The sequence below is a fragment of the Kutzneria kofuensis genome, assembly GCF_014203355.1.
GTDB classification, from domain to species: Bacteria; Actinomycetota; Actinomycetes; order Mycobacteriales; family Pseudonocardiaceae; genus Kutzneria; species Kutzneria kofuensis.
The window spans coordinates 7662092-7777434 of the sequence record NZ_JACHIR010000001.1; the positions used below are offsets into that span (position 1 = coordinate 7662092).

105 protein-coding genes and 1 riboswitch (2 of these 106 running past the window's edge) are annotated in these 115343 nt (G+C 70.0%); of the genes, 50 read left to right on the forward strand and 55 right to left on the reverse strand.

Features of this window, described 5'->3' with window-relative positions; genetic code table 11:
* Positions 1–83, forward strand: partial view of a M48 family metallopeptidase gene (locus tag BJ998_RS34985; RefSeq protein ID WP_312890472.1) — the end only. The gene continues 1057 nt to the left of window position 1, outside the view; the window shows 83 of its 1140 coding nt (coding positions 1058–1140); the start codon falls outside the window, past its left edge; the stop codon is at positions 81–83.
* A 45-nt stretch (positions 84–128) separates the two neighbouring features.
* Here BJ998_RS34985 and BJ998_RS34990 read toward each other — a convergent pair whose 3' ends face one another.
* Positions 129–1310: an alpha-hydroxy-acid oxidizing protein gene (locus BJ998_RS34990; RefSeq protein ID WP_184867580.1), complete on the reverse strand. Its 1182-nt coding sequence runs from the start codon at positions 1308–1310 to the stop codon at positions 129–131.
* A gap of 133 nt (positions 1311–1443) precedes the next feature.
* On the opposite strand from BJ998_RS34990, the gene BJ998_RS34995 reads away from it, so the two are divergent.
* The 4 genes from BJ998_RS34995 (at position 1444) to BJ998_RS35010 (ending at position 4105) form a co-directional block, all read left to right on the forward strand.
* Positions 1444–2607, forward strand: a complete 1164-nt coding sequence (locus BJ998_RS34995) for a PucR family transcriptional regulator (RefSeq protein ID WP_184867581.1) — start codon at positions 1444–1446, stop codon at positions 2605–2607.
* A 138-nt stretch (positions 2608–2745) separates the two neighbouring features.
* Positions 2746–3330, forward strand: coding sequence for an MPN domain-containing protein (locus BJ998_RS35000; protein WP_184867582.1), 585 nt, complete (start codon positions 2746–2748; stop codon positions 3328–3330).
* On the forward strand, positions 3327–3698 hold the full coding sequence (locus BJ998_RS35005) for an SgcJ/EcaC family oxidoreductase (protein WP_184867583.1): 372 nt from the start codon (positions 3327–3329) through the stop codon (positions 3696–3698). Before BJ998_RS35000 ends, BJ998_RS35005 begins: the two co-directional genes overlap by 4 nt.
* A gap of 29 nt (positions 3699–3727) precedes the next feature.
* Positions 3728–4105, forward strand: a complete 378-nt coding sequence (locus BJ998_RS35010) for a VOC family protein (RefSeq protein WP_184867584.1) — start codon at positions 3728–3730, stop codon at positions 4103–4105.
* 40 nt (positions 4106–4145) lie between these two features.
* On the opposite strand, the gene BJ998_RS35015 is transcribed toward BJ998_RS35010, so the two are convergent.
* From BJ998_RS35015 to BJ998_RS48785, 4 genes are all read right to left on the reverse strand, one after another.
* A complete protein-coding gene (locus tag BJ998_RS35015; RefSeq protein WP_184867585.1) occupies positions 4146–6317 on the reverse strand; it encodes a discoidin domain-containing protein in 2172 nt (723 codons plus the stop codon).
* 144 nt (positions 6318–6461) lie between these two features.
* Positions 6462–9485 (reverse strand): NACHT domain-containing protein, encoded by a 3024-nt coding sequence (locus tag BJ998_RS35020; protein WP_184867586.1) that lies wholly within the window; start codon positions 9483–9485, stop codon positions 6462–6464.
* 129 nt (positions 9486–9614) lie between these two features.
* Positions 9615–10202: a hypothetical protein gene (locus tag BJ998_RS35025; RefSeq protein ID WP_184867587.1), complete on the reverse strand. Its 588-nt coding sequence runs from the start codon at positions 10200–10202 to the stop codon at positions 9615–9617.
* Between the two features lie 59 nt (positions 10203–10261).
* Entirely contained in the window at positions 10262–10753 is a 492-nt protein-coding gene (locus BJ998_RS48785; RefSeq protein ID WP_184867588.1) for a pyridoxamine 5'-phosphate oxidase family protein, read from the reverse strand.
* Positions 10754–10835: 82 nt separating this feature from the next.
* Between BJ998_RS48785 and BJ998_RS35035 the strand changes: the two genes are divergently transcribed.
* Complete coding sequence (locus BJ998_RS35035) at positions 10836–11042, forward strand: hypothetical protein (protein ID WP_184867589.1); 207 nt, start codon at positions 10836–10838, stop codon at positions 11040–11042.
* A gap of 23 nt (positions 11043–11065) precedes the next feature.
* Here the strand turns inward: BJ998_RS35035 and BJ998_RS35040 are convergent, their stop codons facing one another.
* Entirely contained in the window at positions 11066–11962 is an 897-nt protein-coding gene (locus tag BJ998_RS35040; RefSeq protein WP_184867590.1) for a hypothetical protein, read from the reverse strand.
* A gap of 195 nt (positions 11963–12157) precedes the next feature.
* Between BJ998_RS35040 and BJ998_RS35045 the strand changes: the two genes are divergently transcribed.
* From BJ998_RS35045 to BJ998_RS35060, 4 genes are read left to right on the forward strand one after another with little or no spacing between them, the layout of a single operon-like run.
* On the forward strand, positions 12158–14206 hold the full coding sequence (locus tag BJ998_RS35045) for a HAMP domain-containing protein (protein WP_246489820.1): 2049 nt from the start codon (positions 12158–12160) through the stop codon (positions 14204–14206).
* A gap of 8 nt (positions 14207–14214) precedes the next feature.
* Entirely contained in the window at positions 14215–15390 is a 1176-nt protein-coding gene (pgsB, locus tag BJ998_RS35050) for a poly-gamma-glutamate synthase PgsB (RefSeq protein ID WP_184867592.1), read from the forward strand.
* Positions 15387–15869 (forward strand): poly-gamma-glutamate biosynthesis protein PgsC/CapC, encoded by a 483-nt coding sequence (locus tag BJ998_RS35055; RefSeq protein ID WP_184867593.1) that lies wholly within the window; start codon positions 15387–15389, stop codon positions 15867–15869. The genes pgsB and BJ998_RS35055 overlap by 4 nt, the downstream gene beginning before the upstream one ends.
* Before the next feature lie 11 nt (positions 15870–15880).
* Complete coding sequence (locus BJ998_RS35060; protein WP_221338222.1) at positions 15881–16810, forward strand: NlpC/P60 family protein; 930 nt, start codon at positions 15881–15883, stop codon at positions 16808–16810.
* Between the two features lie 120 nt (positions 16811–16930).
* Here the strand turns inward: BJ998_RS35060 and BJ998_RS35065 are convergent, their stop codons facing one another.
* Complete coding sequence (locus BJ998_RS35065; protein WP_184867594.1) at positions 16931–17746, reverse strand: SAM-dependent methyltransferase; 816 nt, start codon at positions 17744–17746, stop codon at positions 16931–16933.
* 244 nt (positions 17747–17990) lie between these two features.
* Between BJ998_RS35065 and BJ998_RS35070 the strand changes: the two genes are divergently transcribed.
* Positions 17991–19262 (forward strand): cytochrome P450, encoded by a 1272-nt coding sequence (locus tag BJ998_RS35070; RefSeq protein WP_184869136.1) that lies wholly within the window; start codon positions 17991–17993, stop codon positions 19260–19262.
* Between the two features lie 10 nt (positions 19263–19272).
* Positions 19273–20328 carry an alpha/beta hydrolase gene (locus tag BJ998_RS35075; RefSeq protein WP_376775957.1) on the forward strand — a complete coding sequence of 352 codons (1056 nt, stop codon included), beginning with the start codon at positions 19273–19275 and terminating at the stop codon, positions 20326–20328.
* Between the two features lie 3 nt (positions 20329–20331).
* Here the strand turns inward: BJ998_RS35075 and BJ998_RS35080 are convergent, their stop codons facing one another.
* Together BJ998_RS35080 and BJ998_RS35085 are read right to left on the reverse strand one after the other, a co-directional pair.
* Complete coding sequence (locus BJ998_RS35080) at positions 20332–20592, reverse strand: DUF4235 domain-containing protein (protein WP_184867595.1); 261 nt, start codon at positions 20590–20592, stop codon at positions 20332–20334.
* A gap of 37 nt (positions 20593–20629) precedes the next feature.
* Positions 20630–20785 (reverse strand): hypothetical protein, encoded by a 156-nt coding sequence (locus tag BJ998_RS35085; RefSeq protein ID WP_184867596.1) that lies wholly within the window; start codon positions 20783–20785, stop codon positions 20630–20632.
* A 118-nt stretch (positions 20786–20903) separates the two neighbouring features.
* Between BJ998_RS35085 and BJ998_RS35090 the strand changes: the two genes are divergently transcribed.
* Positions 20904–21557, forward strand: coding sequence for an HAD family hydrolase (locus tag BJ998_RS35090; RefSeq protein WP_184867597.1), 654 nt, complete (start codon positions 20904–20906; stop codon positions 21555–21557).
* 13 nt (positions 21558–21570) lie between these two features.
* Positions 21571–22404 (forward strand): class I SAM-dependent methyltransferase, encoded by an 834-nt coding sequence (locus BJ998_RS35095; RefSeq protein ID WP_184867598.1) that lies wholly within the window; start codon positions 21571–21573, stop codon positions 22402–22404.
* A 40-nt stretch (positions 22405–22444) separates the two neighbouring features.
* Here BJ998_RS35095 and BJ998_RS35100 read toward each other — a convergent pair whose 3' ends face one another.
* Complete coding sequence (locus BJ998_RS35100) at positions 22445–25207, reverse strand: glycosyl hydrolase 2 galactose-binding domain-containing protein (protein WP_184867599.1); 2763 nt, start codon at positions 25205–25207, stop codon at positions 22445–22447.
* Positions 25208–25506: 299 nt separating this feature from the next.
* Here BJ998_RS35100 and BJ998_RS35105 point away from each other — a divergent pair, with 299 nt between their 5' ends.
* Genes BJ998_RS35105 through BJ998_RS35115 form a run of 3 tightly spaced genes read left to right on the forward strand, consistent with a single transcriptional unit; the run spans position 25507 to position 28686 of the window.
* Entirely contained in the window at positions 25507–27204 is a 1698-nt protein-coding gene (locus BJ998_RS35105; protein ID WP_184867600.1) for an amidohydrolase, read from the forward strand.
* Between the two features lie 17 nt (positions 27205–27221).
* Complete coding sequence (locus BJ998_RS35110; RefSeq protein ID WP_184867601.1) at positions 27222–27812, forward strand: TetR/AcrR family transcriptional regulator; 591 nt, start codon at positions 27222–27224, stop codon at positions 27810–27812.
* Positions 27813–27861: 49 nt separating this feature from the next.
* Positions 27862–28686, forward strand: coding sequence for an alpha/beta fold hydrolase (locus BJ998_RS35115; protein ID WP_312890473.1), 825 nt, complete (start codon positions 27862–27864; stop codon positions 28684–28686).
* A gap of 59 nt (positions 28687–28745) precedes the next feature.
* Here the strand turns inward: BJ998_RS35115 and BJ998_RS35120 are convergent, their stop codons facing one another.
* Positions 28746–32135, reverse strand: coding sequence for a discoidin domain-containing protein (locus BJ998_RS35120; protein ID WP_221338224.1), 3390 nt, complete (start codon positions 32133–32135; stop codon positions 28746–28748).
* Positions 32136–32331: 196 nt separating this feature from the next.
* Here BJ998_RS35120 and BJ998_RS35125 point away from each other — a divergent pair, with 196 nt between their 5' ends.
* The 5 genes from BJ998_RS35125 (at position 32332) to BJ998_RS35145 (ending at position 38288) form a co-directional block, all read left to right on the forward strand.
* A complete protein-coding gene (locus BJ998_RS35125; protein WP_184867603.1) occupies positions 32332–32916 on the forward strand; it encodes a TetR/AcrR family transcriptional regulator in 585 nt (194 codons plus the stop codon).
* A 41-nt stretch (positions 32917–32957) separates the two neighbouring features.
* Positions 32958–33923 carry an SDR family NAD(P)-dependent oxidoreductase gene (locus BJ998_RS35130; RefSeq protein WP_184867604.1) on the forward strand — a complete coding sequence of 322 codons (966 nt, stop codon included), beginning with the start codon at positions 32958–32960 and terminating at the stop codon, positions 33921–33923.
* A gap of 14 nt (positions 33924–33937) precedes the next feature.
* Positions 33938–34432 carry a DinB family protein gene (locus BJ998_RS35135; RefSeq protein WP_184867605.1) on the forward strand — a complete coding sequence of 165 codons (495 nt, stop codon included), beginning with the start codon at positions 33938–33940 and terminating at the stop codon, positions 34430–34432.
* Between the two features lie 356 nt (positions 34433–34788).
* Positions 34789–36033: an MFS transporter gene (locus BJ998_RS35140; RefSeq protein WP_221338225.1), complete on the forward strand. Its 1245-nt coding sequence runs from the start codon at positions 34789–34791 to the stop codon at positions 36031–36033.
* A gap of 17 nt (positions 36034–36050) precedes the next feature.
* A complete protein-coding gene (locus tag BJ998_RS35145) occupies positions 36051–38288 on the forward strand; it encodes an exo-beta-d-1,3/1,6-glucosidase (protein WP_221338226.1) in 2238 nt (745 codons plus the stop codon).
* Positions 38289–38341: 53 nt separating this feature from the next.
* On the opposite strand, the gene BJ998_RS35150 is transcribed toward BJ998_RS35145, so the two are convergent.
* The 5 genes from BJ998_RS35150 to BJ998_RS35170 form a co-directional block, all read right to left on the reverse strand.
* A complete protein-coding gene (locus tag BJ998_RS35150; protein ID WP_184867606.1) occupies positions 38342–39232 on the reverse strand; it encodes an ABC transporter substrate-binding protein in 891 nt (296 codons plus the stop codon).
* A 238-nt stretch (positions 39233–39470) separates the two neighbouring features.
* A complete protein-coding gene (locus BJ998_RS35155; protein WP_184867607.1) occupies positions 39471–41132 on the reverse strand; it encodes an acetolactate synthase large subunit in 1662 nt (553 codons plus the stop codon).
* A 68-nt stretch (positions 41133–41200) separates the two neighbouring features.
* Positions 41201–42319 (reverse strand): glycosyltransferase family 2 protein, encoded by a 1119-nt coding sequence (locus BJ998_RS35160; protein WP_184867608.1) that lies wholly within the window; start codon positions 42317–42319, stop codon positions 41201–41203.
* A 21-nt stretch (positions 42320–42340) separates the two neighbouring features.
* Positions 42341–43042, reverse strand: coding sequence for an SDR family NAD(P)-dependent oxidoreductase (locus BJ998_RS35165; RefSeq protein WP_184867609.1), 702 nt, complete (start codon positions 43040–43042; stop codon positions 42341–42343).
* A gap of 1 nt (position 43043) precedes the next feature.
* The gene (locus BJ998_RS35170) at positions 43044–44171 is read right to left on the reverse strand and encodes an FAD-dependent oxidoreductase (protein ID WP_184867610.1); all 1128 of its coding nucleotides are present in this window, start codon (positions 44169–44171) and stop codon (positions 43044–43046) included.
* A gap of 80 nt (positions 44172–44251) precedes the next feature.
* On the opposite strand from BJ998_RS35170, the gene BJ998_RS35175 reads away from it, so the two are divergent.
* From BJ998_RS35175 to BJ998_RS35185, 3 genes are all read left to right on the forward strand, one after another.
* A complete protein-coding gene (locus BJ998_RS35175) occupies positions 44252–44809 on the forward strand; it encodes a TetR/AcrR family transcriptional regulator (RefSeq protein WP_246488716.1) in 558 nt (185 codons plus the stop codon).
* Between the two features lie 47 nt (positions 44810–44856).
* Positions 44857–46629, forward strand: coding sequence for an HSP90 family protein (locus BJ998_RS35180; protein ID WP_184867612.1), 1773 nt, complete (start codon positions 44857–44859; stop codon positions 46627–46629).
* A 486-nt stretch (positions 46630–47115) separates the two neighbouring features.
* Positions 47116–47964, forward strand: a complete 849-nt coding sequence (locus BJ998_RS35185) for a geranyl diphosphate 2-C-methyltransferase (RefSeq protein WP_184867613.1) — start codon at positions 47116–47118, stop codon at positions 47962–47964.
* A gap of 88 nt (positions 47965–48052) precedes the next feature.
* On the opposite strand, the gene BJ998_RS35190 is transcribed toward BJ998_RS35185, so the two are convergent.
* From BJ998_RS35190 to BJ998_RS35215, 6 genes are all read right to left on the reverse strand, one after another.
* Positions 48053–49282 (reverse strand): family 2 encapsulin nanocompartment cargo protein terpene cyclase, encoded by a 1230-nt coding sequence (locus BJ998_RS35190; protein WP_221338227.1) that lies wholly within the window; start codon positions 49280–49282, stop codon positions 48053–48055.
* 136 nt (positions 49283–49418) lie between these two features.
* Positions 49419–50318 carry a class A beta-lactamase gene (bla, locus tag BJ998_RS35195; RefSeq protein WP_184867615.1) on the reverse strand — a complete coding sequence of 300 codons (900 nt, stop codon included), beginning with the start codon at positions 50316–50318 and terminating at the stop codon, positions 49419–49421.
* A 40-nt stretch (positions 50319–50358) separates the two neighbouring features.
* Positions 50359–51117, reverse strand: a complete 759-nt coding sequence (locus BJ998_RS35200; protein WP_184867616.1) for a 2-keto-4-pentenoate hydratase — start codon at positions 51115–51117, stop codon at positions 50359–50361.
* Positions 51114–52127, reverse strand: a complete 1014-nt coding sequence (gene dmpG / locus BJ998_RS35205; RefSeq protein ID WP_184867617.1) for a 4-hydroxy-2-oxovalerate aldolase — start codon at positions 52125–52127, stop codon at positions 51114–51116. The genes BJ998_RS35200 and dmpG overlap by 4 nt, the downstream gene beginning before the upstream one ends.
* A complete protein-coding gene (locus tag BJ998_RS35210; protein ID WP_184867618.1) occupies positions 52124–53071 on the reverse strand; it encodes an acetaldehyde dehydrogenase (acetylating) in 948 nt (315 codons plus the stop codon). The genes dmpG and BJ998_RS35210 overlap by 4 nt, the downstream gene beginning before the upstream one ends.
* A complete protein-coding gene (locus BJ998_RS35215; RefSeq protein ID WP_246488717.1) occupies positions 53068–53865 on the reverse strand; it encodes a 2-keto-4-pentenoate hydratase in 798 nt (265 codons plus the stop codon). The genes BJ998_RS35210 and BJ998_RS35215 overlap by 4 nt, the downstream gene beginning before the upstream one ends.
* Positions 53866–53905: 40 nt before the next feature.
* On the opposite strand from BJ998_RS35215, the gene BJ998_RS35220 reads away from it, so the two are divergent.
* Positions 53906–54661 (forward strand): IclR family transcriptional regulator, encoded by a 756-nt coding sequence (locus BJ998_RS35220; protein WP_184867620.1) that lies wholly within the window; start codon positions 53906–53908, stop codon positions 54659–54661.
* A gap of 201 nt (positions 54662–54862) precedes the next feature.
* On the opposite strand, the gene BJ998_RS35225 is transcribed toward BJ998_RS35220, so the two are convergent.
* The 5 genes from BJ998_RS35225 to BJ998_RS35245 form a co-directional block, all read right to left on the reverse strand.
* Positions 54863–55942, reverse strand: a complete 1080-nt coding sequence (locus BJ998_RS35225; RefSeq protein ID WP_184867621.1) for an HNH endonuclease signature motif containing protein — start codon at positions 55940–55942, stop codon at positions 54863–54865.
* A 334-nt stretch (positions 55943–56276) separates the two neighbouring features.
* Entirely contained in the window at positions 56277–56849 is a 573-nt protein-coding gene (locus tag BJ998_RS35230; RefSeq protein WP_184867622.1) for a PadR family transcriptional regulator, read from the reverse strand.
* 16 nt (positions 56850–56865) lie between these two features.
* On the reverse strand, positions 56866–58290 hold the full coding sequence (locus BJ998_RS35235; protein ID WP_312890474.1) for an aldehyde dehydrogenase: 1425 nt from the start codon (positions 58288–58290) through the stop codon (positions 56866–56868).
* Positions 58287–59579 (reverse strand): MFS transporter, encoded by a 1293-nt coding sequence (locus BJ998_RS35240; protein ID WP_221338228.1) that lies wholly within the window; start codon positions 59577–59579, stop codon positions 58287–58289. The genes BJ998_RS35235 and BJ998_RS35240 overlap by 4 nt, the downstream gene beginning before the upstream one ends.
* Positions 59580–59593: 14 nt before the next feature.
* Positions 59594–60253, reverse strand: coding sequence for a class II aldolase/adducin family protein (locus BJ998_RS35245; protein WP_184867623.1), 660 nt, complete (start codon positions 60251–60253; stop codon positions 59594–59596).
* A 110-nt stretch (positions 60254–60363) separates the two neighbouring features.
* Here BJ998_RS35245 and BJ998_RS35250 point away from each other — a divergent pair, with 110 nt between their 5' ends.
* Both BJ998_RS35250 and BJ998_RS35255 read left to right on the forward strand, forming a co-directional pair.
* A complete protein-coding gene (locus tag BJ998_RS35250; RefSeq protein WP_184867624.1) occupies positions 60364–61251 on the forward strand; it encodes a VOC family protein in 888 nt (295 codons plus the stop codon).
* A complete protein-coding gene (locus tag BJ998_RS35255; protein WP_184867625.1) occupies positions 61251–61442 on the forward strand; it encodes a tautomerase family protein in 192 nt (63 codons plus the stop codon). Before BJ998_RS35250 ends, BJ998_RS35255 begins: the two co-directional genes overlap by 1 nt.
* 127 nt (positions 61443–61569) lie before the next feature.
* Here BJ998_RS35255 and BJ998_RS35260 read toward each other — a convergent pair whose 3' ends face one another.
* The 3 genes from BJ998_RS35260 to BJ998_RS35270 all read right to left on the reverse strand — a co-directional run bounded on the left by BJ998_RS35260 (position 61570) and on the right by BJ998_RS35270 (position 63863).
* Positions 61570–62349: a polysaccharide lyase family 7 protein gene (locus tag BJ998_RS35260; protein ID WP_246488718.1), complete on the reverse strand. Its 780-nt coding sequence runs from the start codon at positions 62347–62349 to the stop codon at positions 61570–61572.
* Between the two features lie 231 nt (positions 62350–62580).
* On the reverse strand, positions 62581–63168 hold the full coding sequence (locus BJ998_RS35265; protein ID WP_184867626.1) for a TetR/AcrR family transcriptional regulator: 588 nt from the start codon (positions 63166–63168) through the stop codon (positions 62581–62583).
* A gap of 20 nt (positions 63169–63188) precedes the next feature.
* Positions 63189–63863: an SDR family oxidoreductase gene (locus tag BJ998_RS35270; RefSeq protein ID WP_184867627.1), complete on the reverse strand. Its 675-nt coding sequence runs from the start codon at positions 63861–63863 to the stop codon at positions 63189–63191.
* Between the two features lie 131 nt (positions 63864–63994).
* A riboswitch (cobalamin riboswitch) is annotated at positions 63995–64203 on the forward strand.
* 114 nt (positions 64204–64317) lie between these two features.
* On the opposite strand from BJ998_RS35270, the gene BJ998_RS35275 reads away from it, so the two are divergent.
* The 3 genes from BJ998_RS35275 to BJ998_RS35285 all read left to right on the forward strand — a co-directional run bounded on the left by BJ998_RS35275 (position 64318) and on the right by BJ998_RS35285 (position 68324).
* Entirely contained in the window at positions 64318–66675 is a 2358-nt protein-coding gene (locus BJ998_RS35275) for a ribonucleoside-diphosphate reductase subunit alpha (RefSeq protein ID WP_312890475.1), read from the forward strand.
* A 2-nt stretch (positions 66676–66677) separates the two neighbouring features.
* On the forward strand, positions 66678–67715 hold the full coding sequence (locus tag BJ998_RS35280; RefSeq protein ID WP_312890476.1) for a ribonucleotide-diphosphate reductase subunit beta: 1038 nt from the start codon (positions 66678–66680) through the stop codon (positions 67713–67715).
* Between the two features lie 84 nt (positions 67716–67799).
* Positions 67800–68324 (forward strand): universal stress protein, encoded by a 525-nt coding sequence (locus BJ998_RS35285; protein ID WP_184867629.1) that lies wholly within the window; start codon positions 67800–67802, stop codon positions 68322–68324.
* On the opposite strand, the gene BJ998_RS35290 is transcribed toward BJ998_RS35285, so the two are convergent.
* A complete protein-coding gene (locus BJ998_RS35290) occupies positions 68261–68704 on the reverse strand; it encodes a hypothetical protein (RefSeq protein ID WP_184867630.1) in 444 nt (147 codons plus the stop codon). The genes BJ998_RS35285 and BJ998_RS35290 overlap by 64 nt on opposite strands.
* Before the next feature lie 63 nt (positions 68705–68767).
* Between BJ998_RS35290 and BJ998_RS35295 the strand changes: the two genes are divergently transcribed.
* Complete coding sequence (locus BJ998_RS35295; RefSeq protein ID WP_184867631.1) at positions 68768–69145, forward strand: MerR family transcriptional regulator; 378 nt, start codon at positions 68768–68770, stop codon at positions 69143–69145.
* Here the strand turns inward: BJ998_RS35295 and BJ998_RS35300 are convergent.
* Positions 69114–69407: an MGMT family protein gene (locus tag BJ998_RS35300; protein ID WP_184867632.1), complete on the reverse strand. Its 294-nt coding sequence runs from the start codon at positions 69405–69407 to the stop codon at positions 69114–69116. The two genes, BJ998_RS35295 and BJ998_RS35300, sit on opposite strands and share 32 nt — an antisense overlap.
* 87 nt (positions 69408–69494) lie before the next feature.
* On the opposite strand from BJ998_RS35300, the gene BJ998_RS35305 reads away from it, so the two are divergent.
* On the forward strand, positions 69495–70937 hold the full coding sequence (locus BJ998_RS35305) for a M1 family metallopeptidase (protein ID WP_221338229.1): 1443 nt from the start codon (positions 69495–69497) through the stop codon (positions 70935–70937).
* A gap of 49 nt (positions 70938–70986) precedes the next feature.
* Here BJ998_RS35305 and BJ998_RS35310 read toward each other — a convergent pair whose 3' ends face one another.
* Positions 70987–73245: a M64 family metallopeptidase gene (locus tag BJ998_RS35310; protein WP_312890477.1), complete on the reverse strand. Its 2259-nt coding sequence runs from the start codon at positions 73243–73245 to the stop codon at positions 70987–70989.
* An 87-nt stretch (positions 73246–73332) separates the two neighbouring features.
* Here BJ998_RS35310 and BJ998_RS35315 point away from each other — a divergent pair, with 87 nt between their 5' ends.
* The gene (locus BJ998_RS35315) at positions 73333–75048 is read left to right on the forward strand and encodes a S9 family peptidase (protein ID WP_312890478.1); all 1716 of its coding nucleotides are present in this window, start codon (positions 73333–73335) and stop codon (positions 75046–75048) included.
* Between the two features lie 6 nt (positions 75049–75054).
* Here the strand turns inward: BJ998_RS35315 and BJ998_RS35320 are convergent, their stop codons facing one another.
* Positions 75055–75705, reverse strand: coding sequence for a class I SAM-dependent DNA methyltransferase (locus BJ998_RS35320; RefSeq protein WP_184867633.1), 651 nt, complete (start codon positions 75703–75705; stop codon positions 75055–75057).
* 91 nt (positions 75706–75796) lie between these two features.
* On the opposite strand from BJ998_RS35320, the gene BJ998_RS35325 reads away from it, so the two are divergent.
* Positions 75797–76135, forward strand: a complete 339-nt coding sequence (locus BJ998_RS35325) for a TfoX/Sxy family protein (RefSeq protein ID WP_184867634.1) — start codon at positions 75797–75799, stop codon at positions 76133–76135.
* Here the strand turns inward: BJ998_RS35325 and BJ998_RS35330 are convergent.
* Positions 76109–76978: an SDR family NAD(P)-dependent oxidoreductase gene (locus BJ998_RS35330; protein ID WP_184867635.1), complete on the reverse strand. Its 870-nt coding sequence runs from the start codon at positions 76976–76978 to the stop codon at positions 76109–76111. The genes BJ998_RS35325 and BJ998_RS35330 overlap by 27 nt on opposite strands.
* A 64-nt stretch (positions 76979–77042) precedes the next feature.
* Between BJ998_RS35330 and BJ998_RS35335 the strand changes: the two genes are divergently transcribed.
* Genes BJ998_RS35335 through BJ998_RS35345 form a run of 3 tightly spaced genes read left to right on the forward strand, consistent with a single transcriptional unit; the run spans position 77043 to position 79185 of the window.
* Positions 77043–77612: a TetR/AcrR family transcriptional regulator gene (locus BJ998_RS35335; RefSeq protein ID WP_184867636.1), complete on the forward strand. Its 570-nt coding sequence runs from the start codon at positions 77043–77045 to the stop codon at positions 77610–77612.
* Position 77613: 1 nt separating this feature from the next.
* A complete protein-coding gene (gene mhpA, locus BJ998_RS35340) occupies positions 77614–78927 on the forward strand; it encodes a bifunctional 3-(3-hydroxy-phenyl)propionate/3-hydroxycinnamic acid hydroxylase MhpA (protein WP_184867637.1) in 1314 nt (437 codons plus the stop codon).
* A gap of 45 nt (positions 78928–78972) precedes the next feature.
* On the forward strand, positions 78973–79185 hold the full coding sequence (locus tag BJ998_RS35345; RefSeq protein ID WP_184867638.1) for a helix-turn-helix domain-containing protein: 213 nt from the start codon (positions 78973–78975) through the stop codon (positions 79183–79185).
* A 16-nt stretch (positions 79186–79201) separates the two neighbouring features.
* On the opposite strand, the gene BJ998_RS35350 is transcribed toward BJ998_RS35345, so the two are convergent.
* From BJ998_RS35350 to BJ998_RS35390, 9 genes are all read right to left on the reverse strand, one after another.
* On the reverse strand, positions 79202–80362 hold the full coding sequence (locus BJ998_RS35350) for an acyl-CoA dehydrogenase family protein (RefSeq protein WP_184867639.1): 1161 nt from the start codon (positions 80360–80362) through the stop codon (positions 79202–79204).
* A gap of 14 nt (positions 80363–80376) precedes the next feature.
* Positions 80377–81855 carry an outer membrane protein assembly factor BamB family protein gene (locus BJ998_RS49320; RefSeq protein ID WP_184867640.1) on the reverse strand — a complete coding sequence of 493 codons (1479 nt, stop codon included), beginning with the start codon at positions 81853–81855 and terminating at the stop codon, positions 80377–80379.
* An 81-nt stretch (positions 81856–81936) separates the two neighbouring features.
* Complete coding sequence (locus BJ998_RS35360) at positions 81937–83481, reverse strand: ArnT family glycosyltransferase (RefSeq protein WP_184867641.1); 1545 nt, start codon at positions 83479–83481, stop codon at positions 81937–81939.
* Between the two features lie 368 nt (positions 83482–83849).
* Positions 83850–84809, reverse strand: coding sequence for a CE1 family esterase (locus tag BJ998_RS48790; RefSeq protein WP_184867642.1), 960 nt, complete (start codon positions 84807–84809; stop codon positions 83850–83852).
* Positions 84809–85573, reverse strand: coding sequence for an amino acid ABC transporter ATP-binding protein (locus tag BJ998_RS35370; protein WP_281393032.1), 765 nt, complete (start codon positions 85571–85573; stop codon positions 84809–84811). The genes BJ998_RS48790 and BJ998_RS35370 overlap by 1 nt, the downstream gene beginning before the upstream one ends.
* Complete coding sequence (locus BJ998_RS35375; protein ID WP_184867643.1) at positions 85570–86310, reverse strand: amino acid ABC transporter permease; 741 nt, start codon at positions 86308–86310, stop codon at positions 85570–85572. Before BJ998_RS35375 ends, BJ998_RS35370 begins: the two co-directional genes overlap by 4 nt.
* A 4-nt stretch (positions 86311–86314) precedes the next feature.
* On the reverse strand, positions 86315–87166 hold the full coding sequence (locus tag BJ998_RS35380; protein WP_184867644.1) for an ABC transporter substrate-binding protein: 852 nt from the start codon (positions 87164–87166) through the stop codon (positions 86315–86317).
* Entirely contained in the window at positions 87163–87990 is an 828-nt protein-coding gene (locus BJ998_RS35385; RefSeq protein ID WP_184867645.1) for a creatininase family protein, read from the reverse strand. The genes BJ998_RS35380 and BJ998_RS35385 overlap by 4 nt, the downstream gene beginning before the upstream one ends.
* Positions 87987–88673 carry a FadR/GntR family transcriptional regulator gene (locus BJ998_RS35390; RefSeq protein ID WP_184867646.1) on the reverse strand — a complete coding sequence of 229 codons (687 nt, stop codon included), beginning with the start codon at positions 88671–88673 and terminating at the stop codon, positions 87987–87989. The genes BJ998_RS35385 and BJ998_RS35390 overlap by 4 nt, the downstream gene beginning before the upstream one ends.
* 74 nt (positions 88674–88747) lie before the next feature.
* Between BJ998_RS35390 and BJ998_RS35395 the strand changes: the two genes are divergently transcribed.
* A complete protein-coding gene (locus tag BJ998_RS35395; RefSeq protein WP_184867647.1) occupies positions 88748–89707 on the forward strand; it encodes an aldo/keto reductase in 960 nt (319 codons plus the stop codon).
* Between the two features lie 52 nt (positions 89708–89759).
* The gene (locus BJ998_RS35400) at positions 89760–90365 is read left to right on the forward strand and encodes an RraA family protein (RefSeq protein WP_184867648.1); all 606 of its coding nucleotides are present in this window, start codon (positions 89760–89762) and stop codon (positions 90363–90365) included.
* Here the strand turns inward: BJ998_RS35400 and BJ998_RS35405 are convergent.
* From BJ998_RS35405 to BJ998_RS35425, 5 genes are read right to left on the reverse strand one after another with little or no spacing between them, the layout of a single operon-like run.
* Positions 90350–90841: a DUF6924 domain-containing protein gene (locus BJ998_RS35405; RefSeq protein ID WP_184867649.1), complete on the reverse strand. Its 492-nt coding sequence runs from the start codon at positions 90839–90841 to the stop codon at positions 90350–90352. The genes BJ998_RS35400 and BJ998_RS35405 overlap by 16 nt on opposite strands.
* Before the next feature lie 17 nt (positions 90842–90858).
* Positions 90859–92355, reverse strand: a complete 1497-nt coding sequence (locus BJ998_RS35410) for a glucoamylase family protein (RefSeq protein ID WP_184867650.1) — start codon at positions 92353–92355, stop codon at positions 90859–90861.
* The gene (locus tag BJ998_RS35415; protein ID WP_184867651.1) at positions 92352–94322 is read right to left on the reverse strand and encodes a glycosyltransferase family 2 protein; all 1971 of its coding nucleotides are present in this window, start codon (positions 94320–94322) and stop codon (positions 92352–92354) included. Before BJ998_RS35415 ends, BJ998_RS35410 begins: the two co-directional genes overlap by 4 nt.
* On the reverse strand, positions 94319–95668 hold the full coding sequence (locus BJ998_RS35420; protein ID WP_184867652.1) for an HlyD family secretion protein: 1350 nt from the start codon (positions 95666–95668) through the stop codon (positions 94319–94321). The genes BJ998_RS35415 and BJ998_RS35420 overlap by 4 nt, the downstream gene beginning before the upstream one ends.
* Positions 95668–96894, reverse strand: coding sequence for an NAD-dependent epimerase/dehydratase family protein (locus tag BJ998_RS35425; RefSeq protein WP_184867653.1), 1227 nt, complete (start codon positions 96892–96894; stop codon positions 95668–95670). The genes BJ998_RS35420 and BJ998_RS35425 overlap by 1 nt, the downstream gene beginning before the upstream one ends.
* Positions 96895–97257: 363 nt before the next feature.
* Between BJ998_RS35425 and BJ998_RS35430 the strand changes: the two genes are divergently transcribed.
* From BJ998_RS35430 to BJ998_RS35475, 10 genes are all read left to right on the forward strand, one after another.
* Positions 97258–97956 carry a phosphoadenylyl-sulfate reductase gene (locus BJ998_RS35430; RefSeq protein ID WP_184867654.1) on the forward strand — a complete coding sequence of 233 codons (699 nt, stop codon included), beginning with the start codon at positions 97258–97260 and terminating at the stop codon, positions 97954–97956.
* 60 nt (positions 97957–98016) lie between these two features.
* The gene (gene cysD, locus BJ998_RS35435; RefSeq protein WP_184867655.1) at positions 98017–98934 is read left to right on the forward strand and encodes a sulfate adenylyltransferase subunit CysD; all 918 of its coding nucleotides are present in this window, start codon (positions 98017–98019) and stop codon (positions 98932–98934) included.
* Positions 98934–100196 (forward strand): sulfate adenylyltransferase subunit 1, encoded by a 1263-nt coding sequence (locus BJ998_RS35440; protein ID WP_184867656.1) that lies wholly within the window; start codon positions 98934–98936, stop codon positions 100194–100196. Before cysD ends, BJ998_RS35440 begins: the two co-directional genes overlap by 1 nt.
* Positions 100193–101215 (forward strand): ABC transporter substrate-binding protein, encoded by a 1023-nt coding sequence (locus tag BJ998_RS35445; RefSeq protein WP_312890479.1) that lies wholly within the window; start codon positions 100193–100195, stop codon positions 101213–101215. Before BJ998_RS35440 ends, BJ998_RS35445 begins: the two co-directional genes overlap by 4 nt.
* Positions 101212–101976: an ABC transporter ATP-binding protein gene (locus BJ998_RS35450; protein ID WP_184867657.1), complete on the forward strand. Its 765-nt coding sequence runs from the start codon at positions 101212–101214 to the stop codon at positions 101974–101976. Before BJ998_RS35445 ends, BJ998_RS35450 begins: the two co-directional genes overlap by 4 nt.
* Positions 101963–102832: an ABC transporter permease gene (locus BJ998_RS35455; RefSeq protein WP_184867658.1), complete on the forward strand. Its 870-nt coding sequence runs from the start codon at positions 101963–101965 to the stop codon at positions 102830–102832. The genes BJ998_RS35450 and BJ998_RS35455 overlap by 14 nt, the downstream gene beginning before the upstream one ends.
* Before the next feature lie 183 nt (positions 102833–103015).
* The gene (locus BJ998_RS35460; protein ID WP_184867659.1) at positions 103016–103939 is read left to right on the forward strand and encodes a ricin-type beta-trefoil lectin domain protein; all 924 of its coding nucleotides are present in this window, start codon (positions 103016–103018) and stop codon (positions 103937–103939) included.
* Between the two features lie 163 nt (positions 103940–104102).
* The gene (locus tag BJ998_RS35465; RefSeq protein ID WP_312890480.1) at positions 104103–106028 is read left to right on the forward strand and encodes a hypothetical protein; all 1926 of its coding nucleotides are present in this window, start codon (positions 104103–104105) and stop codon (positions 106026–106028) included.
* Positions 106025–107044, forward strand: coding sequence for a right-handed parallel beta-helix repeat-containing protein (locus tag BJ998_RS35470; protein ID WP_184867660.1), 1020 nt, complete (start codon positions 106025–106027; stop codon positions 107042–107044). Before BJ998_RS35465 ends, BJ998_RS35470 begins: the two co-directional genes overlap by 4 nt.
* Before the next feature lie 78 nt (positions 107045–107122).
* Positions 107123–108133, forward strand: a complete 1011-nt coding sequence (locus BJ998_RS35475; protein WP_184867661.1) for a right-handed parallel beta-helix repeat-containing protein — start codon at positions 107123–107125, stop codon at positions 108131–108133.
* Between the two features lie 340 nt (positions 108134–108473).
* Here the strand turns inward: BJ998_RS35475 and BJ998_RS35480 are convergent, their stop codons facing one another.
* From BJ998_RS35480 to BJ998_RS35505, 6 genes are all read right to left on the reverse strand, one after another.
* Positions 108474–110015, reverse strand: a complete 1542-nt coding sequence (locus BJ998_RS35480) for a bifunctional 3-(3-hydroxy-phenyl)propionate/3-hydroxycinnamic acid hydroxylase (RefSeq protein ID WP_184867662.1) — start codon at positions 110013–110015, stop codon at positions 108474–108476.
* A gap of 13 nt (positions 110016–110028) precedes the next feature.
* Positions 110029–110772 (reverse strand): SDR family NAD(P)-dependent oxidoreductase, encoded by a 744-nt coding sequence (locus BJ998_RS35485; RefSeq protein ID WP_221338231.1) that lies wholly within the window; start codon positions 110770–110772, stop codon positions 110029–110031.
* A complete protein-coding gene (gene hisD, locus BJ998_RS35490; protein WP_184867664.1) occupies positions 110769–112067 on the reverse strand; it encodes a histidinol dehydrogenase in 1299 nt (432 codons plus the stop codon). The genes BJ998_RS35485 and hisD overlap by 4 nt, the downstream gene beginning before the upstream one ends.
* Before the next feature lie 61 nt (positions 112068–112128).
* Entirely contained in the window at positions 112129–112917 is a 789-nt protein-coding gene (locus tag BJ998_RS35495; RefSeq protein WP_184867665.1) for an SMP-30/gluconolactonase/LRE family protein, read from the reverse strand.
* Positions 112918–113010: 93 nt separating this feature from the next.
* A complete protein-coding gene (locus BJ998_RS35500) occupies positions 113011–114030 on the reverse strand; it encodes an alpha/beta fold hydrolase (protein ID WP_184867666.1) in 1020 nt (339 codons plus the stop codon).
* A gap of 96 nt (positions 114031–114126) precedes the next feature.
* Positions 114127–115343, reverse strand: partial view of an AAA family ATPase gene (locus BJ998_RS35505; protein WP_184867667.1) — the 3' portion only. 1414 nt of this gene lie beyond the right edge of the window; 1217 of the gene's 2631 nt are visible here — the last part of the coding sequence; the start codon falls outside the window, past its right edge; it ends in the stop codon at positions 114127–114129.

The following is a 115343-nucleotide window of genomic DNA, read 5'->3' on the forward strand; positions in this document are numbered from 1 at the left end:
CACCCGCCGACGAGTCACCGGCCTCGTCGGAGGAGCCGCCCGCCGATGAGCCGCCGGCCACCAACGGCACCCCGAAGGACTGACCAGGAACACCCACGCCCACACCACCTCCAGCACGTGAACCTGTTTCACGCATTCGGTGTGACGCTGGGCGTGACTCGCCGGAGCGCGTCGGGGCCAAGGTCGGCCAGCGTCGGGTAGCCGTCGACGGCCATCAACAAATCCGCCTCCGCCAGCATGGACCGGAGCACGTGCACGACGCCGTCGGCGCCGCCGAGGGCCATGCCGTAGACGTACGGCCGGCCGACGCCGACGGCGGTGGCGCCGAGGGCGAGAGCCTTCACGACATCGGTGCCGGAGCGGACGCCGGAGTCGAACAGCACGGGAAGACCGTCGGCGGCGGCGACCACGCCCGGAAGGCAGTCGAGGGCGGGGATGCCGCCATTGGCCTGGCGGCCGCCGTGGTTGGAGCAGTAGATGCCGTCGATGCCGCCGTCCCGGGCCCGGCGGGCGTCGTCGGGGTGCTGGATGCCCTTGACGATCAGGGGCAGCGAGGTGATGGACCGCAGCCACGGGAGGTCGTCCCAGGTCAGGGGGTTGCCGAAGAGCTGGGCCCACAGGCCGACGGTGGCCGTGACGTCCGCGGCGGGGTCCTGGCCGAGCCGCGCCCGGAAGACGGGGTCGGAGGTGTAGTTGGCGAGACACCGCCCGCGCAGCTGGGGGAAGTTGCCGGTGGAAAGGTCCCGAGGCCGCCAACCGGGAATCCACGTGTCGAGCGTGACGATGACGGCCTTGAACCCGGCGGCCTCGGCCCGGTGCACGAGGCTCTCGGCGAGCTCACGATCGCTGGGTGTGTAGAGCTGGAAGAAGCCGGGGGTGTCGCCGAGTCGGGGAGCGACGTCCTCCAGCGGATCCTCGGTGAGGGTGGACAGCACGAGCGGGACGCCGGTGCGAGCGGCGGCGTCGGCGGCGGCAAGGTCGCCGTGGCCGTCCTGGGCGCACAGCCCGAGCACGCCGATGGGCGCCATGAACAGCGGGGACGGCAGCGTCAAACCGAACATGGAGACGGACAGGTCGCGGTCCTTGGCGCCGACGAACATCCGCGGCATCAGGCCCCACTGCTGGAACGCCGTCGCGTTGGAGCGCTGGGTGTGCTCGTCACCGGCGCCACCGGCCACGTAGGACAGCAGGGACGGCGGCAGCGCCTGGGCGGCCCGCGCCTCCAGTTCGCCGAAGACCATCGGCAGGGACGGCGCGATGCCCCGCAGCCCGCCGAAGTAGATCTCGTACTGGAAGTCGCCGAAGGCCATCGATTTCCCTCCCGGTTGGTGTCTGTCACAATCCTCCGCCGGATCAGGCCGGCAGAGTACTGCGAATCCACCCAGCTCGCCGGCATGATGGTTGTGACGGGTCACAACCGGGCGAGGGGAAAGCGGGGCAACGATGCTGGCGGACGCGCACGTGCCGGCGCTGGTCGACCGGGTGCTGGCCCGCCTGGTGGAGCGGCTGCCCAGCTACGGCTCGATGCCGGTGGAGGCGCTGACCAGCGATGTCCGCCCGATGACGGAGCGGGCGCTGCGCGGCTTCGTCGAGTCGCTGCCCGACAAGGGCGTCCCCGCCCCGGAGCTGGTCCACCAGGCCCGCGAGTCGGCGATCGCCCGCGGCGAGGAGGGCATCCCGATGCAGGCCATCCTCGACGCCTACCTGCTCGGCCTGCAGGAGAGCGTCACGCATCTGCGGCCGGAGCTGGAAAACGCCGCCGCGAACGACTTGATCGACTTCTTCGGGGCGGTGCTGACCTTCCAGCACGTTGTGCACCAGGCGATCGCGTCGGGCTTCCTGGAACACCGGGAGAGCACGGTGGGGGAGACGCAGGCGGCCAGGGGCGCCCTGCTCGCGGCGCTCACCGAGGGCGGCGACGCCACGGACGCGGCCTTCCGCGCCGGGATCAAGCTGCCCGATCAGTACGTCGTCGCGGCGCTGGCGATCAACCCGCATCCGGACGAGCTCCAGGAGGGCGTCGATCACGTGATGGCGGGCCGGCGGAAGGTGCGCCGGATCAGGCTGGAGCTGGAACGCCTCGGCCGCGACGACGTGCTGACCGCGTTGTCCCCGACCGGCGGCATCGCGCTGCTGCCGACCGCCGGCGACGGCCGCCTGCACGCCCGGCTGACGAAGGCCGCCGGCACGACGATCACCGTCGCGATGGAGCCGGCGACGCCGGCGGCGGTGCCGAACGCGGTGCGGCTGGCCCGGGAAGTCCTTGAGGTGGCGACGAAAACCCGCCGCGAGCCGGGCATCTACCGGCTCGCCGACGTGCTGCTCGAATACCAGCTGACCCGGCCGTCGGAGGCCACGGCACGCCTGGCGGCCCTGCTCGACCCGGTGGACGAGGACCTGCTGCGCACGCTCGACGCCTACCTGGACGCCGGTCTGCGCCGCAACGCCACCGCGGCGGCCCTGGGCGTGCACGCCAACACTGTGGACAACCGCCTGCGCCGGATCGGCCGCCTCACCGGCCTGGATCCCACCCGGCCGGCGGACCTGCCGATGCTGCGGGCCGCCGTCGCGGTCCGGCGGATGGCATCGGTTACGCCGAACGCGTGATCAAGCGGGGTGTCAACCGTCAATCGTTTGGTCCCGGTCGTTTGGTTACGAACATTTCTGACCGAACTTTGAAGTAATACGCGGCGAACATGCGGCATCCTCGGAGCGACCCCGGTCCCGTAGGAGAGAAACGTCCGCATGCCCAGTCATCACACCCCTGCCGTGGTGGTCTGTCCCGAGGTGGTCGAGCACTTCCTGGACACCGCCCTGCCGGTGTACGAGACACTCACGCCCGACCACCCGCTGCCCTGTTTCGCCGTGCTGCTGGGGGAGTCCGCGCCGGCGACCATCCACGTGCGCCGCCTCGCCTTCGGCGCCAACGCCCGCACCACCTCGTGCGCCGCGATCGAGGAGTTCGCCACGACCATCGTGCCGAAGTTCGGCAGCGCCTACGAGAACGCCGATCGCGGCTACTGGCTGGATCCCGCCGACCTGCTCCGCATCAACCGCGAGGCCGAGCGGAGCGGTCTGGACATCCTCGGCTCGATCCACATGCATCCGGACTGGCACCGCATCACGCGGGTGCCGGCGGAACGCGCCTGCACGCTGTCGTCCCGGCCGACGGCGATGGACGAGCACGTGTTCGCCGCGACCGGCTGGCCCGTCAACGTCATCTGCTACCTCGAGCAGGTCGGCGGCCTGACCAGCTACAACGTCGAGGCGTGGGACCCGGGTGGCGCGCCGCTGCCGCTGCGCACCGGCGTGAAGGTGGTGGCGGCGTGAGCGCGGAGATCAAGGCGCTCTGGGAGCGCATGGCCGAGGGCTGGGCCGCCGGCTCCGGCGAGCGGTTCGCCAGCGTTTTCGCGCCGGACACCGAGTTCGTCAACGTGCGCGGCGAGGAGCAGCACGGCCGGGCGACCGTCGCGGCCGGTCATCAGAACCTGTTCCAGACCCGCTACCGCGACACGAAGCTCACCGCCGACGTGCACAGCATCCGGTTCATCACCGACGACGCCGCCGTCGTGCACGTGGCGTCCACTGTGCACAGTTCCGACGGCAAGGCGACGGGCACGCACGCCCAGGCCGTCGTCGAGCGCCGCGACGGCGAGTGGCTGATCACGGCCTTCCACAACATGGTTCCCGCAAGCTAGATCCGAAGTTGATCAACGCAGGAGTACCGATGCCCACCGCCAAGCTCCGCCATCTCGCGTTCACCGCCCGGGACGCGGTCAAGCTCGCCCACTTCTACCGGGACCAGTTCGGCATGCGGATCTTCCACACCGACCCCGACGGCAGCCAGTTCCTCACCGACGGCTACATCAACCTGGCCATCATCCAGCAGGCCCTGGACGGCGACGTGCCGACCGGCTTCAACCACTTCGGCTTCCACGTCGACGACGTCGAGGGGTCGATGGCGAGCCTGGTCGAGGCCGGGCTGCCCGAACCGGCGGTCCGCCACACCACCCGGCCGTTCGCCGAGTACCGGGCCATCGACCCGGAGGGCAACTGGTTCGACCTGTCCGGGCACGGCTATCTTCCTCCCGGCGAACAGGAATAGCCGAACGGGGGCCGCCGGAAGGCGGCCCCCGCCGACGAGATCACGCCATGTCCACCTCGAACTCGGACACCTGCCCGGCGGGCCAGCCCGTGTTGCCGGTGAAGGTGAGCCGCACGAACCGCTGCGTGGTCGTGCCGAACGACACCGAGGCGGTGTTGCCGGACGCCGGATCGAAGGTGTAGCCGCGTGATCCGACGAGTGTGGACCACGAGTTGCCGTCGTTGCTGCCCTGGATGGTCAGCGTCTGTGTGCGGGCGCCCCACGCCGAGGACGGCGGCAGCTTCAGCACCACCTTGTTGATCGCGTAGCCCTGGCCGAGGTCGACGGTCAGCGACTGCGGGAAGGCGTTGTTGGTGCTCTCCCAGTAGCTGTCGGCGTTGCCGTCGTTGGCGTTGCCCGGCGGGAAGCCGCCCTGCGAGCCGCTGGCCGAGATCGCCTTGCCGCGAGCCAGGTTCGTGCCGGACGACGGCGGCGCGGGCGGGCCGGAGTTCGGCGGCGGCCACGTCGCGCAGTCGCCCCAGGTGCCGCTGTAGCCGCTGTTGCCGGAGCCGTTGAACGTCATCTTCGGGATGGACGACGGGTACGGGCAGTTGTACGTGCCGACCACGCCGACGCGGCTGGCGGTGACGTTGCTGACCGACACCGTGCCTTGGGTCTGCGACTGCAGGACGAAGGTGCCCACGCCCTGCACGGTCGCGCCGTTGATGGTGATGCCCTGGATCGTCTTGCCGGCGCCGTTGCCGTCGATGAACTGGATCGCCTCGTACGGGCTGTCGATCGCCTTGAAGTTGGTGACGTTGATGGTCACGCCGGTGATCGCCTGGTCGCGGGCGTCGAACCAGAGCGCGCCGACCCCGAACTGCCAGTTGGGATCCAGCGCCCCGGCGCGCAGCGTGGCGTTGTTGGACACGGTGATCGTGCCACCCAGCGGAACGCTGTTGAACCGGTTGGCCACCAGGATGCCACCGCCGAGAGCGTTGGTGTCCTGCACGAGGTTGCCGCTGATGCTGTTGTCGGAACCGCCGTACAGCGCGATGCCGTTGGCCAGGTTGGGCTGCACGACGGTGTTGTTGGTCAGCGAGTTGCCGGAGTCGGCCTGCCCGTTGGACCACAGCGCCAGGCCGTCGTCGCCGTTGTTGCGCAGGTAGTTGTTGCTGAGCGTGGAGTTCGTGACGGCGCCGTCGAAGTTGACGCCGTCGGCCATGGTGTCGATGATCCGGTTGTTGGCGATCGTCAGGTTGCTCGACGCCCCGTTCATCAGCCACAGGCCGCACTTGGTGTCCTGGATCCACAGGTTCTGCACCACGGACCCGTTGCCCAGCACGCCGTGGAAGCCGTTGTCCGGGCTGCCGTCGTTGCGCTCGGTGACGTCGCCGAAGATCGCGAAGTCGTAGAGCTTGATGTTGCCGGACGCGCCGCCGTTGTTGAAGATGTTGTTGCCGTGCAACGTGGTGTACCACGGGCCGGCGCCGCGGATGGTCACCTGGTCGACCTGCAGCGCGGACGGGATCTCGAACCGGCCGCTGGGGATCCACACGGTCTTGCCCTGCGACTTCGCCGCCGAGATGGCGTTGCGGAACGCCTGCGTGTCGTCGGACGAGTCGTTGGCGGTGGCCCCGTAGTCGGTCACCGACAGCGAGTTCGCCGGCTGCGCCGCCGCGCCGCCGACCTGCTCGAAGTCGGCGAGGTCGATGGTGGCCTGGCCGACGTCGCCGCCGTCGGCCTGCACCCGGACCTTGGCCCCGGCGCCGAGGTTCTGGCCCAGCAGCAGCCGGGAGTCGTCGAAGAAGTGGTGCGTCTTCGCGCCCGGGATCCAGCCGGTGTCGATGTACATGTACCGGGACGTCACCGACAGCCCGCTGCCGAGCTTGGTTCCGTTGACGTACACCGAGAGCCGGCCGGAGCTGCCGTCGGGCAGGTTGTAGTGGACGTTGATCGAGTTCGCCGCGGCCGGCAGCGTGAACTCGACGTACTGGCCCTGGCCGATGCGCACGGCCTGCCGGCCGGACGCCTCGGACGCGATGCTGGCCTGGCTGTAGTCGGGGCCGACGGCGGCGCCGTTGGTGGCCGAGCACTCGGCCTCCACGGTGCGGAACGGCACTGATGCGCCGCCGGAGGCGGTCGTGGGACAGGTGGCCGCGGCGGCGGGAGCGGCCCCGGACAGCAGGGCCGCGCCCGAGGCGATCAGTGTCGCGGCCAGCAACAAGGGCATGCCAAATGCAGGGTTGGCAGGCTTCATCGACTGCTCGCTTCCTGGCCCGCGAGGCAGGGTGCGGACCACGTGCAGCGGACTATACGAATTCCGACACTTGGCCGCAAGAGTCGTACGAGTCGATGCAAGATAATGACAAGTCGTTCACGCGGTGGCCAGGATGATCATCTCCGTCGGCTGCCACTGGCCGGTCGAGCGGCGTTGCAGCAGCGTCACGCCGGCAGCGAGCGCCCGGAACCGCCGGCACAGCGCCGCCTCCTGTGGGTCGGTCACCTCCCCGGCCAGGCACAGCGCCGCCAGCCGGATCGCGGTGACTGTGTCGGGTTCCAGCGGCGCGGACCGCTCGAACACCGGCGCGGCCACCCGCTCCAACTCGACCGCGGCCACGCACGCCCACGCGGACGGCCCCGAGTCCACGTCCTGCTCCTCGTCCTCGTCGTCCTCGGCGGCCGCGTGGTACAGCGCGATCACCTCCTTGCGCGCTGCGGTCGCCGTCGGCGCGAGCAGGTCCGGCGTCGGAACAAGAGGGTCGGGAAGCTGGCTGGTCACGCACAACCACTCGCAGAACCGGGCCGGCCAGTTGTCCGGCGTGGTGGAGCCGGACAGCAGCCAGGTGAACAGATTCGCCAGCACACGGCCCATCGGCCGGTGCGGCGTCGCGGTCTGGTCCAGGGCCTTGGGCAGGGCGAACACCTTCGCCAGCACGGGCGGCAGCTCGCCGACGAGTTTCCGGGCGAGCGCCGCGCCCAGGTCCAGCGCCCGCTTCCGCTCGGCCTTCGGTGCGAGGGCGACCGCCTGCACCACGTCGCGCGTCAGGTCGATCGCCTCGTCCAGCCGACCGTCCCCGAACACGCCCTTCGCCCGCTCCAACGCTCGCGCGATCGCCAGCGGCCGGTCCTTGCTGCGCTGCCGAACCTTGGACAGGGCCACATCGAGGTCCATGCCGCGCACGTGCCGGCGCTGTGCCTTGCCCCGTACGTTGTCCAGCACGTATTCCAGTTGCAGCGTCAACAACCTGGCCTCCACCAACGCGTGCACCAGCAGCAGCCGGGCCAGCGCGGTGTTCCAGCGGGCGACGTCGTCGGCGACAGCGGCCATCAGCACGGAATCGCTGACCTGGTGCGGATTCCGCTGCCGGGTCCACAGCTCCTGGCCCGTGCCGGTCCACACCGCGCACGGCGGCAGCGACAGGTCCGCGAGCTGGTCGGCATCGGGTAGCCGATACGCCTGGCTGCCGGAGATCTTGTTGACCCAGTTGGTGAACGCCACCGCGTCGGTGCCGCGGACGCCGCGCACCGGCTCGTCGCGGGCGTGCTCGGTCTCCTGCCGGTCCGGGTCGGGCCAGCCGGTTTCCTTCTGGTACAGCCAGTACAGTCCGTTCGTCACCGGCTGCGGGCAGATCCGAGCGCCGCCCGCGGTGCGGACGACGCGCCGCAGATGCCGGGTCACCAGCACACCCGCCATCAGCCGGCGGCGGTCGGCGGGCGCGTCCGGTGCGTACGCCGAATCCAGCAGCCCGTCGATCCGGTCCCGCAGTTCCGGCGCCAGCTCGCTGGCCTCCTCCGCACTGTCGAAGGCCAGCAACAACGCCGTGACGCTGGCCGACTCCAGGCAGGCAGCCACGATGCCGTCCGCGTCCGCGCCGGCCACGTAGAGCAGCGTCGTCTCCCGCCACCACACGTCGTCCACCTTCTCCGCGAGCACGTGCGCCAACCGCTTGTCGCGCACGTGACAGGCGGCCAGGTACTCCTGGAAGGTGTGGTGGGCAAAGGAATAGATGCCGCTCTCCCGTTCGATCAGCAGCCCGTTGGAGCTGACGTCGGCGAGGAAGTCCTCGACGCCGACCTCACGGGACATCCGGCGCAGTCCGGCGCGGATCGCGGTCGTGACAACGTCTTTCGGCACGTCACGGGTCTGCTGCTCCATCATCCGGTAGGCCAGCCCGCGCAGCAGCGCCTCCTTGCGGTCACCCCGCAGCTCGACCGGCAGCTTCTTGGTCTCCTGCCGGCGCCACAGCATCACCTCGCAGATCTCCCCGTACAGGTCCGCGCGGCTGCCCGGCAGCACGCCCCGATACCGGTGCACGTTGGCCATCATGGTGAGCAGCAAGGGATTCACCGTCAACTGGTGCAGCGACGGCGCCTGTGCGAGGCGGTCGAGCAGGTCGCGGGCGGCCTTGTCGGCACGCTGCCGCGCGGTGTCCGCCGCGCCGGTGATGCGCCGCTCCAGCGCGCCGTACCAGCGGTGCACGAACTCCGTCACCTGGCTGTCGTTGAAGTTGCACACCTGCAGCACGATCGTGCCGGTGACGCGGGCCGTCCGGTAGCCGTGCGGCCTTGACGTGACAACGAAGTCGTTGCGGGGATACTGCCGGACCTGGTGCTCCACCCAGGCCGCGACCGTCTCCCGGTCCTTCTGCCGCGCCACCTCGTCCAGGCCGTCCAACAGCACGACGCAGCTGCCGGCGGCCAGGCGCCGCTCGAACCAGTTGCCGGGGTCCTCGATGTCGTAGCGAGCCAACTCCCTCCGCAGCAAGGCGGCGACGCTGATCCGTGGACTGGCCACGATGGACGCCACGTGGTCGCGTAGATAGAGCAGCATCGGCACGCGGCGGCGACGCCGTCGGGGCTGCTTGAGGATCTCCCGGCCGGTCTGCCGCAGCAGTGTCGTCTTGCCGCTGCCCGGCGCGCCCAACACGGCCAGGACCTGCGGCTGCGGCTGGTCGAGGAACTCCCACAGCCGCCGCCGCTCCTCACCGCCGACGTGGTCGTCGCCGACCAGGCCCACCTGCGCCTTGTCCGGCGACCGCGGTTCGAGGCTGACGTCGACGAAGATCTCCTCCAGGTCGGGCTGGTAGAAGCCGGTGTTGGCCGGCCCCTGCGCCTCCGACGCCCGCAGCAGCGGCAACATGAAGTCCCGATATTTGCGGCCGAAGCCGGACAGCCAGCGCAGCACCGCCTGGTCCAGGCCCTTCACCGCGCGCTCTTTCCACTTCGCGGCCACGTCGCCGACGATGTCGGCGGCGTAGACGAGCGCGGCGACGGCGGCCTCACACAGCACGAGCAGCCAGAACGCGAGTCCCGGTCGGCCCTCCAGCAACCCGACCACCGAGGGCACGCCACCGGCGAGCGCCGCCGCCAGACGGGCCCGGTTCGAGGTTCGTCCCACGGGCTGGCTTATCGCCGTGATCGCCGGGACGTGACGTCAACTCGCCCGTTCGGCGGAGTGCCCGGTTGTCGGACGTCTTCGTATTCCCTGCATGACCCAGTATCGAAGCCGCTCCCGCGTTTTCGACACTCACTCCCGTTCGGATTCACCCTCCGGTTCATCCACTCGGTACACGACCGGCTCCTCCTCGGCCGGCGGCGGCGCCGCGACCGTCTCCGTGCGTACCGGCGAGGCGATGGCCGCCAGCGCGCAGGCCGCCCCGAGCAGCGCCAGCCAGATGCCCAGGCCGATGTGCGGCGACACTGCCTGGCCGGAGACGCCCGCGATCTCCGCCAGGAACGTGCCGGTGCTGTAGCCGGAGGCGCCGAGGAACAGCCCCGCTCCGACACCCAGCCCCGCCGCGACCAGCGAGGCGTTGCGCGTCCAGCCGAATCCGGGCATCAGCGAGGCCGCGGCGACCACGATCAGCGCGACGCCGGCGACCAGTGCGACCACTCCGACGTACTGCTGAATCGTGTGGCCGATGCCCAGGTCGAGGCCCCAGCCGTTGATCGACGCCAGGGATTCCTCGGAGCCGGGTTGAGGAAGCGTCACCAGGTCCATGAAGGTGCTGACGATCAGCAGCACGCCCGCGGCGAACAGGAACGCGACGGCACGGGTGCCGGGCCGGGCCGCGGTGGTCTGAACGGGAATGGGCGCGGTGTCCTCGTTGGGCATTCGCCCACGGTAACGGCCACCCCGCGCCGGCCCTTCGGCGGTGCCCGTTCCCCGCCGGCCTAGTGCTTGCGCACCACCCGTTCCCCCGCACCCGGCTTCCAGATGGTGACGTCCATGTGCCCACCGCCCGTCTCCACCGCCGAGGCGCTGGTGATGTCGGCGGCGTAGAACGGGCTGAACCGCTCGCCCCGCAGGTCGAAGCCGGTTTCCCGGTACAGGTTCTCGGTGAAGCGGGCGTGCAGGGCGAGGTCCTGCACGTCGTGGACGGTGCCCCACAGCTTGGCGTCGCCGTCGGACACGAGTGAGTCCACGGTGGCCGTGTGCAGGCAGAACCGGGGGTCCCGGGCCAGGTCCCGGAACTTGACGGTCCCGGGCATACCGCCGATCCACAGCTGCCCCTCGAACACCCGGGGCTCCATGGGGCAGATCCGGGGCGAGCCGTCGGCCCGCAGCGTGGCCAGGAAGCACAGGCTGCCGGTGGCGGCGTGCCGCCGGGTGAAGACGGCGGCGATCTTGGGTGCGACCTCGGTGAACTCCTGCCAAGTCGTCACCCGTACGAAGGTACGCCGAACGCGCGGGCGGCCACCGGCCTGGGCCTGCGCACGCGAATCAGGGGACAGGAGGGCGACGGCGATGCGTGAGAACCTGAGTCCCATCGAGGACGACGCGGTCAAGGCGGCGATGTCGGAACTGTCCGAGATGTCCGACGACGCCTTCGTCGCCGGCCGCGAGAAGCTGCTGGCCAGGATGGGCAAGACGGCCGAGCCGCCGGCCAGTACCGGGGCTCCCGCACGGTCCTGCCCGCCGACTGGCACGGCATCAAGGCCGGCACGGTCCTGAGCGACTCCACGCTGACCACCGCGCTATGGGCCGGACGAACTGAGGGCGGCGGCCAGCGCCGCCACCAACCGGGCCCGCAACACCGGGTCCGAACGGATGGAGCCGTCCGACTCGATGTGGGCGAACACCGTGCCCATCGAGTCGGCGGCCTGTCCCTGCACGTTGGTGGTGCCCTCGAGGTTGCCGCAGCTCTGCTGCCACGCCCGGCAGACCACGGTGCCGTCGGCCTCGATCCGGTCGGCGATCTGCACGTGCAACTGCGTGTGCGGCGTCGAGCCGCCGGAGACGACAACGCCGGTGCCGGGCAGGCTCTTGTCGTCGAACCCGTGCAGCTGCACCTGCGGCAAGCCCTTGCGGGCCAAGGCGGTCGCAACCTGGTTGAACAGGGAGTTCGCGTTGTGCGCCACATCCGCGAGGCCGTTGGCGGCCCGGCGATGCGCGCCCGCGACGAGCACGGCGGATCCGGGCAGCGCCCGGTACAACTGGACACCGATCTGTTCGGTGTCCAGATCGAAGTTCGGGTGCGGCACCTCGATGACCTGCTTGGGCGTCGCACCGTAGTCGGCGATGTACATGCCCCAGCCCCGCTCGTCGCCGGGCTCGGTGGCCGCCATCACGAAGCGGCGGTCGGTGGTGGCGTCCCGGCCCTCGGTCACCGTGAAACCCAATGGTGTAAGCGTTTTCACCTCACTCTGAGTGTCCTTTCCGCCGGTGAGCAGCGGAATCAGGCCGGACAAAGCGTTCTCGCCCTCACGGACCGTGGGCGGCCGGTAGGGCGCATTCGCCTCCAGTGCCCCGGCGAACTGTGAGGCACGCTCGACGAGGTCGAGCTTCGGCAGCCGGTCCGGGATGTTGATCACCGCCAGCACCGCGACGCACGTCAGGCCCAAGGCGGTGACCAGCAGATTCCGTGCAGACACCAAGAATTCTCCGTGGGTTCGGGCTGCCCGGCGGTGGCGCTCGCGGTCGTTCGGTAACGAATAGTGCTTGCCTTGTGACTCGAATCATACTCTAATAGGCAATGAAGTAGACAGTACGAGTGGAACGCTGCACCCCCGCCGCCGCGTTTGATCGTCCTCTGTGGACCCTGAACATGGAGAGCGCGCGTGGTGGCGATGTCAGCCGGCCCCGAGCCGGTGGAGAGCGGATTTCCGGGCGGGCTGCGAGCGCCGCTCGCGGTGGTCGGCGCCGCGTTGGCCCTGCTCGTGGCCTGGTGCATGATCCAACTACCGGCCGCGGGCGCCGGCGGTGGCGCCTCGGCCGTCGCGCAGTCGCAAGAACTGCTCGTCAACGACCTGGCGAGGGCCACCGCCGACTCGATAGGTGACGTGGCGGGAGACCTGAGCACGGCAAGTGCGCTGTACACCGTGCATCCCGACCCGACGCCGGCCGGCACGCTGGCGGCGATCACCCGCGGCACCCCGCAGGCCCTCGGCCTGGCGCTGGTCCAGCGCTCCAGCGGCACCCTGCTGGCCGGCACCGGCGAGCCGGTGCCCGTGGAGTCGTTGCCGAACAAGGACCTCGACCGCATCACGGTCACCCTGGTGCGTGATCAGTCCGGCGCGACGGTCGTGCTGACCGCGGCCCCGCTGACCGGCACGGACTGGCTGGTTCTGGTCACCACCGGCCTGAAAATCCCGGCGACCACGTTGTCCGGGCAGCCGGCGGAAGCGTTGCTGCTGACCACATTCGACGGCCAGGTGGTGAAATCCCGCGGCGAGTTCGACCCGCAGTACCAGCCGCTCGTGACCGCTGCCAGCACAAACGCGACCGGAGGGGTCGGCAGCCTGGTCGGCGACGCCGGCAAGGGGCCCGTCGTCGACGGGGCCCGGACCACGCCGATTGCCGTCTATGCCCCGATCCTGACGGGTGATCCCGCTCGGCCACTCGGGCTCAACCTGGTGCTCGTCGGCTCCGCCCCGGCGCAGGCCGCGGCGCGGACTCCGGTCGAAACCGCCTGGATGACAGCGATTCTGGCCGCCGCGGTGCTGGCCGCCCTGATGCTGCTGGGATTCGGCTTCGTGCTGCCGCTGCGCCGGCTGCGCGCCGAGGCGCTCGGCGGCCGCCGCCGCCGCAGCTACCGGCTCCGCGAGGCCGCGGTCGTGTCGGCGACGCTGCGGAACGAGATCGTTCAGGTCAGGCGTGGCCGGATTTCCGCCCGCACGTTCGTGGTCGCCGCGGTCGCGCCGCTGCTGGTCTGCTCGGCCGTGGTCGGAGTTGTTGCGGCGACGACGGTTCCAACGGCGCCGGACCTGGTCGTTCAGGGCGAGCGCGGCCTCGCCGAGGTGACGGCCGGCGCGCTGCGTGACCAGTTGTCCGCGAGCCTGAGCGACCTCCGGACTTTCGCCACCCGCGCGACGGACGACGTCAGGTCGCTGAAGCCGGCGCTGGTCAACCTGATCGCGCAGAACAAGCGCTACCGCAGCGTCTACGTCACGGATGCGGACGGCACGGTGCAGGTCGACGCCGGCCGCACGCCGCTGCGCACCGTCGAGCGACCGCCGGCCGGATCCGGCCTGCACCAACAGAACACCGCCGGCCGGATCCCCGTGCTCTACGCCAACACCCCGCTGCCGGACCACACGCACGTGCTGATCGGCGAGCTCGACGTGACGAAACTGTCGTCGATCCTGCGGCGCAGCGCCGGCAACGGCAAGCTCGTGGACTCCGGCCTGCGCACGCTCGCCTCCGCCGATGGCTACCGGGCTTTCGATCCCCTGACCGACCAGGCCCTGAAACAAAGTGTGACGGACGCCCTCGGCGGCGTCGGCCGGCCGGGCACCGACCAGATCGACGGCCAGTGGTACGTGGTCGCCGCGGCCACCGTGACCGGCTCGCCGAGCACCGACCCGCTGCGCTGGACCGTCGTGCTGCAGCAGCCACTGACCACGCTTCCCTTGCCGGACAACGTTGTTCGCCGCTACGCGTTGTTCGCCGCGCTGGCCGTCGGCGCCGCCGGACTGCTGCTGCTGGGCTGGTACCACTCGTGCTTCGTGCGGCCGCTGCGCCGGCTCGCGGACGCCGCTGCCCGCGTGCACCAGGGCGACCTGAAGACCGTGATCTACCCGGAGCGGCTCAACGAGATCGGCACGCTCAGCCAGTGCCTCGACAAGGTGCGCAGACAGCGGACCGCGACGCCCGCCCCGGTTCCCCTGCTGGTCTAGGAGCACGAATGCGTTTCCTCTACACCGTATATGCCCTGTCCTGCCTGGTGCTGCTGGTGTGCGGGATCGTGGAACAGCGCAGGCACGACAGAAACCTGGCGCGGATCACGCATCGCGTGCTGGTCAACGGGATCCGCGGCAAGTCCTCGATCACCCGGCTGTGCGCGGGCGCGCTGCGCGGCGGGGGACTGGTCACGGTGGCCAAGACCACCGGCACCGCCGCGCGGTTCATCCACCCGGACGCGCGCGAGGAGCCGGTGCACCGCAAGTTCGACATCGCCAACGTGGTCGAGCAGATCGCCATCGTGCGGCGGGCCGCCGGCTACGACCCGGACGTGCTGGTGATGGAGTGCATGGCGGTCGCGCCCCCGCTGCAGGAGATCAACCAGACCAAGCTGATCCGCTCCGACATCGGCGTGCTGTGCAACGTGCGCGAAGACCACCTCGCGGAGATGGGGCCGACGCTGGACGACGTCGCGCGGTCGCTGTGCCGGTCGATGCCGGTCGGCGGCGTGTGCGTGACGGCGGAGAAGGACCGGCTGCACATCCTCCAGGAGGAGGCGGACAAGCGCCGCTGCACGCTGATCGCCGTCGACCCGGAGGACGTGTCCGACCGGGAGCTGGCCGCGTTCGACTGGATCACGTTCAAGGAGAACGTCGCCATCGCGCTCAAGGTCGCCGAGCTGCTCGACATCGACCGCGCCGATGCCCTGGCCGGCATGTGGGCGGCGCCGCCTGATCCCGGCGTGCTGCGGGTGGACCGGTACACCGCCGACGGCAAGCGGCTGAACTTCGCGAACGTGTTCGCCGCCAACGATCCCGAGTCGACGGTGATGAACATCGAGCACCTGCTCGACCACGGCGCGATCGGCCGCCCGCTGCACATCGTGATCAACTGCCGGCCGGACCGGATCGAGCGCAACGGCCAGATGGGCGCGCTGATCCCCCGGCTGCAACCGGAACGCGTGCTGCTGATCGGCGAGCCGACCCGCAGCGCGCTGACCGCGATCCCGACCTCGTGGCGGCCCCGTGTGGTCGATCTCGGCGGCCGGCGCAGCGCCCCGGAGCTGCTGGACGCGCTCGTCGCCGGCATCGACGGGCACGCCTCGCTCGCGGCCATCGGCAACATCCACGGCCAGGGCGAAGTGCTGCTCGCCCAACTGGAAACACTGGAGCGGTTATGATCAGCCAGGAGCTGTCGCCGGAGGTGGCCACCCTCGGGCTGGCCATCGGGCTGTTGTTCTCCCTGCTGTGCTACCTGACGACGAACCTGTCCCCGGGCGGCATGATCACCCCGGGCTGGCTGGCGCTGACCCTCGTCGAGGACTACCGCCGCGCCGCGCTGGTGGTGCTCACCACCGTGCTGACGTACCTGGCCACGCTGGGCCTGAGCAAGGTCGTGATCCTGTACGGGAAACGGCAGTTCGCGGCGGTGGTGCTGCTCGGGGTTCTGTTGCAGGCCACGGTTTTCGTGCTGATACAGGACCACTACCCGCTGCTGTACGTGCACGAGACGCTGGGCTTCGTCGTCCCCGGCCTGATCGCGTACCAGCTGGTCCGCCAGCCGCCCGCGGTGACCGTGCTCGCCACCGGGTCGGTCGCCCTCGCCTCGTACGGAGTGCTGGCCAGCGGCGTGCTGGTCGGCCTGGTCCCCACCTCGTAGGAGCTCTTGCCGTGCAACAACACCACAGGAAACTGACCAGGGCAGCAGTGTTGCTGACGACGCTGGCGACGTCCGGTGCCGCCGTGGTGCACCTGGCGCAGGCGCAGGACGCCCCGACGAGGGCCCGGGACAACGGCGCGGTCGTCGCGATCGCGCAGGCCCACCCGGCGAGCACCCACTACAGCTTCGTCCGCCTGGACGGCCCGGCCCGTACCGCCGTGATGGACGACAACGCCCGCCTGGTGGCGATGTTCACCGACGGCGCTCGCACGGCCGTCCTCAGTGGACAGAGCAGGACCTTCACCGACCCCCGGCGCACCAGCGCCGTCGTCACGACCTCGAACTGGGTGCGACTGGCGCCGCAGCCGTGGAAGGCCGGCGCGGAGAAGGAGTCCTGGTTCCGGCCGTGGCTGGGGGAGGCGCTCGCCGACCGCAGCCCGGACGTGCTGGCGGTGGCCACCCAGTACGTGACCTTCGCGCACTACGCCGACGACGCCGACTACAGCGACTTCCTCGGCATCACCAACAAGGGCGTGAAACCGAGGAAGGACCGCTTCGGCGACGTGGACTCCGCCGGCTACGTCCGGCTCGTCTACGGCTACCGGCTGGGCTACCCGATCGGCGCCGGCGGCCTGCCGCGCACGCCGCAGGAGATGCCGACGGCCCCGCTCGGCGCGGCCATCGCCGACAACGCCGTCGGCTCACCGCAGACGCGTTTCCTGGCCCAGCCGGGGGATCTGCTGCTGTTCAGCACCGACGGCAGCAAGGGGGCCGTCGACCACGTCGGCATCTATCTCGGCGTCGACGACGCCGGGCAGCAGCGGTTCATCGCTTCCCGGGGCACGCCGAACGGCCCCAGCTTCGGCGACTCCAGCGGCCGCAGCGTCCTCGACGACGACGGCCCCTACGCCGCCGGCCTCTGGGGCATCCGCCGCCTCTGAACCCCCGCGAGTCACGCTCTCAGGCACACCGAATGTAAGAATCAGGCAGAACTGAGACCCGCGGCTCAGTTCTGCCGGAAACCTACATTCGGGGTGCCCCAGAGCGTGACTCGCCGGGGTCTAGGGTTTGCGGGCTACGCCGGCGTAGGGGAGGGAGTTGATGCCGGGGTCGTCGGAGATGCCGCCCATGCCGTCGGGCCGCCACATCGGGCAGCCGACCAGACCCGGCTCCACCAGCTCGAATCCGTCGAAGAAGCGCAGCACCTCGGCGTGCGTGCGGGGAAACGGCTGGTTGTGGGTGTTCTGGTCGTACACCTTGACCGCGTCGCCGAGGTTGCGGGCCTCGCCGTCGGCGGCCACGTGCGAGATCGCGAGGTAGCTGCCCGACGGCAGCACGTCCCGGTAGCCGGCGACGATCCCGGCCGGATCCCACGCGTCCGGCATGAAGTGCAGCAGCAGCAACATGAACAGCCCGACCGGCTCGGAGAAGTCCAGCAGTCGCTCGGCCTCCGGCGACTCGTGAACGGCCGCCCGGTCGCGGGCGTCGGCGTGCACGACGGCGGCCCGCTCGTTGCCGCGCAGCAGCAGCTCGCTGTGGGCGACGGCGATCGGGTCCCGGTCCACGTACACCACGCGGCAGGACGGGTCGATCTGCTGCACGATCTCGTGCAGGTTGCCGGCGGTGGGCAGGCCCGAGCCGACGTCCAGGAACTGCCGGATCCCGGCCCGCACCATGAAGATCGCCGCCCGGCGCAGGAACGCCCGGTTGAACCGGGCCGCCTCGCGCACGCCCGGCATGATCTTGTTGATCTTCTCGGCGAGCTCCCGGTCGGCGGCGAAGTTGGACGCGCCGTCCAGCCAGTAGTCGTACACCCGTGCCGGATGGGGCACCGTCGGGTCGACCTCCGGCGGCACCCAGCTCAAGTCCCCGTGCATCCTGCCCCACCCCAACATCCGCGCGCCCGACCGAGGTGAGGCTAGACGGGCCGGGTCGGGGGAGCCAATCGCAACCCGATCGGGTGGACCTCGGCGCAGCCACTCGCAGTAGCGCGCCGGTACCCCTATCGTGAACCGGCCGCGACCGATCGTGGGGTGGGAAGGGTTGTCCGCCAAGCAGAACGTCACCGAAGACGCGCCGGTCGTCCCCGGCCGGCGGCCCGTGATCGGCCACACCTCCGCCATGCTGCGACGACCGCTGCGCTTCCTGTCCTCGCTGCCCGCGTACGGCGAGGTCGTCAAGATCTACCTCGGCCCGCTGCCGGTGTACATGGTGACCAGCCCGGAGTTGGCCATGCGGCTGCTCGCCGCGGACGCCGACAGCTACGACAAGGGCATCGTCTTCGACAAGATGCGCCCGCTGTTCGGCAACGGCCTGGCCACCTCCAACGGCGAGTTCAACAAGCGGCAGCGCCGCCTGGTGTTACCGGCCTTCCACCGGACCCGGATCGCCTCCTACGCCGAGACCACGATGGTCCGGCTGGCCCGGAACTCGATCGCCGACTGGAAAGCCGGCCAGGTCGTCGCCGTGGACGAGCACATGCAGAACCTGGTGCTCAGCATCGCCGGCCGCACGCTGTTCGCCACCGAACTCGGCCAGGACGTGCTCGACGAGATCCAGCGCAGCGTCCCGGATCTGCTCGACAATGTGCTGGTACGGGCGTTCTCGCCGCGGTTCGTGGAGCGCCTGCCCATCCCCGGCAACCGGAGGTTCGACGCGGCCGCCGCGCGGCTGCGCGAGGTGATCCCGAGGGTCGTGCTGGCCGCGCGCGAGGCCGGGACCGATCACGGCGACCTGGTGTCGATGCTGCTCATGGCCCGCGACGAGGACACCGGCGAGGGCATGACCGACGAGCAGGTGCACGACGAGGTCGTCACCATCCTCACCACCGGCGCGGAGACCACCGCCGTCGCGCTGTCCTGGTTCTTCCACGAGATCGCGCAGGACCCGGAGATCGAGCACCGGTTCCACGCCGAGATCGACCAGGTGCTGGCCGGCCGGCCGGTGACGTTCGCCGACCTGCCGCGGCTCGAGTACACGCAGCGTCTCGTCAACGAGATCCTGCGCCGCAACCCGCCGCTGATCCTGATGCGCCGGGCCCGCACCGACGTCACCCTCGGCGGCGTCAGGATCCCCGCCGGCACCGAGGTCGCGGTCAGCCAGCACACGCTGCACCGGGATCCGCGCTGGTTCCCCGATCCGGACCGGTTCGACCCGGACCGCTGGCTGCCGTCGCGGGCGGAGAAGCTGCCGCGCGGCGCGTTCATCCCGTTCGGTGCCGGGGCGCGGTTGTGTCCCGGACATCTTCTGGCCCAGACGGAAATCGCGGTCGTCGCCGCCACCATCGCCGCCCGCTGGCGGCTCGTGCCCGTTCCCGGCACGAAGGTGAAGCCGCGGCTGGCTGCCACCATGCAGCCCAACCGGCTGCCGATGACAGTTGTGCCACGCCACTGAGGGAGTTGTCGTGAGGCTTGTCCGCAAGCTTGCCGTGCTGGTGCTTGCCTGCGTCGCGGGAGTCGGCGGGGCGGTCGCGCCGCCGGCCGCGGTCGCGTCGGCGGCGAACTGCTCGCAGGCGGATCTCCCGGTGAGCTCGGCGTCCGTGGTGCGGCTGCTGACGTCGCCGGCGACGATGCACGGCCAGTTGTGCCTGCCGGAGGGGACGGTCCCGTCGGCGGTGCAGCTGCTGGTGCACGGCGGCACGTACAACAGCGCGTACTGGGATCTGCCGTACGAGCCGGATCAGTACTCGTACCAGCGGGACATGGCCAAGCACGGCTTCGCCACGTTCGCGGTCGACGTGCTCGGGGCGGGCCTGAGCAGCCACCCGTTGAGCCTGCCGCTGACGGTCTGGGCCGAGGCGGAGGCGCTGCACGAGGTGGTCGGGCAGCTACGGAGCGGCGCCGTGGGCGGCATCCACTTCGACAAGGTGGTGATCGTCGGACACTCGGTCGGTTCCGGCCTCGTCGCCTCGGAAGCGTCGACGTACAAGGATGTCGACGGCGTGGTCCTGACCGGCGTCACGCACATCCCGTCCGTTCCGGCGCTGGGGCTGGGCGCGGCGCTCGGCCTGGTGCCGGCGTTCCTGTCGTCGGTGCAGAACCCCGGCGACCCGCTGTACTTCACCACGAAGCCGGGGGCGCGCGGACCGCTGTTCTACAACGCCGAAGACGCGGACCCGAATGTGATCGCCGCCGACGAGGCGACGAAGGACCAGGTGTCGGTGCCGGGCATGGGCACGGTCGCGGTCTTCGGCATCGTCGCGCCGGTGACGCTGGGCATCAACGTGCCGGTGCTGCAGGCGGTCGGCCAGGACGACATCCTGTTCTGCGGCCTGCTGGCACTGCGTGACTGCTCGTCGGCGGCGGCGCTGCGGGCCCAGGAGGCCCCGTTCTACTCCGCCGCCGCGAAGCTGTCGGTGTACGTGCTGCCCAACGCGGGCCATTCCCTGGCGCTGCACCGCAATGCCGGCGACTACCGGGACGCGACCCGCGCCTGGCTCGGCTCCACGTTGGGCATCTGAGGTCTAGTCCGGCCACTCGCCGGTGACCCGCTCGTACGCTTTCGCGCCTGCGCGGTCGGTCGCGGCCTTGACCAGGCCGAACACCGCGCCCTCGATGGCCGCGGCCGCGAGCACGCGGCCCCAGCCCTGCTGACGGTCGGTCGCCGTCGGAGTCTCGTGATCGCCGGTCGCCACCCGCCAGAGCCGTTTGGACACGGCTCCGGCGGCGGCGCCGGCGATCACGCTCAGCAGCATTCCGATTGCCTTGTAACCGAGTTTGCCCATGGCGGCCGGGTGCCACCGTCGGGCCTGCTCGAAACCGTCAGTACCAGTGCGCGCGCCCGCCGATGCGGCGGCCGGTGCCGCCCACGATCGCCAGGATCGCGCCGACGACGGCCAGGATGATGCCGATGGTCCACAGCGCGGGGATGTTGAATATGAAGCCGACGATCAGCAGGATTACCCCGAGGGTGATCACGGCTCGACCTCCTTCGTTCGATGTCGACAACCGGATGACCGTCCTGTCAATGCCGGAAACCGGCCATTCGGACTAACATCAGGAGTTTCGGTGCCGCCGGCTGCGGTAATCCCCTGGTGTGGACACGGTTGTGCTTGCCGACGTCGACGGCACGCTCGTCGACAGCAACTACCACCATGCCGTGGCATGGTTCCGCGCGTTCCGAGAAGTCGGCGTCACCGTGCCGATCTGGCGGATTCACCGCGCGATCGGCATGGGCGGCGACCAACTTGTGGAGGCCGTCGCCGGCGAGCGCGTCGAGTTGGTGCACGGTGACGATGTGCGAGCCGCATGGGCGGAGCAGGTCAAGCCGCTGCTGGGCGAGATCGTGCCGCTGACCGGCGCGCGGGACCTGCTGGTCGAGGTGAAACGGCTGGGCTGTGGGCTGGTGTTGGCCAGCTCGGGCAAGCCGGAGCACGTCGACCACTACCTGAACCTGCTCGGGGCGCGCGATCTCGCCGACGGCTGGACGACGTCGGAGGACGTGGACGCCACCAAGCCGGCGCCGGACCTGCTGGGCGTCGCGCTGCACAAGGTGCCGGCCGAGCGGGCGCTCGCCCTGGGCGATTCCGTCTGGGACTGCGAGGCCGCCGGCAAGTTGGGCATTCCCACGGTGGGCCTGCGTACGGGCGGCTTCGGCGAGGCGGAACTGCGGGACGCCGGCGCGGTGCGGGTGTACGAGGACCCTTCGTCGCTGCGGGCCGAACTCCGGGACGTGCTGGAGCTCGTCTGACATCATCCCCCGCATGACCGATGTCGACGCGTTGACCGCGCTCACCGAGGGCGACCGCCGACGGGCACGGCAGCTGGCCGCCGCCGGCACGTCGTTGCTGGCCGGGGCCCTGACGGCGTACCTGGACAACGAGGCGGCCGGCTCGGTGTACGACCAGCCGGCGGCGTTCGAGGCGTTCATCAGCGGCGGCGGCAATGTCGGCCTGTACGCGGCGGTCGAGGACGCGCTGGCCGACCAGTACCGCGAACTGGCCCCGTCGCGGCTGGCGGACATCGGTTGCGGGGATGGCCGCGTCGTCCGCAATGCCCTTGCCAGCAGCGGACATCTGCCCGATGAGCTGACGCTGGTCGAGCCGTCGGCGGCGCTGCTGGCCCGGGCCGTCCGCGACCTGACGCCGACGCGGGCCTACGCCGGCACAGTGCAGTTGTATCTGTCCGATGTGGACACCGAGTTCGACCTCGTCGAGTCGACCTTCGCCATGCACACCATTCGGCACGACGAGCGCACGGAAGTCCTTGCCCGGCTGCGGGACCGCGCCGAACGGCTGGTGATCGTCGACTTCGACGTGCCGGCCGTCGAGCACGGCAGCCCGGCGCATCTCCGCTTTCTCGCCGAGACGTACGAACGGGGGTTGTCCGAGTACGCCGAGGACCGGGACCTGGTTGCCCAAGGCTTCCTGATGCCGGTGCTGGTCGGCCAGCTGACCCCGGGCGCGCGACGCGTCACTTGGGAGCAGCCGGCCGCCGCGTGGCGGGCGCAACTGGAGAAGGCCGGCTACCGGACCGTCTCCGTCGCCACGCTGCACGACTACTGGTCCTCGCCGGCCTTCCTGCTGATCGCCCAGTGATCACCCGGCGGCGTCCTTTCCGGACGCCGCCGGGTGATCCTCACGCCTTCACGTCGATCTTGCCGACGTTCCAGCCGCTCACGCTGACCACCGGGGTCGCCCCGTTGAGGTCGCCGGACTTCCACGTGACGGTCAGGGTCTGCGACTCGCCGGGCCACAACGTGATGTCGTTGTCGTCCCACAGGGTCGAGGTCACCTGGTTGTCACCGGGCTGCTCGGCGCCGGCCGAGGTGCCGCGCCGCACGTCCGCCCGCAGGAAGAAGCCGACCGTCGGGGTGGTGGACGTGTTGGTGATCGTCACCTTGGTCACCCGGTCCGCGCCGTCCGGCCCCGATGCCGAGGACGTCGTGGCGGTGGCCGAGACGGTGGCCGCCTTCAGCGACTTCAGACCGGTGAGGTCGGCGTACTGCGACATGGTCGCCTGCGGATTGCCCAAAGTGGACGACCAGTTGACCGCGTCCTGCTTGGTGGGCTGCCAGTACACGTTGCGGTCCACCACGGCGTTGTCCTGCTTGACCAGCAGCTCGACGAAGTACACGTTTCCCGGTGCGCTGGTCGGCACCTTCGGCTTGACGACCGCGTTGCGCACCTGCTGCGGGCTCAGCGACAGGCCGTTGACGCCCTGGTCGTCCAACACCTTTCCTTCTGTGTCGTAGACCTTCGCCTCCACCGACACGTTCGACTGGGTGGCGCCGGACAGGTTGTCCAGGGTCACCGTGTTGTTGTCGATGGCGAACAGCGCGTGCAGCGACTGGTTGGCCTTCTTCGCGCCGAAGAAGCTGCCGGCCTGGTCGCCGTCGTAGTTGTACAGGTCCCAGAGCAGCGTCGGCCAGCCCTTGTTGGCCTGCCAGTAGATCGTGCCGGTCGACGGGGCCGCCGCGTTGGTGGAGTGGTCCAGGAACGCCTCGAACTGGGCGCGGGTGTTCTCGTAGTTCTGCACCTGCGCCTCCTGCACGTACGAGGCGAGGTCGGACCACTTGCCGTAGCGGTTGGTCAGCGCCGTGTCGAAGGTGTACAGCGTGCCGAACTTGTAGCCGCCGTGCCCGGTCTCGTAGTTGGCGTGGTACTGGTTGAAGTCCGGGTTCTGCCACAGGTGCGACTGGTCGGACGCGGACAGGAAGCGGTTGATCGAGTCCAGCGTCGGCACGGTGTCGCCGGCGCTCTGCTCGCTGTCGAAGCCCCAGGAGCCGCCGGCGTTGGTGCGGCTGTCGTCGCCGCTGTCGTAGTGGCTGGTGTCGTACCAGTAGTTCGGCGGCACGTAGTCGTACGGGCCCTCCTTCTCACCGGCCGGGCCCAGCTGCGGGCTGCTCTTGTACTCGGCGGAGGCGATGATCGGCTGGCTGAAGTCGGCGGCCTTGAAGCCGGCCAGCTCGGCGCTCTCCACCTCGGCGCTGGGCTCGTTGTCGCTCCAGCTGTAGGTGAACACGCTGGGGTGGTCGCGCTCGTTCTCGCCGATGGTCTGCGCGGACAGCCGCAGCAGGTCCAGGGTGGCCTGCGCGGTGCCCGGATCCTCCCAGAAGTCACAGCACTGCTGGCCGGAGTCGATCAGGATGCCGGCCTTGTCCATCTGCTGGAAGAAGTCGTCCGGCAGCAGGTGGCCCTCCAGCCGGATCACGTTGAGCCCCATGTTCTTCAGCAGCGCGATCTGCCGGGACACGTCGGCGGAGTTGTAGCGCAGGAACAGGTCCGGCGCGAAACCGCCGCCGCGCACCACGAACGGCACGCCGTTGACGGAGTACTGGCGCACGCCGTCCGGCGCGATCGGGGCCTTGCCGATCAGCTTCGTGGTGATGGTGCGGATGCCGAACTGCTCGTGGGTGCCGTTGCCGCCGTTGACGGAAGTGTCCAATGTGTACATCGGCTGCGCGCCCATCTGGTACGGCCACCAGACCTGCGGGTGCGAGATCGTCTGCACCGGGAACGTCACCGTGGCCTTGGAATGCGCGGCGACGGTGACGCTCTGGCTGACCGTGATCGGCGTGCCGCCGGACGGGGGAGTGATCGTCGCGGTCGCGGTGCCGGTCTGGCTGCTGCCGCCCGCGTTGGTCACGTCCGCCTTCACGGTCAGCTTGGAGCTGCTCAGGTCGGCGGCGTTGTTCTGCACCACGTGCGCGTTGCCGATGGACAGGGCGTTGGCCACCAGCAGCTGGATCGGGAACTGGATGCCGGTGTTGTTGTCCGGCGGCAGCTGGTTCCAGTCGACGTCGTCCAGCGTCAGCATCTTGGACGGGTCGTTCGGGTACATCTCGACGGCCAGCGAGTTGGCGCCGGACTTGAGGGTGCCGGTGACGTCGAAGGTGAACTTGGTGTACGCGCCGGTCACCGTCGAGGAGGTGGCGACCTCCTTGCCGTTCACCCAGACATCGGCCTCGCCGACCACGCCGTTGACCACGAGCGACGCCGACTGGCCGGCGGCCAGCGAGGCGGTGAAGTCGGTGCGGAACCACCACGGCGTGGCGAACTGGGCGGTGGTCACGGGGCCGGAGTTCTTCTTCTGCGTGCCGAAGCACTTCTTCATGTTGTCCGCGAAGAACACGTCCGGGCACTTGCCGTTCTGCAGCAGCGCGGTGATCTCGGTGCCGGGCGCGCCCGCGTCGTCCGGGCGCACCTTCAGCCAGTTCGAGGTGTCGAAGCCGGGCGTGGAGATCTTCGCGCCGCCCTGCGTCGCGGTGGCGCTGCTGAGCACCGTCCAGCCGGCGGTGCCCAGTGTTGTCAGGCCGGGCGGGGCGGCGGCCGCGCTGGAGGGTGTCGGCCCCACCAGCGCTAGCGCGGCGCCGAGCACCGCGCCGATGACTCGCTTCATGGTCAGCTCCTAGCGGACGACGTGACACGTGCGAGCGGCGGTGGCGGCGTTCCGCTGCTTGGACCAGTATTAGGAAAGTTTCCTTCCTATAATCGAACAGCCTCGCGGGTGTCGGCGACGGCTGTCAATAGTCCGGCCGCGTTCGCGCATTTCGCCCGGTTTACCGGTGCGAATGCGATGGCTGATCGAAGGGGTCGCGTTCGGCGGCCGGACGACTTCGAAGTGGAAGCGCTCTCTCAGATCGAAGGTACGGTGATCTTCGTACCAGTTGAGGAGTCCACAGTGGACAAGGGGCGGGTGTGAGCAGCTACGAGATCGGCCGCAGAAGACTGTTGCAGGGCTTCGGCCTGACGGCGGCGGCCAGCACCGCGGCGATCGCCGCGGCGGACCCGGTGCTCGGCGCGACGCTGGCGTACGACGAGAAGGCCGGCGTGTCGCCGGCGACCTATCAGGCGCCCACCGGACTGGCCAGGGACGGCGACGCGAAATCCACCGCGCTGGCCTGGATCGGCTCGCACGCCGACGAGATCACCGGCCTGGGTGACCGGATCTGGCAGTATGCCGAGCTCTCGCTGCGGGAATGGCAGTCCTCCCTCGCCGTCGCGTCGCTGCTGACCAAGTACGGCTTCACCGTGCAGTGGGGCGCGGGCGGCTTTCCGGCGGCATTCGTGGCGACCTACGGATCCGGTGGTCCGGTCATCGGATTCAACGCCGAGTACGACGCGCTGCCCGGGCTGTCCCAGAAAAGCGGCGTGAGCAGCCATGATCCGCTCGTCTACAACTACGACGCCTACGGCCCGACCTACGGCGCCGGCCACGGCGACGCGCACAACACGCTCGGCGCCGGCGGCACCGCCGCGGCCATCGCCGTCAGCCAGGCGATCCGGGCGCAGGGCCTGCAGGCCACGGTCAAGGTCTTCGGCACCACCGGCGAGGAACAGCTGGTCGGCAAGCCGTACATGGTGAAGGCCGGGGTCTACGACGGCCTGGACGCGTTCATGGACTGGCACCCGTTCGGCGCCACCCTGGCGTTCTGGAACACCACCAGCGCGCTGACCTCGGCCACGTTCACCTTCCTCGGCGCGGCCGGGCACGGCGCGACGCCGCTGGGCAACCGCAGCGGCCTCGACGGCGCGCTGCTGATGGCCACCATGTCGGAGTACCTGCGGGAGAAGAACGTCGCGCCGTCCGGGCGGTTCCACTACGCGGTGATCAACGGCGGCGGCGCGCCGAACGTGACGCCGGACATGGCCAGCATCTGGTTCTTCGTGCGCGAGGGCAGCCCGGCCCGGCTGAAGGTGCTCTACGACAAGATCGTGGCGTGCGCGCAGGCGGCGGCCCAGGCCTCGCAGACCAAGCTGATCCACAAGTTCCACTCGGCCACGTGGAACTCGCTGGGCAACAAGTTCGGCGCCGAGCTGATGAACGACAACATGACCAGGATCGGGCCGCCGGTGTTCACCGCCGCGGACAACGCCCTGGCCAAGGCCATCCAGCACTCGCTGGGCAAGCCGGAGATCGGCATGCCCACGACGATCGTGCCGCTGAACCCGCCGCCGCCCGCGTTCGGCGGCGGGATCTCCACCGACACGGCGGATGTCAGCTGGCACGTGCCGACCGCGTCGGCGCTGGTGGCGACGTTCCCGCCGGGCACGCCCAACCACAACTGGGGCGTCACGGCGACGGCCGCGTCCAACATCGGGCACCAGGGGCTGCTGTCCGCGGCGCGGTACCTCGCGGCGACGGCCGTCGACCTCATCACGCAGCCGGACCTGTTGGCGCAGTTCAAGCAGGAGTTCCAGGCGCGGACCGCCGGCGTGCAGTGGCAGAGCCTGATCCCGGACGGCCAGCAGCCGCCGCTGTACGAGCCGCCCGCCGACTTCCTCGCCAAGACCGGCCAGCACTGGCCGCCGGCCGGCGTGACGTGGCCGGTGCCCGAGGTGGTGTCGCTGGAACAGCTGGGTTCCGTCGGCCCGGACCTGCCGCCCGTGACGTGACCGGTTAGCTTGCGACCATGACGGCGGGGTACAGGCGGTCCGCGGGGTCGCCGCGCGGCGCGGCGCGCAAGCAGGAGCTGCTCGAACTCGTGACCGAGGATCTCGCGGTCAACGGGCTGGTGGACTTCTCGCTGCGCCGGGCCGCGCGGGCGGCCGGCACCACGCACAAGGTGCTGCTCTACCACTTCGAAGGCGCCGAGGACCTGTTGCGGCAGGCCGTGTTCCGGCTGCGGCAGCGGCGTATCGACAACGCGCTGGCCGCGGTGGCGGTGCCGGGCGGCGGGCTGGCCGCGTTCGTGCGGACGGTGTGGCCGACGCTGGTGGCCGAGGAGACCGGACTGCAGCGGGTGCTGGACCAGGCGATGGGGTTGGCGATGCACGACCCGGACCGGCACCGCGACCTGGGGCGGGAGGCGTCCGGGCAGTACCTGCCGGTGCTGATGGCCGCCTGTCCCGCCGGGTGGTCGGAGTCGCGGAAGCGGGGCATGGCGGCGATGGTGTTGGCGACGCTGCGCGGGTTCCTGCTTGAGCGGCTCGTCGGGGACGTGACCAGCGCGGATGCCGGGTTCGACGCGTTGGTCACGCTGTTGGAGGCGGCCGAGAGCTGACAAGTTGCGAACCATGTGGTTCACTTTGCCGGACACGTGGGGAGGCGCCGTGGCCGAGATCGAGCTGTCGTGCGGTGTGCTGGAGTACTCGGACCGGGGATCCGGGCCGGTGGTCGTGCTGCTGCACGGGTTGCTGATGGATTCGTCGCTGTGGGACGCGACGGTCGAGCTGCTGGGCGGGGAGTACCGGTGTGTCGTGCCGACGCTGCCGCTGGGGGCGCACCGGATTCCGGTGACGGGGGACCTTTCGCTGCCGGCGATTGCCGGGTTGGTGCGGGAGTTGTTGGTGCGGCTGGATCTGCGTGACGTCACCTTGGTCGGCAACGACACCGGCGGCGCGTTGGCGCAGCTGTTGGCGCAGGACGAGCGGGTGGCCCGGATCGTGCTGGCCTCGTGCGACGCGTTCGACAACTTCCCGCCGGGGTTGACCGGGAAGACGTTGGTGTCGCTGGGGAAGCTGTCGCCGGGGCTGTTCGGGGCGTTCATGCAGCAGATGCGGGTCCGGCTGGTGCGGCGGCTGCCGATCTCGTTCGGGTGGCTGACCAAACGGGGCGACGCCGTGGTGCGGGAGTGGATCCGGCCGGTGCTCGGTCGGCCCGAGATCCGGCGGGACGCCGTGCGAATGCTGCGTTCCCTTGGCGGCTTCCGCGTGGAGCTGGAGCAGGCGTCGGCGGCGATGGCTCGGTTCGACGGGCCGGCGGTCGTCGTGTGGGCGGCCGAGGACCGGGTGATGCCGGTCGAGCACGGCCGGCGGCTGGCGGAGTTGTTGCCGCGTGGAAAGTTGGTGGAGGTTGCGGACAGCTACACGCTGATCCCGCTGGACCGGCCGGCGGAGATGGCGTCGGCGATCCGGCTGGTGTGCGACAGCCGTTGACCGTCTCCATCTTCGCACGTGCCCACCGGCCAACGGGGAAGGCCGGTGGGCAAGCATCCCTACGGTTGAACCGGAATCGGGCTCGACACGGTCAGACCGCCGGACAGCGGCAGACTGCGCGACGAATCGCCGACGAGCACCTGGTAGTTGCCCGCGCCGGCGACCCAGCCGTTCGAGGTCCACGACGCGAGGTCTCGAGCGGTCAGCGTGAAGGTGACGGTGGCGCTGGCGCCGGGATTGAGCGTCACCCGCTGGAAGCCCTTGAGCTGGTGCGGCGGCTCACCGGCGGAGCCTGGATCGCCGACGTAGAGCTGAGCGACCTCGGTGCCGGCCCGGCTGCCGGTGTTGGTGACCGTCGCCGTGACGGTCGAGCGGCCGTTCACCAGCGCCCCGACGGACAGGTTGCTGAACGAGAAGCTGGTGTACGACAGGCCGAATCCGAACGGGAACAGCGGCGTGACGTTCTGGGCGTCGTACCAGCGGTACCCGACCTGAAGTCCCTCGGAGTACTGCACGGCCCCGTTCACGCCCGGCCACTGCGCCGGGGTGTTGGCCGGCACCGCGGACAGCGAGGTCGGGAAGGTGATCGGCAGGTGCCCGGACGGGTTGACGTCGCCGAACAGCAGCGCGGCGATGGCCTGACCCCACACCTGGCCGTCGTAGAAGCCCTCGAACACGCCGGCGACCTGGTTCAGCCACGGCATCAGGATCGCGGCGTTGTTGTTGAGCACGACGATCGTGCGCGGATTGGCCGCCGCCACGGCGGAGATCAGTGCGTCCTGATTGTTGGGCAGGTTCAGGGACGCGTTGTCGGCCTCCTCGTGCCCGTAGTTGTCGCTGGCGAACACGACCGCCACCGACGACGACCGTGCCAGGGTGACGGCGGAAACCTGGTCCGTGCCGTCGTTGTAGGCGACCTGCACGTTCGTGTCCGCCAGCCGTTCCTGGATGCCGATGATCGGCGTGTACGTGCCGGCGCTGGTGACGGTGCCGCTGCCGCCGCCGATGGTCTGCGCGCCAGGGCCGCCGTCGACGCCGATCACCGCGATCGAACCGAGGTTGTTGACGTTCAAGGGAAGCACGCCGTTGTTCTTCAACAGCACCGTGCCCTCTTCGGTGCCGCGCAGCGCGACGGCGGTGTGCGCGGGCGTGGTGACGATGGCGTTGCGTGAACCGGTCGGCGCCTTGTCGAACATGCCGAACCGGAACATCTGCGTCAGCACCCGTGACACCATCGTGTCCACAGTGGACTGCGCGACGCGGCCGTCCTGCACGGCCTGGATCAGGTAGTCGGCGTAGTAGTAGCCGCCGGGCATCTCCACGGTCAGGCCGGCGTTGGCCGACTCGACGGTGGAGTGGATCGCACCCCAGTCCGAGGTGACGAACCCGGTGAAGCCGGCCTGCTGGTAGAGCGGCGTGTTCAGGATCGCCGGGTTCTGGCACGACGGCACGTTGTTCACGTTGGCGTAGCCGCACATCACCGCGGCCGCGCCGCCCTGCTCGATCGACGTCTGGAACGCCGGCAGGTAGATCTCCTGCAGCGTCCGGGTGTCGACGTCGACGGTGCCGGCGGGCTGCTCGATGTTGTACGCCGCCGCGTGCTTGACCTCGGCCATCACACCCTGGCTCTGGATGCCGGCGATGTCCGAGGCGCCCATCTGCCCGGACAGGTACGGGTCCTCGCCGAACGTCTCGAACGACCGGCCCCAGCGCGGGTCCCGGACGATGTTGATCGTCGGGCCGAGCGACACGTCGACGCCCTTGCCGGCGAACTCCTGCCCGACCGCGACGCCGTACTGCCGCTCGTAGTCGGTGTCGAAGGTCGCCGCGGACACCAGCCCGGACGGCATCTGGGTGACGCCGCCGAGCCCGTCGCCGACACCGGCCGGCCCGTCCTGGAAGTTGACGTCCGGGATACACAGCGCCGGAATGCCGTAGATCTTGCCGATGTAGTTCGGGTCGTTGGTTCCGTGCAGCATGGACACCTTCTGCTGCAACGACATCTGGCCCATCAGCTGCGCGACGCGGGTCGCCGTCGGCGCGGTGGTGTTCAGCCACGGGCAGTTGCCCGGCGCGGGCTGCGAAGGCGGCGGCGGGATGGTCGCGGTGACGCCGCCGACCGTGTAGACCTCGAACTCCCAGAGCGCGTAGCCGTACGCCGTCGCCCGGGCGGTGCCGTACATGCGGATGTACCGGCCAGTGCCGGATACGTTCAGCGTCTGCCGACCGGCAATGCCGGCGGTGGTGGCGGAGATGGGGTTCCAGGTGGATCCGTTGTCGGAGACCTGGATCTGGAACGCCGATGCGAAGGCGTTCTCCCAGCGCAGCACGACCTTGCAGACCGGCAGGCTCGCGCCGAGGTCCACCTGCAGCCACTGCGGATCGGCGTAGGCGCTGGACCAGCGGGTGACGCTGCTGCCGTCGACCGCGTACGGGGCGGAGTAGCTGGCGTCGTTGTCCTGCACCGACGACGCCGTCGCCGGATGGCCGAGTGCGGCGTTGTTGGCGCCGCAGTTGCCGTCACCGCCGGAGCCGCTGCCGCCGGTGTGGATCTCGAACTCCCACAGCGAATACCCGTAGCCGGTGCCGCGGGCGGTCCCGTACATGCGGACGTAGCGGCCGGTGCCGGCGACGGTCAGGGTTTGCGTGCCGCCGGCGCCGGCGGTCGTGGTGTAGATGGGGTTCCAGGTGGTTCCGTTGTCGGAGGTCTGGATCTGGAACGCCGATGCGAAGGCGGTTTCCCAGCGCAGCACGACCTGGCAAATGGTCACGCTGGAGCCGAGATCGACCTGCAGCCACTGCGGATCGGAGGCCGCGCTCGACCACCGCGTGCCGGGATCGCCGTCGACGGCCGCGGCGGCCGGGGTGCCGCCGTTCTCCGTCGAGGACGCGGAGGCCGGCCGGTCGAGGGCTGCGTTGGCGGTGCCGCAGGACGAGCCGCCGCCGCTGCCGGCGGTGCCGAAGACCTGGAACTCCCAGAGCGAATAGCCGTAGCCCGTGCCTCGGGCGGTGCCGAGCATCCGCACGTAACGGCCGGTCCCGGTGACGTTCAGGGTCTGTGTGCCGCCGGTGCCGGTGGTGGTGCTGTAGATGGGGTTCCAGGTGGTTCCGTTGTCCGAGGTCTGGATCTGGAACGCGGAGGCGTAGGCGGCTTCCCATTGCAGGACGACCTGGGTGATCGACGCCGTCGCGCCGAGGTCGACCTGCAGCCACTGGGGATCCGACGCCGCGCTGGACCAGCGGGTGCCGGTGTTGCCGTCGACTGCGGCCGAGGCGGGCGTGCCGGCGTTCTCGGTGGACGACGCCGAGGCCGCCTTGCCCTGGGAGAGCAGGGACGCCGCCGCGTTCGCCGTGGCCGCGCCGCCGAACAGGGCCAGCACGAGCGAGGCGGTCAGGGCCAGCAGGAGTAGGGGAGAGCGCTCTCCGAAACGGACTCTTCGGTGCCGCACGCGAGCTCCTTCGGGCGCAGGGACCTGGTGAAGCGCTCGACAGGGAGTGGGAGAGCGCTCTCTCGGGATCGTCCGCCACCGGTTCCGCGCTGTCAATGGGCCGGCTCGGTTCGCGTCTCGGCCGCCTCCCGTCGGCCTCCCGTCGGCATCGTCCGGTATTCGGAGACTGGAGTCTCAGCATTGTTAGGGTTGCCGCATGACCGAACCGATGGGGCCGCGCGAGCGGAAGAAGCTGGCGGCGATGGGGGCGCTGCGGGAGGCGGCGTTCGAACTGTTCGCCCGGCAGGGGTTCGAGCAGACGTCGGTGGACGACATCGCGGCGCGAGCGGAGGTGTCGAGGGCGAGCTTCTTCCGGTACTTCAAGGCCAAGGAGGACGTCCTCAACTTCGACGACGAGCAGCGGCGGGCGGCGTTCGCGGAGGAACTGCGGGCCCGAGGGGGTGAACCGGTCCTGGCGGCGCTGAAGGCGGCGGTGAAGGCGCACGTGGCGGGCATGGACGAGCCGACGAGGGCCCGCACGGTCGAGTACGCGAGGCTGATGACGGGATCCCGAACCCTGCTCGGCCAGGCCTACGAGATCCGGAGCGAGTGGCTGCGGCTGGTGGAGACCCATCTGAGGACCCGCCTGGCCGACCGCGAGGACGCGAACCTCACGGCGCCGCTGCTGGCGGAGCTCACGGTGAGCGTGCTGGAAACGGCCGTGCGGCTGGTCGCCGCCGACCCGGGGCAGGACTTCGACCGCATCGTCGACCACGGCTTCGACCTGATCGACTACGCCTGAGATTTGCGCTGGAGTGCACTCCAGCTTCTAGCGTCGAGGGCATGACAACGACCGCACAGCACAAGATCGGCACGGGCTTCGACGCCAAGAGCACCGCGGCCGACGTCCTCGCCGGCATCGACCTGACCGGCAAGCTCGCCCTGGTCACCGGCGGCTACTCGGGCATCGGCATCGAGACCACCCGTGCCCTGGTCGACGCCGGCGCGCACGTGGTCGTGCCGGCCCGCCGCCGGGCCACCGCCGAGGAGGCGCTGGCCGGCATCGACAACGTCGAGATCGACGAGCTGGACCTGGCCGACCTGGACAGCGTCCGCGCCTTCGCCGAGCGCTTCCTGGCCACCGGCCGCCAACTCGACCTCGTGATCAACAACGCCGGCATCATGGCCTGCCCGGAGACCCGCGTCGGTCCCGGCTGGGAGGCCCAGTTCGGCACCAACCACCTCGGCCACTTCGCCCTGGTCAACCGGCTCTGGCCGGCGATCGCGGACGGCGCCCGGGTGGTCGTGCTGTCCTCGCGCGGCCACTTCTTCTCGCCGATCCGCTGGGACGACGTCCAGTTCGAGCACGGCTACGACAAGTGGCAGGCCTACGGCCAGGCCAAGACCGCGAACGTCCTGTTCGCCGTCAAGCTGAACGAACTCGGCGCCGCCAAGAACGTGCACGCGTTCGCGCTGCACCCGGGCGGCATCTGGACGCCGCTGCAGCGGCACCTGTCGCGCGAGGAGATGATCGAGCGCGGCTGGATCGACGAGGACGGCAACCAGCTCGTCGAGTTCAAGACCCCGCAGCAGGGTGCTGCGACCACCGTGTTCGCCGCGACCTCGCCGCAGCTGGCCGGCATGGGCGGCGTGTACCTGGAGGACTGCGACCTCGCCGAGCTCATCCCGGCGGACGCCGATCCGGCCACGACCTGGTCCGGTGTGAAGGCGTACGCGATCGACCCGGAGCAGGCCGACCGGCTGTGGACCCTGTCCGCGGAACTGACCGGCGTGAACGCGTTCGCCTGAAATACCATCGCGGCGTGGATGATCTCTGCGCCGAATGCGGCTTCCGCTACGACCTCGACGACGCGACGGCCGCCGCCGGCGACATCCGGCGGCTGGCCGGTGAGGTCGCCGCCGTGCTCGGCACGCCGGGCGACCTCGCCACGCGCCGCCGGCCGGAGTTGTGGTCGCCGCTGGAGTACGCCTGCCATCTCCGGGACGTGTTCCTCGTGCAGCGCGAGCGGGTGCTGCAGGCGCGCCGGGACAACGGTTTCGTCTGTGTGACCATGGGCCGTGACGTCCGGGTCGAGCACGAGGGTTACGCGGAGCAGAATCCCGACGACGTCGCTCGACAGGTGACCGACGCCGCGCAGCTGTTCGGCAACGTGCTGGACCGGCTCGGCGACGACTGGGACAACGAGATGGTGTACTCGTGGCCGGAGCCGCACCGGGCGTCGCTGCGCTGGGTGGCCGTGCACACCGTGCACGAGGCGCGGCACCATCTGCAGGACATGCGCGGCCAGTTGGCCTGACCGGAATTGGCCGGTCGACCGGATGTTCGCGGCGCTTCGACGGCGATCGCGGGCGTTCGGGCAGTGTCGTGGCCCCGATTCGGTCGGCCGCATTGTCCGGTCCGGTCGGCGGTCCTAACGTCACTGGTGGATACGCCACGACGATCCGCCAGGCCAGCTCCCTCCCGCGGCAGCTACCCCAGTCTGCCGCGAGGGGGAGCTTCCCGTCTCTTGGACGATCACTGGACGGAAGGAGTGACTTCCGGCCACTGATCGCCACAAAACCCGTCCGCGTGCCGGACACTGTGGGCAGCGCCGTCGCGACCACTGTTTGAGAGCGCTTCCACCAATCTTGACCATATGGTAGAAATTGCTGCGTGCCCGGGCGACGCGCCGCCATGACCACTGCCGAACCGGCCGCGCCGCGGCCGGCGGCCGTGCGCGCCGCCACCACGGCCACCTACATCGCTTTCGCCGGCTGCGGCGTGCTCCTGTCCAGCTGGCTCGCCCGCATTCCGCAGATCCGGGACGACCTCCGCCTCGACACCGGCCAGCTGGGCGCGATCCTGCTCGCCGGGGCGGCAGGCGCGCTGGTCTCCCGGCCGTTCTCCGGACGGGTGGTGAACCGGCTCGGCCAACGCCGCACGGTCGCGTGGATGTCCGCCGCATCGAGCGTCGCGCTGGTCATGATCGGTCTCAGCGATCGGTTGGGCGTCCCGTTGCTGGTCGCCGGTCTGCTGCTGTTCGGCTTCTTCAGCTCGTCCTGGGACGTCGCGATGAACATCCAGGGCACGGTGGTGGAGCGGCGGCTCGGCCGGTCGATCATGCCGCGGTTCCACGCCGGCTACAGCATCGGCACCGTGGCGGGCGCGCTGCTGGGCGCGGCCATGGTGCAGCTGGACGTGCCCGTAGCCGTGCACCTGACGCTCGTGGCGATCGCGATGGCGGCGGTGCTGCCCTACGCCGTGGGCGGCTTCCTGCCCGACGAGCTTCCGTCCACATCGGACAATCCGAGGCCGCACCGCACCCTGCGCTACTGGCTCGAGCCTCGCACGCTGATGATCGGCGTGTTCGTGCTGGCCGCCGGCTTCAGCGAGGGCGCCGGCAACGACTGGACGGGTGTCAGCCTCGTCGACGGCTACCACACCCCGCCCGCGCTCGGCACGGTCGCGTACGCGACGTTCCTGGCCGCGATGACGGCCACCCGGTGGTTCGGGCCGCGGCTGCTGGACACCTTCGGCCGCGTGATCGTGCTGAGAATCCAGGGCGGCATCGCCGTCACCGGCCTTCTGCTCTTCATCTTCGCCCCGGCCGTTCCGCTAGCCTTCGTCGGGGCCGCCCTGTGGGGTGTCGGCGTTGCTTTCGGCTATCCGGTGGGCATGAGCGCGGCCGCGGACGACCCGGCGCACGCCGCCGGCCGGGTCACCGTGGCGTCCTCGGTCGCGAAGATCGCCGGCTTCGCCGGGCCGCCGCTGCTCGGCCTGCTGGGTGATCACGTGACGATCCTGCGCGCCCTGCTCGTGGTGGCCGCGCTGCAGGTGGTCGCGCTGTGCCTGGCGGCGGCCACCCGTCCGCTCGCGCCCGAAGCCCCGGACCGCCACCGGACCCTCGACAACCAGTGAAGACAGGAGCAACGCAGGTGGTCGACCAGCCTTACCGTGATCCGGCCCTCCCCGTCGCCGAGCGCATCGACGACCTGCTGGCCAGGATGACGCTGCCGGAGAAGATCGGTCAGATGCTGCACCTGGACGCCCGCGGCGGCGTCCGGGAGCTGATCGACGACTTCCACGTCGGCGCCATCCTGCACACCTCGCCGGAGAACCTGGTGCTGGCGATGGACCTGGCGAGCAAGACCCGGCTGGGCATCCCGCTGCTGACCGGCGAGGACTGCATCCACGGCCACTCGTTCTGGCCCGGCGCCACCATCTTCCCGACGCAGCTGGGCATGGCGTGCTCCTGGGACCCGGCGCTGGTGGAGCAGGTCGCGCGGGTGACCGCGGTCGAGGTGTCCACCACCGGCGTGCACTGGACGTTCTCGCCGGTGCTGTGCATCGCGCGGGACCTGCGCTGGGGTCGGGTGGACGAGACGTTCGGCGAGGACCCGTTCCTGATCGGCGAGTACGCGTCGGCGATGGTCAAGGGCTACCAGGGCGACGGGCTGTCCGACCCGACCGCGATCCTGGCCTGCGCCAAGCACTTCGCCGGCTACTCGGAGACGCAGGGCGGCCGCGACGCCACCGAGGCCGACATCTCGCGGCGCAAGCTGCGTTCCTGGTTCCTGCCGCCGTTCGAGCGGGTGGCGCGTGAGGGCTGCCGCACGTTCATGATCGGTTACCAGTCCATCGACGGCGTGCCGATCACCGCGAACCAGTGGCTGCTGCGGGAAGTCCTGCGGGACGAGTGGAAGTACTCCGGCACGCTCGTCACCGACTGGGACAACGTCGGCCGCATGGTGTGGGAGCAGCAGATCTGCGCCGACCACGCCGAGGCTGCCGCGCTCGCGGTGCGTTCCGGCAACGACCTCGTGCTGACGACACCGCAGTTCTTCCAGGGAGCGCAGGACGCCGTCGCGCGGGGAATCCTGTCCGAGGAGGACATCGACGCCGCCGTGCGCCGGATCCTCACGCTGAAGTTCGAGCTGGGCCTGTTCGAGAACCCCCGCCTGCCCGACCCGGAGCGGCAGAAGCTGCACGTCGGCAAGGCCGAGCACACCGCCGTCAACCTGGAGATGGCGCGGCGCAGCCTGGTGTTGCTGACCAACGACGGCACGCTGCCGCTGGGTGGCGACAAGGTGCGGATCGCTGTCGTCGGCCCGAACGCGGACGACGTCGACGCGCAGCTGGGCGACTGGGCCGGCGCCTCCGGGCAGGTCGACTGGCTGCCCGACGGCCACCCGCGGCACCTCACCGAGACCGTGCTGGACGGTCTGCGCGCCGTCGTCCCTCCCGAGTGGACGGTCGACTACGCGCTCGGCGCCCGGATCGCTTCCTTCGGCCCGGATCCGGACGGTCCGGTGCTGCCGGACGGCCAGCCCGCGCCCGAGGTCGTGCACCCCGAGCCGGCGGACCCGGCGCTGATCGCCGAGGCCGTCGCCGCCGCCGAGGCGTCCGATGTGGTCGTCGCGGTGGTCGGCGACACCATCGGCCTGGTCGGCGAGGCCCGGTCCACGGCGACGCTGGAGCTGGTCGGCGGGCAGATCGCGCTGCTGGACGCGTTGGCGCGGACCGGAAAGCCGGTCGTGGTGGTCGTGATCAGCTCGAAGCCGCTGGTGCTGCCGCCCTCGGCCGAGAACGCCGCCGCCATCGTGCAGGCGTTCAACCCCGGCATGAAGGGCGGCCGGGCCGTCGCGGAACTGCTGCTGGGCCTGATCGAGCCGAGCGGCCGGCTGCCGATCTCGGTGGCACGGCACGTCGGCCAGCAGCCCATCTACTACAACCAGATCCGCGGCCAGCACGGACACCGCTACGCCGACCTCACCCAGGACCCGATGTTCGCCTTCGGCGAGGGCCTGAGCTACACCACCCTGGAGTACTCGGATCTGACCGTGCTCACGCCGACCGTCGGCCCGGCGGACGTCGTCCGCGCCGAGGTCACCGTGTCCAACACCGGCGCCCGGCCGGCGCGGGAGACGGTGCAGGTGTACCTGCGGGACCTGATCACCTCGGTGACCTGGGCCGACCGGGAACTCAAGGCGTACAAGCAGGTCGACGTGCCGGCGGCGGAGTCGGTGCGGGTGGCGCTGGAGCTGCCGGCCGCCGACTGCACGCTGGTCACCGCCGACGGCGCGCGGATCGTCGAACCCGGCGACTTCGAGCTGCTGGTCGGCCACTCCTCGCGGCCGCGGGACCTGCTGGCGGCCAAGTTCACCATCTCCTGAGGTTGGAGGGCCCGGCGCGCGCCGGGCCCTTGACCGCTGGCCCCGCCGCCCGCTCAGTGCGTCGGCAGGAGCGAGGTGTCGATCAGGCCGTGCGCCAGCACGGTCCGCGCGTCGAGCTCGGCCTTGGTGTGCCGGTTCCGCAGTTCCAGCACGGTCCTCAGCTCGGCGTCGCGGAACCGGCCGTACGGGGTGAGGCCGGTGCCGTCGCTGGTGAGCACGGCGATGTGCCGCCGTGCCAGGTACTCGTCGAACGCGAGCCGGTCCTGCACGGCGGCCAGCAGCAGCTCGGGGCGGCGGCCGGTCACGATGTCCCGGGCGGTCCGCAGCAGCACGCCGACCAGGCTGCGGAGGTCGAAAGCGTTGCGGCGCAGCGAATCCCCGGTGGCGGCGAGCACGGCCCCGATGTACGGGCCGATGTCGGTGACCGACGCCAGCCGGCGGGCGCCGCGGTGTTCGGCGCGCAGCTCGTTGCCGGCGTTGAGCACGGTCATGGTGCAGCCGCCGGTCAGCAGAGCGGTTGCTCGCCGAGGCGTCGAGCCGAGCGCGGTGACGCCGTAGCGAATGCCGAGTCGCTGCAACAGCTCGTACGCGACGAAGGCAAACCCGGAGCCGGGCACATCGACGCCGAGCGTGCCGTCCTGGAGATCGGTGACGCCGGGCGCGGCGAACAGCGACAGGCCGAGGCCGCGGTCGAGCGCGGCGAGAATGCGCACATCGCCGAGCCGCCCGAGCGGATTGTCGGCCACGCAGCGATAGGCGACGACGTTGTCCGGATTTGTCACGACGGCGTCGAGTTCGCCGTCGAGCAGCGCGGCGAACTGCTGCCGGGACGAGCTGGCGGGCACCTCGACGACGTGCAGGCCGGCGTCCGCCAGCGCGCCGGTCCTGGCCGCGACCTCGACCAACGCCGACGGGCTGACCGTGCCCAGCCTGAGCTCCCGCACGAGCGCCACCTCGTCACAATCGTTCACGCCACCGATTGCTCACCAATAGCGTATTGCCGTCGAGTGAGGCGAGCAATCGATTGCGGTCAGTGGCCGAACAATTCCGGATGTTTGCCCAGTTCCACCCGGATTCGGCGGATGTGCGGTTCCACAACCACCGCGCCGTCGACGGAGCTCTTACGGCGCGGCGGGCGACGACGCTGGTCACGGCGTTGGAGCAGCCGCTTCGGCCGGTGGCTCAGAGCGGATCGGTCAGCAGCCCCAGACGATCGGTGAGGCTGATGTTCTCCGCGTAGTCGACCGGCGCGACGACGATGGACACCCCGCCGTCGTCGAGCGCTTTGCGCAGGGTGGGCAGCAACTCGTCGGCCTGGGTCACGTGATATCCGGTGGCGCCGAAGCTGGCGGCGTACTGGGTGATCTCGGGGTTGTTGAACCGGACGTTCGACACGGTCCCGGTCTCCAGCCGCATCTTCCACTCGATCAGGCCGTAACCGCTGTCCTCCCACACGAGGACGGTGAGCGGCACGTGCTCCCGGACGGCGGTCTCGATCTCCTGCGAGTGCATCAGGAACGAGCCGTCGCCGGTCACCGCAAGCACTCGCCGGTCGGGACGGGCGAGGTGCACGCCGAGCGCCCCCGGCAGGGCGAAACCCATGGTGGACAAGCCGTTGGAGATCAGGCAGGTGTTGGGCGCGTACGTCGGGTACAGGCGGGCCATCCACATCTTCACCGCGCCGGTGTCGACCAGGACGATGTCGTCACGGCCGAGGGCGGCGCGCGTGTCGGCGACGATCCGCTGCGGCGACATGGGGAACCGGTCGTCCTGCTGCCCGCGGAACAACTCGTCGGCGACGAGCTCGCGGATCTTGGCGGCGCCGGTGTGCGGCGGCCGGGCCGGCACGGCCTCGCGCAGGGCGTCGAGGGAGGCGCTGATGTCGCCCTCGATCCCCACCGACACCGAGTAGTGCGCGTCCACCTCGGCCGGGAACCGGTGAATGTGGATGATCTCCTTGTCGCCGTCCGGGTTGATCTTGACGGGGTCGAACTCCTGGAGCTCGTAGCCGACGGCGACGATCACATCGGCCTGGTCGAAGCCGAAGTTGGCGTAGTCCCGGCGCATGAAACCGATGGTGCCCATGGAGTTCGGGTGGTCATCGGCCAGCACCCCCTTGCCGTGGAACGTGGTCGCGACGGCCACGCCGGTGTGCTCGGCGAACCGGGCCAGTGCGGCGCTGGCGTGGTTGCGGGCGGCGCCGTGACCGGCCAGCAGCACGGGATTGCGGGCCTCGCGCAGGATGGCGGCGGCGCGTTCGACCTGGCTCGCCGACGGCGCCTCGGGATGCACCACGTTGCGCGGCAACGGCTTCAGCCCCGGCTCGGCGGCCTCGATCTCCACGTCCTCCGGCACCGCCAGGTACACCGCGCCCGGCCGCTCGCTCTGCGCCGTCTTGAACGCGCGGCGCAGCATCTCCGGCACCGCCGCCGCGGACGGCACGCTGCCGGAGAACTGCGTGATCGGCGCGAACAGGCTCACCAGATCCACGAACTGGTGCGATTCCTTGTACTCGCGGAACTGCCCCACCTGCGCGGACAGCGCCACCAGCGGCGTCGAGTTCGTGGTGGCGTCGGCGACACCGAGCTGCAGGTTGATCGCGCCCGGCCCCAGCGTCGCCGACACCACGCCCGCCTTGCCCGTGACCCGGCCGTACATCTCGGCCATGAACGACGCCGCCTGCTCGTGCCTGGTCAGCACGTACCGGATCGGCGAGGCGTCCAGCGCGTTCGTCAGCCGCATGTTCTCCTCGCCCGGGATGCCGAACACCACCTCGACACCCTCGGCCAGCAGACACTCCACGATCAGATCGGCGGCCGTCCGGCCGTCACGCTCCTCGGACATACCTCAGGCTTACCACTTCCGTCCACACCGAAGGCGCAGGTGAGCCCGCTTTCACACTTCGGTAAGCGCTAGCGGATGTCGCGGCCCTTCCACAGGTCGCCGCCGCGGATCGAGCGCCAGGCGGCGTCCAGCAGCAGCACGCCGAAGGTGGCGTTGGCGACGGGGGCGAACACCGATGTCGCCGTCGACATGTGGCAGGCCCGCATGTACGACCGGTGCGCGGCGGACTGGGCCGCCCACGCGGCGAGCCCGGCGATGCGGGTGAAGCCCTTGCCCCGCAGGGACAGCAGCATGGGGACGAGGCCGTAGCCGATGTGCAGCAGGCCGCCGGCGCCCAGCACGGCGGCGCCGAGGGCCGGCCCGCCGACCATCGCGCCGCCGGCGACGATGCTCTTGCGCTGGGACCGCCAGACCGCGCCGAACGAGTCGAGCCCGGACGAGGTCAGCGACTCCGTGCCGTCCACGAGCCGGGTCCGGCCGCCGGCGTCGCGCACGGCGGTGGCGAACGCGACGTCGTCGGCCCGCTCGCCAGAGAGCGCTCTCCAACCGCCGGCCTTGTCGTACGCGGTCCGCCGCACCAGGATGCAGTGCCCGATGCCGACGGCCTTGCCCCGGCTGCCGTCCGGGCTGGCGCTCTCGAACAGCAGCACGTTCGTCGGGGCCAGCAGCAGCCACCAGCCGCTGTTGGCCACGGTCGGCCGCCCCGGGGTGGTGATCAGGTCGGCCTCGTCCCGCGCGGCCGCGGCCAGCAGCTTGCCGACCAGTTCGGGGGCGGACTCGGTGTCGGAGTCGACAAAAAGCAGCCAGTCGCCGCTGGTCTCGGCGACGCCCTGGAACATCGCGTGCACCTTGCCGGCCCAGCCGGGCGGCGGGCCGTCGGTCCGGATCAGCCGCACCCGCGGATCGGCGTCCACGTGCTCCTGCACGATCTCCACGGTCCGGTCCGTCGACGCGTCGTCGACCACGACGATCTCCAGGTCGCTGTGCCGCTGCGTGCGCAGCGACGCCAGGCACCCGTCGATCGTGGATTCCTCGTCCCGCACCGGGATCACGACGCTGACCTTGCCGCCCTCGGCCGGCATGTCCGGCAGCGGCTCGACCATCCGCCAGGTCGACACCGTGCGCGCGGCACGGATCGTGGAGAGTGCGGCCAACGCCGCCGAACCGAGAATCGCCCCCTTGCCCATGCCCCCAGGCTGCCACAGCCGTCAGAGCTGGGTGAGGCCGCCATCCACGGCGATCTCCGAACCCGTCATGTACGTCGACCCGGCTCCGGCGAGGAACAACGCCGGCGCGGCCGCCTCGGCGGGATCGGCGACCCGCCCCATCGGAACGTTCGAGACCGCCCATTCGTGCAGCATCGGATGATCGGTCATCGGCGTCGCCACGGCTCCGTAGCTGATGGTGTTGACGCGGATGCGGCGACGCAGGAACTCCGGCTGCGCGGCGAAACCCCGGCCGAGTGTCCGCACGCCGGCCTTGGCGGCGCTGTAGAGCGGATCGCTGTTGAAGCCGCGATGAAAGCCCACCGAGGACGTGAGGATCACCGACGCGCCGTCGGCCAGCAGGTCGAAGCATTCGGTCACGGTGAAGAACACGCTCTTCAGGTTCACGTCGATGACGGCGTCGAAGCCGCTCTCGTCGGTGTCGAACACCTCCGGCGCGTTCGACGCCCCGGCGTTGCAGAACAGCACGTCGATCGTGCGGCCGGCCAGCCCCGAGGCGAGATCCGCCGCGCCATGGGAGAGATCGGCGACGACGTAGTCGAAACCGGTGTGGCGCAAGCGGTCCTCGTCGCGCCCGACGACCACGACCGTCGCCCCCTCGTCGGCGAACAGCCGCGCGGCGGCCAGGCCGATGCCACTGGAGCCGCCGGTGATCACGGCGGTCTTGTCGGAGAGCGTTGTCACGTCAGCGACCCCCGGTCCGCGCGAGGTCCAGCAGCGCCTGCGGGCCGTCCGGGTTCAGCACAAGGCCCTCGTACGTCGTCGTGGCGCCCACGACCGGCTCCATCCGGGCCAGCATGGACTTCTCGTACGCGGCGATCGCGTCGTCCACGTCCGCGTGCTCGCAGAGGGCTCCAACCAGTTCCAGTGCGTCCAGCAGTCCCATGTTCACGCCCTGCCCGGAGTACGGCGGCATCACGTGCGCGGCGTCGCCGACCAACGTCACGCCGGAGTGTTCACGCCAGGTCTGCCGGGCCGGCACCACGTACAGCGGCCACCAGATGAACGGCGTCTCCACCTCATCGAGGATTCCCCGCATCTTCGGCGACCACTGGGCCAGTTCCCGGTCCAGCTCGGCGCGGATGAACGCCGGGTCGTGCAGGACGGTGCCGACGGCGCGGCGCGGGTCCTCGGCCCGGCGCTGGGTGTAGTACACCTGGATCGAGCCGTTGCCGCTGCGCTGCAGAAGAAACGCCTGATCAGGAGCGAACGCCAAGCCGGCGCCGTCGCCGACCAGCTCGGCGGCGTACGAGTCGGGTTTCGGCTCGGTGATCTCGCCGGCGATCAGCGTCACGCCGGTATAGGCCGGCGGCACATCCGTGACCAGCGGCCGGGTCCGCGAGTTGATGCCGTCCGCGCCGATCACCAGGTCGGCATCGACATGGGAGCCGTCGGAGAGCGCTATCCGCCAGCGGTTGCCGGCCCGTGCCAGCTCGGTGGCCTCGCAGCCCCAGCGCACGGTTCCAGCGGGGAGCGAGTCCAACAGCATCGTCCGCAGTTCGAGCCGGTCGATCTCCGGCCTCGCCTCGCCCTCGTCCTTGGCGTCCGTCTCCAGCAGCAGCGTGCCGTGCTGGTCGAAGTAGTTGGTGTGCTGGCCCTGGGGCCGTGCGTAGCGGTCGAACCGCTCGGTCAGCCCGCAGGCGTTGATCGCTCGGAGACCGCTCTCCGCGCCCAGGTCCAGCGACCCGCCCTGGGTGCGGGCGTGTTGGTCGGCGTCCCGTTCGTACACGGTGCAGGCGATTCCCCGCAGGTGCAGCAGCCGTGCGGTGGCCAGGCCGGCCGGTCCGGCGCCGAGGACCGCGATGTCGGACATGGTGTCCTCCTCCTGTTTGGTAACTCGCTTTAAAAAGTAAGTGACTCACCTTAGTGAGTCAAGGAGGTATGATGTCGGTCATGGAGTCGCTGCGCGAGCGCAAGAAGGCGATCACCCGGCGGGCCATCCGGGACGCCGCCGAGCGGCTGTTCGCCGAGCGCGGCTACGACGAGGTGACGGTCGCGGAGATCGCCGACGCGGCGAACGTCTCGGTGAAGACCCTCTTCGTCTACTTCCGGTCCAAGGAGGACCTGGTCTTCGCCGACACCGAACTGCTCGACCGCCTGGTCGCCGCACTCGCCGCCCGTCCCGACGGCGTTTCACACGCCCAGGTCGTCGCGGACGTGCTGGCCGAGGCCGCCGGCGAGAGCGGGGGCGGCGGGCTGGAGAGCTACCACCGCGCCTACGGCGAGTCGCCCGCGCTGCGCTCCGGCCTGCTGCGGATGTGGGCGGAGTTCGAGGACCGCGTCGTCGATCAGCTGGCCGCCGAGGCCGGCGGCCCCGCGACGCCGGCCATGCGGCTGCGCGCCATCCAGCTGGTCGGCATCGTCCGCACGACGACGTCCCCTGAGCTGCGCGACAACCCCGGCGGGCTGGCCGACTGGCTGCGGCAGGCGCCCGGCCTCGTCGAAGGTTAGGGGTTTCACCGATGTTAGGGGGTGGTCCGCCACCCCAGAATCGCCGCGTGCGTCCCGCGAACCCGACCATGCCCGGAACGTTCCAGGTGGATCTGCGCGGCCTGGTCGCCCTGCTGTCCCGGCACCTCTACCGCAGCCCGGACGTATACATCCGGGAGCTGCTGCAGAACGCGGTGGACGCCGTCGCGGCCCGCAGGCGGTTCGAGCCGGGCGTTGCCGGCGCTGTCGAGATCGACGTGGTGGAGCCCGGCGACGGGCCGCCGGAGGTGATCGTCACCGACAACGGCATCGGCCTGACCGGCACCGAGCTGGTGGAGCTGCTGGCGACCATCGGTCGCAGTTCCAAGCGGGGTGAGCTGTCGCGACACCGGGACTACATCGGCCAGTTCGGCATCGGCCTGCTCGCGTGCTTCCTCGTCGCTGACGAGATCACCGTGGTGACGCGGTCGGCGAAGGACCCGGACGCCCGGGCGCTGCGCTGGCAGGGGCGCGCCGACGGCACGTACGACATCACGCCGGTGGAGAGCGATCTCCCGGCCGGCACCCGGGTGCACCTGCGGGCCCGGCCCGGCTCCGAGCATCGGCTCAGCCGCGGCCATGTGCTGCGGCTGACCCACCGCTACGGCGGCCTGCTGCCGCTGCCGGTTCGGCTGGGATCGACCCGGGTCAACGACGAGCCGCCGCCGTGGGAACTGCCGGCGCTGACCCAGGAGCAGGAGCGGGAGAACGCTCTCTCGTACGCCCGCCGCGTGCTCGACCTCGACCCGCTGGACGCGATCCCGCTGCATGCCGACGGCGTCCGCGGGTTGGCGTTCGTGTTGCCGTACGAGCCGAGTCCCGCCGCGCGCCAGGACCACCGCGTGTACCTACGGCGCATGCTGCTGTCCGAGTCGGCCGACCGGTTGCTGCCGGACTGGGCGTTCTTCGTCCGGTGCGTGATCGACGCCGACGACCTGCGCCCCAACGCCGCCCGTGACGGGTTCGTCGAGGACGCGCGGTTGGACGCGGTCCGCGAGCAGTTGGGCCGGTGCATCCGGGACCACCTCACGGATCTGGCGCGGTTGTGGCCCAGCCGGCTGGCCGGCGTCGTCGCCATGCACCATGCCGGCATCTCGGCGCTGGCCGTGCACGACGAACAGTGCCTGCTGCTGTTCGCGGACTGGCTGCCGGTCGACACCTCGCTGGGGCGGATGACGCTGGGCGAGCACGCCCGCCGGTTCGGGGAGCTGCGCTTCGTGCGCCGCTGCGACGACTTCCGCCGCGTGGCGCCGATCGCCGCAGCCCAGGGCCGGTGCGTGGTCAACGGCGGGCCGGCCAACGTGTCGACCCTGCTGGACCGGCTGGCCCTGCTGCGCCCGGAGCGCAAGATCGTCGAACTGGACCCGACCGAGGTCGTCGACTCGTTCACCGACCTGTCCGTGGCCGAACAGGCCGAGGTCGCCGACCTGGTCCGGCTCGCGGAGAGCGCGCTCTGGCGGCACGGCGTCGGCGTCCAGGTGCGGGCGTTCGCACCGACCCAGATGCACGCCACGCTCGTCGCCCCCGAGGGGTGTCGGTCCCGTCGGCAACTCGGCCGCGCCCAATCCATTGTGGATGGTCCGGTGGCCTTGGGCCCCGCCTCCCACTTGTGCCTGAACTTCGCCAATGCAGCCGTGCGGGAGCTGGCCCGGCAGGCTCGGCAGGGGCGCATCATGCGGGTCCGTCGGGCCGTCGAGCTGCTCTACGTGCAGGCGCTGCTGCTCGGCCACCATCCGCTGCGCGACCGCGAGTTCAGCCTGCTCGACGAGGTGGTTCTCGACTTCGTCGAGGATCGAGGATGACCGATGGCAGTCATGGGATGACAGGCTGTCTTCGGCTCGGCGATCGGTACGAGTGCCGGCCTGATCGCCGTCGCTCGACAGCACCGCCGTCAGAGTGAAGCGCGCGGTTTTTCGGTCCGGAGTGGCCCTTGGTCCATTGGTGCGACGCGGCTGTTTCCCTTACCGGGCAACACACTGATCGGACCAGTCGCATGCGGACGTGAGATTTCCCTTTTGGCGCAACGCTCATCGGTTCCGGCACGTCCGGGCTAGGTGGCATCACCCGCACGGAGCAACGAGTTCTACGCAGCGCGTGTCCACGCCAAACCCCTGGCACACCACCCTGTTGAGGGACTGTGGAGGCGCGGAAATCCGGTGCTAGCCTCGGCTGGGCCGGCCGGCCACCGCACGGTCCCGCTGACGTCGACACCAGACCCGACGCCGGGAAGTTCTCTTCTGCCACCGACGATCGATGGCGCACGTCCGCACGGTTGAAGGAGTTCGCGCATGACGACAACCCACCGCGCACGGCCGGTCCTCCGCAGCGACTACCAGCGTTCCGTCGCTGAGTACTGGAACAACGAGAAGGATCCGGTCAACCTGCGGCTCGGTGACGTCGACGGCCTCTACCACCACCACTACGGCCTGGGGGCCTACGACCCGGCCGTGCTGGACGGGCCGGACGAGGCCGTGATCGCGGAGATGCACCGGCTGGAGACCGCGCAGGCCGATGTGCTGCTCGACCACCTGGGCAACGTCGGCCCGGAGGACGCCGTGCTGGACGCCGGCTGCGGGCGCGGCGGCACCAGCATCATGGCCAACCTGAGGTTCGGCTGCTACGCCGACGGCGTCACCATCTCCGAGGCGCAGATGGAGTTCGCCAACGAGCAGGCCCGCCGCCGCGGCGTGTCGGACAAGGTGCGGTACCACTTCCGCAACATGCTCGACACCGGCTTCGAGGACGGCAGCCGCAAGGCCATCTGGAACAACGAGAGCACCATGTACGTCGACCTGCACCAGCTGTTCGCCGAGCACTCGCGGCAGCTGGAGATCGGCGGCCGCTACGTCACCATCACCGGCTGCTACAACGACGTGACCGGCGGGCGGTCCAAGGCCGTCAGTCAGATCGACCAGCACTACACGTGCAACATCCACCCGCGCAGCGAGTACTTCAAGGCCATGGCCGCCAACAAGCTCGCGCCGATCGCCGTCATCGACCTGACCGCGGACACCATTCCGTACTGGGAACTGCGCCAGCGTTCCTCGGTGGCCACCGGCATCGAGGGTCCGTTCCTGACGGCCTACCGGGAGGGCAGCTTCCACTACCTGCTCATCGCCGCCGACCGGATCGCCTAGCCCGCAAGGGAATCGAGGCCCGTGCCCCGGGGGCGCGGAACAGCGTCGAGGCCCCGCACCCGTAGGGTGCGGGGCCTCTTCGGTCCGCTCAGGACTCTTGCTTGTGGTACCGCTTGCTGGTGGCGTGCCATTCGCGGCTGCCGCCACACCACGCCCACGTGTCGGCCAGGAACCGTTGCAGCATCGGCGTTCCCTCCAGGTACATGCCCGCCGCCTCGGTCACGAAGCCGTGCATCAGCTCGTTGTGGATCTCCACCGTGCGCTTGACCGCCTGCTCCCGGGACAGGCCTTCCTCCTCCATCAGCGCGATCGGCAGGCTGATGTCGTCGTCGGCTTCCTTGTCCATCGAGTGCAGGTCGTTCAGCAGCACCGCGGCCATGCCGGCCATGGCGAACGCGCGGCGCAGCCGCGGGTGGTAGAACTCCTGCGCCGGCAGCTCGTAGCCGGCGATCGCGTCGACCAGGATCATCGGCGGCAGATAGCTGTTGTGGTAGCGGTGCATGTAGTACTCCCACACCGCGGGCCGCCGGCCGGTGTGCCGCCAGCTGGCGTTCTGGTCCAGCGCCTGGAACAGGATCGCCATCTGGTGCTGGAACCGGCCCATCTGGGCGGTGGTGGTGTACTTGGCCAGGTGCTCCATGCCGGTGCGGAAGGCCAGCGCGATCGGCTCCTCCTTGATGAACCGGTCCAGCTCGTGCCGGTAGCGCCGCGGCAGCGTCACCGGGTCCACCACGCCGTACAGGACGCCGAAGCGGGCCGCGGTCATCGCGGGATCCGCGCCCATCTCCTCCTCGTCCAGGTAGTAGTCGTCGGACGCCCACTCCGCGACCACCACCTTGGCCGCCGCCAGCAGCCGGTCCGCGTCGTCCGTGCCGGGATGCGTCAGCATGATCAGCCGGCCGAAGCCGCAGGACCGCAGGTGGTCCAGCCGGCCATCGTAGATGCCGACCTCGCCGGCCCACTGCACCATGCGCTCGTTGACCTCCTCGCCGAGCGCCGGGTTGTCACGCACCGGGCCGGGGCAGAACAGCTCGGGCACCTCGTCGGAGTCGTCGTCCACGGCCGGTTCCGGCGGCAGCGGCGCCGGCTCCTTCGGCCGGTCCGCCAGCAGCAGCGGCAGCCGCGCCGCCGCCATGCCCAGCGTGGACGGCTGGTCGGTGGGGAACAGCAGGCTCGGGGCCGGCGGGTCCGGCCGGTCCGCGCGGTCGGCGAGCAGCGCCGACAGCTCCCCGACCGGCGCGGTCCGCATGTCGGCCAGCACCGCCGCGGCCAGCTCGGCCGGGTCTCCGGACACAGTCGGGGCAAGAAGCCGAGACATCAGGGACATGCTGCCAGTAAGCCACAACCCGTGGCCCGGTACCGGGAAGTCCACTCGGACGTGCTACGGGTAGCAGGGGTGGATACCGCCAGAAGTGCGGTGCTCCAACGAAATCGACGCACACCGGCGACTCGTGTCACGTGCCGGGCACCAACTTCTTCACCGCGATGGCGGTTGCGGAGGCGATGGTGGCACGGCCGGCGGTGGACTTGGGATCGGTCGGCGCGGTGAAAGCCGTGAAGACGAGCGGGGCGTGGTCGGGCGGCCAGACGACGGCCACATCGTTGACCTCGCCGTGGGAACCGCTGCCGGATTTGTCCGCTGCGACCCAGCCCTTGGGCACACCGCCGCGGACCAGGTCGAGGCCGGTGGTGCTGGCCTTCATCCAGTTCACGAGCAGGTCCCGGCCGGCGGCGTCGAGGCCCTCGCCGAGGGTGACCTCGTGCAGGTCGGAAGCGAACACCGGCGGCTTGGTGGTGTCGCGCTCGTCGCCGGGGGCGCCGACGTTGAGGTCGGGTTCGAGCCGGTCGAGGCGGGTGGTGTTGTCGCCGAGGGTGCGCGCGAACGCCGTCACGGCGGGCGGCCCCTGGAGCAAGTTGATGAGCAGGTTGTCCGCCGTGTTGTCGCTGACCTTCAGCGTGGCCTCGCACAATTCGGAGACCGTCATGCTGGTGTGCTGCGAGGTGATCGGTGCGTACTCAAGCACCTGCGACTTGTCGTAGTGGATGACCCGGTCGAGCAGCCCGGGCTGCTGCTGGCGCAGGGCGAGAATCGCGGCGACGACGAGCACCTTGTGCGTGGAGCACATCAGGAACCGCTCGTCCGCACGATGGGCGACGGACTGTCCGCTGCCGGTGTCGAGCGCGTAGAACCCGAGCCGGCCGCCGAACTTCCGTTCCAGTGCGGCCAGATCGGGGTCCGGCGGCATCGGCGCCGACGACGTGGTCGACGGGGGAGTGGTCGTCGGAGTGGTGCTGCAGCCGGCGAGCGCGACGGCGAGCCCGCCGACCAGCAGCGTGCGGCGAGGCAACGGCATGAGACCCCCAAGGCGTAGGAGGATCACCCTACCGTGGTGATCAGGCGACGCCCCGAACGGTGACGCTGCCCAGTCCGGCGACCTCGACCCGGACGACCGAAGGCCCGAAGGGCACGGCCGCGGTGGCGGCGCCGGCCAGGATGACGTGCCCGGCGCGCAGCGGAAAGCCCTGCTTGGCGGCGATGCCGACGAGCTGCCGCAACGCCCGGTACGGATGGCCGAGGATCGCGGCGGTGGAACCGAACTGCGCGTCCCGGCCGTCGACGCTGAGGCGCACGGCACGGTTGCCGATGTCGCCGACGGGCAGCCAACCGCCGATCGCGAACATGCCGCCGGAGGTGTTGTCGGCGATCACGTCGGCGAGGTTGAACTTGAAGTCCCGGTACCGGGAGTCGATGACCTCGACGGCGGGGGCGACGGCGTCGACAGCGGACACGATGTCCGCCAACGGATCCGTAGGATCGACGTCCCGACCGAGGCGGAACACGATCTCCGGCTCGACGCGGGGATGCACCAAAGTGGACAGTCGGACCTCGCCGCCGTCCTCGACGCGCATGGCGTCGGTGAGCTGGCCGACGATGATGTCGGAGACGCCCATCTGTGCCATCTTCGCCCGGCTGGTGAAGCCGAGCTTGGTGCCGACGAGCCGTTCCCCGGCGGCGAACCGCTGGTCCAGCACGGCGTGCTGGATGGCATACGCCTCGTCGATCGAAATCCCGTCCGGCAGCTGGGGAATGGCCTCCGCGTTGCGCTGGGCGTCGTGGAGCTGGACCGCGAGCGGCGCCACCGAGATCGTCACGACGCCACCTTCCCGGCCAGGTCGAGCGCAACGTCCACGATCATGTCCTCCTGCCCGCCGACCATCCGGCGCTTGCCCAACTCCACCAGGATCTCCCGCGTGTCCAGCCCGTACCGCTTCGCGGCCCGCTCGGCGTGCAGCAGGAAGCTGGAGTACACGCCGGCGTAGCCCAGGGTCAGCGTCTCCCGGTCGACCCGGACCGGCCGGTTCTGCAGCGGGCGCACCAGGTCCTCCGCCGCGTCCTGCAGCGCGAACAGGTCGCAGCCGTGCTTCCAGCCGAGCAGATCCGAGACGGCGATGAACGCCTCGGCCGGGCAGTTGCCCGCACCGGCACCCTGCCCGGCGAGCGCGACGTCGACCCGGTACACGCCGTGCTCGACGGCGGTCACGCTGTTGGCCACCGACAGCGACAGGTTCTCGTGCGCGTGGATGCCGATCTGCGTGCCGGGCTCGAGAACCTGGTTGTAGGCGTCGACCCGCTCGGCGACGTCCCGCATGGTCAGCCGGCCGCCGGAATCCGTGACGTACACGCAGTGCGCGCCGTAGGATTCCATCAGCTTGGCCTGCTCGGCCAGCTTCGCCGGCTCGTTGAGGTGGCTCATCATCAGGAAGCCGGCGACGTCCATGCCGTTCTCCCGGGCCCAGCCGATGTGCTGGGCGGCGATGTCCGCCTCCGTGCAGTGCGTCGCCACCCGCACGCTCGTCACGCCGAGGTCCTTGGCGTGCTTGAGATCCTCGATGGTGCCGATGCCCGGCAGCAGCAGGGTGGTCAGCTTCGCGTTCGTCACCGACTCCGCGGCGGCGGTGATCCACTCGGCGTCGGTGTGCGCGCCGAACCCGTAGTTGGCGCTGGAACCGCCGAGACCGTCGCCGTGCGCCACCTCGATCGCTGCCACCCCGGCGGCGTCCAGCGCGGTGACGATCTGCCGCACCTGCTCGACGGAGTAGTTGTGCGCCATGGCATGCATGCCGTCGCGCAGGGTCACGTCCTGGACGTAGATCTTGGTCATGCGATGCTCCCCACCGCGGGCTCGGCCAGCCAGCCGCGCAGCTCGGCGATGCGCTCGCCGGTCCGCAGCGCGGCCGAGGTCATGATGTCGAGGTTGCCCGCGTAGGCGGGCAGGTAGTGGCCGGCGCCGGTGACCTCCAGGAAGGTGGAGACCTTGACGCCGTCGAAGGCGCGGCCCAGCGCCGGCAGGTACGGCACGGAGATCGGGTCGAACTGGACGTCCTGCTTCAGCCGGTAGCCCGGCACGTACTGCTGCACCTCGGCGACCATGGTGTGCACGGACTCGATGATCGCGTCCTGGTCGCCGGACTCGATGAGGCAGTACACGGTGTCCCGCATGACAAGCGGCGGCTCGGCCGGGTTGAGCACGATCACGGCCTTGCCCTTGGCGGCGCCACCTACGGTCTGGATGGCGGCGGACGTCGTCTCCGTGAACTCGTCGATGTTGGCGCGGGTGCCGGGGCCGGCGGACTTCGAGGAGATGGAGGCGACGATCTCCGCGTACGCCACGGGGGTGACGCGGGAGACGGCGGCGACGATCGGGATGGTGGCCTGGCCGCCGCAGGTGACCATGTTGACGTTGTCGGCGCCCAGGTTGTCGTCGAGGTTCACCGACGGCACCACGTACGGGCCGATCGCGGCCGGCGTCAGGTCCACCATCAGCTTGCCGTGCGCGGCGGCGATTTCCGCGTTGTGCTTGTGCGCCCCGGCGGAGGTGGCGTCGAAGACGATGCGCGCCCCGGCGAACTCCGGCATGGCGACGAGACCGTCCACACCGGACGCGGTGACGGCGACGCCGAGCCGCTTGGCACGGGCGAGGCCGTCGGAACTCGGGTCGATGCCGGCCATCGCGGCGACGTGCAGGTTCCGCGACAGCCGCTTGATCTTGAACATCATGTCGGTGCCGATGTTGCCGGAACCGATCACGACCGCACCCACGGTCATCGCGCACCTCCGTCGGCAGTGAACACGGCCTGGACCTCGCCCAGACCATCGAGCCGCGCGGTGAACACGCCCGGGGCCGTCACCTTGACCATCGGGCCCAGCGCGCCCGACAGGACAACCTCGCCGGCCTTGAGGGGGTTGCCGCGGCGGGCGACTTCCCGGGCCAGCCAGGCCACCGCGACCACCGGGTTGGCCATGCAGGCCGGGCCGGAGCCGACGGAAACCGGCTCGCCCTCGTGCTCGAGCACCATGCCGACCTGCGCGAGATCCAGGCCGTTGAGGGAATGCGGCGTGCAGCCGAGGGTGTAGAGGCCGCTGGAGGCGTTGTCGGCCACCGTGTCGGCGATGCGGATGTCCCAGTTGTCCACGCGGGAATCCACGATCTCGATGGCGGCGACGACGAAGTCGGTGGCGCGCAACACGTCCGTGACGGACGCGTCGGGAAGGTCGATGTCGTTCTCGAGCACGAACGCGATCTCCGCCTCGACGCGGGGCTGGAGCAGTCGGCTCAACGGGACGGGTTCGCCGGTGGCGTAACCCATGTCCGCGAACAGCGTGCCGAAATCCGGCTGGAACACGCCGAACTGGCTGCGTACCGAATCCGAGGTGAGACCGATCTTGCGGCCGGCGACGCGGGCGCCGGCGGCGAGCCGGTTCGCGGTCAGCGTTTCCTGCACCTCGTAGGCGGCGTCGATGTCGTGCTCGCCGATCAGGTCGCGCACCGGGGCACAGGGCTTGCCGGTGTCGATGGCTTCCTGAAGCCGGTCGGCGGCTTGCTGGATCTGGGGGGTCACGAGGTCGACGATGGCGGTTCGGCGTGGCACGATGCCAGCCATGCGTTCCACTCAGCGAGACGACGGCCGGAATTCGGTGCTGGGCAGGGCGGTTTCGCTGCTGTCGGCCTTCCGGCAGGACGACGACCGGTGCGTAACACTGTCCGAACTGGCCCGTCGCGCCGGGGTCGCGAAGCCGACCGCGCACCGGCTCGCGGGGCAGCTGGTGGAACTCGGGTTGCTGGAGCCGGGGGAGGGCGGGCTGCGGCTCGGGCTGAGAGTTTTCGAGCTGGGGCAGCTGGTGCCACGGCAGCGGGGGCTGCGGGATGCCGCGCGGCCGTTCTTGGAGGATCTGCACCGGGCGTCGGGGGAGACGGTGCACCTCGCCGTGCTGGAGGCGCCGGACGTGGTGTACCTCGACAAGCTGACCAGCCGGGCGGCGCCGGCGGTGCCGTCGAGGATCGGGGGGCGGATGCCAGCTCATGCGACAGCGGTCGGGAAGGCGCTGCTGGCGCATGCGTCGGAAGACGTGCGGGAGGCGGTGCTGGCCCGGCCGTTGGAACGGGTCACGGCGCGGACGGTCGTGATGCGAGGGGTGCTGATGCGGGAACTGCGGAAGGTGCGGACCGAGGGGGTTGCGCACGAGTACGAGGAATCGGCGAATGGAGTGGTGTGCGCGGCCTGTCCGGTAGTGGACTCGGTGGGGAAGGCGATTGCGGCGGTGTCGGTGTCGGGGTGGGTGAACCGGATGCAGCTGGAGAGGGTGGTGCCGGCATTGCGGACAACGGCATTGATGTTGTCGCGGCAGTGGGGGTGAGGGTTCGCTTGTGGGTGGGCCGATTTTGTGTGGAGCCTCTGGACGATGGCCTACGGGGGGCATTTCCGGGCAGGCTTCGCCTGCCCCTCGCGCGGTGAGCTTAGGCCATCGTCCACCTCCACACAAAATCGGCCCAAGCGCATTGTTGGGGGTGGTGGGTTGGCGGTTGTCGGTCGCTGTGGAGTTGTCAAAGAACCGGGGTCAGTATTTGAATGGGCGGGTCGTGTAGTGGCGGCCGGTGGGGGTGGTCCAGTGTGAGGTGCCGTCAGGGTCGCGGGTGACGGTGTAGTTGTCGTGTTTGCGGTGGTGGTGCCAGGCGCAGAGGCCTTGGAGGTTGGCGGGTTCGGTGTTGCCGGCTGGCCAGGGGGTGATGTGGTCGTATTCCTGGATGGGGCTAACGCAACCGGGGGCAGTGCAGGTGCCGCCCGCCTGGACGTGGGCGAATTCCTTCATCAACGTGGTGGGGCGGTAGGTGTCGGTGGTGATGGCGGTGGCGTGGCGGTACTGGTCGAGGAGGATGCCGCGCCAGGGGCCGTGCATGGCCAACCCTCGGGCGGTGTCGGCGGCGATGGGGCCGTAGCCGGCGAGGTGGCCGGGGTCGTTGGTCAGGCCCATCAGGGTTTCCATGGAGAGGGTGACGAAGGTCCGGACGTTCCAGTCCCGAGACGCGCCCCGCAACCGGTCCAGGAGGGCGTCGGACCGTTTCTGGTCGGTGGTGCGGTCGTCGGTGGGCAGGGTCTGGGCGTCTTTGCAGAGTTGTTGGAACACGAGGTGGGCATCGGTGGCGGGCAGGATCCAGGTCAGTTTGGCCATGCCGTCGGGGAGTGGGGCGAACTCGACGCGGCGGTCCTTGCTGGCTTTGTGGCAGCGCTGCTCGTAGCCGTCGGGGTTGGCGTGGGCGACTAGGGCGGTGGTCTTGCGGCACAGTTGGGTGCGGTTCAACCCGGCGGCCACACCGACCAGGGCGTCTTCGACCTGGGTGACCAGGTCGGGGGAGAGGTGTTGGACCCGTTCCCGCACCGCGTCGAGCCGGCGGAAGTCGAGCTCGCCGCGCCGCAGCAGCTCGGCCAGGCGGGGCAGCGTGTCCAGCACCGTGGCGGCTTCCTTGCGCCGGGCCACGGTCTGCTCGGGTTCGGTGAGGGCCATGGCCAGTTCGGTGATGTCCTCGATCCGGCGCAGTGCCGCCAGTTCGACCCACTCGGCAAAGGCTTTGATCTTCCGGGCGAGAATGGACACCGTCACCAGTTGGTCGGTGTCCATCCTGGCCCAGTCCACACCCATGATCACATCTAACAGGTCCCCACTCGGTTCCTGATTCTCTAGTTCACGGGTGAGTTCTTTCATGTCTCCAGAATACTTCGCACGCATGATCGAACTCGAATCACTAACGGGTGATTGTTTCATGCATAATCGCGCCGGCCGCCACCTCGGCGGCGACACCGAACACCCGAGCGTGGATTTTGTGTGGAGGTGGACGATGGCCTAAGCTCTCCGCGCGAGGGGCAGGCGGAGCCTGCCCCGGAATTGCCCCTCGGAGGCCATCGTCCAGAGGCTCCACACAAAATCCACGCGACCCCCACCGCCAACCCAACGCCACCCGCAAAGCCCCAAAAAACTACTCCCCCAACAACCGCTGCCCCTTTCGCGCCCACTCCACCCTGGTCCGAGCCACCGCCGCGATCCCGTCGAACACATGCGCCTTCAACCGCGCGATCCGGTCATGATCCTCGGGGTCCCGCCGCGACAGCCGCTCCTTCAGCAGTGCCGTTTCCTTGCGCAGCAACCGATCCCGGTGCGCCTCCGCCTCCGCGGCCGCCTTCTCCTGCTCGGCGATGAACGCCTCCAACACCTCCACGGCCTCACCCGCCGGGATCATGTCGAAGTTCAACGCCTGCACCATGAACGGGTCCCGCGGCGGCGCGGCGTCGTGCGCCACGCCGAGCCACGACGTCAGCTCACGGTGCCCCTTCTCCGTCACCGAGTACACGGTCCGGGTCAGCCGCGGCCCACGAGCCTCCTCGTCACCGGCGATCAACCCGGCCTGCTCCATGCGACGAAGCATCGGATAGATCTGGCTCTGCGGCGCCGCCCAGATCCACCCGGTGGACCCGTCGAAGAACCGAACCAGGTCGTAGCCGGACATGGGGCGTGCCTCCAGCACCCCCAACAAGGCATGCTGTAGGGACATGATCCGATACTAACGGTCAGCCGTCGATCCGCATGCTCACGGTCTTCGGCTCGGTGAAGAACTCCCGGCTGAACGTCCCGCCCTCCCGCCCCAGCCCCGAGTCGCCGACCCCGCCGAACGGTGCCCGCAGGTCGCGCACGAAGAAGCAGTTGACCCACACGTTCCCGCTGCGCAGCGCGCCCGCCACCCGGTGCGCCCGGTGCAGCCCGTCGCTGAACACCATCGCCGACAGCCCGTACGGAGTGTCATTCGCCAGCCGAACACCCTCGTCCTCGGTTTCGAACGGCGTCACCGTCACGACCGGCCCGAACACTTCCTCCCGCTGCACCGGCGCATCGGCCGGCACCTCCGTCAGCACCGTCGGCCGCACGAACCAGTCCTCGCCCAGCCCACCGGTCACGACGGTCGCCCCACCGGTCTTCTCCGGTTCCAGGTACGAGACGACTTTCGCGTAGTGCTTCTCGGACGCGAGCGGGCCGATCGAGGTCGACGGGTCCGACGGATCGCCCAGCACCATCGCCTCCGCCGCCGTCACGAACCGCGACAGGAACTCGTCGTACACGCCCTGCTGCACGTACAGCCGGGAACCCGCGAGGCACACCTGACCCGTGTTGCTGAACGCCGCCCGGATCGACCAGTCCACGGCCACGTCGAGGTTCGCGTCGTCGAACACGAGGTTCGACCCCTTGCCGCCCAGTTCCAGGCTCACCGGCGTCAGGTTCGCCGCGCCCGCCGCCGCGATCGCCCGACCTGTCACGGAGGAGCCCGTGAACGTGATCCGGTCGACGCGCGGGTCCCGCGTCAGTACCGCGCCCGCGTCGCCGAAGCCGAGGACCACGTTCAGCACCCCCTCGGGAATGCCCGCCTCCAGCGCCAGCCGGCTGATGATCGTCGCCGAGTGCGGGGTGTCCTCCGCCGGCTTCAGGACCACGGTGTTGCCCCACGCCAGCGCCGGGGCGATCTTCCACGTCGCCAGCATCAGCGGGAAGTTCCACGGGGAGATCGCCGCCACCACGCCGGCCGACTCGTACCTGGTGTACGTGTGCATGCCGATGTCGGACGGCAACGCCTCGGCCACCGCCAACCGGGCGTGGTCCGCGAAGAACCGGAAGTTCTGCGCCGAGCGCGGCACGTCATGCGAGGCGGCCGCCGCGATGGGCTTGCCCATGTCCCGGCCCTCGGCCTCGCCGAGCTCCGCCGCGTGCTCCTCCATCAGGTCGGCGAACTTGTGCAGCAGCCGGCCGCGCTCGGCGAAACCCATGCGGGGCCACGGGCCTTCGTCGAAAGCCTTGCGCGCCGCGGCCACCGCCAGGTCCACGTCCGCCGCCGACGCGCGGGCGACCGTGGCGTAGCTCTGCCGCGTGTACGGGTCGATGTCGTCGTACGTCGCGCCGTCGGCGGAGTCGGTTTCCGCGCCGCCGATGATGTGTCGGATCTTCACGATGTCTGCTCCCTCAGTTGGACGGCGACGGGTTCCCGGCGGGCGACCGGCACGAGTCCCGTGGCGGCGAGACCGATGATCGCCACGGCGGCGAAGAGGTAGAAGTTCCACACGTAGCTCGCGCCGGAGGCGAGGACGAGGCCGCCGAGCACGGGGCCGAGGATGGCGCCGAGCCGGCCGACGCCGAGCGACCAGCCGATGCCGGTGGCGCGGGACGTGGGCGGATAGTAGCGGGTGACGAACACGTTGAGCAGGTTGGTGGTGCCGATGGTGCCGTAGCCGGCGATCCCGGACAGCACGTAGATGACCACTGTGGACGGTCGCGTGGCCAGCAGTGCGATGCCCAGCACGGCAAGCAGGAACGACACGGCGACGACCGGCTTGGAGCCGAGGATGTCGGCCGCCCGGCCGCCGATCACCGAGCCGATGACGGAGCCGAGGTTGAACACCAGCAGGAAGCTCAGTGCCGAGCCCAGCGGGAAGTCGGCCTGGCGCATGATCTGCGGCAGCCACGTGTTCATCCCGTACACCATCAGCAGCGAGCTGAAGCTGGCCAGCCACAACAGGATGGTGCCGACCCGGAAGCCGGGGGCGGCCAGCTCGCGCAGGCCGGCGAGCCAGCTCCGCTTCTCCGGCACGGAGATCACCGGAACCTCGACGCCGAGCCGCGAAGCCAACGCGGCGGCATCGTCGACCCGCCCGCGCAACACCAGGTATTCCAACGACTCCGGCAGCCAGCGCAGCGCGATCGGCACCGCCAGCACCGGGACGGCTCCGATGAGGTACATGACCTTCCAGCCCAGCGCGGGAATCACCGGGATCGCCAGCGCGGAGGCGAGGATGCCGCCGACCGCGTAGCCGGACTGCATCAGCGCGTACGTCAGGTTGTGCTTACCGGCCGGCGCGTACTCGACCACCAGCGCGGCCGCGGTGGGCATCAGGCCGCCGAGCCCGATCCCGGCCACGAACCTCAACAGCCCGAACACTTCCGCGTTCGGGGCGATCGCGCACAGCGCCGTGCAGGCGGAGAACCACACCATGCACAGCACGAGGATCCGACGGCGGCCGATCAGGTCGGTCACCGTGCCCACCAGCAGCGCGCCGATGAGCATGCCGATCAGCGCGTAGCTGCCGATGGTGCCCGCCTGCGCGGGGCCGATGTGCCAGTCAGCCAGCAGGGACGGCACGGTCGTGCCGTAGACGACGAGGTCGTAGCCGTCGAAGGTGACGGCGAAGGCGCACAGGGCCACGACGCTCCATAACGCGCCGCGGGAAATCGTGTTCGGCATGGCCGGGGGTCCTTTCACCGCGACGCTGCGGTCAGGTGGTGCCAGATGCGGTTGAGCAGTTCGGAGCCGGTCGCCGTCCACGCCGACTGTTCCTCGGCGGGCAACGGGCGGACGGGGCCGTGCGGGGCGACGGCGAGGATGAGCTTCGCGGTCTCGTCGAGGATCCACATGCGGGCGACGGCCTCGGCGATGGTGGCGCCGACGGTGATCGCGCCGTTGCCGCGCAACACCAGGGCGGACGCGCTGCCGAGGGCGGCGGCCAGTTCGCGGGCGATGGCCGGCTCGCGGATCAGGCGCGAGTTGTGGAAGATCGGGACGATCGAGCCGAGCAGCGAGCCCTGGCCGTGCAGCGGCACGAGCGGGATACCGAGCGCGGCGGTGGCCGCGACCGCCGGCGGCTGGGCCCGGCAGATCGCGCCGACGTCCGGGCGGACGGCGGCGATCGCGGTGTGCATCCACGCCTCGCGGGGCGCGTCGGCGGGAATCCTCTCCGCGCAAATGGACAGTTGTGGGAATTTTCCCCCGACCAGCGAGCCCAGCGGACGGGGCGGGGTGATGAGCAGCTCTTCGTCCGAAAGACGGGCGCTGACGTGCCCGAACGCGGTGACCAGCCCGGCCGCGTCGAGCGCGTGCCCGGCCCGGGTCAGGTCATCGGCGATGCTGGCTGGCGACATGCCGCAATGGTTACCTGTATCTGTATATCTGTCAACCATGGGATTGACATGTATATCTATACCTGTAACGTTGTGAGCGTTGAGTTACCGTCTGACAGCGAGGTGGGGCTGTGATCACCATCCAGGACATCGCCTATGTCCGCTCCGGCACCGCGGACCTGGAGACCGCCGTCGGCTTCGCGGTCGACATGGTCGGGCTCGAACTGGTCGAGCGGACCGAGGACCGGGCGTTTCTGCGGGCCGACAACCGGCACCACTGTCTGTCCTTTGTGGCCGGAGAGGCCGGCGTGCTGGCCTCCGCGTTCACCCTCGCCGACGAGGATCAACTGGCCGACGCCGAGACGGAGCTGGCGGCGGCCGGCCTGACCGTCACCCGTGGCGACAAGGCCGCGGCCGTCGACCGGCACGTGCGGGAGTTCATCGCCTTCGAGGACCCGTTCGGCAACGTCGTCGAGCTCGTGGTGGACCAGAAGGAGGTGCCGACGCCGGTGAACTTCGCCCGCGCCGCCGGCATCACCGAGTTCGGCCACATCTGCCTCGACGCCCCGGACGTCCGTGCCGCGCACAAGTTCTGGACCAGGCACTTCAGCATGAAGGTGTCCGACTGGATCGGCGACGCGGCCTGCCTGATGCGGTTCGATCCCGTGCACCACAAGATGGCCGTGTTCAAGGGCGCCGGCCCGGGCCTGTGTCACATGAACTTCCAGGTCGCCTCGATCGACGACGTCATGCGGAGCTGGCACTTCCTGGTGGACAACGGGATCGAGATCGAGCAGGGCCCCGGCCGGCACCCCCAGTCCGGCGCGGTCTTCCTGTACTTCAAGGGACCCGAGGGGCTGACGTACGAGTACTCGTACGGCGTGCGGCGGATCGAGGACGACGACGCGTGGCGGGTGCGCTACTTCGACCCCTCGGAGCCGGACGCGATCGACATGTGGCGTGGGCCGACCAACCGCTGCGCTTCCCAGCCGCAGCTGCGCGGACTGGCGGCCGGCTGATGCCCATCGTGCGGATCTCCGTGGCGGCCGGGCGAACCAGGGAGCAGCTGCGGGAGTGCATGCGGGCCGTGCACGACGCCGTGCGGGACAGCCTCGGCGCGCCGGACGCCTCGATCCGGGTGCTGATCACCGAGGTCGACCCCGAGCTGTGGAGCGCGGGCGGCCAGACCCTGGCCAAACGCGGCCGCTGAACCCCCGCGAGTCACGCTCTGGAGCACACCGAAATGGAGAGAACGGGCAGAACTGAGCCCCGAGGCCCAGTTCTGCCCGAAACCGACATTCGGTGTGTCTGAGAGCGTGACTCGCGGGGGTGTGGGGTCAGCTGTGGGAGACGGTCAGGGCGTAGAAGTGGACAGTCGCGCCGTTGGTGGAGCTGCTGCTGGCGGTCTGGTTGTAGTCGCCCGCCTTGAAATACTGCGGGTATCCGTTCCAGCCCGACGGAATGGCGAACTTCTGCGTGCTGCCGCCATTGATCTGGATGTTGATGGTGTTGCCGCCGGTGACGCTGATGACGTAGCTCCACTTGGTGTTCAGCGACACGTGGCCGACGGTGTGCGGGGTCTGGCCGCCGCCGGGTCCGTTCTCGATGCCGGCGATGATGTCGCCGTTGCTGTGGTAATAGAGCTCGACCAGCGGCTTGGTGGTGCCACTGCCCTCACTGGCGTGGATCTGTCCGACGCACACACTGGCCGGCACCTTTGTCACCTTCACGGTTGCGCTCAGCTTGTGGGTGCCGGGAAGGCCCCAACTGGCCGCGGACCCGTTCGAATTCATCTCCCGGAGTTCGGAACGGGAGAAGTTGGAGTTGGGCGTGTGCACGCCGTTCTCCGGGTCCCAGAACGTCATGGACCCGTCGGACGTGTCGGTGTAGAAGTACTTGTCCTGGAAGCCGTTCGGGCCTTTCAGCCGGCTGGGGCTGATGGTCGTCGGCGATCCGGGGGAGCCGACCGGCTCCTGGAGCGACCACACCGTCAGGTTGAAGTTTCCGCCCGGCGCGACGGACGTGTCCAGTGCCGGTGCTGCCATGGCGGACTGGCCGGCGAACAGGGCGCCGGCCGCGGCGAGGGTCAGGGCGCTCGCCGTCAGCTTCTTGTTCAATTTTTCTCCTCGCAGGGACGTGGCGGCGTCAGGGAACCGTGGGATCAGGCAGGATCACACGGTTTTCGGGCCGCCCCGTCACAGCGAGAAACGCTGGCAGGGGTTTTACGCATGGGGTTTTAATCTCCTCCGGTCTGGCGGCGGTGCCATACCGACTTCGAGAAGAGCAGGGGCCATCAGTTTGAGATACCCGTGCTTGCCCCGTCAATACCTTTCGGCGAGCCGAATTGTTCAGGTCCGTGAACCGCTGAGCAGGGACAACAGTTGTTCCACATCGTGGATGATCTGGTCGCGCGGGGTTCGGGCCCGCACCGCGACCCGGATCCCGAGCCAGGCGTTGAAGGCGACGGCGGTGAGCGTCCCCGGATCGATCCGGTCGGTCACCGAGCCGTCCCGCTGGCCCCGCCGGACCTGCGCGTCGAGCGCCTCGCGGCTCACGTCCAGGTGTCGGCGCAGGCGCTCGGCCGCGTCGTCGTCGGTCGGCCCCAGTTCGGTCGAGCTGTTCACGATCAGGCAGCCGCGCAGGTCCTTGTCGTCCGACTCGAGGATGGCGGCGAACAGGGCGCGGATCGCGGACAGGCCGTCGGCGGCGCTGGCGGCCGACCGCCGGAAGCCGTCCTCGGTCATGCCGATGTAGCGGTCGAGGGCGCGCAGGTACAGCGAGTGCTTGTCCCCGAAGGTGTCGTACATGCTGCGTCGGCCGACCCCGGTGCGCTCGACCAGGTCCTGCACCGAGGTCGCCTCGTAGCCGCGCTCCCAGAACAGCGCCATCGCGTCGGCGACCGCCTCGTCCGGGTCGAATTCCTTGTGCCGAACCATGGGGACAACCTCTCACACGGTCACAAGGCGGCGCTCAGGTTGGCCTTCGCCTTGCGGCTGAGCTCGTCGTAGATCACCTCGGCCTCGCCCTTGGCCACGGCGTCCAGCGTGGTGCGGACGACCTCGGCCGGGTCGGCCTTGCCGCTGGGCACGTGGGCCGCCATGTCGGTGTCCATGTAGCCGACGTGCAGGCCGGTCACGGTGATGCCCTTGGGCGCGAGTTCCTGGCGGACCAGGTTGGTCATCGCCCACTCGGCCGCCTTGGCCACCACGTAGGCGCCGTTGCCCGGGGCGTGCAGCCAGGACAGCACGGACGCGACGTTGAGAACGGCGCCGCCGCCGTTGCGCTCGATGATCGGCGCGAAGGCGCGGATCGCCGCCAGCGGCCCGACGTAGTGGGTCTCCAGCTCCAGGCGGATGGTGTCGAAATCGGCGTCCAGCACCGAGGTCTCGCTGGAGATGCCGGCGTTGTTGATCAGGAGGGTGGCGTCGGCGGCGACCTCGGCGGCCGCCTCGATGCTGGCGTGGTCGGTGATGTCGAGGCGCAGCGGGATCGCGCCCTCGATGTCGACGGTCTCCGGGCGGCGCGCGGTGGCGTACACCTTGGCGCCGCGGGAGATGAGCTGTTCGGCGAACTGGCGGCCCAGGCCGCGGTTCGCGCCGGTCACGACGGCAACGGTCTTGGTGAAGTCCATGTCGCCGACGATAGTCTGTTGAGAACGAACGGTGCAATAAGAGCGGCGGTGACCGCTGACACATCTGTCGGTGCCGGGAAGCTGACACGCCGACACAACATGTGGGTGCTTGCGACTGCTCGCCGTCCATGTATTGTGCTCACCGAGCTGGTTCGGCCGCCCCGCCAAGGTGGTCGTCGTAAGAGGGAACCCGGTGCGAATCCGGGACTGCCCCGCAGCGGTGAACGGGAACGACCGCCGTCACGAAGCACTGGACGCACGCGTCCGGGAAGCGACGGCCAGTAGGTGCCGACCAGGCATGCCCGTGAGTCCGAAGACCTGCCCGCTCGCCCGTTCGCACCGTGAACGGGCCCGTGTCCAGGCCCCGAGGGAGGGCGTGGGGACTCCTTGGCGCACGCGCCAACCGTGTCCTCGCGCGCCCGAAGCGGCCCACAGCGTGCGAGGAGTCAAGGCTGTGACGGTCTCCGACCAGACTGTCGTGCGGGTCGACGCCGATCCCCACCCGACGATGCGGGTGCGAAAACGAAGCGGCGCCGTCGAAACCGTCGACGTGAACAAGATCGTGAAGGCGGTCGGCCGCTGCGCGGTCGGCCTGGCCGAGGTGGACCCGCTCCGGGTGGCGACCAAGACGATCAACGGCCTGTACGACGGCGCGACCACCGAGGAGCTGGACCGGCTGTCCATCCAGACGGCCGCCGAGCTCGTGGCCGAGGAGCCCGAGTACTCCAAGCTGGCCGCGCAGCTGCTCGCCGCCTACATCGACAAGGAGGTCCGCGGCCAGGGCATCCACTCGTTCAGCCAGAGCATCGCGCTGGGCCACCGCGAGGGCCTGATCGGCGACGAGACGGCCACGTTCGTGGCCACCCACGCCCGCAAGCTCGACGACGCGATCGACGCCGACGCGGACCGCCGCTTCGAGTACTTCGGACTGCGCACGGTGTACGACCGCTACCTGCTGCGCCATCCCAACACCCGGGCCGTCGTGGAGCGCCCGCAGTACTGGCTGCTGCGCGTGGCCTGCGGCCTGTCGCACACCGCGGGCGAGGCGATCCGCTTCTACCGCCTGATGTCCTCGCTGGCGTACCTGCCGAGCTCGCCGACGCTGTTCAACTCCGGCACCCGGCACACCCAGATGTCGTCCTGCTACCTGCTGGACTCGCCGCGCGACGAGCTCGAGTCGATCTACGAGCGGTACGCGCAGGTGGCGCAGCTGTCCAAGTTCGCCGGCGGCATCGGCGTGCAGTGGTCCCGGGTCCGCTCCCGCGGCGCCCTGATCCGCGGCACCAACGGCCACTCCAACGGCATCGTGCCGTGGCTGCGCACGCTGGACGCCTCGGTGGCGGCGGTCAACCAGGGCGGCCGGCGCAAGGGCGCTGCCTGCGTCTATCTGGAGACGTGGCACCCGGACATCGAGGAGTTCCTGGAGCTGCGCGACAACACCGGCGAGGACGCGCGCCGCACGCACAACCTCAACATCGCCAACTGGATCCCGGACGAGTTCATGCGCCGGGTCGAGGCCGACGCCGAGTGGTCGCTGTTCGACCCGGACGAGACGCCGGAGCTGCCGGACCTGTGGGGCGAGGACTTCGACCGCGCCTACCGCGCCGCCGAGGAAGCGGGCCGGGCCGTGCGCACGGTCAAGGCCCGTGACCTGTACGCGAAGATGATGCGCACGCTGGCGCAGACCGGCAACGGCTGGATGACGTTCAAGGACACGGCCAACCGCACCTGCAACCAGACGGCCGAGCCCGGCAACGTGGTGCACCTGTCCAATCTCTGCACGGAGATCCTGGAGATCACCAGCGACACCGAGACCGCGGTGTGCAACCTCGGCTCGGTCAACCTCGGCGCGCACGTGGCCGGCGACAGCATGGACTGGCCCCGGCTGCGGGAGACCGTCCGCACCGCCGTGACGTTCCTCGACCGCGTGATCGACATCAACTACTACCCGACCGAGCCGGCGGGCCGGTCCAACCCGCGCTGGCGGCCGGTCGGCCTGGGCGTGATGGGCCTGCAGGACGTGTTCTTCAAGCTGCGCCTGGACTTCGACTCGGCGCCGGCCTCGGAGCTGTCCACCCGGATCGCTGAGGAGATCTACCTCACCGCGCTGGAGACCTCCGCCGACCTGGCCGTGAGCGCCGGCGCGCACCCGGCGTACAACCAGACCCGCGCGGCCCGCGGCGACCTGCAGCCGGACCTGTGGGGCGTGACGCCGACGCAAACCGAGCGCTGGGCCCAGTTGCGGGAGCGTGTCGCCGAGCACGGCCTGCGCAACTCGTTGCTGGTGGCGATCGCGCCGACCGCGACCATCGCCTCCATCGCCGGCTGCTACGAGTGCATCGAGCCGCAGGTGTCCAACGTCTTCAAGCGCGAGACCCTGTCCGGGGAGTTCTTGCAGGTCAACACCTATCTCGTCGCCGAACTGAAGAAGCACGGCCTGTGGACCGCGCCGACCCGCGCCCAGCTCAAGCGGGACGACGGCTCCGCGCAAGGACTCACGGGTCTGCCCGCGGCGAGCCGGTCGCTGTTCCGCACCGCGTGGGAGCTGCCGCAACGGTCCCTGATCGACCTGGCCGCCGCCCGCGGCCCGTACATCGACCAGAGCCAGTCGCTGAACCTGTTCGTCGCGTCGCCGACGATCGGCAAGCTCTCCTCGATGTACCGCTACGCCTGGCAAACCGGGCTGAAGACCACCTACTACCTGCGTTCCCGGCCGGCGACACGCATCCAGCAGGCCACCGTCCCCACGGTGGACACCGATGCGATCGCCTGCTCCCTGGAGAACCCCGAGTCCTGCGAGGCATGCCAGTGACCGTGACAACCCCTTCTGGCCTGGAGAACACCGCCCGCAGGCAGTCCCTGCTCGACCCGGGCATGGACCTCACGCTGCGGCCGATGCGCTATCCGCTGTTCTACGAGCGTTTCCGCGACGCCATCAAGAACACCTGGACGGTCGAGGAGGTCGACCTGCACTCCGACCTCGCCGACCTGCGCAAGCTGACGCCGGCCGAGCGGCACCTGATCAACCGGCTGGTCGCGTTCTTCGCCACCGGCGACACCATCGTCGCCAACAACCTCGTGCTCAACCTGTACGAGCACGTCAACGCGCCCGAGGCGCGGCTGTACCTGTCGCGGCAGCTGTTCGAGGAGGCCGTGCACGTCCAGTTCTACCTGACGCTGCTGGACACCTACCTGCCCGACGAGAACGAGCGGGCCGAGGCGTTCGCCGCGGTGGAGAACATCCCGTCGATCCGGGACAAGGCCGAGTTCTGCTTCAAGTGGATCGACTCGATCCAGCACCTCGACCAGTTGCGCGGCAAGGAGGACCGCCGCGGCTTCCTGCTCAACCTGATCTGCTTCGCCGCCTGCATCGAGGGCCTGTTCTTCTACGGCGCCTTCGCGTACGTCTACTTCCTGCGGTCACGCGGCCTGCTCAACGGCCTCGCCTCGGGCACCAACTGGGTTTTCCGCGACGAGTCCATGCACATGGCGTTCGCGTTCGACGTGGTGGACACCGTGCGCCGCGAGGAGCCGGACCTGTTCGACGACGAGCTGCACGCGCAGGTCCGGCAGATGCTGCGGGAGGCCGTCAACGCCGAGACCCGGTTCGCCGAGGACCTGCTCGGGCAGGGCGTGGCCGGCATGTCGTTGGCGGACATGCGGTCCTACCTGGAGCACGTCGCCGACCGCCGGCTGGCCGCGCTGGGCCTGCCGCCGGAGTTCAACGCCCGCAACCCGTTCGCGTTCATGGAGTTGCAGGACGTGCAGGAGCTGTCCAACTTCTTCGAGCGCCGCGTGTCGGCCTATCAGGTGGCTGTGACGGGAACCGTCAGCTTCGACGAAGATTTCTGACCTGTGCTTTCGGGGACAGCGGCCATCAAGAATCCGTTCGGGTGACCCTGGCGACTTGCGTGGGGCGCCTACCATGGGTCGGTGATGGATGGTGTTCGACGGGTCGTCGTCGGTGTCGACGGCTCGGTCGGCAGCTTGCAGGCGTTGCGACGGGCGGTGACCGAGGCACGGATGCGCGCGGTCCCGCTCGTCGCGGTGATCGCGTGGAGCGCGCCGGGTGGCGAGGTCGCCTACCGGCGCACGCTCGACGTGCAGCTCAAGCAGTTGTGGGAGCAGGGCGCCTGGGAGCGGCTGGCCAGGGCGTGGGACGAGGCACTGGGCGGCATCCCGCAGGACGTCGACGTGCAGCAGATGGCGGTGCGGGCCGACGCGGGCAAGGCGTTGGTGTGCATCGCGAACGACGAGAGCGATCTGCTGGTGGTCGGGGCGGGGCGGCGGAACCTGTTGCGCCGCGCCCTGATCCCGTCGGTGCCGAGGTACTGCGCCGCCCACGCGCAGTGCCCGGTGCTGCTGGTTCCGCCGACGACGCTGGCCCGGCAGATGCATCACGGCGTGCTGCCGCGGCTGTTGCGGCGCAGGCGCGCCGTGAACCACCTGGTCGGAGGCTGAGCGGAAAGCCACGGGGCGAGCTGCAGGACGCCGAAGAGCACCTCGACGGCGAAGAAGAACCACAGCAACCCCGTGGCGCCGTGCACCGCCCCGTAGGCTTCCCACACAGCGAACAGGCTTCGCGCCACGCCGTCGTACAGGCCGTACACCGCTCGCGGCCCGGTGAGGCGCAGCGCCGCCCACACGACCACCACCGATCCCATCAGGTTGGCGTACATGACCTGGGTGGGATCGGCGGCCGGCATCCCTCCGAGTCCGAGCGCGAGGCCCAGGGCGGACAGCGCCTGTCGGATCAGTTCGTACGTCCACGGCGTGACAAACGCCGCCGTGACAACAAGGTCGTAGCCGGCACTGACGAGGACGAGTCGACGGTAGTTCACGGGGCCGACGCTAAACGGTGGAGTACGCTCCAAGGTCAAGTCCACCGAGCGACGGAGCGGGCCATGCGTATCGGAGAACTGGCCGCGCGGACGGGCATGAGCAGGGACGCCATCCGGTTCTACGAGAAGGTCGGGCTGGTCGCCGGCCGGCGGCTCGGCAACGGCTACCGTGACTTCCCGCCCGAGACGGTCCCGTGGCTGCGGTACGTCCGCACCGCGCAGGCGCTCGGGTTCTCGCTCGGTGAGATCGCCGAGCACCTCGCCGAACTCCGGGACGCACCCGATTCGGCCGACGCGCTGTCGGCGCTGTTCCAGGACAAGATCCGGCTCATCGACGCGCGCATGGCCGAACTCGCCGCCCTGCGTGCCGATCTGGTGGCGCGCGTGGGCACCGGATGCCCGCTGCGCGCTAGCTCTCCGGCTGCCAGCGGTACTTCCTGAGGTCCACCCGCTGGCCGTCGGCGAGTACACCCTCGGCCCGCAGCCGCGCCAGCTGTTCGTGCGCGATGTGGGGCGCGGGCGTGCCGTTCGCCCGCAGGATCCGGTGCCACGGCAGGTCGTGCCCGTCCTCGGCGAGCATCGCCCCCACCATGCGCGGGCTGGGCGCGCCGACCCTGGCGGCGATGTCGCCGTAGGTCGACACCCGCCCCGGCGGCACGTCCCTGATCGCGTCCCGCATCCGCTCGTGCAGTGCCTCGTCCATGCGCGAATTATGCCTGCTCTGTGACAGGTTCTTGACGGTTCCCCACAGCGCTCGGCCCAGCGGCCCGGCGTGGCTAGCGTCGCGGCCATGCGACGAAGCATCATGGCCGCGGCGGGGTCCGTGGCACTCAGCATCGCGGTCGCCGCACCGGCGACCGCGGGTCCGGCGCCGGGCGCGGACAATCTCGGCGATCGGGTCTTCGCCACTCTGGGCAACGGCGGTTACGACGTCGAGCACTACGACGTCAGCTTCGACTACCGGCCGGGCACGCCGCTGATGGACTCGGCGGTCCGTATCGACGCGACGGCGACGCAGGCGTTGTCGGCGTTCAGCCTGGACTCGACGGTTCGGAAGATCAACTCCGTCGAGGTCGACGGCCGGCCGGCGCAGTTCCGGACGCAGGACAGCAACGAGAAGCTCTACGTCACGCCGGATCGGCCGCTGGCCAAGGGCAAGCACTTCGACGTGGAGATCTCGTACGTCTCCGACCGCGGCTACGACCCGAAGTCGCCGGCGCCGGCCGATCCGGAGGGCGTGCACTGGTTCGAGAAGCCGGACGGGTTCGTCACGTTCGCGCAGCCGGACCGGGCGCACGAGTTCTTCCCCGGCAACGACCATCCGAGCGACAAGGCGCGGATCACCACGCACATCACGGTCCCGAACGACGTGCAGGCAGTGTCCAACGGCACGCTCCGCAACAAGAAGACGGTGGGGGACCGCACCACCTACACGTACGGCACGCGGGACCCGATCCCCACCGACACCGCGGTGTTCGCCGTCGGCCACTTCACCGAGATCGACAGCTTGGGGCCGAACGGCCTGCCGCTGCGCAGCTACGTGGCATCGTCCCAGGTGGACGCCAGCAAGGCGTTCGTGGACGACATCCCGAGCCAGGTCGCGTGGGTGGAGAAGCAGCTCGGGCCCTACCCGTTCGAGACCTACGGCGTGCTCGGCGTCGAGGGTGGCTACTTCGCGGCGATGGAGAACGCCACGCTCGCCACGTTCGACGCCAAGTCCGGCCTGCAGGGGCCGATCGAACTCACCGCCACGATGGTGCACGAGCTCGTGCACCAGTGGTTCGGCGACGCCGTCTCCGTCAACCGGTGGAGCGAGGACATGTGGCTCAGTGAGGGCCACGCCAGCCTCTACAGCTTCCTCTACCAGGGCGACAAGGGTTTCCGGCCGGCCGAGGTCGGTCTGAAGCAGTGGTACGAGCAGGACAACAGCTTCCGTGCCTCCGACGGGCCGCCCGGACGGCCCAAGGACACGATCAGTGTGCTGGGCACCACCAACAGCGCCGCGCTGATGCTGTACGGGCTGCGCACGATGGTTGGCGCCGACACGTTCCAGCGCATCGAGAGGACGTTCTTCGAGAAGTTCCGCAACCGCGCGGCGTCCACTCAGGACTACATCGACGTGACGAACCGCGTGACCGGAAAGGACTTCACCGGCTACTTCAAGGACTGGCTCTACGGCGACCACACGCCGCCGATGCCCGGCCACCCGGACTGGGTGCCCGGTAAGGCGTGACCCCGGGGGCGCTGCCGGTCGATGTGACCGGCAGCGCCTCTTCACGTGGTCACAGCGTCGAGCACTGCCCGGTCGACCCGCCGCGCACGGTGTTCGGCGCGGCGATGTTGCCGGGTGCGGGGGTGTTTCCGGCGCAGCTGAGCGTGCCGGAGACCGCGATCCCCGCGACCACCGGCTGCCGCGATCCGGTGTGGTTGCCGGACAACGTCAGCGCGCCGGTGATGGCGCCGCCGACGATCGTCACGTCCTGCGCGGTGCCGGCGATGGTCGTCGCCCCGTGCACGGTCGTGTCCAGCAGTTCCACCGCGTTCGCGCTGGTCGCCGCGATGCCACCGGTGATCGTCGAACCCGTGGCGACGAGCGAAGCGCCCGGTTGCACGACGATGGCGCCGCTGACCTGCGCGTGATCCAGGCACGTGACTCCGGCGCCGATCACCAGCGCGCCCTCGTGCCGGCCGGTGATCGTCGTGGTGCAGGCCGGCGGCGCCGGCAGCAGGTTCACCTGGAAGCTCTGGGCCGCCGCGGTGTTGCCGGCCGCGTCCGTGGTGCGGTACTCGATGGTGTGCTGGCCGTAGCTCGGTGTCGGATCGTCCCAAGGGGACAGGCGTGGCTTGCCCAGCTTGCCGTACACGAGATAGTCGATCTCGGTGCCACTCGGCGTGAAGTGCCACGGCTGGCTGGAGTCCGTCGGCCAGCCGAAGTAGTTGAACCAGCCGTCGCCGTCCGTGCGGAACTCGCTGACCAGGGACCCGGTCCGGTCGTCGGCGCCGGTCAGCTTCATCGTGAACGGTCCATTGTAGACGTACTCGTCGGTGCCGTCGGCCTTGCGCACGGTCAGCAGCGAGTCCGACAGCTTGTACGACGTGGACGGATCCGTGGCGTCGACCGTCCAGCTGCGGGTCTTGCCGCCGGCCGTCGCGGTCAGCGTGTGCGAACCGGTCAGGTGGAGACCCTTGAGGTCGACGTCGTTCGCCGTTGTCGACAACGCCTTGCCGTCGACCGCCCACTTCACCGGCACCACCTGGTTGGTCGGGTGCGTGGTGTCGGCGAACACGACCTCGTCCGCGCCGACCGGACGGTCCGTCTCCGTGACGTCGGTGAAGTCCACTGCCGTGTTCGTGGGCGGCGTCTTGACCGCGGTGTCGACGGTCCAGGTGCGGGTGTTCGTCAGCGCGGCCCGGATGGCCGGGTCACGAACGAAGTCCGTCGGGTCGGTGACCGTCGCCGTCAGCTTGTGCCTGCCGGGCTTGAGATTCTGTTGCCGCAGGTCCAGTTGCTGGCCGTTCGCCGGCAGCTGCTTGCCGTCCAGGCTCCACGTGATCGTCAGCTGGTGGCTGTTCGGGTGCATCGGCACCACCCACACCACCCGGTCCGCGCCGATCGGCTTCGACGTCGGCGTCGCGTCCTGCACGATGCTGGTCTTGGCCGAGATCGACTTGGTCATGTCCTCGCGGCCGACCTGGTCGTAGTAGTAGCCCAGGGTCTTCATGATGGAGTGCGCGCTCGGCCGCCAGACTCCGGTGCTGCTGTACATGCCCGACTCGTAGCGGCCGATCGTGCCGCCGGACAGGCTCGGCTCGCCCAGCCAGCGCCACCACTTCTTCTGCTGCTGCGTCATCTGCTGCTCCGTGAGCAGCGTGTGGTGCACCGAATCCGGCTCGCCGCCGGTGTACGCGTCGCCGCGCACACCCCGCGCGTAGTAGTCGTACTCGTCCTGCAGGCCGCCCAGCGAATGGCCCAGCTCGTGCGGCGTGATCAGCGACGACATCGCGTTGCCGCCCGAGGCCGTCGCGTACGTGCCGCCGACGCCGCCGTACGTGGTGCTGTTGGCGATCGCCAGGATCTGGCGGTTGGCCGCCGTCGTGCCCGGCACCAGGTTGGCGTACGTGGTCGCCGCGGTGTCGTCCATCTCCAGCGCCCGCTGCACGCCCTGCGGGTCGCAGCCCGACCAGAACGCCATGTGCAGCGGCGTGTTCCGCTGCGGCGAGGTCAGGTCCGGGTCGCAGCTCACGCCCGAGTCCGGCGACGGGATCTCCACCGAGTACACGTTGATGTAGTTGCGGTACGACTTGTACGGCTCGATGGTGAACAGCACGTTCATGTGCTTGTCCACGTCCGCCCGGAACTTCGGCATGTCCGCGGTCGTGTAGCCGTCGCCGAGGATCACCAGGTTGAAGCGCTTCGCCGGGTCGCCCGTCACCCGGATCGGCACCACCGTCGCCGCCGCGGTGTCCGCGTGCGCCACTATTGGGATCGGCCCCAGGGCCAGCGCCGACGCCATGCCGGCGATAAGGATTCGTCTCAACACCCGGCCGACGCTAGGAACCGGGCGATCCGCCCACAAGGGTCCGATGGTCGCCTTGTTTCAACGGATTTCCCGCTAGTGTCGGTTGCCGTGCTGACTGCCGAGATGGTCGTGGACGCGCTCGACGTGGCCGATCCCGTGGTGTCGCCGGACGGGAACTGGGTGGCGTACGAGTTGCGGCCGGTGGGCGAGGTGTGGCTGGCCGGTGCATCGACGGCACGGCGGTTGGCTGCCGGCTCGAAACCACGCTGGGCAGCGGATTCGCGGTCGCTCTACGTCCTTGTCGACGGCACTGCGGTGCACCGGGTGGAGTTGGCCGGCACGTCCGCTGTGATGGTCACGTGGGAGCCCGGTATCGACGACCACCTTCCGTTGGCCGACGGCGTCGCCTTCATCGCCCCCGACTCCGTGCCCGACGGCATCCAGGTTCGCGGCACCGTGCGGCCTTCGCGGCTGCGGGTGGCCGACTCCGACGGGATTCGTGTCCTGTACGGGGATCGGCACGTCAGCGAGGTCGCGCAGCAGCCCGGCGGCGGGCTGCTCGCCGTGCTCACCTGGTCCAGCAACGAGATCGACCCGGGTCTGCTCGAACCGGAGCTGCACGTCGTGTCGTTGGACGGCGCGGTGCGTGACCTCGGGCCGGCCGTGGTCGGGGCGCATTCGCCGGTGTGGCGGCGGGCCGGCGACTGGCGGATCGCCTATCTCGCTCTGACGCCGCCCAGCCTGCAGTCCGGCGTCGCCGTGTACGACGTCGTCGACGGCAACCTCACGGCCGGGATGCCGGCGTGCCCGTTCGAACTCGTACAGGCCGAGGACGGCGACCCGCTCATGGTTGTCGCCGAGGGGCTCGACACGTCCCTGCACCGGCTCTCCGCCGGGCTCGTCTTCCGGCACACCGGCCTGGTCAAGCAGGTCAGTGTTGGTGGCGATTCGCTCGCGGCGATCGTCAGCACCGCGTACGAGCCGCAGAACCTGCACTTCAACGGGGTTCGGGTCACCGACACCCGGCCCTGGGCCCGTGACATCACGTGGGGGACGCAATCCCGGCTGTCGTACCAGGCCTCGGACGGTCTCGAACTCGACGGACTGCTCGTCGTGCCGGCCGGCACCGGGCCGTTTCCGCTGATCACGATCGTGCACGGCGGCCCGTACGACCGGTACTCCGACCAGTTCGCGCTGCAGTGGGCCCCTTCCGGGCAGTGGCTCGCACTCGCCGGCTACGCCGTGTTCCTGCCCAATCCGCGCGGCAGCCAGGGTCGTGGGCACGCGTTCGCCGAAGCCGTCAGCGGCGCCGTCGGGCAGGAGGAGTGGACCGACATCCTCACCGGCATCGACCTGCTCATCGCCGACGGCGTCGCCGATCCTCACCGGCTCGGCATCGCCGGCTGGAGCCACGGCGGCTTCATGACCGCGTGGGCCATCGGGCACACCGACCGCTTCGCCGCCGCCGTGATGGGCGCCGGCGTCACCGACTGGGGCATGCTCGCCGGCAGCGGCGAATGGGGCCGGTTCGAGGCCGCCCTCGGCGGCAGCACCGGTTGGGAAGGTGTCGGTCCGCATCCGCACGACCGGCTCAGCCCCATCTCCTACGCCTCCGCCGTGCGGACCCCCGTGCTCATCGTGCACGGCGCCGAGGACACCAACGTTCCCCTCGCCCAGGCCGAGTACTTTCACCGGGCGCTGCGCCACTACGGCGCCGAGCACGAATTCGTCGTCTATCCCCGTGAGGGCCATTCGTTCCGGGGTCGGGACCACCGTCTCGACCTGCTCAACCGCACCCGCGCCTGGTTCGACCGCTGGCTCTAGGAGCGGTCACGTGACTTTGTGCGCGAGGAGCTGAACTTCCTGGAACTGCCGCTTGTCGGTGGGCGTCGGCTCGACCACCGTGCGCGCTGTCTCCGTCAATCCATGATCGCGGAGGAGAGCGGCGAGGTGGTCGGGGGACCACCGGTAGGCCGTCGCCACCGTGTGGTCGTAGGACTGCGTCTCGTGCTGGGGGCCGTCGGTGGCGGGGAAGTCGATCAACAAGTGCCCGCCGGGAGCCAGTACCCGGGCTATCTCGGCCACGATGGCGGGCAGCTCCCGCGGTGGGGTGTGGATGACCGACCACCGCGCGAGCACGCCGCCGAGTGCGCCGTCCTCGATGTCGAGGTCGGCCATCGAGCCGACCTCGAACCGCAGTGCGGGGTTGGCTTCGCGAGCGAGTTCGATCATCGCGGGGGAGACGTCGACGCCGAACGCCTTCAGCCCCAGCCCATGGAGGTGAGCCGTGATGTGGCCCGGTCCGCAGCCGAGGTCCGCGACCTCGTCGTTGCCGTTCGTCCGCACCAACTCCGCGAAGGCGCTCAGGAGCGCACGCTCCAGGGGGCGGTCGCGCAAGGTGTCGTGGAAGAGCTCCGCGTATGTGGTCGCGACGGCGTCGTACGCCTCGCTGGTGGCGTGCACGGTGTCGAGTTCGGTCACTCGGGGACCGTATCGGGCGACAGGAAACGCGTTTCGGGAACGCCTGACCACAGCAGGGTCGCCGGCGCGAATCCGGTGAATAATCCGGGCCATGGGCTACGACCTCGATCTGGCCGACCGGATCCGGGAGCTGGTCGGCACCGAACGGAACGTCGTCGAGCAGGCGATGTTCGGCGGCCTGGCGTTCCTGGTCAACGGGAACATGTCGGTGGCGGTGAGCCGGCAGGGCGGGCTGCTGGTGCGGGTGGACCCGGCGGAGGTGGAGCCGCTGATCAGCGACAAGGTGGCGCCGGCGGTGATGGGCGGCCGGGAGATGCGCGGCTGGCTGAGGGTGCACGAAGAGGTGGTGGAGAGCGACGACGGCCTGGCGGAGTGGGTGCGAAGGGGCGTCGGCTACGCCAGGTCACTGCCGGCGAAGAAGGGCCGCTGACGGGTCGACGCCGGTGAGCTCGACGCTCCGCTCCCACACGGCGGCGGCGAGGGCGGTGTCGGCGAGGATGCCGCGAACGGGTTCGAGCCGGGGAACGCCGCGGAGGCCGAACAGCCGAGGGCCCCAGAGCTGACCGCTGCGTACCGACGGGTCCAGCACGCAGCGCACGGCGGGCCAGGCACCGGAATCCTTGCCTTGCAACAGAAGACGTTGTGGATGTAGTCCGGCGGCCCGGGTGTGCACTGGCGGCCGGGACGGCGTGAGGGAGTCGAGCGCGCCGCCGGGATGGTTGACGACGCTGACAACGCCGCCACGCCGGGCCAGTTCGAAGCCGAACAGCATCTGCGCCAGCTTGGACCGCGCGTACGCCCGCTTGCCGTCGTGCTCGTGAGCCGAGAACTCCGCCGACTTGGCGACGAAACTGCCGGTGGTCACGACGCGTGAGGCGGGAGACAGGTGGGGCGCGAGCCACGCGGTCAGTGCGAAGTGCCCCAGGTGGTTGACGGCGAAGGCCCGCTCCTCCGGATCGGACCCCTCGACCAGCACGCCGGCGTTGAGCACGACGGCGTCGAGGGGCACGGCCAGCCGGTCGGCGGACGCCCGCAGCGACGCCAGGTCGGCCAGATCCAGCGGCAGAAACCGCAGGGACGCCTCGGGATGGCGTGACCGGATCGCGGTCATGGCCGCCTCGGCCCGCGCGGCGTCGCGGCAACCGAGCACGACGGTCGCGCCGGCGCCGGCGAGCTGCTCGGCGACGAAGTAGCCGATGCCCGCATTGCCGCCGGTGACCAGCACGGTCCGGCCGTCGGCGCGCGGCGGATGGTGCACGTCCCAAGAAGTCATAGCCACACCGTAATCGGAGTCATTCCGAGTTTGCAATCGCTTCGAGCACGGGTACGGTGGCGGCATGACGGAAGGGCGGCGCGAGCGCAAGAAGGCGGCCACCCGGCGGGCGCTGTCGGACGCGGCCCGGCGGCTCTTCCTCGAACGGGGCTTCGACAAGGTCACGGTCGCGGAGATCGCGGAGACGGCCGACACGGCGGTGTCGACCCTGTTCGTGCACTTCCCCGCGGGCAAGGAGGCCCTGATCCTCGGTGACGGCGCGGAACGCGAACGGGCGCTGACCGCGGCGGTCCAGGAGCGCGGGGCGAAGTCCGTCCTCGACGCACTGCGGGACTTCCTCGCCACCCGCGGCCCCTTCGAGGCCGATCCCGACCCGGAGACCCGTCGCATCGCCGAACTGGTCGCCACGACGCCGGCCCTGCGTGCCTACGCCCGGGCCATGTGGACGAACAACGAGGAGTCGCTGGCCGAGGTCATCGCGGCGGAAACCGGCCGCGACGCCGACGACCTGTCGCTGCGCCTGCTCGCCCGGTACGTGCTGGAGATCCCGGACCTGGCCGGCACCGCGCCGAACGCCCCCGCCGCGCTGGACGTCGCGTTCGAGCACCTCAAGCGCGGCTGGCCGGACCTCTGACATGGCGCCGGTCGTCGTGGTGGGGGCGGGGCCGACGGGCCTGACCGCCGCGGCGCTGCTGGCCCGGCACGGCGTCGACTGCCTGGTGCTGGAACGCCGAACCCGGCCGCATCCGCAGCCGAGGGCCGTGCACCTCGACGACGAGGCGTACGCGATCTTGGCGAGCGTCGGCGTCGACCTCGGGGCGATTTCCCGGCCGGGCCAGGGATTGCGGCTGCTCGACGCGGGCATGCGCGTTCTGGCGGAGTTTCGCCGCGACGCGGCGGCCGGCCGGCACGGCTACCCCGAGGCGAACATGTTCGACCAACCCGATCTGGAACGGATTCTCCGCCGGAAGGTCACCGTTCTCGACGGCGCGGAGGTCACGGAGATCATCCAGCACGGTGATCACGTCCGCGTGAACGGTGAGCGGGCGGACTACGTGCTCGGCTGCGACGGGGCGAACAGCTTCGTGCGTAACGCGATCGGCGCGCGGATGCGGGATCTCGGCTTCGCGCAACGGTGGCTGGTGGTGGACATCGACACCGATGCGGACCTGGGGCAATGGGAAGGCGTGCACCAGGTCTGCGACACCCGGCGCGCGGCGACGTACATGCGGGTCGGAAAGTCCCGCTACCGCTGGGAGTTCCGGCTCCGTGACGGTGAAACCGCCGCTGACTACCAGGATCTGAGCCGGCTGCGGCCACTGATCGCGCCGTGGGCGCGGGTCGAGGACCTGGAGCTGCGCCGGGTCGCGGAATACACCTTCCGCGCCCAGATCGCCGACAAATGGCGTCACGACCGGGTTTTCCTGCTCGGCGACGCCGCCCACCTGACGCCGCCGTTCATCGGCCAGGGCCTCGGCGCCGGCCTGCGGGACGCGGCGAACCTCGCGTGGAAGCTCGCCGCCGTCCGCGATGGCGAGTTGCCCGCCTCGGTGCTCGACACGTATCAGGCCGAACGGTTGCCGCACGTCCGAACGATGATCCGCCTGGCCAAGCTGCTCGGCGCGGCGATGACCGAGGGCGGTGAGTTCGGCAACCTGCTCCGCCGTGTCGTCATGCCGCGCCTGCATCTGGTGCCAGGACTGAAGAATCGCGTGCTCAGCAGCGAAACCCCCGCGCTGCGCCGGTCCGAACTCGTGCGGCGGCCCCGATTCCGCCGCAGCCTGGCCGGCTCACTGTGTCCCGGCCTGATGCCCGACCGGATGACCGTCGTGACGGCCGAGACGCACCCGGAGCTCGCCGACTGGCTGCGGCACGGGCACGCACGCGCGGCGCTCATCCGTCCCGACGGTGTGGTGCTTGAGGCGACACCCTCCGGGCCGCCGCGCTGACAACGGGGGGTTGACATGACAACCCGGGGTTGTCACCATGGTCTCATGGCAACCACCGATGATCCCCACCGTGAGACCTTCGAGCGCATCAAGGAAGTCCGCGCCCAGGCCATCCACCACGCCCGCCTCGCCCAGCAGTTCGCCGCCGAGCGCCGCGACCTGATGCAGGGCCTCATCGCCCAGGGCGTCACCCAGGCCGACATCGCCCGCGAACTCGGCGTCAGCCGCCAGGCCATCCAGAAGATGCTGTCGGTCTGAGGGCCGTTCCCGGGGATCAGTCGGGGCGGGCCGGAAGGCCGCCGCGGCGGATCAGTTGGCGGGTGATGACGTCCCGCTGGATCTCGTTGGTGCCTTCGCCGACGATCATCAGCGGGGCGTCGCGGAAGTAGCGTTCGACGTCGAACTCGGTGGAGTAGCCGTGGCCGCCGTGGACCCGGATGGCGTTGAGGGCGACCTCCATGGCGGTCTCGGAGCAGAACAGCTTGGCCATGCCGGCTTCGAGGTCGGCACGAGCACCGGAGTCGTAGCGGGTGGCGGCGTGCAGCAGGAGCTGGCGGGCGGCGGTGAGCTTGGTGGCCATGTCGGCCAGGAGGTTGCCGACGGCCTGGTGCTGCCAGATGGGCTTGCCGAAGGATTCCCGGTTCTGGGCGTAGGAAAAGGCGTCGTTGAAGGCGGCGCGGGCGACGCCGGTGGCGCGGGCGGCGACCTGGATGCGACCGATCTCCAGGCCACGCATCATCTGCCCGAAGCCCTCGCCCTCGACGGCGCCGAGCAGGGCGGATGCGGGCACGCGACAGTCCTGGAAGGACAGTTCGCAGCTCTCGACGCCCTTGTAGCCGAGCTTGGGCAGGTCACGGGACACGGTGAAGCCGGGCACCTTCTCCATCAGCAGCACGCTGATGCCCCGGTGCGGCGGATCAGCCTGCGGATTGGTCTTGCACAGCACGGCGACCAGCCCGGCCCGCCGGGCGTTGGTGATCCACGTCTTGCTGCCGTCGACGACGTACTCGTCGCCGTCGCGGCGGGCGACGGTGCGCAGGGCCTGGAGGTCGGAGCCGCCGTCGGGCTCGGTCAGCGCCATCGCGGCACGCAGCTCGCCGGTGGCCATCAGTGGCAGGTAGCGGCGGCGTTGCTCCTCGGTCCCGTGTTGTAGCAGCAGTTTCGCCACGACCGTGTGGCCGCCCATCGCGCCGGCCAGGCTCATCCAGCCGCGCGCCAGTTCCTCGGTGACCAGCGCGAAGCACGGCGTGGACACCGCGGCGCCGCCGAACTCCTCCGGGATCGCCAGCCCGAACACGCCGAGCCGCTTCATCTGCTCGACCAGCGCCTCGGGGTAGGCGTTCTCGTGTTCGAGCCGCCGCGCGACCGGCCGCACCTCCCGGTCCACGAAGTCGCGCACGGTGTCGACGATCGCCTGTTCCACGCTGTCGAGCATGACCGTTCGTCTCCCTAGTGGCAGTCGAGGATGCGCCCGTCGACGGTACCGATCAGCAGCCGGCCGGGCTCGGCGGAGGCCAGCGACAACCCGACGGTCGGCTGGCCGTGGATGCTGAGTTCCTGTTGCCACAGCACGGATCCCGTGTGGACATCGATGCCGAGGAGTCGGCCGGAGTTCAGGGCTATGTACAGGATCGAGCCGCCGGCGTCGATCTCCAGAGCGGTCACCGGGTGCTCGACCGCGAGTCGCCAGAGGATCTCCCCGTCCGGCAGTCGGCGGCGCGATACACGGGGGCCGCTGCACACCAGCGAGTCGCCGACCTCCACGGCGGGACCGGCCGCTGCTTGATCAAACAGTGGCCGCACGACAAGATCGTCGCCGACGGAGACGACCTGGCCCGAACCCCGCAGGAAGTACAGCGCGGAGGCGTGTCGGACGGGGAAGAAATGGGTGGTGGAGCCGAAGCCGCCCAGCACGACGTGGCCGACCTCGGCGCGGTCGGGACCGAAGACCGTGGTGAGCGCGCTGTCGGCGTGGCGGGGACCGAGAGCCGGGGGCAGTGGGTGTGGCGGGCGCAGCGCGAACGCGCCGTCGGCGCGAGCGGTGATCACGCCGTCCGAATCCAGCGTCTCCAACACCTTGCCGTCACGAAGGGAGTAGCGGGTGACCTCCAGATCACCGGCCAGGGCGGACTCCTGATCCGGTGCCACGACGAGCTGATGTCCGCCACGATCCGCCGTCGACCAGTCCAACTCTCCGTCAGAACGCCAGGATTCGAGGCGCACACCGTCCATAGTGGCCAGGACGTGGCCGTCGCGAAGGCGCTCGACGCCCCATACCGGCCCGCGGTAAGACCACGCAGTGGACAGCGCTTCGACATCTGCCCGCGCCTGCGCCGGCTTGACGATGTCGCTGTCGCGCAGTGGCCCGTCCAGTTCGTCGTGGCCGATCTCGCCGTCACGCACGGCGAGCCAGTCGTCTCGCGTGACCATGGCGTCGTAGCCGATGACCATCGCCTCGTTGCCGAACTCGAACTCGGTCGGCGGGGCCAGCGCGAGGTCGAGCACCCGGCCGTGTCGCCAGGTCCGCCACTTGACGGCCCGCACCTCGCGGCTGTCGGCCAGCGCCGACACGACCTCGCCGGAATCGAGGTGCAGGAGCAGCAGTTCGCCGTGGAAGATCCAGCCGCCGTCGTAGCTGCCGGTACCGATCGCGAGCAGTGGCTGCCGCGGATGGAAGTCCACCGAGCGGATCGGCCACCGTGTGCGGAGCAGGGTGCGGCAGCGCAGGTCGGACCGGTCATAGATGCCGAGCACGTGCGGCATCCAGCCGTCGGTCGCGGTGGCGGCGCCGGCCCAGTGCAGCCACCCCACGTGCCCGCCGATCGCGATCAGCCCGCGTTCCTCGTCGACCGCGACGGCCCGTGGCTCGCCGACCTCGGCGAACGGTCGATCACCCAGCACGCGGTGCACGGCGAGGGGCTGCGGCACGAATAGACCTCCCAGTGGTCGGAAACTCAGATCACGGTACGCCGCCACAGGAATCAACCATGATGGAGAGCGCTCTCCGACTTACTTTCCTGCACAGTCGTACAGGTGCGCGCGCACTTCCTCGCAGTGCTCGGCGGCCCAGTCGACGTTCGCCTGCGGCACGGTCTTCGCCGGCTTCGTGACCTTGCCCTGCACGTAGCGGAGCTGGCCGGTGTGGATGAGCGACCGGAACTGCTCGGCCGTCGGGAACGGTGTCTTCGCGCTGTAGCCGCCCATCGGCAGCACGCTCGCCCCGGCCTGCGAGATGAGCGTGGCGGCCGGGCCGGCGCCGTCCACCGCGAGCACGTACCGGGCGTTTCCGCTGCCGCGCCGGACGAAATCCAGTAGTTCGCGGTCCTCTTTGGACAACAGATGTGGCTTGCGCGGCTTGGCGTCGGCGGACGGGTTGGCCGCGTTGGCCCTGGCCACGTACGAATCGGTGGACAGCGTCCACGCCGCGGGCGTGATCAGCACGGCGACCAGTCCGATGACCGCGCCCAGCGCCGCGGACCTGGACGTGCGAGCGGCCAGTAGCGCCAGCACCGCCAGCAGGGCGAGGATCGCGACGGCCGCGGTCAGCGACCGGTGGGGGAGCAGCAGGGTCCAGCCGGCGGTCACCATCACCACGGTTGGTAACAACCACGGCTGCCGCGAGCGTTCCCGCCAGAACAGCACCAGCCCGGCCCCGGTCAGCGCCGCCGCGGCCGGCGCCAGCACGACCACGTAATAGGCGTGCCGGAACTGACCGAACCCGAACGCGGCGAAGTGCACCGCCATCCACATGCCCCACATCGCGAATCCGCTGCGCCGGCGCGTCCACAGCAGACCGAGCACGATTGCGAGCAGGCAAATCGGATACATCCAGCCGACCTGGAGGAATGTGTGCTCCGACAACAGGTCCCGCCAGCCGTGGCCGCCGTGGAAGCGGCGAGCCGCGTTGTAGCCGAGCACCATGCTCAGTGGATCGTTGTCCGCGGTCGCATCGATGTACGGCCGGTCCGCGGCCGGTGTCAGCAGCGTGATCACCACCCAGACCGACGACACCGCAAGCGTCACGCCCCCGGCTGCGGCCAGCCGCCAGATCCTCCGGCGCTGCGCGAACAACAGGTAACCGATGGCGAAGACCGGCAACACCAGCCATGCCTGCACCATCTTCACGTGGAACGCCAACCCGATCCATACCGCGCAGGGCCACAACGGCTTGTCGTCCAACACGCTTCGCTGCCACGCCCCCGCCGCCAACACCAGCAGCAACGTCAGCAGCGTGTCCGAGATCTGCGACTTCGCCAGCGCCGCCGCGATCGGCGTCAACGCCATCACCAACGCCGCCAGCAGCCCCGCGGCCTCGCCGGCCCAGCGCTTCACCACCTTGTACAGCACCAGGATCGTGAGCACCGCTTCCAGCACCGACGGCAGCGCCACCGACCAGTCGTGGAATCCGAAGGCCCGCACCGACAACGCCTGCACCCAGAACGCGCCCGGGATCTTGTCGATGCTGATCGACCCCTGCGGATCGAACCCCCCGAACAGGAACGCCCGCCAGCTCCCGGCCATGCTGCGAACCGCGGAGGCGTAGTAGTTGTGCACCGGCCGGACCGTGATGCCCCAGGCGTAGATGACGGCGGCGAGGGCGCCGATTGCCGCCAGGGCGGACCGCGCCAGTGCGGGGGACAGACGGTCGGGCCGGCGTAAAGTGTCTCGGCCCGGAGCGGGGGAGACAGGCGGGTGGGGGACTGGTGCAGGCGGCGAGCCTTGGCTCGGCGCGGGGGAGATGGGCGCGGTTCGATCCGGCGCGGATCCGGTCAGTGGCCGTCCGAACGGCATGGTCGAGCCCCCAGTGCTAGAGGCTGCCCGGCGGTCGGCGGCGAGAGGTCGGTGCGCTGTTCATGGTACTGCCGAAGGCAAGACGGGAGGGATGCTCGCCCCGCGGGGTCTGGGCGGGGCGAGCAACCCGGTCAGCGGGAGAGGTGCCCGGTCAGAGGATGGGTGGTGAAGAAGTCCCAGATCACCTGGGTGGCCTTGATGGTCTGGGTGGCGGAGCCGGGACCGCTGTCCACGAGCTCGCCGGGCCAGGTGTGGCCGGCGCCGAGAATCCGGTAGTGGGTGACGTTGGCGTGCTGCACGCAGCCGTTCCACGAGAACTGGATGACGTCGGCGCCGATCTGGGTCTGGGTCGGCGGCGCGGCGCAGTGGTTGTGGTCGGCCCAGTTCTGGGCCCAGTCCATCAGCGCGGGGGTGGCGACGCCATGGCTGACGTCACCGTCGTACTTGATGGTGGGGTCGGCGGTGCCGTGGAAGTCGACGATGGGCGCGGGCGGGCTGGTGGCGCAGCCGGTGGTGGTGCCGGGATAGAACGCGCCGGCAATGGTGCCGAAGGCGGCGATCCGCAGCGGTAACTGGCACGCCAGCAGGGACACGAAGCCGGCGCCGTTGGACTTGCCGGTGGCGTAGATGCGGTTGGGGTCCACGCACAGGGTCGACTGAAGCTTGTCGAGCAGGTCGCTGACGAACTTGACGTCGTCGACGCCGGGGGCGGCGTAGGGGGCGCTCTCCCACGCCCGCTGGTCGTCCTGGCCCTTGGCGCCAACGGGATAGACGGCGATGGCGTTCAGGTTGTCGATGCCGGAGAAGGCCTCGATGTCGGAGCCGTCGCCCTTGCGGCCGTGGAACGCCATCACCACCGGCGTGGGGCGGAACGGCTGGTAGCCGGCCGGTAGGTGCAGCAGGTATTCCCGTTCCAGGCCACCGGACGTGACGGTCTCGTGGGTGGTGGCGCCGACCGGCGGGGCCTGGTGGGAGAGGCAGCCGGTGGACAGCACGGGGTAGTCACGCACGGCCGGTGAGGCGGAAGCCGTTGCGGGCACGGCGAAGGCGGCGACCGCGGCGGCGACGGCCGCGAGAGGCGTCAATCTCATCACAGCACCTGCTTCAGGAAGGACCGGAGCCGGTCGGATCGGGGGGAGTCGAAGAACTCGGCGGGGTGCGCGGCCTCCAGCAGGCGCCCCTGGTCCAGGAACACCACCTGCTGCGCCACTTCACGCGCGAACCGCATCTCGTGCGTGACAACGATCATCGTCATGCCGCGGTCCGCGAGATCACGCATCACCGCGAGGACCCCCTTCACCAGCTCGGGGTCCAGGGCCGAGGTGGCCTCGTCGAACAGCATCACCTCGGGATCCATGGCCAGCGCGCGGGCGATGGCCACGCGCTGCTGCTGCCCGCCGGACAGCTGCTCGGGCCGCCGGTCCTCCAGCCTGGACAGCCCGACGGAGTCCAGGTGGGCCCGGGCGACCCGGACGGCCTCGTCCCGCGAGCGGCCGAGCACCTTCTGCTGCGCGAAGGTGACGTTGTCCAGCACGCTGTGGTGCGGGAACAGGTGGAAGTTCTGGAACACCATGCCCACCCGGGTGCGGATGCGGTCCACGTCCGCGCCGGGATCGGTGATCGCCTCCTCGCCGATCAGGATCCGGCCGGAAGTGGGCACCTCCAACAGGTTCGCGCATCTGAGCAGGGTCGACTTCCCGGAGCCGGACGGCCCGACGACGCAGGTGGTGGCGCCCCCGGGCGCCTCCAGCACGATGTCGTGCAGCACCTGGTTGTGCCCGAAGCTCTTGTCGATGTGCTCGAACCGGACGGCGGTGCCGGCGCGGGTCATGCCGCTGGGAGTCATGGTGGTCATGCGGCGGCCTCCACGGGCGGCAGGGCGGCGACGGGGCGGCCCTCACGCATCCGCCGGTCCCACGCGTTCACGGCGTAGGTCAGCGGAATGGTGATCACGAGGTACAGCAGGCCGGCGGCGACCAGCGGGGACAGCGAGGCGTTGTTGCTGGACGTGTCCTGGGCGATGGCGAACATCTCCCGCTGCCCGGTGGCCAGCCCCAGCAGGTACACCAGGGACGTGCTCTTGATGACGAGGATGAACTGCCCGGTCAGCGCCGGCAGCACCCGCCGGAACCCGATCGGGATCACGATCAGCCGCATCGTCCTGGCCCGGGACAGGCCCAGGCTGCGGGCGGCTTCGACGATGCCCCGCTCCACGCTCTGGAAACCGGACCGGAAGATCTCCGCCATGTAGGCGCCTTCCATCAGCCCGATCGCCAGCGCGGCGTAGCCGTACGTCCAGCTGCCGAACACGTTCAGGCCGGCGAGCGGCAGGCCCTGCCCGATCAGGTAGATGGACAGGATGTGCGGCAGGCCGCGCAGGACGTCCACGTACCAGCGGCAGGGCAGCCGCAGCACGCGGCGCCGCGACATCAGGCCGCTGGCCAGGAAGACGCCGACGACCAGGCCGATCGCGCTGGCCAGGACGGTCAGCAGCAGCGTGTTGAGCAGGCCCTCCCGCAGCAGCGTCGGCAGGGTGCCGAGGATCAGCGGCAGGTCGAAGAACGTGTCGAGGACGTGCTGGAGTCCGTCCATGACGTCAGGACCCCGCGCCTGGACGCTGCTGCATGCCCGGGTAGGCGGCGATCATGTCCGACGGGATGGCGACGCCCTTGGGGTTCCACTTGTCGAACAGCCTGGTGTACGTGCCGTCGTCGATCACCGACTTCAGCGCGTCGTCCAGGGCCTTCTTCAGCGCCGGCCGGTCCTTGGCCACCGGCAGCGCGGTCTCGCCGCTGGTGATGGACGGCGACGACGTGTAGTCCGGGTGCTTGGTCACCAGGTCCAGCGCCGTGGTCTCGCCGGTGAACAGCCCGTCGACCTGCCCGGCCGTCAACGCGTTGGCGCTGGCGGCGATGTTCGGGAACTCCTTGACGGTGACCGTCGGCACCTTCTGCTTCAGCAGCGGGATCAGCTCGCTGCCACGGGTGATCGCGATCGTCCTGCCGGCCGACGCGTCCACGGTGGCCAGTGCGGCGTCCTTGCGGCTGACCATCTTCGCCTCACCGAACGACACCGGGGAGGTGAAGTCGGTGACCTCCTTGCGGGCCGGCGTCGCGAGCGTGCCGAACGCGGCCGAGTCGTACTTGTGGTTGCGGATGTTGGGCAGCATGCTCGCGAAGTCGGTGGCCGTGTACTTCGGCGTCAGCTTCATCTTCGCGGCCATGGCCTGCGTCAGCTCGATCAGGAAGCCGGTGGGCTTTCCGTTCTCCACGAACGAGACGGGCTTGTCGTCGGAGCGGAACGCGAACGAGATGGCGCCGGCGTCGATGGTGCCGAGCGAGTTGCTGTCGGAGCCGGCGTCGGCGCCTCCGCAGGCCGCGAGGGACATCCCGGCGGCGAGCGCGACGGCGGCCACTCCGATACGGCGTCGGGTCGGGGCGGCGGTCATGAGGTCTCCAGTGCGATGGGGGCGGGTGGCGGGGCAGGGCGGCGGTCCGGCAGGCCGATCAGGCCGGTCAGGAAGCCGCAGATGCGGTCGACGACGGCGTCGACCAGTAATGCGCCGAGCTCGGCGGTGGCCAGGCGAGGGTTGCCGAGGTTGCCGGTCGGGCTGAGGGCGTCGTAGCCCTGCGGGAAGTTGATGCCCGGGTGCGACCGGGCCAGCCGGCCGGCCGGGTTCAGATCGTCCAGGGTGGCGCTGCCCCGGGTGAGCCGCTCGGGCAGCACCAGCTCCGGATCCACGTACAGCGCCTGGGAGGTCTCGATCTCGCAGGAGTGGCCGCGCACCGGGCTGTCGGCGTTGGCCTTGACCAGATCGGACACCACGGGGGTGACGCCGCTCCACGCGATGTGCGTGTCGGTGAGTTCGGCGCGCAGCCGGGACACCGCGACGTCGACCGCGGAGTTGTTGCCGCCGTGGCCGGTCAGCACGAAGATCCGGCGCCAGCCGTGCCGGTGCAGGCTGGTCACCAGCTCCACCACGACCTGCTGCAGCGTGACCGGCGACAGCGTGAGCGTGCCGGGGAACGCCATGTGGTGCTCGGACATGCCGACCGGGATCGTCGGCGTGACAACGACCTGCGGCGACATCCGGCGGGCGACCATGTCGGCCACGGCCTCGGCGCGGGCGGTGTCGGTGCGTTGGGCCATGCCGTGGCCGTGCTGCTCGGTCGCGCCCAGCGGCACGATCGCGACCGGCGCGTGTGGCCGGAGCTCGTCGATCTCCGGCCACGTGAGGTCGGCCAGCCGGTGGGTGCGGGGTAGGTACGTCATTCGTGGGTCCCCAGGTGATCGGTGACGGTGGTGCGCAGGTCGTGCAGGTGCTGCTCGGTGAGGTGCCGGGCCTGCTCGACGTCGCCGGACTCGACGGCCAGGAAGATCGCCACGTGCTGCTCGTAGTCGCGGGCGCGGTTCTCGATCTGCGCCCGCAGGGCCCGCTGTTCCCGGCTGCGGGCCGCGAGCAGCGAGTCGACCACCTCGAACAGGACCTGGTTGCCGGACGCGGCGGCCAGTTCGCGGTGGAAGTTCAGCTTCGGCCGGTTGTCCTCGGCGGCCCGCTTGGCGGTGTCCACCGCGCGGGCGAGCCGCTCCAGGTCGTCGACGGTGCGGTTGGCCGCGGCCAGCGCCGCGATGCCCGGCTCGATCGTCAGCCTGGCCTCGACGAGCTGGACGATGTGCTCGTCCTTGAGCGGCGTGGAGTTCGGGTTCGGCATGAGCATCCGGTGGATGCCGTCGCCGACGTAGATGCCCGAGCCGTGTCGCATCCGGACCGCGTCGGTGGTCTGCAGTCGGCGCAACGCTTCCCGAATGGTCGGTGTCGTGACGGCGAATCGCTGGGCCAGTTCGCGCACGGTGGGCAGGCTGTCGCCCGGGCCGAGCGCACCCTCGCTGATCAGCTCAAGCAGGCCGTCGACCAGTCGGTCGGACAGGCCGCCGGACTGCGGCGCCTGTGACATGCGGCACTCCTCTCGGTCGCGATTGACTAAATCACTTGCTCAATCTGCCGTCAAGGGGTGGGTACGGTGTCGGCATGCGCTACGAGACGGTGGGGGCGGCCGGGCCGCGGGTGTCGGCACTGATCCTGGGCTGCGGCAACTTCGGCGGCATCGGGTCGCCCGCCCAGTTCCGGGGCAAGGGCGACAACCGCGACACGGCGTTCGAGGTCATGGACGCGGCCCGGGAGAGCGGTGTCTGCATGTTCGACACCGCGAACGCCTACGCCGGCGGGACCTCCGAGCAGTGGATCGGGGAGTGGCTGGCCAGCCGGCAGGCCTACGACGACATCGCCGTCACGACCAAGGTCGGCGGGCCGACGGACGCCGGGAGCGGGCTGTCCCGGGAGCACATCCGCGGCCAGATCGACGCCAGCCTGTCCCGGCTCGGCGTGGAGCGGGTCGCGCTGTACCTGGCCCACGGCCCCGACGACACGGTGCCGATCGAGGAGACGATCGGGACGTTCGACGAGCTGGTGCAAGAGGGCAAGATCGGGGCGTACGGGGTCAGCAACGTCACCGCCGAGCAGCTGTCGGCGGCGACGGCCGCCGGCAGGCCGGTGAACGTCCAGAATGGATACAACCTGTTCGACCGGCTCGGCCAGGCCGACCTGTGGCCGGTCTGTGCCGCGGCCGGTGTCGGGTTCACCGCCTACAGCCCGCTGGCCGGCGGGTTGTTGACCGGGAAGCACCGGGCCGGGCAGCCCTTTGCGGCCGAGTCGCGGATGGCGCTGCGGCCGCCGGAGTTGACGGATCTGTCGCTGGATCGGGCTCTCGGGGCGCTGCCGCGGCTGATCGAGATCGCCGACGGGTACGGCGTGCCGCTGACGACGCTGGCGCTGGCGTGGGTGCTGACGGATCCGGGCGTGACGGCGGCGGTGGTCGGGCCCCGCTCGGCGGAGCACCTCAAGCCGATGGTGGCCGCCGTGGACCTGGCCCTGACCACGGAGCAGCGGGCCGAGCTGATCGTGGGAACCCACAGCATTTCCAACGGCTAGCGCCAACTACTCGGGGGCACCCGCTCGGTGTGCCGTCGGTAGGCTCCGCGCCATGGGTGACTTCCACGCGATTCCCACGACCACGCTGGCCGACATCCTCGGCAAGCGGCAGGTGATGGACTTCGGCATCTCCCGGCTGTGGCCGTCCGACCGCGTCGCCGGGCCGGCGTTCACGGTTCGCTGCCCCAAGGGCGACAACCTGATGCTGCACGCCGCCATCTACCGCGCGGAGCCCGGCTCGGTGATCGTCGTGGAGTCGGGCGACACCGACTTCGCCCTCGCCGGCGGGAACGTGTGCGCGGTCGCCCACCGGCGCGGCGTCGAAGCGTTTGTCCTCGACGGCGTGATCCGGGACATCGGCGAGATCCGCGCGGACGGCTTCCCGGTGCACGCCCGCGGCGTCGTCCCGATCCCCGGCGTCAAGAAGTCCGTCCAGCCGCTGAACGAGCCGATCACCTGCGGCGGTGTGACCGTCCACTCGGGAGACGTCGTCGTCGCCGACGAGGACGGCATCGTCGTGGTGCCGGCCGCCCGCGCCGACGAGGTGCTCGACAAGGCGCGGCAGATCCTCGCCCGCGAGGCCGAGGAGACCCTCGACCAGTGGGAGGCCAACCACCGCGCCAAGGTCGACGCGCTGCTCGATCAGGGGAAGTCGTAGAAGACGCCGTCCGGGTCGGCCTTCGCGGTCTCGGCCCAGTCGGTGAAGTCCATGTTGGCCAGCGTCAGGTTGACGTGCACGCCGGAGGCATGGCGCGGCACGATCCGGAACTGCCGGCCGAACACCGAGCCCTCCTCGTCCAGGAAGTTCGGCTCGTCGTCCAGGTTCACGGCCAGCAGCGGATGGTGCGGCGACCGCATGGTCTCCTCGTCGGCGATGAAGACCACCGACAGGTACTCGTCGATCGAGGCCAGTGTGTCCCGAAGCTGGTCGGCCGACACGCCGGCCAGCTTCGGGTCGTCCACCGGGTACGTGGTCGACTCGAAGCCCTCGTCGTCCTGGTCCTCTTCGTCGCCCCACGACTCGGCCGCGGCCGCGAGCACCGCCTGCCACGCCTCGTCGTCCCCGAAATGCGTGCGGATGACGACCTTGTCGTATTCCTCGCGTTCCGCCGCCGCCCTGGCCAAGGAGTCCATGGGCGGCAGCGTACCGGTCAGCCCGGACCGACCAGCCCGTGGATCGAGTACCGCTCCATGGACAGGTACGGGAACAGCGGCTTCGCGTACGGGCTGGCCGCGAAGTAGCCCTGCAGCCGGTCGTGGTTCACGGCGTTGTCCACCGCCATCATGATCGCCGTCTGCCCGATGGCCATGAACCGCGGCGCCAGCGTGCCGGTCCGCGCCTCGACGGCGTCCAGCAGCCCGTACTGGTTGTAGATCAGCGGGAACTTGGCGATCAGCTGCGTGATGTTGGCGAACGCCGGCTCCGGGATGATCGGCAACGCCAGGAACGCGGCCGACGGCGTGGTCACGTCGTCCGGCACCTCGCCCTGGTTGATGGCCAGCTCGGTCGCTCCGTAGTTGGTGTACCGCTGGGCGCCCGTCGGCGAGGTGGCCGCCGACCAGCCCCAGACCGGGGTCCTGGCGCCGAGCTGCCCGTACGCGCCGTGGGCCAGCGCGGTGTTCCGGTTGTTCATGCCGAGGCTCTGCGGCGCGATCGCCTGCTCCGGCACCACCATCGCCGGCGCGAGCGCCTGGTACAGGCTGCCGTTGAAGGTCGGCACGAACTTGATCCGGTCGTAGACGTAGTGGCCCTCGAAGATGGTGTACTGCTTGCCGTCCTGGGGATCGGTGTAGGTCCGGTTCAGGCCCTCCGGCACCTGGCGCTGCCGGTGGTCGGCCGGCGGCGTGCGGGCCAGCCCCCACCACAGCGCGCCCGGCACCTTGCCGCTGCCGATGGCCAGGTAGTCGGCGATGCGCGGCCCGGAGTAGAGGTTGTCGTACGTGGAGTCGGAGTAGCCCTGTCCGACCTGGTAGCCGTTGTACAGCACGTTCTCGGTGGCGTTGTACAGGAAGTCCCACCGCATCGCGTCCAGCAGCGCCTGGAAGCCGCCGGCCAGCGCCGGAAACGCTTGCGCGGCGGTCAGCATGCCCTGGGCCAGCCAACCGTTGTCCACAGTGGACACGTAGCCGTTCTTGATCGGACGGCCGCGCGGCGACTCGATGGCCTGCCCGGTGGTCGTGCTGTACCAGCGGAACAGGAAGCCGTCGTACTTCGCCAGCTTCTGGATCTGGGCCAGCACCGCCGCCGCTTCGGCCTGAGCCTTGTCGGACGTCTCCAGGCCGAGGTCCTTGGCCGCCACGATGGCGGTCAGGTAGTTCCCGATCAGCGACGGGTTGGTGTACTGCTGGTCGGGCGTCGCCGGCGCGAGCTCGACCGTGTTCGCCGGATCGCCCGCGAGCAGGACGCTGGCCAAGGGCAGGCTCGTCACCGGGTCCACGCCCGGCCCGGACAACAGCCGCCAGGTTCGGGCGGCGACCTCACGCAGGAACCCGATCTGGCCGTCGGTCAGGTGGGCGGTCGGGTCCACCACGACCGTGTCGTCCGCGGCGGCCGCCTGCCACTGGTCGGCCTCGACGGGTTCGGTCGTGGCGGCACACGCCGCGGTGAGGGCAACGGCTGCAACGAGCAGGCGATGCAGTCGGTTCACGCGTCTCCATTCGTCAGGTAGCGCGGTGCGAGCACCGGCCAGGTGATGTCCGGATTCGGCGCGACCCGGCGGGCAGGGCGCCACACGGGTCGGACCGGGCGGGTTCGCAGCAGCAGCAAGGCTTCCACGTTGGCCAGCCGCTTCACGATGACGAAGCCGAGGAACAGCGGCCACCACAGCAGGGACTTCCACAGCCGCCGGTAGAACAGCGCGCAGATCGTCACCAGCAGCATCGGCAGCTTGGCCAGCACGAAAAACGCGAGCAGATGGAACAGGTTCTGCCGGTTGTCGGGTTGCAACACCGCGGCCTGCAAGGCGAACAGGTAGGCGGCGAACTGCATCGGCTGCACCAGCCGCCGCGCTCCCTTGAAGAACTCGGCGAACCAGAACCGGGGGCCGGCGGAGCCCGCGGCGAACGGCACGAACCGGGCGAAGTTGTAGATGGACCCCTGGCTCCACCGCCGCCGCTGCAACCGCAGCTGGGCCAGGGATTCCGGCACGTCCTCGTACGCCCAGACGCGTCGGTCGTAGACGGCCCGGTAGCCGATCCGGGCCAGGCTGCAGGTGAAGTCGATGTCCTCGCCGAGCATGCCCTCCGGCCAGCCACCGACCTCCAGCGCCGCCGTGCGCCGCACCGCCGTGTAGTTGCCCGGCACGCACGGCTGCATGTCGACCACCGCGTACGCCAGTCGCGGCAGGCCGAAGCCGGCCGCCAGCTCCAGCGAGCGCATCCGGTCGACCCACGTGCGGAACGGGAACTTCGGCAGCATGAACGCACCCACCAGCCCGATCCGCGGATCCGCCTGGAACCAGGGGACGCTGTAGCGGAAGACGTTCGGGTGCAGCTCGCAGTCGGTGTCGTGGCGCACCACGTAGTCCGCGGTGCAGCGGGTGAGCGCCAGGTTGAGGGCGGTCGCCTTGCCGGTGTGGGAACCGGCGATCACCGTGCCCTGTAAGGCGGTCGCACGCGCCATCGCCTCCTCGGCCAGTCGTCGGGTGTCGTCGGTGGAGCCGTCGTCGCACAGGATCAGGTGCACCGGGCCGCCGTAGGCCGCCGCGGCCCGGTCGACGCTCTGCACCCAGCGCACGATGTTGGTCTCCTCGTTGAACGCCGGCCCGATCACGTCGATCGGCGGCGGGTTCGGCCCCGGCATCGGCAGCCGGCGCCGGCCGACCACCCGCAGGACCGACAACATGATGTAGAGACCGAACTTGAGGTAGACGGGAATCGCCAGCAGCAGGAACGTGTACGCCACCGGGTCGTCGCCGATCAGGCTGACCACGTAGGCCGCGCCGGCGGCGACGAACACCGACACCGCCGCCAGCGACACGATGGTCAGCACGGTGTCGAAGGTGTCGCCGGTGCGTCGGATCGGCACCTGCGTCGGCCGCGGCAGCAGGTAGGTCGTCAGCGCCAGCCGCATCGCCATCACGTACGCGACGGCGTAGTGCATCAGGATGCTGACCAGCGGGAAAGGCCCCAGTGGCAGGCGGAACTCGAGGCCGATCACGCCCAGCGCGGTGTCCGCGGTGAGCGACGCGAAGATCGCCAGCGGCGCGTGCAGCAAGATCAGCAGGCGCCGCAACGGACTCGCCCGCACGCAGAGCGCGAGCGCGACCGTGAACGCGAGGAAGCTGATCGGGATCACGGGCCGCAGGTGGGACACGTAGTCGGCCACCACGCCCGGCAGTGGCACGACCGACGTGACCGCGCGGCCGATCGCCCACCGGTACGAAGTGGACAGATCGGGGGAGCGCGCGCTGTTGAGCACGACGCTGCCGCCGAGGCAGATCACCACGAACGCGGCGACCCGCCGCAGTGACGGCGGATGCGGCTTGGGCAACCGCACCACATTGCCGACGCCACGGTCGGAGTCGTCGAACCGCCGCCGCAAGGCGTGCACGACCAGCACCGCGATCAAGGCGACGTTCAGCGCCAGCAGGACGAGCCCGGCCCAGCGGATCATGGGAAGACCACGCTGAGGCTCATGCCGGGAGTGGTCCCTTCGGGCCAGTGCGCCACGGTCAGCCGGACCGCGTACTCCACCGAGCCGGACTGGTCGATCGGCATCGGGATGACCTGGTCAACAGTGCCGTCCACGGTCCGCCGCAAGGCGTTCACGGTGACACGGGCCGGAGTTCCCTGCTTGAGCCCGGGCATCGCCGCCTCGGCCACCTGCGCGACCGCGTCGCTCTCCGAGCTGACGAGCGTGATCAGCGGATGTTGGTTGGCGGTGCCGGGATTCGCCGTCGAGTCGGCGCCGGCGGCCGGCGGGAACAGGCTGAACGCCGGCGCCTGTGCGGGCTGCATGGACTGTGGCCCGGCGAACCCGTGCACGCCGGTGGTGCCGTCGAGTTCGCCGGGCACGCCGCCGACATTGGCGATCACACCGTCGATGGGAGAGGTCAGCGTGAGCTGATCGAGGGCGTGCTGCGCCTGGTCGACGTCGGACTGCGCGGACGCCACCGCGGACTGCGCGGACGAGACGTCCGCGGCCGACGCCGGCTCGCCGGCGGCCGCGCGTTGGTTCCGGGTCAGCGCCAACGTGGACTGCGCCGAGGTGACGGCGTTCGCGGCGGTGTCCCGCAGCTGGGCCGTGGATGCCTTGGTGTGGACGAGGTTCGCGTTGGCGGTGGCGATGGCCGAGGCGTCCTTGCGGACCTGCGCCTGCAGGTTCGCGCAGAACGTCTTGTCGGTGTCGGAGCCGTTGGCGCACAAGGTGGACAGCTGCCTGTTGTCGGCGTCGTACGTCGACTGCGCGTCCGTGACGGCTTGCTGCGCCTGGGCGACTTCGGCGTCTGCCGTGGCGACTGCGTCGGCGGCGGCTTTCTGCGCACCCGCCAACTGCGAGTTCGCCTTGGCCACCTGAAGATCGAGGTTCTGCTTCGTGGACTCGGCCAACGCCGGCGACTGCAACGCCGTGAGCTTGGCCTGCGCCGCCGACAGCACCGCCTTCGCGTCGGCGAGGGTCGCCTTGGCCACGGCCTGGTCCTGCGTGGCCAGCGGCTGCCCCTTCTTGACGTGTTCGCCGGCCCGCACCATCACGTCCTGAATCCGCCCGGTCTGGGTGAAGTCCAGGTTCAGCGTCTGCTCGGGCTGCACGGCGCCGACGAAGCTGGTTCGGGCCGACACGTCCGCGTAGGTGAAGTAGGCCAGGACCGAGCCCCCGGACAGGATCGCCACCGCGACCAGAAGTTGACGTACCGACGAGTGCGGGAACTCCTTGCCCTTGGTCGGGTGATGCCCGTCGGGGGAGGGGGTGAGATCGGCTGCCGCGTTCATGCCGCGGACCCGGACCTGGCCGCGTGCCATCAGTCGACCGTCACCGGCTGCCGCACCGGCAGGTCCGTCAGCAGGTCCTCGGCGACGGCCATGCCCTCGCGCCACACCGACCGGCAGACGATCTTCGACGGGTCGACGCGGTCGCAGTAGCGGGCCGCGATGTCCGTGCACTCCTCGAGCAGCCCCTCGGACAGGGTGGTCGGCTTCAGGCCGAGCGCGAGGAACCGGTCGTTGCGCACCACCAGGTCGTTCTCCACCGCCTCCTGCCGTGGATTGGGCAGGTTCGCCACCTCGACACCGGTCATCGCGCTGACCAGTTCGGCCAGGTCGCGCACCCGGTGCGTCTCGGTGATCTGGTTGAACACGGTGGGCTTGGCGCCGGGCTCCGGCGGGTTGGAAAGCGCTATCTCTATGCAGCGCACGGTGTCCCGGATGTGGATGAACGCCCGCGTCTGCCCGCCGGTGCCGTGCACGGTCAGCGGGTGGCCGATGGCGGCCTGCATCAGGAACCGGTTCAGCACGGTGCCGAAGTCGCCGTCGTAGTCGAAGCGGTTGACCAGCCGCTCGTCGCGGGCGGTCTGCGGGGTCTGCGTGCCCCACACGATGCCCTGGTGCAGGTCGGTGATCCGCAGCCCGTCGTTGTGCGCGTAGAACGCGAACATGAGCTGGTCCAACGTCTTCGTCAGGTGGTAGACGGAGCCGGGGTTGGCCGGGTGCAGGATCTCGCGCTCCAGGTCGCCGTCGGGGGTGGGCACCTTGACGGTGAGGTAGCCCTCGGGGATGGGAGCCGAGCCGGACCAGCCGTAGCCGTACACGCCCATCGTGCCCAGGTGCACCAGCGCGGTCTCGCCGCCGGTCGCGACCAGCGCGGTCAGCAGGTTGTGAGTCGCCCGCACGTTGTTGTCCACGGTGTAACGCTTCGAGCCGGTGGACCGCATCGAGTACGGCGCCGCCCGTTGTTCGGCGAAGTGCACCACGGCATCGGGCCGAAGCCTGGTCAACACCGACACCAACCGGTCGTACTCGGTGGCGAGGTCCAGACGGACGAACCCGATGTCCCGTCCGGAAACCTGCCGCCAGACCCGCAACCGCTCGCCGAGCGCCCGGACCGGGGTCAGCGACTCGACCTCCAGTTCCAGGTCGATGGCTCGTCTGCTGAGGTTGTCGAGAATGGTCACGTCGTGGCCGTGGTCGGACAGGTGCAGCGCAGTGGGCCAGCCGCAGAATCCGTCTCCGCCCAGAACAAGTACACGCATGCGAGATGCACACCCCTTGGAGTTCTGTTCAGGGACCGCCATGACGCGACGAGGGCAGGGGGCCGCGCAGGCGGGGAGGACGTCGGCGAGAGAGCTTCAGGGTCCGCCGGCCAGGTGCGAGTTATTAGGAAACCTTCTTAACTCGGAGTCGGAGACTATTCGCATACGTGGACCTCGTCAAGCTTCCGGTCCCCGAGTGCCGCTCGTCTTCGGCCTCGCGTATGGAAACGATTTCAGGGTCTGACCTGGAGATGTCACCCCAATGGCGGGGGTTGACTGCTCGCGCCGGACGGGCCTACGCTCCGCCGCACGGTAAGGAAAGTTTCCTAACAAATTGGTCCGCTCCCCTGGAGGAGGACCCTCATGGACGCTCGCCCGCGCGCCGAACTCCGGCGCATCGCCGACCGGGCCGCCGCCGAACTGCGTGACGCCACCGCCGAGGAGATCCTGAGGTGGGCCGGAGGCACGTTCGGCGACCGGCTCGCGGTGGCCTCCTCGATGGCCGACACCGTGCTCGTCGACCTGGCCGCCCGCCACGCGCCCGGCGTGCACGTGTTGTTCCTGGACACCGGCTACCACTTTCCCGAGACCATCGGCACCCGGGACGCGGTGGCCGCGACATACCCGATCACGCTGGTCACGGTCTCCCCCGAGCAGACCGTGGCGGAGCAGGACCTCTGGTACGGGCCGGGGCTGTACGCCCGCGACCCCGACAAGTGCTGTGCCCTGCGCAAGATCGCGCCGCTCGACGCGGCGCTGGAGCACTACGACGCCTGGCTCACCGGCGTGCGCCGGGACGAGTCGCCGACCAGGGCGGACACGCCCGTCATCGGCTGGGACGACCGGCGCGGCAAGGTGAAGGTCAGCCCGCTCGCCGGGTGGACCGCGGACGACGTGGCGGAATACGCCGTACGGCAGGGAGTTCTGCTGAATCCGCTGCTCGCCGACGGCTACCTGTCCGTCGGCTGCCGCCCGTGCACCACCCGGGTCGACCCCGGCGCGGACCCGCGCAGCGGTCGCTGGACCGGCCGCGCGAAGACCGAGTGCGGCCTGCACCTCTGAGCTGCGACAACCACATTTCCGGCGGAACCGCCGCCCGCCGCGACCGAAAGGGGTTTCGGTGTGAGGGCGACGACCCGAGCACGGCACATCCTCTCGCACCTCGACGCCCTGGAGGCCGAGTCGGTGCACATCCTCCGCGAGGTGGCGGCGGAGTTCGAACGACCGGTGCTGCTGTTCTCCGGCGGCAAGGACTCGACGGTCATGCTGCATCTGGCGCGCAAGGCATTCCTGCCGGCGCCGATTCCGTTCCAGTTGTTACATGTGGACACCGGGCACAATTTCCCGGAGACGCTGGAATTCCGGGACCGTGCCGTCGCCCGCTTCGGCGTTCGGCTGTTGGTGGCGGACGTCCAGTCCTATATCGACGCCGGCGAACTGCGGGAACGGCCCGACGGCACGCGCAACCCGCTGCAGACCCTGCCGCTGCTGCGGGCCATCGAGGCCAACCGGTTCGACGCCGTGCTCGGCGGCGGCCGCCGCGACGAGGAGAAGGCCCGCGCCAAGGAAAGGGTTTTCTCGCTGCGTGACGAGTTCGGGCAGTGGGATCCGCGCCGGCAGCGACCCGAGCTCTGGCGGCTCTACAACGGGCGGCACCGGCCGGGCGAACACATGCGCGTCTTCCCCCTCTCCAACTGGACCGAGCTGGACGTCTGGGGCTACGTCCGGGCCGAGGGCATCGAGCTGCCCGCCATCTACTTCACCCACCGGCGAACGGTCTTCCTGCGCGACGGCATGTGGCTCGCGCCGGGGTCGTGGGGCGAGCCCCAGGCCGGGGAGCCGGTGCAGGAGCGGATGGTGCGCTACCGCACCGTCGGCGACATGTCCTGCACCGGCGCCGTCGACTCGCCGGCGTCCTCGGTGGACGAGGTGATCGCCGAGATCGCCGCGTCCCGCGTCACGGAACGGGGTTCCAGCCGCGCGGACGACCGGATGTCCGAGGCCGCCATGGAGGACCGCAAGCGGGAGGGCTACTTCTGATGACCACGACCGAGATCGCCGTCGGCGACCTGCTCCGGCTGGCGACGGCGGGCAGCGTCGACGACGGCAAGTCCACGCTGGTCGGGCGGCTGTTGCACGACACGAGCGCGGTCATGCCGGACCAGCTGGAGGCGGTCCGCCGGGCGTCCCGCGACCGCGGCCTGGCCGACGCCGACCTGGCGCTGCTCACCGACGGTCTGCGGGCCGAGCGGGAACAGGGCATCACGATCGACGTGGCGTACCGGTACTTCGCCACGGCCCGGCGGCGGTTCATCCTCGCCGACACACCGGGCCACGTGCAGTACACGAGGAACATGGTCACGGGGGCGTCGACCGCCGAGCTGGCGGTGGTCCTGGTGGACGCGCGGCACGGCTTCGTCGAGCAGACCGGTCGGCACACCGTGGTCTCAGCGCTGCTGCGCGTCCCGCACGTGGCGCTGGCGGTGAACAAGATGGACCTGGTCGGCTACGCCGAGGACCGGTTCGCCGAGATCGCCGGGGAATTCACCGAGTACGCACGGAAACTCGGCGTGCCGGACGTGGTGGCGATCCCCATGTCCGCGCTGCGCGGGGACAACGTCGTCGAGCCCAGCCCGCACATGACCTGGTACGCCGGGCCGACGCTGCTGGAACACCTGGAGACCGTGCCGACCGGTGGCGAGCCCGAGGCGACCCGGCTGCCCGTGCAGTACGTGCTCCGGGCGACCGACTTCCGTGGCTACGCCGGGCAGTTGTCCTCGGGCATGCTCCGCGTGGGTGACCCGGTGGCGGTGTCGCCGGCCGGGCACCGCACCCGTATCACCGGCATCGAGGTGGGCGGCACGCCGGTGGACGAGGCGTTCGCGCCGCAGTCGGTGGTGGTGCGGCTCGCCGACGCGGTGGACGTGGCCCGCGGCGACCTGATCACGCCGGTGTCGACCGTGCCGAGCCCGGCCGAGCGGCTGCTGGTCGTCGGCTGCCAACTGGCGTCGCGGCCGCTGCGCGTGGGCGACCGGGTGTTGGTGCGGCATACCACAAGGACCGTGCGGGCGGTGGTGGAGGCGATCGACGAGCGGTTGGACGTGCATTCGCTGAGCACCGACAACGCGGCGGACACGTTGTACACCAACGAGATCGCGCTGGTGTCGATGCGCACGGCCGAACCGGTCGCCGTCGATCCGTACGAGTACAACCGGCACTGTGGGGCCGTCCTGCTCATCGACGAGGCCAGTGGCGACACGCTGACGGCCGGAATGGTGGGCGTCCCACCGTGGTGGCCGTGAGACGGCTGTTGCCGGTCGCCGCCGCGGCACTGCTGCTGGCCGGCTGCACGGCGGCGGCCACCGAGAACGAGCTGAGACTGGGATACCTGGGCAATCTCACGCATGCGACGGCGATCGTCGGCGTGGCCGGCGGTTTCTTCGCCAAGGCACTGGGGGACATCCAACTCACCACGCAGGTGTTCAACGCCGGCCCGGCGGAGATGACCGCGCTGCTCGGCGGCCAGCTCGACGCCGCCTACGTCGGCCCGTCCTCCGCCTTGAACGGTTACGTCCGCAGCCACGGCCAGGCGCTGAAGATCGTCGCCGGCGCGACCATGGGCGGCGCGGAGCTCGTCGTCCGGCCCTCGATCACCGCGGCGGGGCAGCTCAAGGGGAAAACGCTTGCCACGCCCCAACTCGGCAACACCCAGGACGTGGCGCTGCGGTACTGGCTCAGCCAGCACGGCATGAGGACCACCACCGACGGCGGCGACGTGGCGATTCGCCCGCAGGACAACGCGACCACACTGGACCAGTTCCGCGCCGGCAAGATCGACGGCGCCTGGCTGCCGGAGCCGTGGGCATCCCGGCTCGTCGTGGCGGCGCAGGCGAAGGTGCTGGTGGACGAGCGTGACCTCTGGCCCGACGGCCGCTTCGCCAGCACGGATCTGGTGGTGTCGACGACGTTTCTCCGTGACCACCCGCAGGCCGTGCGGCGGCTGATCGACGGAGAACTGGCTGCCAACGACTGGGTCTCCGCCAATGCCGGCGAGGCCACCAGGACCGTCAACACCGAACTGCGACGGATCAGCGGCGCCGCGCTGACCGACGCCGAGGTCACGCGGGCCTGGGACGAGCAGCAGGTCACCGGCGATCCGCTGGCGTCGACCGTCGGCGTGCAGGCCGACCACGCCGTGACGGTCGGCCTGATGTCGGCCACCGACCTGCGGGGCATCGTGGACATCGGCCCGCTGAACGACGCGCTGGCGGCGAAGGGACGGCCGAAGGTGGACGACGCCGGCTTGGGGGACAAGCGATGACTCTGATCACCGCTCGATCGACGCGGCAGGCGGTCGCGCTCGACGGCGTGGGCAAGGCGTTCGACAGCGGGCCGCCGGTGCTGGAGGACATCTCGCTGACGGTGCGGTCCGGTGAATTCGTCTGCCTGCTGGGCGCTTCCGGCTGCGGCAAGTCCACGCTGCTCAACCTGATCGCCGGCCTGGACACCCCCACCGCGGGCAGCGTGGAGCTGGCCGGCGGGCATGCGGCGCTGATGTTCCAGGAGTCGGCGCTGTTCCCATGGCTGACGGCGACCCACAACGTGGAGTTGGCATTGCGGCTGCGGGGCGTGCCGCGCAAGGAGAGACAGGTGGAGGCGCACCGGCTGTTGTCGTTGGTACGCCTGGAACACGCCTGTGACATGCGGGCGCACGAGCTGTCCGGCGGGATGCGGCAACGGGTCGCGCTGGCCCGGGCCCTGGCCCAGGGCAGCGAGGTGCTGCTGATGGACGAGCCGTTCGCGGCGCTGGACGCGATCACCCGGGACGTGTTGCACGAGGAGCTGATCCGGCTGTGGCAGCACGCCGGGTTCAGCACGGTCTTCGTCACGCACAACGTGCGCGAGGCGGTCCGGCTGGCGGAGCGGGTCGTGCTGCTCACGTCGCTGCCGGGACGGATCGCGCGGGAGTGGACGGTGGACATCCCGCACCCGCGGCGCATCGAGGACGGGGCCGTGGCGCGGCTGTCCCTGGAGATCACCGAACACCTCCGGGAGGAGATCCGCAGACATGGCCAGACCTGAGCACAACGGACTGGCCCGGCTGGAGGCGGGCCTCGACTCGCTGGCCGGCGCCCGCGCCGCGCCACGGCGCCGACTGCGCCAGCAAGTGCTGCCGCCGGTGGTCGCCATAGCCGTGGTGCTGCTCGGCTGGCAGGGCCTCTACCTGGCCGGCGTGCAACCGGACTGGGTGCTGCCGGGGCCGGGCGAGGTGTGGCGGTCGCTGGTCACCGCGGCCGGCCGGGGCGAGGTCTGGTCCAGCATCGGGAACAGCCTTTCCCGTGGTGCGATCGGGTTTCTCGTGTCGGTGGCGATCGGCACGCCGCTGGGGGTCGTGGTCGGCCGCAGCCAGCCGGTGCGCACCGCCGTCGGCCCGATCCTGTCCGGGCTGCAGAACCTGCCCTCGGTGGCGTGGGTGCCGCCGGCGGTCATCTTCTTCGGTGTCACGCCGGCGACCATCTACACGGTGATCCTGCTCGGCGCCGTGCCGTCCATCGCCAACGGCCTGGTGTCCGGGCTGGACCAGGTGCCGCCGCTGTACCTCAAGGTGGGCCGGAACCTGGGTGCGAAAGGCTTTTCTTCGGTGGTGCACGTGTTGCTGCCGGCGGCGCTGCCCGGGTACGTCGCCGGCCTCAAGCAGGGCTGGGCGTTCGCCTGGCGGTCGCTGATGGCCGCCGAGATCATCGCGACCTCGGCCTCGCTCGGGCACGGCCTCGGCCAGCTGCTGAAACAGGCCCAGGACACCAATGACATGGCGCTGGCCTTCGGCACCATCGCGCTGGTGCTGGTCGTCGGCATCGGCGTGAACCAGCTGGTGTTCGCGCCGGTCGAGCGCCATGTGCTGCGGTCACACGGTTTGGCGTCGGGACCTCGGCGCTGAGTGTCCACTGTGGAGTGTGTGTGACCGGTTCGGTCAGGCCGGTGACCGGATCCCTCCGTTCGGGCGAACCGAGCCCGAAATTGTTAGGAAGGGTTCTTTACTAAGGCGGTGACGGGTCGTAAGCTTCGAATCACCGCCGCCTTCGCAGTCCTGGCGCCCTGCCAGTCAGCTACGGAGGCAACCATGAGGAGACGAGCGATCGTCCCCGTCCTGACGTCCGGTGTGCTCGCGGTGTTCGCCGTCATCGCCATGGTGCTCGCCGGAGTCGGACCGGCGTCGGCCGCCGCGCCGCACGCGTCCCAGCAGACGTTCCTGACCTTCTACGGCTGGTGGGACAACACGCCCCCGGGTGGCGACATCGCGCACCCGGTCAAGCACAAGACCGCGGGCGGCGTCGGCACCTTCGACGACCCGATCACGTTCGCCACCTCCACCAAGGAGGTGAAGCCGGGCGGCAAGATCTACGTGCCGCGTGTGGGCAAGTACTTCATCATGGAGGACGACTGCGACGAGTGCAGCTCCGACTGGAACGGCAAGGGCCCCAACGGCGGCCCGAAGCTGGCCCACTTCGACCTGTGGCTCGGCGGCAAGGGCGGCGACCCGTTCAAGGCCATCCAGTGCGAGGTCGCGCTCACGCACTACAACAAGGACAACACGCCGACCATGGAACCGGTGATCGTCAACCCCGGCTCGGGCGAGAAGGTCAGCAAGGACCCGATCTTCAACACCAGCACCGGCGAGTGCTACGGCGGCGCGACCCCGACGATCACGGTCGGCCCGTACAGGAACCCGGCCTCGGCGGTATGCCTGGACGCGCCGGCCGGCGCCACCAAGATCGGCGTGAAGTCCTGTGACGGCTCGGCCGAGCAGAACTTCACGTTCGACGGCACCTTCCTGAGCATCCGCAACCTGTGCGCCGACTCCAAGGGCGGCGACATCGCGCTCAAGAAGTGCACCGGAGGCCCGACGCAGCAGTGGTCGGCCAACCCGAGCGGGACCATCTCCGACATCCAGACCGGCAAGAAGTGCTTCCGCGCGACGAAGACCGCGGTGACCGCGGGTAGCTGTTCCGGCTCGGCGGCGCAATGGACCTTCCCCACGGCCTGATCCGTTCAGGCCAGAAAGCCCAGGCAGGGGCGGGACGTCGCCGGCCCCCACGCGCGTCAGGGTGCGCCACGGGGCCGGCGGCGGACTGGGGCGTCCGTCGCATCGTGCGCTGCCGCCACACACTGCCGTTCACCGTTTCATCTCTCCCTTCGGAGGAACCCTCGTGAACCGAAAGCGGGTCGTCGCGCTCGTGACGGCCACTCTGTGCGTCGCCGGCGGTCTGGCGTTGTCCCAGGAGGTGGCCACCGGCGCCACCCCGGGCAGCAAGGCGCTGACCAAACTGGACACCTCGGCCGGCAACCGGCGGGCGCCGATCCCCGGTCTGTACGACTGGAGCAAGGCCGGCTTCCGCGGTGGGCAGGACCTGCCCGGCCCGAGCGCCGTCAATCCCGACGCCAAGTGCCAGATCACCGCGGCGCAGCTGGCCAGCACGTACAAGGTGAAGCCGGACGACAACGTCGACGACACCAACGGCATCCAGCAGGCCATCGACAAGCTGCACAAGGACTGCTCGCCCAGCGGCAGCTACACCAAGCTGAGCCTGATCACCTTCCCGGCCGGCACGCTCAACGTCACGCACGAGATCCACGTCGACGCCAACTACCTGATCCTGCGCGGCGCCGGCACGGACAAGACGAAGTTCGTCTACGCGCCGGACAAGAACACCCAGTACGACGTGTTGACGCCGGACGGCGACCAGTGGGACCAGAAGAACATGAACTACGAGGACGGCTCCGGCGGCTGGCTGTGGCCGGGCCGCGGCCTGTTCCGCGTGCAGTCCCGCAAGGTCGACCCCAGCTACGCCAGCGAGTACAAGAGCGCCCCGGCCAACCGCAAGGACATCTTCGAGGGCACGATCAACGTGCACTGGAAGGCCGGCGCCAAGCTGCGGGCCAAGCCGGGTGACAAGGGCTTCTCGGCGCGCCAGGGCGACAAGGTCGTGTACCTGGACAACAGCGCCAAGATGACGAACATGAAGGTCGGCGGCTTCATCAACATCCGGGCCGCGAACTCGATGAAGTTCTACCAGTCGATGAACGCCGTCCCGACCACGTGGCCGTTGCAGAACCTGCACATGCGCCAGCAGTGGTTCACCATCTCGGCGGTCGACACCAAGAACCACACGGTGACCGTGGACAAGCCGCTGGAGTACGACGTGCCGGTCGACTCCACGTCGGACGGTTCGGCGCCGATCGACGGCAGTGTCTACGCGTCGAAGGCGTCGCCGATCGTCGACCCGATCGTCGGCGTCGGCTTCGAGGACTTCTCCTACACCCAGGTGGCCCCGCCCGGCGTCACCGAGGCGCAGGCGAAGGACAACTACGGCAACCTGGCCCCGTCGCTGGCCATGCAGGGCATCGTGTTCAAGTGGGCGGCCAACTCCTGGGTGACCGGCATCCACGCGATGATGACCGGGTCGCACCCGATCGTCACCGAGGAGGCCAAGAACCTGCAGATCGTGAACAACGAGCTGGACGGCTCGTGGAACAAGGGCAAGGGCGGCAACGGCTACTTCCGCGGCTCCCGCGTGTGGGACTCGCTCTACGCCGGCAACACCACCCGCGACCTGCGCCACTTCACCTTCCAGTGGTCCGCGTCGGGCAACGTGGCGATCGGCAACGACATCGACTCGGACTTCAACATCCACGGCGGCTACGAGCGCAACAACCTGTTCGAGCTGAACACGAACAACGTGTCCTACGCGCACCGGTCCGGCAACTGCACCGCGCACTGCGGTGACGAGGGCAACGACCCGCCGGACGACTCCACCTGGTTCCCGATCTACTGGTCGACCGGCCAGAAGGCGGTCAAGTGGTCCGGTTCCTCGGGCCCGCGCAACGTCTTCTTCGACAACACGATGACCAAGCAGGTCACCGACGGGGCCGCGTACACGCCGTACTACCCGGACCACAGCAAGATCTACCAGTTCGGCTGGGACGGCAAGGCGTTCCACCACCTCGACGTGGGCGGCAAGCCGATCGTGGACTGGGCGCACAACGAGCAGAACGACTACACCAAGGGCCACGGCGTCGACGACACCATGACCGACAAGGGTCCGTCGCTGTTCCTGAAGTCGGTGGCGAAGTGATCCCCGGGATCAAGACGCTGGCCGCGGCGGCGCTGGTGACGCAGTTCGCCGTGCACCCGGCCGCGTCGACGATCAATGTCGGCAACGCGGCCGAGCTGGTCGCCGCGTTGAAGGCCGCGAAGCCGGGCGACACCATCAAGTTGGCCGACGGCGACTACGGCGACCAGTTCATCGCCACCACGTCCGGCACGGCGTCCGCGCCGATCACCTTGGTGGGCAGTGCCAAGGCCGTGCTGCACGACCCGAAGTTCAAGGCGAGCGACACCGACTGCCCGTCCGGTCAGACCGGCTACGGGTTCTGGCTCAAGGGCGCGAGCTACTGGAACCTCAAGGGGTTCAGCGTCACGCAGTCCAAGAAGGGCATCGTCCTGGACGGCGCCACGCACGTGACGATCGACGGTGTCACCGTGCACGACATCGGCTACGAGGGCGTGCACTTCCGCAAGAGCAGCGCCTACGGTGTGATCAAGAACTCGACCGTGTACAACACGGGTCTCGAGGAGCCGGGCTACGGCGAGGGTGTGTACATCGGCTCGTCCAACAGCAACTGGCACTGCTACGGCACCAACGGCGGCAAGAGCCCGGATGCCAGCGACTACGTCCAGGTGCTGAACAACAAGATCGGGCCGAACGTGGCCGCCGAGGGCCTGGACGTCAAGGAGGGCACGCACGACGGTGTGATCGACGGCAACACCCTGGACGGGACCGGCGAGAAGAACGAGAACTCGGCCGACTCCACGATGGACATCAAGGGCGACAAGTACAAGATCACCAACAACACCGCCGAGAACGCCTACCTCGACGTGATCCAGACGCACAACCTGTGGAAGAAGACCGGTTGTGGCAACACGTTCAGCAACAACACGCTGACCGTGACCAACAAGGACGGCTACGGCATCAACGCCACGAACCAGAGCCAGTGCGTGTCGTCGAAGTCGCCGAACGTCATCGGCGCGTCCAACAAGAGCACCGGGGGCAAGGGGTTGTCCAAGACCCCGACCACGCCCGGTGTCTAGGTGATCCAGGGGCCGTCCCGCATATCAGCCGCTGTGCGGGCCGGCCCCGGCCATCCCTGCCGGAAAGGACCGTTCCCTGTGATCAAGACCATCGCGGCGGCCGCACTGGTGGCGCAGTTCGCCGTGCACCCCGTCGCATCCACGATCAACGTCGGCAACGCGGCCGAGCTGATCGCCGCGCTGAAGGCGGCCAAGCCGGGCGACACCATCCAGCTGGCCGACGGCGACTACGGCGACCAGTTCATCGCCACGACCTCGGGCACCGCGTCCGCGCCGATCACCCTGGTGGGCAGCGCGAAGGCGGTGCTGCACGACCCGAAGTTCAAGCTCGGCGACACCGACTGCCCGTCCGGCCAGACCGGCTACGGCCTCTGGCTGCAGGGCGCGAACTACTGGAACCTCAAGGGTTTCAGCGTCACCAAGTCCAAGAAGGGCATCGTGCTCGACGGGGCTTCGCACGTGACGATCGACGGGGTGAGCGTGCACGACATCGGGTACGAGGGTGTGCACTTCCGCAAGAGCAGCTCGTACGGCGTGATCAAGAACTCCACGGTGTACAACACCGGCACCGAGGAGCCGGGTTACGGCGAGGGCGTGTACCTGGGGTCGGCCAACAGCAACTGGGAGTGCTACGGCGCCAACGGCGGCAAGGATCCAGACGCCAGCAACTACATCCAGGTGCTGAACAACAAGATCGGCCCGAACGTCGCCGCCGAGGGCATCGACGTCAAGGAGGGCACCCACGACGGCGTGATCGACGGCAACACCCTGGACGGGACCGGCGAGAAGAACCAGCACGACGCCGACTCCACGATGGACATCAAGGGCGACAAGTACAAGATCACCAACAATGTCGCCAAGAACGCCTATCTCGACGTCATCCAGCTGCACAACGTCTGGGGCAAGACCGGCTGCGGCAACACGTTCAGCAAGAACACGCTGACCGTGAAGAACAAGAACGGGTACGGGATCAACGCGACCGACCAGAGCCAGTGCGTCTCGGCGAAGTCGCCGAACATCATCGGCGCCTCCAACAAGAGCACCGGCGGCAAGGGCCTGTCCAAGACCCCGACCACCCCGGGCGTCTGAGCAGGCGGTGGGGGCCGGTTCCCGGCCCCCACCCCGTCAGGCGATCGGCCGGCGCAGGCGGGCGTTGACGGGTCACGGTCACCGCGCCGCTGGTCAGCCCGATGAGCGCCGCGTCGCTCGGTGCAGGGGAGGGTGTCGTGGTAGACGAATTCGGGTGCTTCCGGGGCGAACTGGATCTCGGGGCTGATCACCGGCGGTGTGGGTGAGCAGGTCCCTGAGGGCGATGCCGTCGATCAGCATGACGACAGCCGTGGCGGCGATCACCTTGGCGATTCCGTAGGTGCGGAACGGAGAGAGGGACAGATCGGGGGAGGGACAGGACAGCCGCGAGAGGGTGGAGCTACACCAAGATGTGCCGCATCAGCTCGTCGACGATGGCGGGCAGCTCGGCCAGTGAGCCACCCCCGAAGACGTAGAAGTCGGGGCGGGTGACCACGACCTCCCAGCCCCGGGCCGCGAGGTGGGACGCATACTTGCCCTGAACGTCAACCACGTCGCCGCCGACGTGGACGAGCTGGGTGCCGATGGCCTTCAGGAACTCCAGCTGCCGAGAGTCCAGGACAGACGCGGGATCGGCCACAGTGGACACGATGGTGAAGCCGGAACCGATGACGTCGTCGAAAAGCCCCTCGACGCCGTCACGACGGACCACGGCCTGCAGGCTGAGCTCGCCGGCGCCGGGCTGGGGACGGACGATGCCGGCCAGTGGCGGGATCTCGGGCATGGGCATCGCCGTGCCGGTGCGGAAATCCTCGTCCCGACGGGCGGCCTCCGCGGGGTCGAGCACGGACGTCACCTTGCCGGTCTCGATGGAAAGGCGCGTCCACGCAAGGAGATTCGGCTCCCGCTCCGGCTGGTACGTGTCGAGCAGCGCGGGGGAGGAGACGCCACGCAGCACGAGGTCGAGTTTCCACGCGAGGTTGGTGGCGTCGCGAATGCCGGAGCACATGCCCTGCCCCTGGAACGGCGGCATGGTGTGGGCGGCGTCGCCGGCCAGGAAAACCCGACCGTGCCGCCATTCCCGGGCGATCTTGGCCTCGAACTGCCACACGTGCTGCCGGACGATCGACAGGTCGTCGGAGGTGAGTCCGAGACGGGCCAGCAACTCCCACGCCACCGCCGGGTCGGACATCTGCTCGGCGGTCTCGCCGGGCAGCAGCCGCCACTCGAAGCGACGGTGCCGCCGGCCCAGCGGCAGCACGGTCGTCGGCCGCTCGGGATCGCACCACTGACCGGTGTCCAGCTCCAGGTGCACCGGCCGCTTGCGGCGGCAGTCGGCGTTGAGCCACTCCTCGGAGTAGCCGAGGTCGTAGCGCTCGATGCCCAGCAGCTGCCGGACCAGGCTCCGGCCGCCGTCGGCGGCGATCACGTACCGCCCGCGCAGGACGATCGACTCCTCCGCCCGGGCCGGACCGTACGGATCCGCCTCGGACGCGGGCGCAACCGCATGCACCTCAACATGATCGGGCCCCGGCACCACGTCGCGTACCTGAAAGCCGCGCCGCAGCGTCACGTTGGGGTCGTCGCACAGGCGGGAATGCAGCGGGTCCTCCATCGTCGGCTGGTACATCATGAAGTCCGACGGATAGCCCGAGATGCCCTCGGACGCCCACGGGAACTCGGCCAGCAGCTCGCCCTTGCCGTTGCGCATGGTGTACGTCTCGCAGGCGACGGCGTCCTGTAGGAAGGTCTCGGTGCAGTCCAACAGCTGCAGCGTCCGCACGACCTCGTGGTCGACGTGCCCGGCGCGGGGCAGGTTGTACAGGTTGGGATGCTTCTCGACGAGGGCGACGGTGTGCCCGAGCCGGCCGAGCAGCCCGGCCGCGACGAGGCCGACGGGGCCGGCGCCGATGACAACGACGTCGTGCACTTCAGCGGACACGGAGTCTCCTCGGTCATTGGGCGGTGTACCCGCCGTCGATCACCAGGCTGGATCCGGTGACGAAGGCCGCGGCGGGATCGGCCAGGAACACGGCGGCGGCCGCGACCTCGGCGACGAGGCCGAGCCGGCCGAGCGGGATCCGGCGCAGCGTGTCGGCCCGGAACTCCTGGTCGGCGAAGTACGGTGCGGTCAAGGGGGTTTCGACGTAGCCGGGGGCGATGGTGTTGACCCGGATGCCGTGCGGACCCAGTTCCACCGCCAACGCCTTGGTCATCCCCTCCACGGCGTGCTTGGCGGCGCAGTACACCGACCGGTCGGCCGCGCCGACCTGTCCCATCTGCGACGACACCGTGATCACCGAGCCGCCGGTGCCGGCGGCGATCATCCGGGCCACCACGGCCTGCGTCAGGAAGTACGTGGACCGCACGTTCAGGTCGAAGATCGTGTCGAAGGTGTCGGGGGAGACCGCGACGAACGGCATCGGCGCGTTCGTGCCGGCGTTGTTCACCAGCACGTCGACGGGACCGACGCCATCCAGCACGGCCTCGAACCGGGCCAGATCCAGCACGTCGCACGGCACCGCGACGGCCTCGCCGCCGTGGGAACGGATCTCCTGGGCCGCCGATTCGATCTCGGCACCGGTCCGGCTGACCAACACCACCCGGGCTCCGGCCGCGGCCAGCGCCAGCGCGATGCCCCGGCCGAGTCCGCGCCCGGCGCCGGTGACGAGCGCGGTCTGACCGTCCAAAGTGGTCACAGCGCCCACTCGGGCAACTCGCCGCGCACGCGGGCCGCGCGGATGTCGCCGGACCGGGCGTGGCCCTCGAAGAACTCGGCCCGCGCCGCACGTCCGCACAGCTCACCCAGCTCAGCGCTGGACTGCGCGTTGCGAACCTCCTGGTACGTGACCGTGCGCAGGAACTTGCCCACCCACAGGCCGCCGGTGTAGCGAGCCGCGCCGCGCGTGGGCAGCGTGTGGTTGGTGCCGATCACCTTGTCCCCGTAGGAAACGCACGTTCCCTCGCCGAGGAACAGCGCGCCGTAGTGCCGCATGGAGTCCAGGGCCTGCCGGGGGTTCTCGGTCAGCACCTGGACGTGCTCGGCGGCGAACTCGTCGGCCAGCCCGAACGCTTCCTCCCGGCTGGAAACCACGTGCACCTGGCCGTGGTCGCGCCACGCCGGCTCGGCGAAGTCGCGGGTCGGCATGCCCGGCAGCAGCCGGTCGACGTGCTCGATCACCGCTCGGCCGACCGCCTCCGAGGTGGTGATCAGGATGGCCGGCGAGTCGGGGCCGTGCTCGGCCTGGCTGAGGAGGTCGACCGCCACCAGCAGCGGGTCCGCGGTGTGGTCGGCGACGATGAGGATCTCGGTCGGCCCGGCGAACAGGTCGATGCCGACCTCGCCGAACAGCTGCCGCTTGGCCTCGGCGACGTAGGCGTTGCCCGGCCCCGCGAGCATGTCGACCTTGCCGATCGTCTCGGTGCCGACGGCCAGCGCCGCGACCGCCTGCACGCCGCCGAGCAGCAGGATCTCGTCCGCGCCGGCCAGGTGCATGGCGGCGATGGTGGCGGCCGGGATCTCGCCGCGGATCGGCGGCGTGCAGGCCGTCACGCGCTCGACACCGGCGACTTTCGCGGTCAGCACGGTCATGTGCGCCGACGCCAGCAGCGGGTAGCGGCCACCGGGCACGTACGCGCCGACGGCGTCGACCGGATTGTGCTTCTGGCCGAGGAAAACGCCCGGCGCCGTCTCGATTTCGAACTCGTGCATCGAGGCCAGTTGCCGCTCGGCGAAGTGCCGCACGTTGGCCTGCACCGTGCGGATGTCGTCGATGGTCTGCGCCGGCACGGTCGCCACGATCCGCTCGATCTCGTCGGCGGTGAGCCGGAACTGCTCCGGCGACCAGTTGTCGAAGCGGGCCGAGTACTCGCGGACGGCCGCGTTGCCACGCTCGCGGATGTCCGCGATGACCGAGGTGACGGTCGCCGCCACGGCCTCGGAGCCGGCGCGACCCGATGCGCTCGGCACGGCCTTCTTCAGTTCGTGGGACATGGTCGGCTCCTCCTCGGCTGGGGTGGCGCCCGCCATGCTGCCATAGATAGTCGTAAGTTCGCTAGAGATTCGAAAGTCGCTCGACGTAGCCACGACTGCGACCCTCGCGCAGGTCGGCCATGGTCGTCTCGGCCGTGCAGAGGTAGAGCGCGCCGTCGCCAAACGCGCAGGCCACCGCGACCCGGCCGCCGGTGTCGATCTCCTCCAGCATCTCGCCGCCGGCCGTGACGTGCACGAACTTGCCGCCCTGGAACAGCGGGATCCACAGTGAACCGTCGGCGCCCCGGCACAGACCGTCCGGGAACGGCCCCGGCTCCACCAGGGTTCGATCGCGCCGCAGCGTCCCGTCCGGCCGCACCTCGAACACGGAGGTCCGGTTCGCGGTCGACTCGTTGACCACCAGTTCGTTGCCCGTCAGGACCATGCCGTTCGGGAACCAGACGTCGTGCGCCGCGACCTTCACGCCTTCGGCCGCCGTGTAGGTGAGGATTCGCCCCGGCCGCGGCTGCTCCAGGCCCAGGCGAAACCCCGTGTCGCCGAACCAGGCGCGGCCGTCCGGCCCCACCACCATGTCGTTGAGCAGGCCGTCAGTCTCGACATCCGCGACAGGACGCAGCGCCGTGCCGTCCCAGATGGTCAGCTTCCGATCCAGCGCCGTCGCCAGCAGCAGCGTGCCGTCAGGCAGGAACCCGCTCCCCGCCGGCCGCCCCGACACGTCGCAGACCACTTCCGTCGGACCGACCGTGACCAGCCGAAACGCGTGCACGTCCGAGATCCACAGCCGCCCGTCCCGCCACCGTGGCGACTCCGGATACATCAGGTCGTCCGCGACCAGTTCCAGTCTCCTCATGGACACACTGTATTCGAAAGTATGGGAGGTGCTCGAAAAAAGCTCCCGGCAGCGGCTGCCGGGAGCGGGGTGGGGAAGGGCGGCTGCGGGGGCTCAGAGCCGATCGGCGTCCATGACCGCCTTGGCGAAGCTCGTCGGGTCCTCCTGCGGCACGTCGTGGCCGATGCCCTTGAGGATCCGGTGGTCGTACTTGCCGGTGAACATCTTCCGGTAGGCGGCGCCGTCGATGGTGGGGCCGTCGAAGTCGCTGCCGATGGTGATCGTCGGCACGGTGATCGGCGGCGCGGTCTGCAGCTTCTGCTCGACGGCGTCGTACTGCTTCTCGCCGTCGGCGAGACCCAGCCGCCAGCGGTAGTTGTGGATCACGACCGCCACGTGATCGGGGTTGTCGAACGCCTTGGCGCTCCGCTCGTACGTGGCGTCGTCGAACTTCCAGCTCGGCGAGGCGAGCTGCCAGATGAGCTTGTTGAAGTCGTGCCGGTTCTGGGTGTAGCCCTGCACGCCGCGCTCGGTGGCGAAGTAGAACTGGTACCACCAGCCGCGTTCGGCGGCGGGGGAGAGCGGCTGCTGCTGCGCCTTGAGGTTGGTCACCAGGTATCCGCTGACGAGCACCGCCGCCTTGACCCGCTCCGGCCACGCCGCGGCGACGCAGCCGGCGGTCCGGCTGCCCCAGTCGTAGCCGGCGAGCACGGCCTTGTCGACGTGCAGGGCATCCATCAGCGCGATCAGGTCCGAGGCGGTGGCGGCCTGCTGCCCGTTGCGCACGGTGTCGGCGGACAGGAACGTGGTGGTGCCGTAGCCACGCAGGTACGGCACGATGACCCGATATCCGGCGGCAGCCAGGATGGGGGCCACGTCCACGTAGCTGAAGATGTCGTACGGCCAGCCGTGCAGCAGGAAGACGACCGGCCCGTTGGCGGGACCGTCCTCGGCGTAGCCGATGTTCAGCGGACCGGCCTGGATCTGCTTGAGCGACGCGAAAGTCGTGTGGCCGGGCGCGCTGGACGTGGCGGTGGCGGCCGGGGCGGCGGCCTTCTCCGACGAGCAGGCGGCGAGCGTGCCCGCCGCCATCACACCGGCGACGCCCTGCGCGAACAATCTCCTGCTGATCAACGGAACTCTCCTGACGGGAACGGCGATCACTGCGCTGCCGACGCTAGTGATCGGCTCCCGTCGGCGGCGACCGTCAGATGACGTAGCGGGCGTACGTCATGGACCGAGGACCTCTCGGAGCTCGGTGCGTGAGCTGATCCCGAGCTTGGGGAAGATGCGGTGCAGGTGCGTGCTGACAGTTCGGTGGGACAGATAAAGTTGCTGCCCGATCTCCCGGTTCGTCAAGCCCTCGGCGGCAAGTCGCGCGATGTTCAGCTCGTGGGGTGTCAGCTCCCCGAACGCGTCGGTGTGCCGGTCCGGACTCACTTCGCCGGCGGCCCGCAGCTCGCGGCGGGCCCGTTCCGCCCACGCCGTCACACCCAGCGCCTCGAACGTCTCGCGGGCGGCCCGCAGCTGCGGGCGGGAATCGGCGGGACGTCGTTGTCGCCGCAGCCATTCCCCGTACGCGAGCTGGGTTCGGCCGCGTTCCAGCGGCCACGTCTCCGCGTCCAACGCGGCCCGGAACAGCTTCTCCGCCTCGTTGTCCGGGGCGAGCACGGCCCGCGCGTGCCGAAGTCCACTGTGGAGTGCGGGCAATGGCGACGACGCGGCGTACATCTCGTATTCCCGCACGAGTGGTTCGACGGCGCCGCGCTGGTCGCAGCGCACCGCCGCCTCGGTCAGCTCGGCGATCGTGTAGCAGCGCAAGGCAACCTGGTACGCGGGATCGGTGGGATCGTTGAGCCGCATGAGGTTCCCGAACGCGTCCGCGTGCCGGCCCTCGCCCAGCGCCGCGATCCCCCGGGCCAGCTGGACCGTCGCCAGCACCGGCCGGGCGCCGGCCGAAAGTCCGATGCTTTCCGCTTGCGCCGCAAGGTCTTCACACTGCGGGTAGTCCCCGCGCAGCGCGGCGATCTCCGACTGCGTGGCCAGCGTCAGGCCGTGGATGTACGGCTGCGAGGTCTCGATCGCCAGGCGCTGGCCCTCCTCCGCGGCGGCCGTCGCCGTCGCGAGATCGCCCAACCGGACGGAACTCCACGCCTGCACGCCCAGGGCCCGCGCGAGGAACGCCAGCCGTCCCTGCGCCCGCAGGCCCGGCTGGGCGCCGGCGGAGAAGCGGGCCGCCAGGTCGAACGCGCCGACCAGCATCGACGCGCTGCCCAGGAAGCGGTCGACGAGCGCGTCCCGGCCCACCTGGCGGGCCAGGTCGCCGAGGTCGGCCAGCACGGACTCGCCGCGTTCGAACGGCGTGACGTACGCGTTGATCGCCACCAGCCGGGGATCGTGCCGGTCGATCGGCATCCGGTCGGCGGCCCTGGTCAGCCGGCAGCGGT

Coding starts and splice junctions, on each gene's coding strand:
- pgsB (WP_184867592.1), top strand. CDS start 14,215: ATGCGTTTCCTCTACACCGTATATGCCCTGTCCTGCCTGGTGCTGCTG.
- BJ998_RS35370 (WP_281393032.1), bottom strand. CDS start 85,573: ATGACCACCATGACTCCCAGCGGCATGACCCGCGCCGGCACCGCCGTC.
- BJ998_RS35220 (WP_184867620.1), top strand. CDS start 53,906: ATGCGTTCCACTCAGCGAGACGACGGCCGGAATTCGGTGCTGGGCAGG.
- BJ998_RS35330 (WP_184867635.1), bottom strand. CDS start 76,978: ATGACTTCTTGGGACGTGCACCATCCGCCGCGCGCCGACGGCCGGACC.
- BJ998_RS35125 (WP_184867603.1), top strand. CDS start 32,332: ATGACCGAACCGATGGGGCCGCGCGAGCGGAAGAAGCTGGCGGCGATG.
- BJ998_RS35420 (WP_184867652.1), bottom strand. CDS start 95,668: ATGGCACGCGGCCAGGTCCGGGTCCGCGGCATGAACGCGGCAGCCGAT.
- BJ998_RS35190 (WP_221338227.1), bottom strand. CDS start 49,282: ATGTCTCGGCTTCTTGCCCCGACTGTGTCCGGAGACCCGGCCGAGCTG.
- BJ998_RS35185 (WP_184867613.1), top strand. CDS start 47,116: ATGACGACAACCCACCGCGCACGGCCGGTCCTCCGCAGCGACTACCAG.
- BJ998_RS35440 (WP_184867656.1), top strand. CDS start 98,934: ATGACCACGACCGAGATCGCCGTCGGCGACCTGCTCCGGCTGGCGACG.
- BJ998_RS35025 (WP_184867587.1), bottom strand. CDS start 10,202: ATGCCCAACGAGGACACCGCGCCCATTCCCGTTCAGACCACCGCGGCC.
- BJ998_RS35405 (WP_184867649.1), bottom strand. CDS start 90,841: ATGGACTCCTTGGCCAGGGCGGCGGCGGAACGCGAGGAATACGACAAG.
- BJ998_RS35450 (WP_184867657.1), top strand. CDS start 101,212: ATGACTCTGATCACCGCTCGATCGACGCGGCAGGCGGTCGCGCTCGAC.
- BJ998_RS35425 (WP_184867653.1), bottom strand. CDS start 96,894: ATGCGTGTACTTGTTCTGGGCGGAGACGGATTCTGCGGCTGGCCCACT.
- BJ998_RS35155 (WP_184867607.1), bottom strand. CDS start 41,132: ATGTCCGAGGAGCGTGACGGCCGGACGGCCGCCGATCTGATCGTGGAG.
- BJ998_RS35295 (WP_184867631.1), top strand. CDS start 68,768: ATGCGTATCGGAGAACTGGCCGCGCGGACGGGCATGAGCAGGGACGCC.
- BJ998_RS35100 (WP_184867599.1), bottom strand. CDS start 25,207: ATGAAGCGAGTCATCGGCGCGGTGCTCGGCGCCGCGCTAGCGCTGGTG.
- BJ998_RS35415 (WP_184867651.1), bottom strand. CDS start 94,322: ATGATCCGCTGGGCCGGGCTCGTCCTGCTGGCGCTGAACGTCGCCTTG.
- BJ998_RS35350 (WP_184867639.1), bottom strand. CDS start 80,362: ATGCTCGACAGCGTGGAACAGGCGATCGTCGACACCGTGCGCGACTTC.
- BJ998_RS35455 (WP_184867658.1), top strand. CDS start 101,963: ATGGCCAGACCTGAGCACAACGGACTGGCCCGGCTGGAGGCGGGCCTC.
- BJ998_RS35055 (WP_184867593.1), top strand. CDS start 15,387: ATGATCAGCCAGGAGCTGTCGCCGGAGGTGGCCACCCTCGGGCTGGCC.
- BJ998_RS35045 (WP_246489820.1), top strand. CDS start 12,158: ATGTCAGCCGGCCCCGAGCCGGTGGAGAGCGGATTTCCGGGCGGGCTG.
- BJ998_RS35080 (WP_184867595.1), bottom strand. CDS start 20,592: ATGGGCAAACTCGGTTACAAGGCAATCGGAATGCTGCTGAGCGTGATC.
- bla (WP_184867615.1), bottom strand. CDS start 50,318: ATGCCGTTGCCTCGCCGCACGCTGCTGGTCGGCGGGCTCGCCGTCGCG.
- BJ998_RS35345 (WP_184867638.1), top strand. CDS start 78,973: ATGGCAACCACCGATGATCCCCACCGTGAGACCTTCGAGCGCATCAAG.
- BJ998_RS35095 (WP_184867598.1), top strand. CDS start 21,571: ATGACCGATGTCGACGCGTTGACCGCGCTCACCGAGGGCGACCGCCGA.
- BJ998_RS35460 (WP_184867659.1), top strand. CDS start 103,016: ATGAGGAGACGAGCGATCGTCCCCGTCCTGACGTCCGGTGTGCTCGCG.
- BJ998_RS35400 (WP_184867648.1), top strand. CDS start 89,760: ATGGGTGACTTCCACGCGATTCCCACGACCACGCTGGCCGACATCCTC.
- BJ998_RS35270 (WP_184867627.1), bottom strand. CDS start 63,863: ATGGACTTCACCAAGACCGTTGCCGTCGTGACCGGCGCGAACCGCGGC.
- BJ998_RS35230 (WP_184867622.1), bottom strand. CDS start 56,849: ATGTCCCTACAGCATGCCTTGTTGGGGGTGCTGGAGGCACGCCCCATG.
- BJ998_RS35380 (WP_184867644.1), bottom strand. CDS start 87,166: ATGACCGCCGCCCCGACCCGACGCCGTATCGGAGTGGCCGCCGTCGCG.
- BJ998_RS35210 (WP_184867618.1), bottom strand. CDS start 53,071: ATGACCGTGGGTGCGGTCGTGATCGGTTCCGGCAACATCGGCACCGAC.
- BJ998_RS35160 (WP_184867608.1), bottom strand. CDS start 42,319: ATGGGCAAGGGGGCGATTCTCGGTTCGGCGGCGTTGGCCGCACTCTCC.
- BJ998_RS35175 (WP_246488716.1), top strand. CDS start 44,252: ATGGAGTCGCTGCGCGAGCGCAAGAAGGCGATCACCCGGCGGGCCATC.
- BJ998_RS35375 (WP_184867643.1), bottom strand. CDS start 86,310: ATGGACGGACTCCAGCACGTCCTCGACACGTTCTTCGACCTGCCGCTG.
- BJ998_RS35000 (WP_184867582.1), top strand. CDS start 2,746: ATGCCCAGTCATCACACCCCTGCCGTGGTGGTCTGTCCCGAGGTGGTC.
- BJ998_RS35070 (WP_184869136.1), top strand. CDS start 17,991: ATGCTGCGACGACCGCTGCGCTTCCTGTCCTCGCTGCCCGCGTACGGC.
- BJ998_RS35335 (WP_184867636.1), top strand. CDS start 77,043: ATGACGGAAGGGCGGCGCGAGCGCAAGAAGGCGGCCACCCGGCGGGCG.
- BJ998_RS35010 (WP_184867584.1), top strand. CDS start 3,728: ATGCCCACCGCCAAGCTCCGCCATCTCGCGTTCACCGCCCGGGACGCG.
- BJ998_RS35240 (WP_221338228.1), bottom strand. CDS start 59,579: ATGCCGAACACGATTTCCCGCGGCGCGTTATGGAGCGTCGTGGCCCTG.
- BJ998_RS35385 (WP_184867645.1), bottom strand. CDS start 87,990: ATGACGTACCTACCCCGCACCCACCGGCTGGCCGACCTCACGTGGCCG.
- mhpA (WP_184867637.1), top strand. CDS start 77,614: ATGGCGCCGGTCGTCGTGGTGGGGGCGGGGCCGACGGGCCTGACCGCC.
- BJ998_RS35390 (WP_184867646.1), bottom strand. CDS start 88,673: ATGTCACAGGCGCCGCAGTCCGGCGGCCTGTCCGACCGACTGGTCGAC.
- BJ998_RS35325 (WP_184867634.1), top strand. CDS start 75,797: ATGGGCTACGACCTCGATCTGGCCGACCGGATCCGGGAGCTGGTCGGC.
- BJ998_RS34995 (WP_184867581.1), top strand. CDS start 1,444: ATGCTGGCGGACGCGCACGTGCCGGCGCTGGTCGACCGGGTGCTGGCC.
- BJ998_RS35170 (WP_184867610.1), bottom strand. CDS start 44,171: ATGTCCGACATCGCGGTCCTCGGCGCCGGACCGGCCGGCCTGGCCACC.
- BJ998_RS48790 (WP_184867642.1), bottom strand. CDS start 84,809: ATGAGATTGACGCCTCTCGCGGCCGTCGCCGCCGCGGTCGCCGCCTTC.
- BJ998_RS35035 (WP_184867589.1), top strand. CDS start 10,836: ATGCGTGAGAACCTGAGTCCCATCGAGGACGACGCGGTCAAGGCGGCG.
- BJ998_RS35225 (WP_184867621.1), bottom strand. CDS start 55,942: ATGGGTGTGGACTGGGCCAGGATGGACACCGACCAACTGGTGACGGTG.
- dmpG (WP_184867617.1), bottom strand. CDS start 52,127: ATGACCAAGATCTACGTCCAGGACGTGACCCTGCGCGACGGCATGCAT.
- BJ998_RS35110 (WP_184867601.1), top strand. CDS start 27,222: ATGACGGCGGGGTACAGGCGGTCCGCGGGGTCGCCGCGCGGCGCGGCG.
- BJ998_RS35395 (WP_184867647.1), top strand. CDS start 88,748: ATGCGCTACGAGACGGTGGGGGCGGCCGGGCCGCGGGTGTCGGCACTG.
- BJ998_RS35015 (WP_184867585.1), bottom strand. CDS start 6,317: ATGCCCTTGTTGCTGGCCGCGACACTGATCGCCTCGGGCGCGGCCCTG.
- BJ998_RS35285 (WP_184867629.1), top strand. CDS start 67,800: ATGGATGGTGTTCGACGGGTCGTCGTCGGTGTCGACGGCTCGGTCGGC.
- BJ998_RS35430 (WP_184867654.1), top strand. CDS start 97,258: ATGGACGCTCGCCCGCGCGCCGAACTCCGGCGCATCGCCGACCGGGCC.
- BJ998_RS35130 (WP_184867604.1), top strand. CDS start 32,958: ATGACAACGACCGCACAGCACAAGATCGGCACGGGCTTCGACGCCAAG.
- BJ998_RS35255 (WP_184867625.1), top strand. CDS start 61,251: ATGCCCATCGTGCGGATCTCCGTGGCGGCCGGGCGAACCAGGGAGCAG.
- hisD (WP_184867664.1), bottom strand. CDS start 112,067: ATGTCCCACGAACTGAAGAAGGCCGTGCCGAGCGCATCGGGTCGCGCC.
- BJ998_RS34990 (WP_184867580.1), bottom strand. CDS start 1,310: ATGGCCTTCGGCGACTTCCAGTACGAGATCTACTTCGGCGGGCTGCGG.
- BJ998_RS35245 (WP_184867623.1), bottom strand. CDS start 60,253: ATGTCGCCAGCCAGCATCGCCGATGACCTGACCCGGGCCGGGCACGCG.
- BJ998_RS35495 (WP_184867665.1), bottom strand. CDS start 112,917: ATGAGGAGACTGGAACTGGTCGCGGACGACCTGATGTATCCGGAGTCG.
- BJ998_RS35065 (WP_184867594.1), bottom strand. CDS start 17,746: ATGCACGGGGACTTGAGCTGGGTGCCGCCGGAGGTCGACCCGACGGTG.
- BJ998_RS35265 (WP_184867626.1), bottom strand. CDS start 63,168: ATGGTTCGGCACAAGGAATTCGACCCGGACGAGGCGGTCGCCGACGCG.
- BJ998_RS35300 (WP_184867632.1), bottom strand. CDS start 69,407: ATGGACGAGGCACTGCACGAGCGGATGCGGGACGCGATCAGGGACGTG.
- BJ998_RS35305 (WP_221338229.1), top strand. CDS start 69,495: ATGCGACGAAGCATCATGGCCGCGGCGGGGTCCGTGGCACTCAGCATC.